The sequence below is a fragment of the Agriterribacter sp. genome (assembly GCF_035445465.1).
Taxonomy (GTDB): Bacteria; Bacteroidota; Bacteroidia; order Chitinophagales; family Chitinophagaceae; genus Agriterribacter.
Genome location: NZ_DAOMQT010000009.1, coordinates 1 through 115,343 on the forward strand (window position 1 = coordinate 1; position 115,343 = coordinate 115,343).

Genomic DNA, 115,343 nt, shown 5'->3' on the forward strand with positions numbered 1-115,343 from the left:
TAAATGGTTATAAAGAAAGCGATTGAAGCAATTTTTCCGCAGCCGCTTTAACCTGCACCCAGTCTTTTTCCTGTTCTTCTTTAGAGAGAAGATCAAATGGCATAAACACGTCTCTCGTAATCCTGTCCAACCCCCTGAAAGGCTGGCCCGCTTTCCAGTTAAAGACAGGTTGATTAAAACACTAAGTTCGGCATATGACAAATTGTACATAGAGGTCATTAATTTTATTGTCATCAAACATTTTTTTTAAGCGCTTCCAAAACATCCTCCTTTCTTCTGCGCGATATTTCAACGGTGGACTGGTCGGCCATAATTAAGGCATTATCCTTATAGCTTTTTACATGAGCGGCATTTACAAGATGTGATTTGTGCACCCGTAGAAATCCCTGAGCTGTAAGCATTACCTCATAGTTCTTTAAAGTATATGCTACAAGTAATGAATGCCCGTCAGTAAAGGAAAAACGGGTATAATTTCCTTCGCCTTCCAGGCGGATGATCTGTTCCGGCTTATAAAAAAATGTTCCCTGCAGTGTGGGTAGTGCCAGTTTGAAATCGGCCGTGTTTTTTACCTGCAGGTTATGCATAAAATTTTTATACAATGATTTATCAGTCTGCAGATTTCTTTTTTTTAACATATACCGGTCAAAGGCATTACGAAGTTCCTCCGCATCAATTGGCTTAAGCAGGTAGTCTAATGCACTGAAGCGAATAGCATCAATGGCGTATTCATCATGCGCAGTGGTAAAAACAATACCGAACTCCGGATCAGGCACTTGCCTCAGCAGATCGAATCCGCTCATGCGCGGCATCTGTATGTCAATAAATAAAATATCGGGATTGAAATTCCGGATGAGCAGTATGCCTTCTGCCGGATTTGTAGTTGTTTCTAATGCGGTTATTTCAGGAATATAGTGATGGCACATCAGCGAAAGCGTTTCGATAGCTGTTGCTTCATCATCAATAATCAAAGCTTTTATACTGCTCATAAATTTTTATCTCCAATATATATTTTCAGCACTACCTGTGTACCGGTTACTGTTCCGTCAACAGCCGTAATATCAGTTATCTTTATATCAAATGGTTTACCATACTGCTGTTGCAGCAGGCGAAGCCGCTCCTGCACAATAGACATTCCACGGGATTGGTGAGTTGAAGCATTTCCTCCCATACCCAGGCGCAATTTAGCCGATGTAGCTCTGCCGATGCCATTGTCTCTTAAAGTGGCAAGTAATATATCATCATCATACAGTCCAAAGGAAATATTCAGTGAACGATCATTTTCTTTCGGCATCAATCCATGCCATATGGCATTTTCTACAAACGGCTGTAGCATCATGGGTGGTATCCTTATCTCTTCTGGTTCTACTTCATCTGTGGTTTGTATGCTGTAAGTAAAACTATCGCCGAAACGATTTTGCTCCAGTTCAAGGTAACGGTTCAGCATATCCATTTCCACCTGCAGACTAATAAATTGCTGAGTGCCGAAATGCAGTATCTCTCTTTGTAGTTTTGAAAACCGGGAAAGATACTTAGTAGCCTCAACTACATCACCCTTGAGTATATAATGTTGCACACTGTTGAGCGCATTGAAAATAAAATGCGGATTCATCTGCATCCGCAATGCTGTTAACTGTGAGGTGGCGAAGTCCTTGCTAAGGCGTAATACTTCCATTTCTTTTTCCATCATCTGCTGTTCTGTCATTATCGTTTTAATTTTTACAGCGCAGAGTGCGGATATGGTAGCAAGAATCTGTAAATGCCTGTCGGTATAAAAATTCTTTTTTGAATGCTCACTGTCAATAATACCAATTACTTCTCCATCGCTGATGATGGGAACTGTTATTTCTGACATTCGCCTTACATCATCTACTATATAACGGTCATCAATAGTGGTATCATTAACAATCTCTGCCTTGCCTGTCAGTGCCACACTTCCTACAATGCCATGACCGGGTTTAATTTCAATCGGTTGCCCGATGGTATTTTCAGCCGTCATCTTGGGACCCCAGGCTGCCTTTTGAATCAATAAGTCATCTTTACCTTCTTTCATGTAAATAATACAATCCTCAAAGCGCAATTTTGAAATACAGTTTTTCGCCACGTCCCAAAGTATATCGTCTACACTTCGAAGACCATTCATAGAAGCGGCAAAATGATTGATTATCTGTTCTATCTCCAACTGTTCCTTGTAAACAGATGCTCTGCGTTGCTGCATCACGGCTTCTGCTTCGGCTTTTGTTCTTACCCTGCGTATTCTTGTTCTCACCAATAAAGTAATCAGCGCCGCGCCAGATAATAATACCAGTAGTAAAAACCACCATGTTTTCCAGAAAGGCATGGCGATTACAAAGGCGTATACCGCGTTATTGGTGCTCCAGGTTCCTTTGCTGTTCAGGGCTTTTACTTCAAAGGAATAATTTCCATGAGGAAGATTTTCAAAACTCACGTCACGCAGCTTTCCGCTATTTATCCATACTGTATCAATTCCCTTAAGCCGGTAATAATAGCGCAGCCCTTCAGGATTTGAGTAATCCAGTGCTATAAACCGAAATTTAAATGAATTTTGAACATAACTAAACCAATGTTCTTTTTCCGTTTGTTGTAATTCCTCCGTTGCAGCCTTTCCATTGCTGCGCGCCTGCGTTACGCTGCTGATGTAAACCACCGGCGGCACATCAGGCAGTGGAATAGTGTACGGATTAAAAACACTTGCACCATAAGTGGTTACTACATGAATATTGCCATCGCGAGATTGCAAAAGGCGCATATAGCTGTATCCCGGCCTGATAAAACCATCAACCGTATCAAAGTTCATTACCCTTCCGGTAAATTTACCAGCACGCCCTATAACCGAAATGCCTTTCGAACTTCCTGCCCATATATTGTTGTTTTCATCGGCAAGCAGCGTTAAATAATGCAGGCTATTTAAACCATCAGCTTCACTGTATTGCCGCACTACTTCCAGCATGTTTACAGCATTAAAACGACATACCAGTATACCATTGCCCGCAGTTGCTATCCACACATTTCCTGTTCTGTCTTTTATCATATACTGTATTGCATATTTTTTTCCGCCAATGGTAAAAGAATGCAGCGAGTCGTTTTGCAGGTAAACCAGGCCTTCTTCTCCACCCATCCACAACACGCCATCCGGCGACTCTATCATAGAAAAAAATTTTGCGTGCCGTGATACATTGGGTGAATAAAAATATGGTGTAAAAGAGATTGATTTTTTTTGATCAATATTGATCCTGGTTACGCCACGATCTCCTGCTGCATAAAAGCCGCCATTACCTGTTTTGCTAAAGCAGAGCAATGAATTGCTGTGCAAGCCATCCGCCTTCGTGAAGTGCCTCTGCGTATCATTGTTTAATAATACCAGTCCCTGGTAACCAGTGCCAGTCCATATACTCCCTTGTTCATCTTCATACATTGCCCTCACTTCAGCATCGGGAACTACGTGTTGTTGATAGTATATTAAAGAATCGCTGCTGCGCTCAAAAATAAATCCCCTGTTGGCGCCAATTAATAGGGTGCCATTTTTCTTTTCGAGCAACGAATAAAAATCGTTTACTACCGGCTTTGAAAAAATTACAGGCCTCAGTTTTACCAGCCCATCATGGGTTGCTACCCATAGGAAATCAATATCCTGCAGAACCGCCGAAGGCCAGATAGTGTAAGCATCGGAAAAGCTCAAATGCATAGAAGCAGTAGCCGTTTCCGGATGAAAATAAAATGCGCCCCTTGTGCCTACGTACCACAAACCCGGTAAACCTTGTTGCACATCGCGCTGATAAAATTTCTTATAAGGAATGGCAGTGACTGTTCCCCTTTCAAAAAGATTCATTTCGGTAGAGGCGCCGTCAAAAAATATTTTTGAGTGAGACACCGGGAAAATAGATTGTATCTGATCTCTTTTTCGGGCAGTAGTATATAACTTTTCTATCTGACCGTTCATCAGCCGGAACAGATCGTTTCGCCCGGAAAAAAATACCGCTCCATCGCCGGATCTGCCTATAAGAAAAACGCTTCGCTGGTCTATAGAATCTTCCGGACAAATCCATCCGCTTAAAATATTCTGTTCAAGCGAAGTTTTCCGCTTCCCGGTAAAATCAATTTGTTTAACAGATAATTTAGCGGGTCCGTTTTCTGTAGCAAGCCAGACAGTAGTGTCGCCTTCAATAAAAATATCATTAACGCTCATGGCTTCTGTTGATGCTGCGCTTAACTTAATAATGCTACTACCCTCATGGTAATACAAACCTGCTGTGCTCCCAATCCATAGCCTGCCCGCGGCATCCATCCTTATCACATTCACATGTCCAATCAACTCCTGTGATAATGCATAGGTGTAGTTTTGAAATGCATATCCATCATACCGGCTCATACCTGCGGTAGTACCTAACCAGAGAAAACCGCTTTGATCTTTGAGAAGGCAAATAATTTCAGATGAAGGCAACCCGTCGGCGGTGGTTAGGTATTGATAGGTATACCTTTCGGCCGGCTGTGCCACAGCTTCGTTCCCGATGCAATGCGCCAGTAACAAAAAGAATAACCTGTATAGTGGAAACCGCTTCAACTAATACTAATATAAACATTTTGCAAGCATCCCGCAACACTACCTGCATTGCCAGGCAGTAGCATTTTCAGCGCCACTTGCCTGCTCAAGCGTGAGCTGATTTTTAGCATAGTTAAACCCCGGAGGAGCAGATGAAATAAAATAACCAGGGTAAGCTACGCTTTCAATCGCAACTGTTTTTACGCCACTGGAATGATCAATTTTGTGTATTTTGAACATGTAATTATATTCATCATTATCCAAATTTATTTCACTTTGCCTGTTGGATACACCCATGTGTTTTTCCTGCCGGTTAGATGACTCGCCTGCAAATAGCCATTTGTGTTTATTGTTGTCCAACTGAATAGAAACGTATTCTTTACCATCTGCGCCCCTGGTGAGGTTAAGATAAAACCTGCAATCCACATCTTTTTCCAACTCGGCTAAAGAATAGGATTTTTGAATATTATCCGTGTACATGTTATTGGGCTTTGTATAGAAATAAAGATATTCGTCATTTGAGTAGTCAATAGTAAATATCCACGATTGCGGATAATGTTCTAAAAGAGGTTGGACAACCTTATTCTTTTTACAGCTAAAAGAGAATATGCATACAATTAAAAACAATGATACCCTTTTCATAACCCGGCGTTTAAAATAAAAAAATGTATTTCGAATACAGAATTAATGATTAGCGCCATTTTTATTTAATGGTATTTATTCAACGGTGGGATTGATATATTTTACGGCTGCGGGACTATTAAAAAGGTAATAAAACAGGTTATTTAAATCTTGCTAAAATGCAAAACCAATTGCAATGGTTTTACATTGGCTATGAGAAGATTATTTTAAAGCATTCAGTGGAGTGATTATAAAGATTGCAGCAATTTTTCCGCAGCCGCTTTAACCTGTACCCAGTCTTTTTCCTGCGCTTCTTTTGAGAGCAGGTCAAAAGGAATAAATACCTCCCTGGTGATCCTGTCCAAACCCCTGAAGGGCTGGCCCGCTTTCCAGGTAGCGTTGGCAAAACGTTCAAACAGCTTTTTGTTTTTTGCATCAAGGCTATCATTTACTATAGCCTGGAGCACTACGGATGGCAATTTTTGCTGTGCCGTTGCCAGGTAGCTCAGTCCGCATTCCAGGGCATAGAAACCGGCTATATTCGTAGCTACCTTTTCCTCTTTCAGGCTTTTGGTAATAGTGGCGGTATCTTCACCAGGTTTCAAAAAAACAGGTGCTTCCTGTTGCTGCGCGGTATAGTATGCGGCTTCCATATGCTGCGCCATCTCCAGCGCAAATGATTTATCCTGCAGCAACGCCTTCAGCTTTTGTAATTGGTTTTCTTTTGATGCGTCCTTCACATCCCGCATGGCTTCCGTCAATTTCTCTGCAGCAGCGGATACCTGATCGTAATCTTTTTTTACTTCAGCTTCCGGTAGAAATACCGGCGAAACAAAAACCTCGCGTGTAATACGTTCCAGCCCGCGAAAGGGTTGACCCGCTTTCCAGGTAGCATTGGCAAAGCGGTTTACCAATAACACCCCGGAGGAATCCAATTGGTTTGTTTTTATTTTATTCAGCCACTCCAACGGCGTTCCGCCTTCCTGTTCCATTAATGCACCAACAGCACATTCCAGTGCATAAAAGGCCGCTATGCTGGTTGCAATCTTTTCGTCTCTTATACTTTTTTCTACCGTGCCTGCTTCCCCATTTTCAGGTAAAAATTCCGGCGCCGGTTCACCCTGCGCCTTGTAGTAAGCAGCTTCCTGGTTTTTTGCCATGTTCAGCGCGAAGCTGCTATCGCGGAGCAGCCTTGTTATTTGAGTAAGCTCTTCTGTAATTTGTTGCTGTTGTTGCATGTTGGTTTTTGCATTGTTAGCACATGAGGTTAAATATAAGACGAGGAAAGCAGTGCTAAAAACAAAGAGATATTTCATTTGCCTGGTTTTAGCGGTACCTTAAAGTTAGGTTAATTAAAGTACTACTGCTGTGTCAAACCTGAAAGGGCGTATTTCATTTTTTCGCTCCATGTACAACTTTCCGGTCGGTGAAACACCGACCGGTAGCGGGTTCTACAGGTGGGTGTCGCCACCTACCTGCGAAAATTTGAAATGCGCCCAACCTGAAACCTGAGAATTGAAACACTCCTTTTACTTTTCACGATAATATACAGGCGTAATTTGCCTGACTTAGCACTCGTAAAACCTGTAAATGCTTACTTACCGGGTGGGTTCGTTAAATTTGATAATATCTTTTGCTGCGCTTCCTTTAATTCATCCTGCGATAGTTTTAGCTTACCCCTTGTAAAATTGAGGTCGTCCATGCTGTTGATGGGCACCAGGTGAATATGCGCATGCGGCACTTCCAAACCTACAACGCTGATGCCGCAGCGGTTACAACGAAAAGAGCGTTCAATGGCTTTGGCAATGGGCTGCGCAAAAACCAGCAGCTCACTTAAATAATCCAGGGGAAGATCGAAAAGGTTATCAACTTCCATTTTGGGAATTACCAATGTATGCCCTTTCACCAATGGAAATATATCTAAGAAAGCATAGCATTTTTCATTCTCCGCTATTTTATAAGAAGGAATTTCGCCTGCTATGATTTTTGAAAAGATGGTCATGCAGCAAAATTATGCAAATACTATGTATGAAATACGCTATTACGGGCGGACGGGTATTCCCACGGTACAGAGGCTTTATCTGGCAATCAGCCTTCAGCTATCAGTTGAGATACTATTAACGACAGAACGGCTACTCCTTCTTACTTGTATTGCTCATAGCCGATTGCTGATAGCCTCCCCCGGATTTTACATTTGATACCTATTTATACAGATCAAGTCCCGCATATCCCTCCTCCGCCCTTTGCGGCGCACGGTTAATATACAACTGCCTGTCTTGCGGCGCGGCAGTGCCCAATCCGTCCACATACCGGTTAAACATGCAAAAAGCGGCAGCGATCAATACCGCGTCATGTATTTCCCTGTCGGTGGCTTCCTGTTCCTTAGCCTGCTCAATTAATGCAGCAGTTACATGTTTACCACTTTTTTGCACAGCCGCGGCAATGGCCAGCAGGGATTTCATTTTATCCGAAATAGCGGCAGTGGTGAAATCGTGTTTTATACTGTCAATGAATTGCATATCACATTGCATATAATGCTGCGCCATCGCGCCATGCACATTCTGGCAAAAAAAGCAATCATTGAGGTAAGATACATAAGTCCCGATCAGTTCTCTATCGCCCCTGCTCAGCGTATTATTGTCATCACGCAGTAATGTTTCCGCCAATTCATTCAGGGGCTTTGCTGTTTCCGGCCGGTATGCCATGGGGCCTCTAATACCCGGCAAGTTGTTGTTTAAATTAATATGTGCCATAAGATCAAATTATTTTTTGTTGAGTACTGCCTCCGCCAGGCGGGTACCGTCAATACGTGCTTTTATCTTGCTGAATGCAATGTCTCTCGATGTAGAAGTATCATCTGCAAATGGCGAAAAGCCGCAGTCATCTGTTGTACCGATCTGTGAAACAGGAATCACTGCCGCGGCTTCCAATATGCGGTCCCTTATTTCTTCAGGAGTTTCTATCCCCGGATCGAGCACATTGGTAACACCCAGAAAAACTGTTTGCCCCGGCCGGAGATTTTCTTTAATAACTGCCAGCACGGAAGACTTGTCTCTTTCGCCGGCGTATTCCAGGTAAAAATTACCAGCCTGTAACCCGAACAGCAAAGGCAAGAGATCAGCATAGGATATGTCTGCACTGTGCGTTGAATCATGATCTCCTCCGGGACAGGAATGAACACCTATTTTTTGGCGCTCTTCCTTTGTAAACCTTGTAAGTACCTTGTTATTGAGAGCGATAAATGATTTCAGCAAATTGCCGGAAGGGTCTAATTTCAATGCTAACCGGGCTTCCGTAAAATCAATCTGTACATTATACGCGCCGCTGTTAAGGCTTCTTCTTATATCCGTCTCCGCTTCATTCAGTAAGTCATTTATGAATTGATCATGCGTGTACCCTTCAATACCTTCCTGCGGATACAATAAACTTATTGCCGATACAGCAATGACCGCCTGTTTAACCGGCAGGTTCGTCATTTTTTTTGCTTTTTCGAGATATGTACTGGCGTATACCTGGTAACGAAAAGGTCCTCCTGTGATTTTAGGTAACTGGCGGATATGCCCGTCAGCAAAAGGAATAATAACTCCATTAGGATCGAGTTGCTTCATGCCTGCAATGGGGTAAGTAGCAAAACTGGGTTTGCTTTGCTCCCCATCTGTAATTACAGGAGAACCTGTAGCTTCAAAACGTTTTATGGTATCCGTTATAGCCGATTCAAATAATTTACTCAACCCCTTTTCATCAAGATCACCATTTGCATGCGCTGCCATTCCTTCAATCAATGCAACCGGCCGGGGAATGCTTCCTATTGGTTCTGTTCTGATTTTCATAACATTTTTGTTTTAATTTATTCAATGAATATGATCTATGCAGATGGCAGCCCATGCATTTCATCCTGGCTGCCCCGGCAGCACATACCCCTTTTCTACCATTCTTTTTCCCATCTCCGCATATTCATCTGCGTTAGTTGGTGTAAAGCTTGCCAGTCCGTCCACATACCGGTTGAACATGCAGAAAGCAGCCGCTATTAAAACCGTGTCGTGTATCTCCCTGTCGCCGGCGCCCAATTGTCTTGCCGCTTCAATGTCTTCGGCAGTAACCGCTTTGCCACTGATCTGCACCTTACCTGCTATGTTGAGTAAAGCCTTTAATTTTTCACCTACAGGGGCATTTTGCATATCTAAAAAGACTTCATCAACAGCTGCTGCTTTCTCTTCATACAAACATCTTGCAGCGGCAGCATGACTGTTCCTGCAAAACATGCAATTGTTCCTGTGCGATACGTAAGCCGCTATCAGTTCCCTGTCGGCCGGGGTTAGCGGGGAATCTTCCCGCAGCAGCACCTGTGCCAGTTGGTATAAGTGTTTTCCGGTTTCGGGCCGGAACATTACCAGGCTTCTTATACCGGGTACGCCTTCCGGAACGTTGATGTGTGCCATTGGTTAATAATTTTTAAGCTGATTTAAACAAGTTTATGCTCCATCTTTCTGATCAGTAATACCACAAGCAATCCTACTATAAACACCAGTGAAAACAGGTATATGGCATTGCCATAACCGCCCAGCACCGTTACCAGTATGCCTACGAACAAAACAGCCGTGCCGGTAAACAACCGGCCTATATTAAAACAAAAACCCGTTGCTGTTGCCCTGATGCCCGTAGGAAAAAGCTGCGGTATATAATAAGACAGCACACCCTGGCTTATGCCAAAGAAAAAAGCGAGAATGCCCGTTTCTATATACACTAAGGGTGTAAAGACCGTATTGGTTTTAAACAGTACAAAAGACAGCACCGAACACACCGCAAAGCACATGAGCATCGCTTTTCGTGTACCCACAGCATTCAGGAACCAACCCGAGAAAAAACCGCCTGTTAAGCCGCCCATGCCCAGCAGCATCATGGTTAAACCTCTTTCCTTCTGCCCATTGGAATCTGTAATTAAGCTTTGTACCCAGGTAGGCAGCCACGAAAAAATTGCCCACAAGCCAATTAACATAGAACCAAAAGTGACGGATCCGATCAGCAGATCTTTCCGGAATGCCGGTGAAAAAAGGCTTTCAGCGGGGTTATTGTTTTGCAGGATCTGCTGCTTGCTTGTTTTCCAGTTTGCTGATTCTTTTATGATCCATATCCCTGCGATAGCGAGGATCAATGGTACAAACCCTGATAAAAAAGCCTGTTGCCACGATGATACCATATAATTAATTAAACCGGCAGAAAAAATGCCCACAGGAAAAGCAATAGACAAAATACCCATGAAAACGGCTTTACTTTTTGAGGGCCATACTTCGCTTATGAAAGTAAATCCAATTACCAGCACGCCTCCTACGCCAAACCCGCTCAACACCCTGCACAATACAATGCTCCACCAGTTGGGCAGCATGCCGGTTAAAATAGTAAACACCGCATAACATCCTATAGCAAGCAGCAATGCTTTTTTTCTGCCTATCCGGTCGCTGATCACCCCCCATGCAAAGCCGCCAATGGCCCATCCAAAAATGAATACCGCATTGATGTAAGCGCTGATGCGGGCATGTTCGCCGGTGTCTGATGACAGTTGTACATCCTTAATTACAACAGGGAGGTAAACCGACATTAAGGTAGATACCGTACCCCCAAAGGCGCTGCTGATAAAACACACTCCAAACAATACCCAGAGATACGCAGTTATTTTTTGCGCTTCGTTATTGGCTATGCCGTTCTTCATTACCTGTTATTTATTTATTCAATAATCCGTCAAATACAACCGATACGTAATACAGCGCTCCAACACTGGGAGATCCAAAAGCCTGGTATACCCTGTGGTTTAAAATATTACTGCCCCCCAGCTTTACTATAGCATTGGCGGAAGGTATTTTTTTGTTGACCTGCAGATCAAGCTGCGAATAGGCATTGATGCGGCCGGGGCGGTTGCCATTGAAGGTCCCGTACCAGTCAAACGCATCCTGCCAGTGCCATGCCAGGTTAAAGCCAAAGTTCCTGTACACATTGCTGTTTCCAAAAGTTACATTGGTAGTATATTCGGGCGTATTGAAAGCAGGGATATTATTGGGATTGGCATCTTTCAGGTTAAAATCGGCCCAGGTAATATTGGCCCCTGCTGTATATCCCCGGTTCATCATCCAGGTAAGCCCTGCCGAAATACCCTGCGATGATACTTTATCTGATGCATTGGTATACAATTGAAAAACCTGGATATCGCCGTTGGGTATATCCATGGCAGCTTCATTGCTGACTGTACCATCGCCTGCCAATATGGTATGTTCCGGGCGGATGACCACTGTATTAATAATAAAGTCGGTATAAGTGCTGTAATAATAATTAAGGTCTATCATCAGCTTATTATTAATAAGCCCCTTATATCCTATTTCAAATGCTTTCTGCTTTTCGGGTTTAATATAGGATACATCCGATTTCTCCAGTAACCCTTTGTTTTCAGCTATCGCCTGCGGGAAAGGGGTACCATTGCCCATTGCCTGCCCGAAAGCAGCGCCAAAGGCGCCCACCGAAGAAGCGGTGAAGGAATTTTCATACACATTCATGCCCTTACTGTTATCGGGCGCTCCGCCAAGAATAGTGATAGGGCCCACGTTAAGGTGAATATATAAGTCAACAGGCGTAGGATTTCTGAAGCCGGTTTGATAAGAAGCGCGGAAATTATGATTCTTTGCAACCGTGTACACACCCGATATGCGGGGCGTAAAGCTGCCTTTAAAATTTTCATTTTTATCGTAGCGTACCGAACCGGTTATTTTCAGCCTGTCATCGAATAATTTTTTAGCCACCTGCACAAAGGCGCCATATTCTTTAATGGTAATATCCTGGTCTTTGTCATCAAACAAAGAACCGTTGGTGAACATGTGGTAATAGCGGAAGTTGCCGCCGGCCAGCAGTTCAAATATTTTGATATTATCGCTGAAATCATACTGTCCTTCGGTATGGTAATACTTGCTGTTGCTGAAAACACCAGCACCGCTTAATCCATAGTTATGGATCAGATTGTCTTTAGCCGCTTCAAAAGCCCCGCTCCCCGGCGCCAGCTTTCCTTCATCGGCAAAAGCCCTCGCGGCAGTGTGATTAGCCGCGGCTACACTTCCAATATCACCATTATATGCCGCCGTGTATCTTTCAAACCATGTATCATCAGCCAGGTTGGGCGCTACGGTATTGCCTGCAAGGTCTTTTACCCAGGTACGGTTAATGAACTGTGCGAGCGAACGGGTATTATAGGAATCGTGCGAGTTTTCAATAACGGCATAGCTACGCAAAAAATAATTGCTGCCCTTCAACTCGGCGCGGTGCCTTTGCAGCACAAAATTATTCAGATCGAAACGGCTGCTGCCCGTATAACTGGCGGTTCCTTTGCCATAATCATACTGGTAAGAAAGTTCCATATTATTATTAATGCGGTAATGCACCGATCCGTTTAATTTAAGGCTGTACACGTTGTAGTTCATCAGGTATTTTTCTTCATAACCGGTTCTTGATATACGACCGATACCTTCAATGGTACGCACTACTTCATCGCCGTATATATTCACGGCATCCCTTGCAGGATTATTGGGTCCGCGTAAATTTTCTGGCGTTTGCGGATCTACATCATCATAATTGTTCGCATACCAGTCGAGCCCGCCCAGGTAAGCGGCATTTATTTTAAATGCGAAACGGTTGTTGAACGCTTTTGCATAACGCAAAGCAAAATCGTATAAGCCGTGTGGTTTAACATCATCTTCGCCTATATGATTGATACCGGTTTTGGCCTGCAGCGACAAGCCCTGGTATTGAAAGGGATCTTTGGTATGCATCATCAGCACGCCGTTAAAAGCAATAGGGCCATACAAAGCGGAAGCAGCGCCCGGAATAATTTCAACGCTTTCAACATCAAGATCAGAAACGCCAAACTGGTTACCCACAGGGAAGTTCAAACCGGGTGTTTGGTTATCTACGCCATCAATCAGCTGCAGGAAGCGCTGGTTGCCTGTATTATTAAAGCCGCGGGTATTGATTTGCTTATAGGTAACGCTGCTGGTAACAGCCTCAACCGACTTGAGATTTTGTACCCCGTCGTAAAAGGAGAAGGAAGGATTTTCCCTGATCGCCTTCTGGTTCATTTTTTCAATGCTTACGGGCGAACGAAGAATGCTTTCCTGCACCCGGGATGCAGCAAAAACAACTTCATTCAGCCAGCCTTCCCTTTGTTGCAGCTTCACATTTATATTTTGCTGGTCTCCGGTTATTTCAACTATTTCATCAACATAACCGGCTGCGGAAATGATAATGGTAAAAGGCAATTTGATTTTAGATAGCGAAAGTGTGAAAGTTCCTTTTGAATCCGTAACGGAGCCGCTGATCTTATCTTTAACGCTGATGCTGGCTCCTTCAACAGGCTCACCCGAATTTGAAGCAGTTACCGTGCCTGTAATTTTTACCTGTTGGGCAAATAGACCGGTAGAAACGAATAACAGAACTATAATAAGAAAATTTTTCATTGCAGTTGGTTGTAACATTTATGAAGGAATGGTTTTTTTTAAATGATCGTACCCTTCCGGAAGACGGGTATAACCATGATGTACAATACGGTCGGCAAGGTTGACATAGTACTGCGGATCAGCCGGCGTAAAAGTGTTGAGTCCGTCAACATAGCGGTTATACAGGCAAAACAATGCGGCAATAAGTACGGTATCATGAATTTCAATGTCTGTAGCTCCCGCCAGTTTTGCCGCGGCAATGGCATCCCCGGTTACCTGCTTACCGCTTTCCCGCACCTGGGCCGCAATCGTTAATAAGGCTTTCATTTTATTACTTACAGGCGCTGTAGCAATATCTTCAAGCACCCGGGCCGAAGTTTCATTTTCACCCAAAAGCAAATTGGCGGCAGCGGTATGCGCTGTAGTGCAAAACCGGCATTCATTACCGGAGCTTACTATGGAAGCAATGAGCTCTCTTTCTCCTTCCGATAAAGAGGAAGGTCCGCGGAGCAGGAACTGTGTTAGTTCCCGGATAGGCTGCGCTGAATCTTTACGATATTCCAGCAGGCCGGTAATACCCGGCAGGTGAGGTTCCAATGTTATATAAGGCATGATAATATTCGGAATTGATTGAATACAAGTATTCCACATCGCACAGTTTCCACATCAGGCATAATGAACAGAACTGCAGCCGTTAGTGTTTACGAAACAAAAGCAGCATAAGAAATAAATTATTATACTATGTTATCGGGAGGCTGGATCAAAGAGTCCCTGTCTGCATCTGATAAAAAAACAGAGAAGAAAACAGGGAATGAAGGCAAGGATAAAATTATGGGTGACAATGCGTAAGAGAATTTAGGTTGCTCATACTCGGATGCCGGTGTATTCTTTTTGGCCAGGCTCGTTGTTCTTTCATTGGAAGAAGCGCCCACATTATTTACCTGCCGGGCATAATTACTTTCAGCGCTTTGCAAACGGGTACGCTTAAAATCGGGTAAACAAAGCAGGTGAAGGGTATCGTTATATATTTTACGTTTTACGTATTTGTAATAGATGCCCTTATACTCCACTTCTCCATCGTACCGCTCATAATCGCTCCAACTGGTGCTATAGGGTAGCAGTACCGGTATTTTTATATGTAACAGCTCATCATCCGAATAAATCCCTTTATTGATTACAGTAGCGGCTTGCTTGTTGCTGTGATTGATGAGCAACCGGAAAAGGAGGGAATAACCTGTCAAATTAAACAGGTATACAGCAAGCATGAATATGGTTACAATCTTTTTCAGCAGCAGTTCGGTATATGAGTGACACAAATTATATATTTTCTACCACTATATGCAAGAATTTTTTAAGGTTGAACTCTATTTGCATAGAATAAAGCCGCAACATGATATATAAAATATCCAAACGGCTACCTTATTGAAAATAGGTAAGATGTTAAACTGCCTGGTGTGTCGTTTCATTGCGGAGACGAATTCCACCCGTACCAAAATCCAGGCATAATACAAAAGGCAAGCTTTACCCCACAAAAAAAGCGGTGTTACCCGCTTCTTTGTATACCTTTTTCATGAATGTATTCTATTAAATAGCAATCTCTTCTATTTTGAATTTCAATAAGCCTGCGGGTGCTTTTACCTCTGCCACTTCACCCACCTGCTTCCCCAAAATGCCCCGGCCTATGGGAGAGGTTACTGAAATTTTTCCCACTTTAAGATCGGCTTCCTTTTCGGAAACCACCTGGTAGGTTACGGTTTTCTTTGTATTGAGATTGGTTAAAGTTACTTTGGTGAGTATGCTCACTTTACTGGTATCAATGCTGTCTATCTCAATAATACGTGCATTGGCAATTTCGCCTTCCAGCTTGGCGATCCTGGCTTCCAGCATTCCCTGCGCCTCTTTGGCGGCATCATATTCGGCATTTTCCTTCAAATCACCTTTTTCACGGGCTTCCGCAATAGCTCTTGAAGCAGCAGGCCTCTCCACACTTCTCATCTTCTGCAGCTCGCTTTTCAGTTGTTCCAGTGTTTCGGCGGTAACGTACATTACTTCACTCATGGCTGACTCCGTTTTAGATTGTTAAAATAAAAAAAATAACAACGCTCCAAACGGTTGTCTGAAGCGTTGCCATTATGTATATGGCAAAAATAGCAAAAAAATCATGCCAAACAAAGCTGTAGCCTGCAAATATTCAGCTTTACACTTTCAGCTTTTCCAATATCACTTTCGACATTTTAAAAAAAGCTTCGTGGCTGTAGCCTGCAATATGGGGGGTTAAAGTTACATTGGGCTGCGCCAGCAGCCAGGTCATTTGTTCTTTTTCTTCAGGGCTATAAGTGTCTAACTTTTCATTTTCCAGCACATCCAATCCTGCCCCTGCAATTTTACCGGTTTTCAGGGCATTAATAACAGCCCTGGTGTCGTGCACCTTTCCGCGGCAGGCATTCAGGAACCAGGGGGTTTTCTGAAGAGATGAAAAGAAGGCGTCATCTGCCATATGAAAGGTTTCATCTGTTAAAGGCACATGCATGCTTATTACATCTGCGTAACGCGCTATTTGTTCCGGGCCGGCTTCATGTATTTTACCTGCGGCAAAACCAAATTTATATTTATCGTAAGCCAGTATTTCCACATCAAAGGAAGATAACAGCCTGGCAAAGGCGCCCCCCGCATTGCCAAAACCTATAATGCCCACTGTTTTGCCGGTAAGTTCCGTTCCCCTGTTGGCATCTCTTATCCATTTGCCATCCGCTACTTCCTGCCTGCTGCTGCAAATTTTATTCATCAAACCCAGCAGTACGCCCAAAACATGCTCGCCCACCGCATTGCGGTTCCCTTCGGGACTGCTTTCGCATTGTATGCCTCTGCTTTCAGCATAGGCCACATCTATCAGCTCCATGCCACTGCCCAAACGGCCGATCCATTTTAAATGCGGCGCCTTATCTAATATGGCACGGTCAATTTTGAGCCGGGTGGTAACAATTAAGCCTTCAATGTCTTTTATCCCACCACTCAGCTCTTCATAGGTGATCTGCGGCGCATACACAACAGTATAGTGCTTTTGTTGCAAGGTGTCTAAGAGATACGGATGCACTTTGGCGGTAACGATTACTTTTCTCATATATTTAAATTAGGGAGTGGTGAATAGTGAGAAGAGAAGGTTGCAGGTTACAGGTTGCAAGTCGCAGGGAATCCCCTTACACCTGACAACTGCCCACTTACCACTTTCCACTTACTACTTACCACTCATTTCATCATAAATCCCAACTCCACAAAATCAGTCACACTCAACTGCTCTGCTCTTTTATCAAAAACCGGTTTTTTCAGTGTTTCCTCATCAAACAAATTCCTAACGGCATTGCGCAGGGTTTTGCGTCTTTGATTGAACGCCGTTTTTACCAGCAAAAAGAATTGCTTTTCATTATGGATATGGAGCGGTTCGGTTTTTGGCGTTAACCGGATAACAGCGCTCTTTACTTTTGGCGGTGGTGTAAAACATTGTTCATGCACCTCAAACAAATATTCTACCTCAAAAAAAGCCTGTACCAGCACGCTCAGTATACCATATACCTTATTACCCGGTTTTGAGGCGATGCGCTGCGCCACTTCTTTCTGAAACATGCCCAGCATACCCTCCACATCCGCTTTCCAGTCTAATATTTTAAAAAGGATCTGCGAAGATATGTTATAAGGGAAATTACCCACCACAGTAAATTTCCCTTCAAAAGGCTGGTTCGCATCCAGTATATCCTGATGAATGAGTTTCCCCTTTAACGCGGGCCAGGTATTTTCAAGAAAGCGGATCTTTTCTTCATCCAGCTCTATGGCTTTAAAGTCAATGCCGGGCAATTGAATAAGGTGCTTTGTAAGCGCCCCGCCACCCGGGCCCACTTCCAGCAATTGCCGGAAGGGCCGTTCCTGCAATGCAGCTATGATCCTGAGCACCATATTTTCATCGCGCAGGAAATGCTGGCCTAATGATTTCTTTAATGTATACATTGAAAGGCCTAAAAATACGAAAACCAGTTACAATACCGTAAATTCGCGCATTAACCCAGCGTAGTATGTCAACTCAGAACAGCAAACCGGCTATTGGTATTTCCTGCGGCGATATTAATGGTATTGGAATAGAATTGATTATTAAAACCTTTTCCGACACCAGGATACTGGATGTTTGCACCCCCGTAATTTTTGCTTCCAACAAGCTCATTAACTTTTACAGGAAAACACTGCCAGAGGCCAGCTTCAGCTTTCAAAACCTGAAGGACCCGGCAAGACCCTACCCCCGGCAAATCAATTTATATAACTGCTGGGAAGAAGAGGTGAATATTACGCCCGGCCAATTAACAGACGCTGGCGGAAGATATGCCGTTAAATCGCTCCAGGCAGCGGTACAAGCCTTAAAAGCCAAACATATACAGGCACTGGTTACAGCGCCTATCCATAAAAAAAATGTACAGTCGCCCGAATTCAATTTCAGCGGGCATACACCTTTCTTAAAACAGTTTTTTGCTGTAGATGATGTAGTGATGCTGATGTGCGCCGATAATATGCGGGTAGGGCTGGTAACGGAACATGTGCCCGTAAAGGATATCGCCCAGCACATCATACGGCAGGCCATCCTTAAAAAACTGTTCATCTTAAAAGAAAGCCTGCAGAAAGATTTTGGAATAGATAAACCTAAAATAGCCGTACTCGGACTTAACCCGCATGCAGGCGATGAAGGACTTGTTGGTAAAGAGGAAGAAGAACACATAAAACCGGCCATCAAGGAAGCCAAACACAATAATATACTTGCTTTTGGCCCCTATAGCGCAGACGCTTTTTTTGCGAGGGGCAGCTATGAAAAATTTGATGCGGTATTAGCCATGTACCACGACCAGGGGCTGATCCCTTTCAAATCGCTGGCCAAAGGCGAAGGTGTTAATTATACTGCGGGTTTGCCGGGCGTAAGAACTTCTCCCGACCATGGCACTGCCTTTGACATTGCCGGGAAAGACAAAGCCGATGAAACCTCCTTCCGGCAATCCATATATACTGCTGTTGACATTTTACAACAGCAGTACGAATATGCCCAAAACCGTTCCAATCCTATGAAACGGATGTCGGATGTGGTGTTGACCAACGTGGAAGATGAAAATATAGAAGAGACAGGAGACGCGGAAAAATAAGCCTCCGCTTATCGTGGTTTTCAATGCTATCATTGCTTACAGGAAATTATCGCTTTCCCTGTATGCTTTTATCAGCGCCAGTTCTCCTTCTTTGCCGGGTTTGGAATTGCCGTGCTCCATGCCCATAACACCACGGTATCCTTTTTCATAAATGTATTTAAATACATTCTTATAATTGATCTCCCCGGTGGTAGGCTCATTTCTGCCGGGATTGTCGCCAATTTGGAAATAAGCGATCTCGTTCCAGGTTAATTCAATATGCTTAATAAGATTGCCTTCATTTTTCTGCATGTGGTAAATATCATACAATATTTTACAGGAAGGACTGTTTACGCCCCTGCAAATCTCATAGGTTTGCGTTGATGTGCGCAGAAAAAGATTGGGTGTATCGCTCAACGGTTCCAGCACCATGATAATACCGTGTGGCTCCAGAATTTCGGCGCCTCTTTTTAACGCGTCAATTACATTACCGGTTTGGATACCAATGGGTAAATACCGCTCAAAATCGCCGGGCACTACGGTTACCCATTTCGCGTTAACCCGTTTGGCCACCTCAACCGACTGGCGGCAGCCTTTTAAAAAAATATCTATATATTCCTGCTTGCCTGCAGCCAGTGTATTTTGTCCGTTACCCCCTTTAGGCACCACAAAAACGCCCATTGCCATTCCTAACTTAGTAAGCGTTTCACCTATTTTAGTTTGCTGCTCAACACTCCGTCCCGTCATTCCATTATCTTCAATGGAACGGAAGCCCTGGTCGTACATATATTTGATCTGGTCAATAAAATCATTGCCCCCGCTATTTTTAAACATACCGTCATGCGGTCCGTAATTCAGGTTAAACGTTTTTTCTGCCAGCGGTCCGCCATCTTTCTCATTTTTATTTCCTGTGGCAAATCCCGCCGTTCCTATTAAAGTAGAAGCGCCGGCCAGCATTCCTTTTTGTAAAAAATTTCTGCGTTGCATAGTGATCGTTAGTTTAAGGGTTAAAAATAGAACAAACCACATCAATAATTAAAACATTTTTCTGATACCTGTCTTTGAGGGGTTCCGGACAGTGGTATATAGCAGCTTTCAGCTATGAGCCATCAGGTTTGGTGTAAGGCGTAGGGTATAGGGTTATGAAGTGGATGTACTTAGCTTTGGTAGTGCTATTAAGCATCTGTTGCGTCGCACTCTTGTACTACAACGATGCTATGCAGCTTTTGCCATGCTTCGGTTGCCCGCCCGGATGACCTGGTCGGACGGGTTGGTGCAAACACTCAACAACGACGCGGCTGCCGGGAACACCAACGTAGGGAAAAATAATTTACATTCTATTTTCTTGAATATCCGGGTTTTCACGGTAGCATAACCATGTCTAAACTTCCACAATGTGGAAATATAAAGGCATTCCGTTTAAAACCACTTGAGCAATTTTGACCTAAAATTTTAAGGGATGAATAATACAATTGACTTTAAAGGAAGGCTTTATTAGCCGAATTGAAAAAGTTAACAGGCTTTAACTATGTATTTTCTGCAGCCCAAGACAATAAAGGTAATGAAACAGTTTATCAACTAACGTCAGTAGCACCGGATTCCGGTTTTTCGGATTGGTACGGTTATGTTAGAGAAGATAATCAGCATTTTTCCTCTAAAGAGGTATGCAAAGACTTCTTTGTAGAATATCGGAATACATGGGTAAAGAAAGGAAAACCGCACTGAAAAGACGAAATAAAATAATCTGCTCTTAGAAGACTAAAAGTTTATCAGAAACCGGGCTTAAAATATACAACAACGGCGAGACGGGGGAACACCAACATGGGCAAATAGCGTAGGGCCATCCTTTCCGTCAAAGAATGATAAAATACAGTATTTCAACAAATTATAAGATATCAACATACCGTAGATATCTCCTATCATCTATTAAAAGGTCAGTACGTAATTTTGAGATGCATTTAAAAAAAAACTTTTATGGGAGATACAATTTTTAAAGGGATCGAAATTGCAAGGGATAAGATCAGTCTTCAAAACTCTCCAACAACTGATCTTCAGAAAGCCGCAATTACAGGAGTTATTAAAGAAGTCAAAAAAACACTTGCACTTCATGCAATCGGTAAGCCAAACGAGCTAATACTGAATCTTACATTCGAAGAAAAAGAAAGTGTAGAATATTCAATAAAGGAAATTTTAGGAGTTAGAAATGATAGAATTGATAGCTTAACTGATAACGGAGGTGCTAAACAAAATTTTGAATCATTGCTGAATGAAACGAGGAAAGAAGTAAATAATATTCTAAGTATATTGAAGGCTATCCCCCCTGAAAGATAATAAACGGAATTATTTTCCCTCTTTAAATCTTAACCATGTTACATTGCCTTCTATCAGAGGCAGCTTCAGTTACGTTAGACCTCTTTTTCCCTTAACATAACCTTTATCATTTTATGGATATCTCTTTTTTTTTAAAAACGACGTTGCCCTTGATTCTTAAGCAGCTATGTGAAAAGTTTTGGAATCAACCGAAAATATTCATTTCATTTGATCGAGGATCACAATCTGCATTTAATCTGGATGAAAACACATTTGTATCATTTGAAAAACACTTTAAGCATGAGTTAACCTGGACTTACACAATGCATTTTAGAAACAATAGTAAATATGATGCATACAATATCAAATTGCTATTTCCGAATATTGACCAAAATTTTGAATTAGATAAAAAAATTGATCATCTTGAACCCATAAAGTCAAACGATCGGTTAACATTCAAAGCCACATTTAAGACAAAATTTAAAGGAAGCGGAATGATGATTGATCAAGAAATTCAGAAACCTGCCCCGTATTTAAGGAAAAAAAAGTTTATACTGGAATATACAAACGTTTCTAAAACGAAATTCTATACAATATATGAGCACTCCGCACCTGAAGATCTAAAGAATAAATTTCAAAGGCATAAATAGAAAGCTTCAGATCACTTGGTGAAATGGTGACTGTAACAATTTCCTCCTCCACTTTCTGTATTTTAGATATTTACCCGACATTTCTTGTATATTCCACACTGGCGCAGGTCTGGTAGCATTGTTTGGTGGTTAGCCAGACCTGTGCCTTGTTGTTACAGGTCTGTATCAATATACATTCACTATTTCCAATAGCCCTTTCTTGTTTTTGTATAACAACCTGCTACACTACTGTATTTCCGGTGTTCTGCCCATTCAGCAAAACCAGCCCGAACCGGTTTTCATGAAGGGAAGTTATTCTTTGCTCAGGCATTTCTGCATTATTTTAATATTGGATGGCTTATCCAAGCTACAATAGTTGAAGTGATAAAACAGGTAGCTGCTTTATCGGTTAACCTTGTATTTGGTGCTCATGATAGCACAGGACAGAACAGCAATAACACTGCGGTTCTGTAATTTGCCTGCATACGAAGAAAATGAATGCTGATATTAATTCTTTTCTTACCTTTCCTTTATATAAAAAAGATTACAAATAGTGAGAAAGCTTGGATTTGCATGTGTATTGATCAATCTGACATTTATTACGCATGCACAAAACGGTACCCCGCAGGATTTTAATGCATACGATCAAAAAGTTCCCGGCACACAGTTTAATGTGAAGATGGTTCCTGTAAAAGGAGGATCATTTATGATGGGAAGCGATGCTGCCGACAAATTAAAGCAGCCGGATGAAATACCCGCCAAAAAAGTAACGGTTTCTTCCTTCTGGATGGGCGCTTATGAAGTAACGCACGACATATTCGATGCTTTTTTCCGCGATGAAGGCACCCCTGTTGGCACGCAGGTAGATGCGGTTACACGGCCTACCCCGCAATATATAGACCTGAGCTGGGGCATGGGTAAAACAGGCGGCTACCCGGTAAACAGCATGAGCCAGGATGCCGCACTGATGTTTTGCCGCTGGCTGTATAAAAAAACAGGTATTTTTTACCGTTTACCCACCGAAGCGGAATGGGAGTATGCCTGCCGTGCGGGAAGCACAACGGCTTATCCTTTTGGCGATAATCCAAAAGAGCTGGGTAAATACGCATGGTTTAAGGGTAACAGCAAAAACAAGTATCATAAAGTTGGGGAAAAATTACCCAATGCCCTGGGGCTGTATGATATGCTGGGCAACGTATCGGAGTGGACGCTGGACCAGTACGATGACAAATATTTTGAGAAGTTAGGGGAGAATGCCACCGACCCGCTTGTGCCACCGGCAACCCGTTATCCCAGGAGCATAAGAGGCGGCAGCTATTTAGATGATGCGGCAGGATTAAGAAGTGCCGGCCGCCAGCATTCGGAAGCTTCCTGGAACAAAAGGGATCCGCAAATACCCAAAAGCCGCTGGTGGTTAACCGATGGCATGTTCGTAGGGTTTCGCATTCTGCGTCCTGAGAAGCAGCCAACAGCAGCAGAAGCTGAAGCATTTTATAATAAATATTTAAATAAATGATCGCTCACATATAAAACACGTTGTATGAATAAGAATAATTCTTCCACAAATCAAACCACACGAAGAGCATTTGTGAAAAACTCTTCGCTGCTGGCCGGAGGCTTGCTGGCTGCCCCTTTGCTTTCAAAAGCCAATTATTTTTCAGGTGCAGATGATACCATTAAGATAGCATTGGTAGGTTGCGGAGGCCGCGGAACGGGCGCTGCATCCCAGGCTTTATCTACCAAACAAAATGTGAAGCTTGTTGCCATGGCGGATGCTTTCCAGGACAGGCTGGATAATGCATATAAATCTATTTCCGAGGAAATAGATGCCAAACGCATAGATGTTCCGGCAGACAGGAGGTTTGTAGGATTTGACGCCTATGAAAAAGCCATAGCATTAGCTGATGTGGTTATACTGGCTACCCCTCCAGGTTTTCGCCCTATACATTTTGAAGAAGCCGTAAAGCAGGGCAAGCATATCTTCATGGAAAAACCTGTAGCAACAGATCCTGCAGGCGTACAGAAAGTACTGGCCGCAGCTGCTATTGCCAAACAGAAAAAGCTGAACGTAGTGGTAGGCTTACAGCGTCACTATCAAAATTCTTACCGCGAATTATTTAAACGCAAGGATGCCATAGGCGATATTACTGCTGCGCAGGCATGGTGGAATGGCGATGGCGTATGGGTGCACCCGCGCAAAGAAGGCCAAACCGAAATGGAATACCAGATGCGCAACTGGTACTACTTTAACTGGCTGTGCGGCGACCATATTACAGAACAGCATATTCACAATATAGACGTGATCAACTGGTTCAAAGGCAGCTATCCTGTTAAAGCACAGGGCATGGGCGGAAGAGAAGTAAGAACAGGAAAAGATTATGGCGAAATATTCGATCACCATTATGTAGAATTTCATTATGCCGATGGCTCTATCCTTAACAGCCAGTGCCGGCATCAGCCCAAAACCATGAGCAAAGTTGATGAATTGCTTATAGGTACCAAAGGGAAAATATTTGCAGGAGCGGCAAATATTGTTGATCATAAAGGAAAAGTATTATACCAGTTTGACCGCAAAACGGAAAACAACCCTTACCAATCGGAGCATGACGAATTGTTTGAAGCGATAGCCAAAGGCCAATTTAAATTTTCGGATGCCGAAAACGGCGCTAAAAGTACCATGACCTCTATCCTTGGCCGTATGGCTACCTATAGCGGGCAGGTTATTGACTGGGACAAAGCCATTAACTCGGGTATTGATATTCATCCAAAAGTATACGACTGGGCTGCAACACCCCCCATCGTTCCCAATGCGGATGGTTTTTACCCGGTAGCTGTACCCGGCGTAACCCAGTATGTGTAGGGCGGATGAGTGATAAGTAGTAAGTGGGAAGTGGGAAATGTTGGACAGCTTGGGAGAAGTGAGAAGTGAAAGGAGTTATTAGCTCATTGTTAGTATGCTTCACGGCTGATCGCTGATAGCCGATAGCTCATACCTGATATCTCATAAAGGATGCTTTAAAACGGCATCCTTTTTATTTATTTCATATATCACAGTAATGGATATACGTAAACAACTGGCATTATGCAGCGCAGCCGGCGCCCTTTTTTTATTGATGTATATCAACTAAAAACACACAATAAACCCTGCTTTATTACATTGCTTCCCCTAATTTTGTTTTAACAATCCACCGGCAGCAGATACGCAGCTATCTTAATGCCGGGAGCTTCCTGCATAAAGCCACACATTCCTCATCCGCGAACAGCCATTGTAGTATATTAATAAATGTTCGGGCTTTAATCATAACCACCCTTATTACTGTAATCCGCTTTATCCTCTGTACAGCCATATACAGCATAATACCGTATCCTTATAATCCGCTTTTTCAATATCACAGTTCAAAAACCAACCGCGTTCCACCTGTGACGATAAAAAGATTGTACACTTCACAAATCTATAGCAATGAAAAAGTTGATCGTATTGATTTATATAGCGGCTGCAACACTCCTGTTCGGATATGCAAAGGCTGCGGAACCTAACCACCCTGTTGCGCCAATTTCCGGAAAAGACAAAACAGCTATTGATTTCCCTGTACATTTTGAAGACCTGACCGTAAAACTGATCAACAATAAGGCACAAATCAACTGGTCTACCCTAACCGAAAAAAACAATAAGCAATTTGAAATACAGAGAAGTACCGATGGAACAACCTTTAAAACCATAGCCATCGTGTTTACATTAAACGACAGCAATGAAGTAAAGCATTATGTATTCAGGGATGAGCTTAAAGGTGTAAAGGAAAAAAAATTAATATACAGAATCAAGCAGGTGGATACCAGTGAAGGATATGCCTTCAGCAAAACAGTTTCCCCAGCATTATAAAATATTTTAAAAAAGAGTTTATAGAGGTTGTGAAATTCCTAATCGGAAAAAGGCCCCTTGTCCAAGGGGCCTTTAAAAAAACTTTCCTGTTATTATTATAAGCAAACAGTTAATATCTATACCCCCCGAAATACCATTCATTAGTCTCTACCCCAATCCGCCAATTTCTATCTCCTTTGCGTAAAAACCGGTAACCAGGAAATCATCCCTGTTCGTATCTGTTATTCATCAACTAAAACAAGAGACAATGAAACGCATTACCGGGAACATTACAATGATCACCTGCTGTTGCATACTATTTGCAGTTGTACCTTTTGCAGCAGATGCCAATAGCAGTAAACTTAAACAAAATGTTACTGAGGCCTCAGACCCTCCCGCAACTGTAGAAATTGTTTCTTTCAGCGGACAGTCTGCAGCAAACAATAAGAAGATAGATCTTTTCTGCAAAATAAAAAGCAACTGCTGCTATAACATCATAGTGGAACGCAGCAGCAACGGCAAACGTTTTTCGGCCATTGCAACGCTTTCTGATAATAAGCAAATTGCGGAATTTGCCCTGTCGGACAATAATCCCCTGCGCAATACCAACTACTACCGTTTAAAAATAGCAGACAACAAAGGCAATGTAAAATATTCGAAAACAATGGTGGTTCAATTGTACCAGTCAGACGACCTGTCTATGGTAAGTGTAACGCCTAATACCGCGTTAAAAGATCTGCACATTAATGTGCAACTGAAAAACCGTGCTTATATTGTTATGAAAGTTACCGATGAAAAAGGCAGGGAGGTTATTAAAAGAAAAGGCGCCGGCAATGAAGGACTTAATACTTACGAACTGGAGGGAACCGGCACCATGTCTCCCGGCAACTATTTTCTTGAAGTGCTGATCAACAGCAAAGACCTTCTTTCTATGCCTTTAGTAAAGGGATGAAAACAGCAGGCAAAGCGTTTCAGATTTTGGTAATTGAAACGCTTTGCTGCTAATTATTCACTGCTCTTCATGAATTTCATCCAGTTTATTGTCCTTTACAAACTTATCCCTCGCCGCTGTATATACAGATTGCAAATCAATCGTGGCACTTAATGCATCATCTACAAGATTAAATATTTCGGGCAATTTTTTTTCCAGTAAACGGTCTCCCAGGTTGATATTTTCACTTTCTAACTGTGCCAGCTTTTTAACTACGGATGTCTCTGTGTTCCTGGTATCTTCCAGCTCACGAAGCACTTTATCCATGAGCATGCGTTTTTCATTTTTATCCATAACATTTGCTTTATGTAAAAAAAACGAATACCATGCCAATAAGAGAGGGACATAACTCCTTTAAAAAACCAGCTATTGAGTAATTTTTTTCCCACCGGGTGATGTTTTATGCTATATTACCCCACTTTAAATAGCAGCATCTTCCCATCAGGTTTAATTTGTTATTTTAGCACTTAAATCTTAACTTATATCATGGCTACAAAAATTACGGTAAACAGCAATGGCTCTCTTAAAGTAGAAGGCGATTTTGAAATTATGGATAAAGCCGGCAATGTATATGGATTAAACGGCAGGGAAATCATTTCTATTTGCCGTTGCGGACTTTCTAAAAACAAACCCTTTTGCGATGCATCTCACAAGGGGCATTTTGAACATGAAGCCATCGCATTTGATCTGCCACCAAAAAAACAGTAGTAACGCCAGCCCTGAACCATATTATCATGATTTAACGCTTCATTTTTATATCACTAAATCAATTTTATATGGATCAGCAAATCATCAATCTCTACGACGAGTACACACACAGGCCGCTAAGCCGCCAGGAATTTCTGGGGCGCCTTGCAAAATTAGCAGGCGGAACCGCAGCAGCTATGGCCTTACTGCCCATGCTCGAATTGAATTACGCACATGCAGCAACGGTGCAGGAAGCCGGTTTATTTACGGAGCGCATCAGCTATCCCGGTGCAAAAGGAAATATGCAGGCCTACGTAGCGCGGCCTGAAAAAGAGGCAAAATACCCGGCTATTATTGTTATTCATGAAAACCGCGGATTAAATGCCCATATTGAGGATGTTACCCGCCGTGCGGCCAACGCAGGCTATTTGGCCATTGCACCTAATGCCTTATCGCCATTGGGTGGCACGCCTGCCAGTGAAGATGATGCCCGTACATTGTTTCAGCAGTTAAACGCGGAAGACAGCCTGTCTGATTTCATTAAAGTATTTGACTATTTACCCGGCCGTAAAGATTATAACGGGCACACGGGCTGCGTAGGTTTTTGCTGGGGCGGAAGCATGGCCAATAAATTAGCGGTAAATGTGCCTTCGCTACAGGCGGCAGTTGCTTTTTATGGCGGCCAACCCAATGCGGCTGATGTTCCCAAAATAAAGGCGGCGGTGCAACTGCATTATGCAGCGCTCGACGAACGCATTAACGCGGGCATACCCGCTTACGAGGAAGCGTTGAAAAAATCCGGCATTACCTACGAGAAATATATGTATGAAGGCGTGAACCATGCTTTTCATAATAACACGGCCCCTACGCGCTATAATGAAGCCGCGGCAAAATTAGCCTGGCAGCGCACACTGGATTTTTTTGCGAAGTATGTAAAGTAATTTGTATACACCGATCATCAAAATGACTAGTGTCATGTCAACAGTAAAGTATCGTATTATAATTTCCCGCCGATGACATTGATACTCGCTGAGCGGTAGTGTTCTCTGCGATCATCTGCGGAATCTGCGGGACAGTTCACCGGGGAAACGAGGGTTGATACAACACTATATGCTGCGAAAACTTATTTTGAAACTTACCGGAGCATGGATTTACCTGAACTGGCTTTTATAAACATAGTAAAATCACATTTTATTGTGATTTCAATTGCATAATTGAGAGACAAAACCTACTTTTGCCTCTAAAATCACACTATAATGTTAGCCAAGGAACTTGGTGAAACCATAAAAAACAGAAGAAAAGAGTTGAATATTACTCAACCACATTTAGCTGAACTGGCAAAAGTGAGTACCAATACTTTATATAAGTTGGAACGGGGACAAGGCAATCCCTCATTGGAAGTGTTGAATAAACTGGTGGAAATTTTGGGAATGGAACTAACCCTTGAAGTGAAAAACCTGCCGGCCAGCAAGGCAGGGAAGCATTAAGCAAATGAGAGGAATGGAAATATATCGCAATGGAGCATTAGCCGGAACGCTGACAGAAGAAAACCGTCAGCATTTTGTGTTCAGGTATGACGACACTTATTTTAATGACGCCAATAAACCGGCTGTCAGTTTAACGCTTCCAAAAACTCAAAAAGAATACAGCAGCGAATTTTTATTCCCGTTTTTCTTTAACATGCTAAGTGAAGGCGTAAACAGGAAACTGCAAAGCACACAATTGAGGATTGATGAAGAAGACAATTTTGGGTTACTGATGGCAACAGCACAGCATGATACCATAGGAGCAGTAACCGTAAAACCAATAGCAGCGAAATGAACTTAGATGAATTGAAATATTGCCCCGGAACTTTAGCTGAAGGTTTTACCACTTACAGTCCAGGTTGTTTGCGGAATTTGTTCAGTGGCAAAAAGGTAAATCATATTTTGCCTTATGAACAGCCGCAGCAAAGCGAAGAAGTTGCTGAACAGTTTATGGAAAATCGCAAACGCATATCCATATCGGGTGTGCAGGAAAAATTAAGTTTTCTTCTCGAAAAAAATCTGTTGCGTTTAACAAAGGAAGGAGAACAAGGAACTTACATACTAAAACCCATACCAAGAGATTTGAAGAAAGTTGACCAGGTTCCTGCAAACGAACACCTGACTATGCAAATAGCAAAACAGGTTTACGGGCTCAACACGGCCGAAAATGCCATGATATTTTTCAAGAATGGTTCGCCTGCCTACATAACTAAACGGTTTGATGTGAAAGAAGATGGTGGCAAATGGGGCGAAGAAGATTTTGCAACGCTTTCAGGTAAAACCAAAAACAATGCAGGTGCCAATTTTAAATATGACTACAGCTATGAGGAAGTTGGGATGCTGATACAAAAATATGTTCCGGCATGGCGGGTGGAAATAGAGAAATATTTTTCATTAGTGGTTTTCAATTTCCTGTTTTCAAATGGAGATGCTCACTTAAAAAACTTTTCGCTGCTTGAATCAACTAAAGGAGATTATTTATTAAGTCCTGCTTATGATTTGGTAAATACAAAGCTGCATGTGGACGATACAGATTTTGCGCTTGCTAAAGGACTATTTGAAGATGGTTTTAAAAGTGAGCAATACAAAAAAAACGGACATCCTTCTAAAAGCGACTTTACAGAATTTGCCAAAAGAATAGGCGTAACGGAAGGCCGAGTTGAAAAATTGTTGAATCCATTTTTAGAAAATCAGCCCTTTATGGAGACCCTGCTGAGCCGTTCTTTTTTAAGTGATGCGAACAAGAGAGGGTATTTGCTGATGTATAACACTAAAAGGAACTATTTAACCGCAGATTAAGAACAATTACAATTGAACCGAAAACTAAAAAAAGTTGAGGAAACAGAAGTTTGCGTAATATTGATCCCGCCCATCATTACCCAACGATTTGAACCTTCGCTATTTTATCTCTTTGCCGCCCGTTCCCGGTTGGCAGTAATATACTCAGAAGGCAGCATATTAAATTCCTTCTTGAAGAACCTGGTAAAATATTTAGGATTGCTGAAGCCTACTTCATAAGCTACTTCGGCAACCGTCATCTGTGTTTTTCCCAACAGTTGCGCCGCTCTTTTCATACGGATGGCGCGAATAAAATCTAAAGGCGCTTTGCCCGTAAGCGAAAGTAATTTTTTATACAAAGCCACCCGGCTCATGAACATTGCCTTGCTCAAATCTTCAACAGAAAAATCAGACTCCGCTATATTCTTTTCCACCTCTTCCACAGCCTGCCTGATGAAATTTTCATCTACCGGCGTTACACTGATGGCTTTGGGCTCTATTTCTATTTGTTTTTGAAATAGCCGCCGCAGGGTTTCCTGGTGTGCCAGCAAGCTTTTAATCCTCGATTGCAGCATCTCAAAGCTGAACGGTTTGGTGATATAATCATTTGCGCCTGTTTCAAAACCTTCCAGCTTTTGCTCTTCAGCACTGCGCGCAGTTAGCAATATTACAGGGATATGCGAAGTGCGAGCATCGTTCTTTATTTTATGGCATAGCTCCAGTCCGCTCATACCCGGCATCATAATATCGCTGATCACCATATCCGGTTGAAATTCCTGCGCTTTTTTCCATCCTTCATTCCCGTCCATCGCTTCATATACGGTATAGTTGGAACGTAAATTGTCTTTGATGTAAAAACGAATATCATCGTTATCATCCACTACCAGCACACTCTCTTTTTTCCGTGACGACTTATGCGGTATTTCCTCCGCGAGGGTATCATGTGCCGTATGCATTACAATAGCTGTTTCGGTTGTGCTATCGCCGGCAGCATCAGCAAACCGGAGCTTGACAGGAAGGCTAACGGTAAACCCCGTTCCTTCTCCCGCTTTACTCTTAACATGGATGCTGCCTCCGTGCAAACGGGCGAACTCACGTGAAATGGCCAACCCGATACCACTGCCCTGATTCAGTATATTACCAGGTGCTTCATGCTGAAAAAAACGTTCAAAAATCTTATCCTGCTCTTCCTCCGGAATACCTATGCCACTGTCTTTAACCGTAATTTCAATACAACTCCCCGCATCCGCAGCTTCCTTAACCGTTATATCCACGCTTATGCTTCCTTTCTCGGGAGTAAACTTAAACGCGTTCGACAACAGATTGAACATAATACGCTCTATCTTATCCGGGTCAAACAACATCTCCAGCGATTCTGCAGAAGAACAAAAAGTAAAACTGATATTCTTTTTTTCCGCAAGGTCGTTAAAGGAAAAAGTAAGCTCTTTTACAAAACCCACGATATCACCCAAAGAAGGATACAGGCGCAATTCATGCATCTCCAGCTTCCTGAAATCGAGCAACTGGTTAACTAATGCCAGCAGCCGTTTGGCATTACGGTATATGAGCTGAAAATGTTTTTTTTGCCCTTCATCTTCCGCTTGCTTCATCATTTTCTCCACGGGGGTAATAATGAGCGACAGAGGCGTTCTGAATTCATGGCTCACGTTGGTGAAAAATTTAAGCTTCAGCATATCCAGCTCATGTATGCGCTGCGCTTCTTTTTTCTGATGATCAAACTGGAAGCGCATTTTTGCACGCTGAATAGTGAGCCTCCGCGCCAGCAACAGGATGCCTGCCGCAAAAACAATATACAGGAGAAAAGCAGGCCAGGTTTTCCAAAACGGGGGCAGGATGGTGATGCGCAATGCAATGCCTTCGTTATTCGTTTCCTCAAATTCGCCATCCGCTTTCACCCTGAATGTATATTCGCCCGGATCAAGATTGGTATAGGTAATGGTTCGCTGCCTCCCGTCGGTAGTAAGCCATCCCTCGTTAAAACCTTCCAGCGTATACATAAATTTATCCTTCAGCGATTGAATGGAGCCCGGCGCAGTGAATCCTATGGAAAACACATTCTGGTCGTATCGCAATGTAATTGCTTCCGTTTCGGTGAAGGACTTGTTTAATACTACATGCCCCCTGATCTCTTCTCCTACGCTTACCGCCCTGTTGAACAGCAGAAATTCGGTTAATGCTATCCGGGGGATGGTTTTCTGCACAAGAAATTTATCAGGGTTGAAAAGGTTAAACCCATAAGGTCCGCCAAAGATCAGCTCGCCTGCGCGGGTTTTAAATGCGGCTTTATCATTAAATTCCCTTCCCTGCAAACCATTGGATTCATCATAATTTTCAACCTGTATGGTTACCCTGCCGGCTACATTTTTTACCACTACATTGCTTAACCCGTTAGGCGTACCCACCCAAAGGTTACCCTTATTATCTTCCAGCAGGGTAAGAATCGTATTGTCGGCCAACCCATCTTCCTTGCGAAAAACGGTAAACGTATTATTTTCTTTATCTAACAGGTTCAACCCTTCACGTGTGCCTACCCATAACATCTGGCGGCTGTCGAGCAGCAGGGTAATTACATTATTATTGCTTAATGAACTGCTGTCGCCGTCATCATGCCCCAAATAACGAAACAGCTTATTTTTTTTGTCAAATACATCAATACCATTGGATGTGCCGATCCATATATTATGCGCTTTATCTTCAATAATGGCGGAGATATAATTGGAATGCAATGAGCGCCCGTCTTCTACCCTGTAATGGTGGAAGACCTGCTTCTCCCGGTTGTAGCGGTTAAGCCCGCCGCTGAGTGTTCCTATCCATAAATTATGATCACTGTCTTCAAATATTTCCCAGATGCTGTTGTCTGAAATGCTGTTCGTATCGGCCGGGTTATGGCGGAAATGCCTGAATTTTTTACCATCATAACAATTCAGCCCTCCAAAATAAGTACCTATCCATAGCTTTTGCTCATGATCCACCAACAGGCTAACGATCACATCATTACTCAAACTGTTCGGATCGGAAGGATCATGACGAAAAACCGAAAATTTATTCCGCAGGCGGTCATAATACACTAATCCGCCGCCATTTGTACCTATCCATAAATTTCCTTTTGCGTCTTCCGCGAACCTGTTCACATCTTCGTAAGGCAGGCTGTTAACATCAGAAACTTTATGCCTGAACAGGCTAAACATGGCCATGCGGTTATTGTAATAACAAATGCCCTGCTTGTATGTACCCAGCCATATAATATTGCTGCTATCCTTATATACCGAATAAATACTGTTTTGGCTGATGGTGGTATGATCTTCTGCATCGTTGAGCAAATAGCGAACGGTTTTGCTTTTTTTATTTACCAGGTTTACGCCGCCATGATCCGTACCAATCCATATTATCCCTTCCTGATCCTGTGTTATACCTGTAACAATATTCGTATTAAGCCGCATATCACCCTTTTCTTTTGAAAAGTGCGATAACCGGTCGCCGGCAGGCTGGTAATAAAATACACCTCCGGGATTGCCGGCTAACAAAACACTCATCCAAAGCTCATTATCGCTATCTATAAATAAAGTGTAATTCTGGATGCTGCCTTTTGTACTGTGCTTCATCTGGCTGGTTCGCTGAACTACGCGATAGGTAGCTGCATCAAGCTTTTCAATAATACCATTGCGGTGAACGATCCAGATATTGTTATGCGCATCCTGCGCCAGTGCCGCCACATCATTGGTGGCAATACTTAAGGAATCATCGGGATCATGCTGCAGGGGCATTATTTTTTTTGTTGACGGCGAATACCGGTATACACCGGCATTGTTTTGATACACGAACCAATAGTTACCCTGGCGGTCTTTTACAACGGAATATACATTACCGGGAGGGAGCGATAATTGCGATAAATACCGGGTATCATTCCTGCTTAAATTATCTGTAACAGGATCATATACATTATTGCCATTACGGGTAGCTATCCATAGTTTTCTATCGGGCAGTTCAAATATCCTTTCAACATAATTATCACTAAGTGAAGCGGAATCACGCAGGTCATTTTTAAATACCTTGAAATCGTAGCCATCAAAGCGGTTCAGACCCGACATGGTGCCAAACCACATAAAACCACTGCTATCCCTGAGTATGCAGTTTACCTGGCTATGCGAAAGTCCATGGCGCAAATCAAGCCGCATGAACTGGTAAGCTTCTCCCTGCGCAAGTACGCAGGCGTGAAACAGCAGCAGCATACTCAAAAAATAAAAACGCTTAATACACATATTGGAGCAGGCCAAGCAGTTAGGTTCTGGAATAATTTATAAATCCCTTAAAGATAAAATAAAAGCATCAATCCAGTATTCCTGCCAGCTCCAAGCTTTTCTTTTTAAGCTTTCTTATTTCGATATCTTCAATAATAGCATCCGGAACGAGTATCAGCGATACATTATTCTCTTTCCACCAGGAAGCGGTTTTGAGATGGTTAAAATGTAACACGCCGGAAAGATACTTCCGCTCACCGGCATGCCACTCTTCAATCCACTCAAATTTTTCACGCGGTATATTTTTCCAGTCGTCAAAACTCAGGTAAACCCGAACAAAAAAATCATTGGTAAGCACCGGAGGCGTATGATAATATAGTTTTTTATATTCATAACGGTACCCATACCGGAGCGCAGAAATATCACTCAGCACCGCGGAAGCGGTAGGAAAGCTTCCGGCGCCTTTGCCATAAAAGAATTGTTTGTCGGCAAAGCTGCTTTCAATGACCACGCCATTAAACTCATTTTTCACAAATGCCAGCGGATCATCGTGCATTACAAACTGGGGCAATACAAAAGCGGCCACTTTACCGTTGTTTAATTTTTTTGCCTGGGCCACTAATTTTATTTCATAATTCCTTTCACGGGCCACCGCAGCATCGCTCAGCTTAATATTCTGAATTCCGTTAAAAACAATATTTTCCGGTTTTTCAACAATGCCATAGGCATGGGTTAGCAAGAAGGTCCACTTGTTCAATGCATCCCACCCGTCTACATCTAATGAGGGATCCGCTTCAGCAAAACCAAGTTGCTGTGCCAGTATCAATGCCTGTTTGAAGTCGAGCTTGTCTTCAAACATTTTAGTAAGGATGAAATTGGTTGACCCGTTTACAATAGCCCGTATGGAATGCAGTAAATCATTGTCATAATATTCCTCTAAGTTTCTTATAACCGGTATAGAAGCACACGCGGCCGATTCGCATAAAAAAGGCTGGTTATATTGCTGTTGCATGGCCAGTATTTCTGTAAGATGCTCCGCGATCATTTTTTTGCTGGCGCTTACTACCGCTTTACCATTTTTTAACGCGGCAGACACAATTTCAAATGCCGGCTCCGACTCGTTGATCACTTCCACAATTACATTAATTTCCGGGTCATTCAGCAATTCAAACCTGTCTGTAGTAAACAGGGCGGCGGGTGCATTTCTTTTTTTCCCAGGGTTTTTTATACAAACTTTTTTTATTGTGGCATGCAGTGAGGGCGTTTGTTCCAGCACCTTATACAACCCTTCTCCTACCACGCCAAAACCAAATAACCCGATATTCAACTGCCGGTGTGTATTCATGTATTTTACTGATTTACAATTTTTAAATAACTCGTCCTTTCTTCTTTCAGAAAAGATTTTAATACCCGCTCAATTTTTTCATATTCCAGCAAAAAGCCATCATGTCCGTATGCCGATTCTATTAAATGATAGGCAGCCCCGGGTATATGATCTGCAATTTTTTTCTGTTCGTCTGGCGGAAAAAGCAGGTCGTTGGTAATGCCGATCACCAAAGTTTTAGAACGTATACGGCCCAAAGCTTCCTCTACAGAATTCCTGCCCCTGCCCACATCATGCGCATCCATTGCCTGGCTGAGCCGGTAATAGCTGAATGCATTAAACCGTTTGGCCAGTTTTTCACCCTGGTAACGCTGGTAGCTTTCGGCCGCCTCTCCCCCAAAAGGATGAGAAACAGGCCACGCTGTTTTCTTATCCCTGGGCTGGGTAAGATTATACGTATTGTTATTGCGGTAACTCAGCAACGCAACGCTTCTCGCCGCCTTCATGCCCTGCAAGCCCGCTTGCGGCATTTTTTCCTTCCAGGTGACGTCTGTTTCTATGCACATGCGTTGTGAAGCATTAAAGGCTATCCCCCACGGCGAATGCTGCGCATTGGTGGCCAATGCCACTACATGCTCAAATAATTCCGGCTCTTCAATTGCCCACTCCAATAGCTGCTGGCCGCCCATAGAACCTCCTATACCTGTATGTACTTTTTTGATGCCGAGATGCTCTTTCAACGCCCGGTAGGTTCTTACCATATCCCTCGTGGTAAACAGCGGAAAATCGTGATACCAGCGTTCGTTGGTTGCGGGATTAATTTCCAGCGGACCAATGCTGCCATAACAGCTTCCGGGCATATTAACACAAATAATAAACCATGTAGCGGGATCAAACAACTTTCCTTCCCCTACCAGTCCGGGCCACCAGTCTGCAGGATTGCTGTTAGCGGTAAGCGCATGAAACACCCATACCACATTATCTTTCCTGGCATTGAGCCTGCCCAGCGTGGTATATGCCAGGTGGTATTGCGCAATGGTTTCACCGCTTTCCAGTATAAAAGGTTCCGTATGTGTATACACCTGTGTAGACATATTTGCAGCAACTTATTATTCTTGCATCGCTTTCATTACAAAAGAGGAAACGTGAAACAAAAGCTTCACGTTTCTTTATTTACTTAGTTTAAGGCAACTTTTGATGTAAACACTTTTTCAAATGCCTGCTCAAAGTCTGCTTTTATATCATCAATATGCTCCGTACCTACGCTTATTCTCACCAGGTTGGGTTCAACGCCGGCAGCTTTCTGCTCTTCATCGGTTAACTGCTCATGCGTGGTAGACGCCGGATGGATAGCCAGCGTTTTGGAATCTCCCATATTGGCAAGATGGCTTACCAGTTGCAGGGAATCTATAAATTTGCGGCCATTCTCTTTTCCGCCCTTAATACCAAAGTTTAAGATACCTCCAAACCCGTTCCGCAAATACTTCTTGGCCAGCGTATGATAGGGACTGCTTTCCAAACCGGGATACCATACAAACTCTACTTGGGGATGAGCTTCCAGCCATTGTGCCAGTGCCAGTGCATTCTGTACATGGCGTTCCATGCGCAATGAAAGCGTTTCTAAGCCAAGCAGGCCCAGGAAAGCATTGAACGGGCTCTGGCAGGTGCCCAGGTCTCTTAACCCTTCTACCCTTGTGCGGATAGCGAAAGCGATATTGGGTAAGCCCAGTGGGTTGCCTTCACCAAATACATCCCAGAATTTCAATCCGTGGTATCCTTCACTGGGTTCTGTAAATTGAGGGAACTTACCATTACCCCAATTGTAATTTCCGCCATCTACTACTATGCCGCCAATGGTTGTACCATGACCGGCTGCCCATTTTGTGGTAGCCTGCACCACTACATTGGCGCCCCATTCAATAGGACGGAAAAGATAGCCGGCAGCGCCATAAGTATTATCAACAACTAAGGGAAGATCATATTCTTTCGCCAGTGCGGCGAATTTTTCAAAATCGGGCACGTTCAGCCTCGGATTACCTATGGTTTCCAGATAAATGGCCTTTGTATTCTTGTCAATAAGCTTCACAAAACTTTCTATATCATCCCCATCAGCAAAGCGGGCTTCTATACCAAGACGTTTAAATGCTACTTTAAACTGGTTATATGTACCGCCGTACAAATAAGAGCTGGTTACAAAGTTTTCGCCTGCCTGCAAAATATTGTGCAGCGCCAGCAGTTGAGAAGCCTGCCCCGATGAAGTAGCCACCGCAGCCACACCACCTTCCAGCGCCGCAACCCTTTTTTCAAATACATCAGTAGTGGGGTTCATGATGCGGGTATAAATATTGCCAAACTCCTTTAAGCCAAAAAGATTGGCAGCATGTTCGGTGTTATTGAAGACATAAGAAGTCGTTTGGTAAATAGGCACCGCTCTTGATTTGGTAGTGGGATCAACTTCCTGACCGGCATGCAACTGTAAAGTTTCAAAACGATAATTACTCATGAAAAATGAATTTATTGAATTATGAATAAAATATTAAATATACAAAAGAAGCGCTGTGAATACTGCAGGAGGTAATTAACCTAAAGTGGGTTATATGTTAAACGGTATGCCTTACGGCATACAACAACAAACAATACACAGGGGCGTATTGGGGTAAATGCTATGTTCAGCGGTGGATAACATATACTTTCTAAAGCAGGTAAAATTAATAGACTTTACCATCATTCCCAATTTTGGGGCTGTTAATTTCAACTATATATTCAGGCACACCCGGCAGTACTTGTTTGCATGCCCGGATTATACAGGCCGTTATTCCAAACAACCACACATGCAGCAAATAAAACCTGTTCTGTATAATAATACCCGGCGAGAAAAAGGGAATGCTATCGGCCGGATGGAATCATTTTCCCGGCTGGCAGCAAATAAAAAAGCCCTTCCGGCAGCAGCGGGAAGAGCTTTGATAGTATAACCAGTTTAAGAGTAATCAGCTTTTCATCCGACTTATCTGCTCCGCCCGGGCGGAAATGGAATTGGCACCTTTTCCCATATTGTAATTAATAACACTATGAAATAGGTTGTCAAGGCTTCGATGGGCCAGTCCCTCAGCCTTTCTCGATAAGTAATAATAATAAGAACTGGTGCAAAGATAATATCAAAACGGCTGAAAAATCAAAAAAATAAATTGTTGCTGAAATAAATTGGCCAAACAAAATTCTGTACTATCTTTGTCCACCAGTTTAATAGAGTAATGCAGATCGCTTTGATGGTAATCAATAAGAAATATAGTTGCTGCTGTTGTTGTCGCCTGTAACGGTATATCACAATCCCGCAGGGAATAAACAGTTCAACGGATACTTTTGTTTGCTATCAATTTAAGTGTATTATGACTCAGCCGATTCCTCAAAGCGAAATTCAAAGCATTTCACAGCTTACGCAATCGCCGGATATTGTTCAAAATTTCCGGGCGCTGTTGGAGCGCTACCCCGGTGAAGTAGTTTTTTCTACCAGCTTTAGCTGGGAAGACCAGGCAATTTCCCACTTAATATTTAATGAAGCACTGCAAATACAGGTATTTACCTTAGATACCGGACGCCTGTTCCCGGAAACCTATTCTACCTGGAGCCGCACATTGGAAAAATACAACCAGCCTATTACAGCCTTCTATCCCAACAGCTCAACACTACAGCAATTCGTAGCCGAAAAAGGCCCTAACAGCTTTTATGAATCGGTTGACAACCGCAAACAATGCTGTTTTATCCGCAAAGTGGAACCGCTGCAAAGAGCGCTCAAAAATAAAAAAGTATGGGTCACCGGTATACGCGCAGCGCATTCTCCCAACCGCAGCGATATGCAGCAAATTGAATGGGATGGCGCCAATAATATCGTCAAGTACCACCCGCTGCTTCACTGGACAACAACTGAAGTAAAGGCATTTATCAGTGACAACAATATTCCCTATAACCCATTGCACGACAAAGGCTTTGTAAGCATTGGCTGTGCACCATGCACCAGGGCCATTAAGCCGGGAGAAGATTTTCGCGCCGGCAGGTGGTGGTGGGAAGATGCAACAAAAAAGGAATGTGGGTTGCATGTGCATGAGGAAAATGTGAAAATGTGAAAACCTGCCTGCCGGCAGGCAGTTGTGAGAATGTGAACATGAAGGGATTTTAACTATAAACTGTAAACTATAAATGATTTGTGGGAATGACCTTTAACTATAACGCAATTAACTGAAATAGATGAATAACTACCATTTAGATTATTTAGACGAACTGGAGTCGGAATCCATACATATTTTCCGCGAAGTAGCAGGACAGTTTGAAAAACCCGCCCTATTATTCAGCGGAGGAAAGGATTCTATTACATTAGTACATCTTGCCCTGAAAGCATTTCGCCCCGGCAAATTTCCTTTTCCTTTGGTACATATTGATACCGGCCACAATTTTCCTGAAGCTTTACAATTCCGCGATTACCTGGCAGAGCAGATCGGAGAGAAACTGATCGTGCGCCATGTGGAAGATACCATTAAAGCAAAACGGCTTACAGAACAAAAAGGAAAATTCGCCAGCCGCAACCAGTTACAAACCTATACACTGTTAGACACCATTGAAGAATTTGGTTTTGACGCCTGCATTGGCGGCGCCCGAAGGGATGAAGAAAAAGCAAGGGCAAAGGAAAGGATATTTTCTGTGCGCGATGAGTTTGGACAATGGGATCCCAAGCGGCAACGCCCTGAACTGTGGAATATTTATAACGGTAAAATTCATAAAGGGGAAAACGTAAGAGCGTTTCCGATCAGCAACTGGACCGAATTAGACGTATGGAACTATATACGGCGCGAAAAAATAGCATTGCCTTCTATTTATTTCTCCCACAACCGGGAAGTACTGGAATACGAAGGACAATACGTAGCCGTATCTGATTTTATACGGATTGATGAAACCGATGTAATTGTACAGAAAAAAGTACGCTACCGTACCGTAGGCGATATGACCTGTACTGCTGCGGTGGCATCTGAAGCTTCTACCATAGAGGATATTATCAGCGAAATCATCGCCACTAAAACAAGTGAACGCGGCGAAACACGTATTGATGATAAAGTGTCTGAAGCCGCTATGGAAGACAGGAAGAAGAACGGCTACTTTTAAGTGGTAAGGGATAAGGAGTAAGTAGTAAGACACGGTAAACTCCAAACTATAAACTACAAACTACAAATACACTAATGGACATACTCAGATTTATAACAGCGGGAAGTGTGGATGATGGCAAAAGCACGTTAATAGGGCGTTTGCTGTACGACAGTAAAAACATTATGGTAGATCAGTTGGAAGCCATGGAAAAGCAAACCAAAAACAGGGCTGAAGGCGATATTGACCTGGCCCTGCTTACGGATGGACTGCGTGCCGAAAGAGAACAGGGTATTACGATTGACGTGGCGTATAAGTATTTTACTACTCCCAAACGTAAATTTATTATAGCCGATGCACCGGGGCATATTCAGTACACCCGCAATATGGTAACAGGCGCCTCCAATTCCGACCTGATCATTATCCTGGTTGATGCACGCAACGGCGTTGCCGAACAAACCCGCCGGCATTCTATTATCGCATCCCTGCTTAATATGCCGCAGGTGATCGTTGCCGTTAATAAAATGGACCTGGTAGATTATTCGCAGGACGTGTATAACAATATCGTTATCGAATATGCCAAACTGGCGAAGGCACTGGAATTAAATGATGTAACCTATATTCCCATCAGCGCGCTGAACGGAGACAACATAGTAGACCGTTCTGCAGCACTGCAGTGGTACGAAGGCGATCCGCTGCTTCACCTGCTCGAAAACGTGGAAGTGCAAAAAGTGATTAACCTCGACAAAGCACGCTTTCCCGTGCAGTATGTAATTCGTCCTCAAACGGAAGCATTACATGATTACCGCGGATACGCCGGTAAAATTATAAGCGGGATCTACAAAAAAGGCGATGCCATAACCGTTTTACCTTCAGGAGCAACCAGTACCATCAAAGCCATAGAAATAGACGGTGGAAAGCTGGTTGATGAGGCCTTTGCGCCACAGGCTGTTGTGTTGCATACTGAAGACGATATTGATATCAGCCGCGGCGATGTAATTGTGCTGAACAGCGATTTGCCTCAAACCGCGCAGGAACTGGAAGTGCTGATATGCTGGATGGATACGAAGCCGTTGGTTGCGGGTAATAAATATTTACTGCAAATTAACAGCACAAGGGTAAGAAGCGTGGTAAAGAATATCGCGTTCCGCGTGGATGTGAACTCATTACAAAAAAACGACAGTCCGGCACAGGTAGAATTGAATGACATTGTAAAAGCAACGATTAAAACCGCCCACCCCGTGGTATATGATAGTTATAAAGATTTGCGTGCAAACGGAGGGGCTGTATTAATTGATGAAACCAGCAATGTAACCGTAGGGGCCTGCATGATTCAATAACAGCAATGAAATAATTTCATCTCATAAAATAAATAAACGTACTGCCCCAGGGCACAACATCATGTCTCAGAAAGCATTCATAGCGCAAATAGCCGAATGGAAAAATAAAAGTTTTTCGGCCATTCCGGATAAGGAACTGGCCACGCTTTTTATTGACGACCTTTTTAGCTTACTCTTTCTTCCTGCTACGCTGAGGCAGCAGAATCAATACGAGTTAGAAAAAGCTTTCGAATCCCTGAAAAGCCACCTGTCTACTTTAGTGTATGAAGTAGTAAAAGATGGTAAGGCAGCGCAAAAAGCCAGTGATGATTTTTTTGACGCGCTTCCCGGCCTGTACCACACTCTACAAAAAGACGCGCAGGCCATATTCCTGTACGATCCGGCAGCCCAGTCTCCGGAAGAAATAGTATTGGCCTATCCCGGTTTTTACGCAATAGCCATATACCGTTTTTCTAACCAGTTATGGAAACAGCAGGTAAAAATGCTGCCGCGCCTCTTTACCGAATACGCGCACAGCAAAACAGGCATTGATATACATCCGGGCGCTACCATTGGCGAATCATTTTTTATTGATCACGGTACGGGTATTGTTATCGGGGAAACTACCGTAATAGGAAAGCATGTAAAAATTTACCAGGGAGTAACCATTGGCGCGTTAAGCACTTCCAGGGAGAAAGTTACCGGTAAACGCCACCCTACCATTGAAGATAACGTGATCATCTATTCCGGCGCAACGATATTAGGCGGTGAAACGCTTATTGGTAAAAACAGTATTATCGGTGGAAATGTGTGGTTAACCCAATCCGTTCCACCCAACGTAATGGTGGAAAATCATAGCGGCATAATACAAAAGGATAAAATGAAAGAGGTATAATAATTTTTTTATTTATTTAAAAGTCTACAAAATAAGTTAACTACTAATGATACCGGGGGAAATAACCAAAGGGGGTAAAGTGATACTGGCGGCTGCGGGTCCGGGCGATCCCGAACTAATAACGGTGAAGGCTGTACGCTACCTGCAGCAGGCGGATGTGGTATTAACAGACCGCTTAGTGAGCAACGATATATTGAAGCAATACGTTAACCCGCATGCCAGAGTCATATACGTAGGCAAACAATGCCGGCGCGGAAATTCCACGCCGCAGCAAACCATTAATCAGCTCATGATAGACTATGCTTCAGAGGGTAAATTAGTGGTTCGGTTAAAGGGTGGAGATGTATCCGTTTTTTCCAACATACTGGATGAGCTGCAGGTACTGGTGCAACATCATATCGCCTATGAAATCATACCCGGTGTAACCGCAGCCCTGGGCGCCGCTGCCTATGCGGGCATCCCTTTAACAGCAAGAGGGCATTCCACAGCGGTACGCCTGCTTACCTATTATAAATCAGACGTGGTACCCGATCAGTACTGGCAGGAAATTGCAGGCACAAACGATACGCTGGTATTTTATATGTCGGCCGAAACCGTTGAAGGTATCGTGTCCAAACTGATCCGCTATGGCGTGGGCAGGGACAAGCATATTGCGGTAATAGAACAGGCCACCACCCCCTTACAACAGGTGCATACCGCAAACATTTACGATTATTTACAACAATTCCGGGACATGTCCTTCATTTCCCCCTCGCTGGTGATTATAGGAAAAGTAGTAGCCCTGCATGAGCAGTTTGCATGGTTTGCCAACGCGCCGGAAAGAGCACAATATTTTAAATCAATAGCGTCATTGCAAAATAATACTCACAATCAGCAAGCACATGTTAGCAGAGCATAGACTAAAAGCATTCCAGGATCTCATTACCCAGTCGTCCCGCGAGGAGCTGATATGGATGAATGGGTTTATCGCAGGATTGGTAGCATCCGAAGCCAATGGAACAGGGGCGCCGGAAAAAATTAATACCGCACCCCGCGTTAATAAAATTTCTATTTTATTTGGCACGGAAACCGGGAACTCAAAAAAGGTTGCCACCGAATTTGCCACGCAGGCCAAAAAGAGCGGCATTAATGTAAAGCTCAGCGCTATTGACCAGTATCGCATAAACGACCTGGCTAAGGAAGAATATGTGCTTCTGGTGATCAGTACACAGGGAGACGGCGAACCACCCGTTACAGCAAAAAAATTCTACGACCATATACACCAGCAGCCGCTTGCGCTTGATAAAATGAAATTTAGTGTGCTGGCGTTAGGCGACAGCTCTTACCCTCTGTTCTGCAAGGCAGGTGAAGATGTAGACTGCCAGTTGACTAAGCTGGGCGCAAAACGTATTGTGCCTTTACAAAAATGTGATACGGAATATGCCGAAGAAGCTGCTGTTTGGTTTTCACAGGTAATGAAAGCATTGAGCGAGGGAAGTAGCAGCAATACGGCATCAGTTCCCGCTAAAAAACCAAAAGGCAAAAAGAACTACACGGGCGTTATACTCACCAACCTTAATCTTAACGACCGCGGTTCCAACAAACAAACCCATCACATTGAAATTGCCGTTGATGAAGATATCCAGTATGAGCCCGGGGATTCCATCGGTCTGATCCCGCATAACAGGAAGGAACTGGTAGAAAACATTATAGCGCTTACCGGCGTTGATCCGGATGCCACTATTGAATTCAGGAAAGAACGGCATACCATAGCCGAAGCGCTTACCCGGAAAATAAATATCATCCATCTCCCGGAAAGAGTAGTAAAACAATACGCATCGGTTATCCAGCAGGAAATTCCGGATACGCGTATAGATTTGCTCGACCTGCTGCGCATTTACCCCGTAAAAGACGCAACGCAATTTGAACAGGTAATACCCATACTGGAGCCCATTGCTCCCCGGTTATATTCCGTTTCCTCATCGCCCGAAGCACATAGCGGTGAAGTGCATATTACCGTGGCGAGGGATAAGTTCAGCATCAACGGAGAAATAAAATATGGCTTATGCTCGGATTTTTTGTCGCAACTGGAGCCCGATTCCACGATTGATTTTTATGTACATAAAAACGCACAATTCAAATTGCCCGCCGCGAACAAAGATGTTATCATGATCGGGCCGGGCACAGGCATTGCACCGTTCAGGTCTTTCCTTGCTGAAAGAGATGCTACAGGTGCTGACGGGCGTAACTGGCTTTTTTTCGGCGACCAGTGCTTTGTTACCGATTTTCTTTACCAAACGGAAATTCAGAACTGGGCCGATACCGGCGTATTAACGAATGTGCATCTTGCCTTTTCAAGAGACCAGCAATCTAAAATATATGTGCAACACCGTATGCTGGAGCATGCGGCCGAACTGTGGCAGTGGATTACCGGAGGCGCGTATGTATATGTATGCGGCACCAGAGCACCCATGAGCACCGATGTAGAAAACGCCCTGATACAGATCGCACAGCATTATGGCGGCAAATCGGTAACCGAAGCCGTTTCATTTGTTGAAAACCTGAAAGAAGAAGGAAGGTATTTGCTGGATGTGTATTAAAATTTGAGATTCAGGCAAATCAAAACCTGAATCAGTATAAGGATCAAATTCATATTGCGCTGATTGCAGTTGAATAATTTCAAATCTTAAATATCAAATTTCAAATATTGTATGTCTGAAAAAAACAACCTGTCGTCAACCGAACATATAAAAATGAAGAGCGACGGTCTGCGGGGTACTTTAAAAGAAAGCCTGAGAGATCAGATAACAGGCGCCATCCGGGAAGATGACCGGTCGGTGGTAAAGTTTCACGGCATGTACCAGCAGGACGACCGGGACAGAAGAGCGGAAAGAAGTGAAAAAAAATTAGAGTGGCTCTATTCCTTTATGATCCGGTTACGCATTCCCGGCGGTTTCATCACCAGCGAGCAGTGGGAAGCGCTCCATCACGTGGCAGGAGCTTATACTACCGGCGTAATTAAAATAACCACCCGGCAAACCATCCAGTTGCACGGCATTTTAAAATCAAATGTAAAACCTACCATAAAAGCATTTAATACTGCCAAACTGGATTCTATTTCGGCCTGCGGCGATGTGAACAGGAATGTAATATGCGCGGCCCACCCCAAGTTTTCTCCCGTGCACGAGGAGATATTCGATTACGCCAAAAAGTTTAGCCAGCTTGGTTTGCCCAAAACAAAAGCCTATTATGAAGTGTGGTTAGATGAAAAACCACTCGCAGATAAAAAAGAGGAAGAAGATCCTTTATACCAGGACAGGTATTTACCGCGCAAATTTAAGATCGGCATTGCCATTCCGCCCAACAATGATGTAGATGTTTTTGCCAATGATTGCGGACTGGTTGCCATATTGGAAAATGATAAGCTGGTAGGTTTTAATATAGCTGCCGGGGGCGGCATGGGCGCCACGCATGGTAATGCCGCCACCTACCCACGGCTGGGCACTGTATTAGGCTTTGTTTCGGGTGAAGAAAAAGTTCTAAAAGCCGTTTATGAAATGATTACGGTTCAGCGCGATTTTGGCAACCGCAGCGACAGGAAATTATCGCGGCTGAAATATACGCTCGACAATATGGGCGTGGAAGCCTTTAAAGCCGAGTTGGAAAAACGTTGCGGATTTAAGCTTGAGCCCGAAAGGCCTTACCAGTTTACCGGCCGCACAGATTTTTACGGCTGGCACAAAAATCATGAAGGCAAATGGTATTATACCGTTTTTGTGGAAAACGGACGGGTGCTTGATGATGAACAACAGGCATTAAAAACCGCATTTCTCGAAATCGCACAATTGCATAAAACGAATTTCAGGTTTACCTGCAATCAGAATATTATTATAGCCGATGTAAACGATGGCGATAAAGCAGAGATAGACGCGATACTCAGAAAATACAGGATCATTGATCATACCAGCAATGCTAGTCCGCTTCGTAAGGAATCTATGGCCTGCGTAGCATTCAATACCTGCCCGCTGGCGCTGGCGGAAGCACAGCGTGTTTTACCGGGATTGATTTCCAAAATGGAACCGCTATTAAATAAATACGGACTGGAAGACGACAACATCAGCGTGCGCATGACAGGTTGCCCCAATGGCTGCGCCAGACCATACGCAGCGGAAATTGCGCTCATCGGAACCGCTTACGGATACTATAATTTGCAAATTGGAGGCGACAGAACAGGCACAAGGTTAAATAAATTATATAAGGAAAGCTTAAATGAGGATGGCATCATAGAGGAACTGGATGGTTTATTCAAAGTATACAGCGGCAAACGAAATGAGGGTGAAACCTTTGGCGATTTTGCCAAAAGAGTGAAATGGGTGGAGTATTAAGTTAATGTGGGAAATATGGAAACATGAAAATGTGGAAATGTGGGGAATACGAAAATGTGGCGGTCGGTACGCGAAGCAGGAGCGTCAGATCGCAGGCAAATTTGACAACCTTGTACCCTGAACCATAAACTATAAACAACAAACTATAAACCACGACAGCTTTCAATTAAACAACGTAATGGCAGAAACAACAACCATACAGGAAACCAATCAGCTCTTCCCTGTTTTTTTAAAGCTGGAGCAATTGAAACTGCTGATTGTGGGAGCAGGTAATGTGGGACTGGAGAAGCTGCACGCGGTATTGCAAAATTCACCCGCTACCGCTGTTACTATTGTTGCACCGGAAATAAAGGCGGAAGTGAAGATCCTCGCTGAAAAACATACTAATATAACCATCGTGGAAGGCGCCTATGATAAAGCTGCTTTAAACGATGCTGACCTGGTGATCGTTGCCGTAAACAACAGCATCCTGGGCGAACAGATAAGATCAGATGCGCACGAAAGAGGCTTACTGGTGAATGTTGCGGACACGCCTGATTTATGCGATTTTTACCTGGGATCTATTGTTAAAAAAGGCAATCTGAAAGTAGCCATTTCCACCAATGGCAAATCACCTACCATTGCCAAACGCTTAAAGGAAGCCTTTAATGAAATATTACCGGAAGAATTAGACGATGTATTACATAATATGGAAGCCATCCGTAAAAAAATGAATGGCAATTTTGCAAGAAAGGTGCATGAGCTTAATCATATCACTAAAGTGCTTTCCGTTAAGGATCTCCCGGAACCAAAGAGCAATAGTGAAAAACGATGGCGGCGTATTGTAACCTGGTGCTTATTTGCGTTCTTTTTTATGTTTGCCGGTCACCTGGTGCTATCCTATCTTCCATTAGCAAGTCTTGTTGATTCGGCAAAGGAAGGTATCCTCCAATTAGACAGTAAGTTTTACTGGATGATAGCGGCAGGGTTTCTGGCGCAAATGGTAGACGGCATGCTGGGCATGGGCTACGGCGTGGTATCCACCACCATACTGATGTCGCTCGGCATCAATATTGCGGCCATAAGCGGCAGCATACATACGGCGGAAATGTTTTCCAGCGGCGCATCGGGCTACACGCATTACAAATTTGGCAACGTAAATAAAAAGCTGTTTAAAGCATTATTAATTCCCGGAATAGTAGGCGCCGTATTAGGCGCCTACCTGCTTTCAAAATTCGGCGAGGAGTATGCAGGATACATCCGTCCCCTGATTGCCTGCTATACCATGCTGCTGGGTGTGCGTATCCTTATCATTTCTTTCAGAAAGAAAACGAAGAAACCCAAAAAGGTAAAACGGGTAGGATGGCTGGCCGGAGCAGGAGGCTTCCTGGATTCCTTTGGCGGTGGTGGATGGGGCCCGCTGGTTACCAGTACGTTGATATCTAAGGGCAGGAGCCCGCGCTTTGTGATAGGCTCAGTAAGCATTACCGAATTCTTTGTAACATTTGCCAGCGCGCTCACTTTTTTTACGATGATAGGCGTAAGCCACTGGCAGATTATTGTTGGGCTCATCATTGGCGGAGTAGTGGCAGCGCCGCTGGCAGCGAGGCTGGTGGGTAAATTACCTACCAAAACCATGTTCATAGCTGTAGGTACGATGGTTATTATATGGAGCCTCAGGATCCTGCTAAAATCTGCAGGGATATTATAACATTCGTTACAAACCAACTAAAAAAACCCGATTGCTTTGTACCTTTGCACCCAAATTTAAAGAGCAATGCCGTTAATGCAATTACACCGCACGCAAAATGATTATGGGTTTACCGCTACAGACTCGGGAGGCAATAACCTGTCTATTGATATTCCTGTGGAGCAGGGAGGAAACAGCAAAGGTTTTCGTCCTATGCAACTATTGCTTGCCGGGTTAGGCGGGTGCAGCGCTGTGGATGTGGTGAGCATACTAAAAAAGCAAAAGCAGCAAATAAAAGACTTTTCTATTGATATAGACGGGGAAAGAGAAAAAGGTAAAGAACCTTCACTTTGGGAAGAAGTACAGATCACTTTTCAGCTATCCGGAGAAGTTGATGCTGCAAAAGCCCACCGTGCAGTAGAACTGTCTATGAACAAATATTGCTCCGTTGCCGCTACCTTACGCCAGGCGGGAGCAGCATTAAAATGGAAGGTTGTGGTGAACGGAACGGAGGTAAAACTATAATATGCAGATACAGGAAATGTGAAACCAGGCACCAGCGCAGCCGTTATACGCAATGTGCTGCCCACTATATACCCGTCTTTCGTCCTTCAGTTTAAGGTAATTTAAAAAAATCAAGCAGATGAAGCAACATCCTATTACGCAGGCTGTACGTATTCAAACTTCCCGTACCAAAGAAATGGAACATAGTACCCCTTTATTCCTTACCTCCAGTTTTTGTTTTGAAGACGCCGAACAAATGCGCGCCGCTTTTGCAGGAGAAAATGACAACAATATTTACAGCCGGTTCAGCAACCCTACCGTTCAGGAATTTATTGATAAAATGTGCGCGCTCGAAGGTACTGAAGCAGGATTTGCCACTTCATCGGGCATGAGCGCCATCTTTGGCTGCTTTATGGCTTTTTTAAACAGCGGCGATCATTTGCTGAGCTGCAAATCAATCTTTGGATCTACACATACCATTGTTACCAAATACCTCCATCGCTGGAAAATAGATTACAGCTACGCAGATATCAATAGGCCCGAAACATGGGAATCACTGATCAGGCCAAATACCAAACTGATATACGTAGAAACCCCAACTAACCCGGGACTCGACATTGTGGATATGGAATGGTTGGGTAAGCTGACCAAAAAGCATGGCATTATACTCATCGTGGATAATTGCTTTGCCACGCCTATCCTGCAAAAGCCCGCTGAATACGGCGCCGACCTGGTACTGCATTCCGCCACCAAATGGCTCGACGGACAGGGACGCGTGCTGGGCGGTGTGGTAGTGGGCAGGGAAGACCTTATCCATGAATTGTATTTATTTTGCAGAAATACCGGACCATCACTATCCCCTTTCAATGCATGGGTGTTAAGCAAAAGCTTAGAAACGCTGGATGTACGCATACACCGGCATTGCGACAACGCCGAAGCATTGGTGAAGGCCCTGGATGGCCATCCAAAACTGAACTGGATCAAATACCCTTTTCACCCTACTCACCCCATGTATGCCATTGCCAGGAAGCAAATGACACGCGGCGGCGGACTGGTTACCTTCGATTTAAAGGGCGGCGTTGAAAGCGGCAAAAAATTCATGGACGCGCTGGAGATGCTTTCGCTCACTTCTAATTTAGGCGACACCCGCAGCATTGCTTCGCATCCCGCATCTTCCACCCACTCCAAGCTCAGCGCGGAAGAGCAGGAATCGGTTGGGATAACGCCGGGGCTCATACGTATTTCCGCAGGACTTGAACATGCCAGCGATATCATAGCAGACATTGTACAGGCGCTGGAAAAAAGTTAGCGCTCCTTTATTAGCAGGGGTCGTTTTCATTTTTTATCTTCATAAACCTAAACCGTTTATTATTATAAAAAGGGTATGGAAAAACAAAAACGGCTGCTTTCTGTTGACGCCCTCAGAGGCTTCGACATGCTGCTCATCTCCGGGGGAGGCGCTTTTTTAGTGCGGCTTAAAGGCACTACCGGCTTACAATGGGTAGATGAGGTGGCCGAACAGCTTACCCACCCTGCATGGAACGGCTTCACTTTCTATGATTTCATTTTCCCGCTTTTTTTATTTACGGCAGGGATCGCCCTATCATATTCCATACAATCGGGGTTAAGCCGGGGCATGAACAAAAAAGAATTGTACAGGAAAGCATTCCGCCGCATGCTCATCCTTATAGTGCTGGGCATATTAGATAAAAACATTCCGCTGAATATATTCGATCCCGGTCAAATCCGCTATGGCACCGTATTGGGGCGTATAGGCATTGCTACTTTTATTACCACCCTGCTTTACCTGAATCTTTCTTCCGCACAAAGACTTTACTGGGTAGGTGGCATACTGATGGCTTATTGCGCCGCCCTCTTTTTAATACCCGTTCCCGGCCATGGCGCGGGGGATCTCTCTTTTGAAGGAAACCTGGTGGGGTGGTTCGACCGTACCTTTATGCCCGGCCGCCTGTTGCAAAAAACCTACGATGAAAATGCTTTGCTTACCCAGTTGCCCGCACACTGCCTCACTGTTCTGGGCGCATTTGCAGGCGATATCCTTCAGATGAAAAAATCTGAATACAAAAAACTACAATACCTGGGCATAACAGGGATAGCAGGCATTGGACTGGGGTTGCTATGGAGCACTTTTTTCCCTGTCAATAAACATTTATGGACAAGCTCATTCATTTTGCTTACCGCCGGAATGGCCTTTCTTTTCCTTGCATTCTTTTACTGGACCATAGACGTGCTGGGTTACCGTAAATGGGCCTTCTTTTTTAAAGTGATTGGTATGAATTCACTTGTCATCTATCTCGGCACCCGTTTTATAGATTTTGATTACAGTTCAAAATTGCTTTTTGGCGGATGGTATATGCATATAGCTGACAAATGGCAGCCGGCCTGCAATGCGCTGGGCTCACTGATATTGGTTTGGTTGTTATTGTACTTTTTATACAGGAAAAAAATATTTATCAAAGTATAGAGAGGTAAACACATAGGTACAATAGGAACACTGTAGACAAAATAAGAAAAGCTATGTGCACCTATGTGCCTATGATCCTATGTGTGAAATACTACAGCTGAGGCTGTGAATAACATTGGATATATCCCAAACTTCTTCTATTTCCGGTATTGCTATCAAAAACCATTTATACCTTTACCCTATAAATTACGCTTATTTCAAAATCCATCATCATGCGGCCACTTCCCTCAGACTATGCTCCGTTTTATGAAACCTATGTTTCATTGGTAAAGAGCGATGATATTAAGCAGGCGCTTGCTGCTAGCCTCTCTGATATAGAAAGCTTTCTGCAATCTATACCCGAAAATAAAAGTGATTATGCCTACGCAGAGAACAAATGGACGGTGAAGCAGGTTTTGCAGCATGGTATAGATTCCGAAAGGGTTTTTGCCTACCGTGCCATGTGTATAGCCCGCGGCGAAAAACAACCGCTGCCTTCCTTTGATGAAAACCTGTATGCAGAAAATGCCCCGGTTCAGCACCGCTCATTAAATGGATTGGCGGAAGAACTATTGTTACAAAGAAAATCGTCCATATTATTATTTGAGCATTTTACCGGTGATATGTTACAGGCAAGAGGCATAGCAAGCGGCAAGCCCGTTACCGTGCTGAGTCTCGGCTATATTATTGTTGGGCACTGGCAGCACCACCAGCAAATACTGGCTGAGCGATACCTTGGATAAGAGCCAATCGCAAATACCTGCATGCAAAAATACCCGGGTTAATTCCTGAAGACTGTATGAAATAAATGAAGGGAACGAAGGCGTTAAACATAACACCTTCGTTCCCTTCCAAAAAATACTTACCTTTTCCTGCCTGCTCATCAATAAAACGCTTCTACAGGCGTAACCACATTAATAATAAAAAAATAGCGTACCCCTTTGCTGGTATTCCATTTTAGCTCATCTCCCTTTCTCATGCCAAGCAGCGCGGCGCCTAAGGGGCGGAATACATTATCGGTATTGATAACCGCTGTGCCGGCTTCAGGTACGGCTAACCGGTATTGAAAATTTCTTCTTCCTGTTTTATCTCTTAACAGCAGTAAAGAATTGAGCCGCGCAATATCATAAGCAAAATCGGACTGGTCTACTATTTCTGCAGTTTTCAGCTTTTCCTTTATGGCATCCGACCCGGGCAGATCTATTCCACTTTCTAATAATTTTTTTAGCGTATCTGCGTCTTCTTTCAGAAGCATTGGCTTTTGTGTTTGTTTCATGATGATAATTATTGAGTAGATGATTGATACATTTTATACATACCAGGTAGCCTGTATGTTTATTTGCAATGAGTAGCCTGCATAGCAGGTTATCCATTGCGGAATGAATGGTTGGAAAATAATAACACGCCGTAAAATCTATAACAGCATTACCTGTTTAACAGATTAACCGCAACAAATGTGGATGGTATTCCAATAAAAAAATGATTACCCCGTGCCGGAAGCATATTAGGCCGGGGCTAACGTATTGAAGTCTTTGAAATTGGAGAAGAAATACATCCGCTCACGGGCATACAGCGGTTTGGCCGTTAGATCGGGCATTCCCGTGAGCTTAAAAGATGATATGTAAAATAGTTTTTTCACCAACTGCGAATATAACGAATAAAGCCATCAACAGCTATGTAAAAATGTTAAGTCTGTATCGTACGGGAAAAGTTTTGAGTAACTCCAAAGGAGTTGAAGTTTCAAAATGCTTACGCACACGCTTATATATAATTACCAATGACAAGCAGCGGGTGTATTGCTCGGCTTTGCTGCCCAAAGTTCAACCAGGATAATAAATGCTATATGTTGCTCAGCGTATCCCGTACGGATGCCAGTATATGCTGCGCCTGTTCCGGATCAAAGTTGCCATGCTGTATTTTTTTCACTCCCAGCTTCGAAAGCTCTATGTGTACCGTGGGCTCAATACCATGATTAGCGAGGCATGCTTTTGCACAGGATAAAGGACAACCGTCGAGTACAACAATTTTCCTTCCCGACAAAGCGGTTTTTACTAATTTTTTTACATTACCTCCCACGCCCACAATACACGACATTTCCGCGTCTCCTGCCCTGTCGGCAGTAACTGCAATATAATTGGCCATCTGCGCCGCACTGGAACAGCCCGAGCAGGAATAGATCAGTGGTTTCGTTTGTATATTCATCTGCTAAAACAATCAAATGTAAAAATTGCAGCAAAATTATGCGCTTCGCTGCGTATACATTTTACAGGCCACTGCTAAAAACGCCAGTAGCTGCGTTTTCGCATATTCAAAAATACAGCGCGTATTATCTTGCACCGGAACCGGTAAATATTATTATACCTGCTCCTATTAGTAACATACCTGTTATTCTATGCTGATATTTAAAGACTTTACATTTGATGCGGCTCATTTCCTTCCCGGGCTTCCCGCTGCGCATAAATGCGCAACGCTTCACGGCCATACCTATCATCTCAGGATTTACGCAGAAGGTATCCCCGGCGCACAATCGGGATGGGTTATTGATTTTGGTGAAATAAAAAAAAGCGTTCATCTTATACTGGAACAATTAGATCATACATGCCTGAACAACATACCCGGACTGGAAAACCCAACCTGCGAGCTGATTGCTATATGGATATGGCAACGGTTAAAGCCCCTGCTGCAGCCGCTTGCCCGTATAGAGCTGCGCGAAACACCTACCAGCGGCGTAGTATACGACGGAACATAAAACAACAAACAGCCGCTATATAAAATCTCCCGTTTCGTATACGGTTATATTCTTCCGGAATTTCGTTCCGCAGCATATCAAACATGATAAAAATCAACATACTTTACCACAGGAGTCAGTTTTTTAAAAGCATATAGATAGAATCTTTGATGGCAGGCTCCGGAGAACACAACCCTATGTCTGTTCTTTCCGGCATTTCCTGTTTATACACATATGGCCCAGCCTAATCCAAGATGCAATACCTGCCGGGTTAGAAATTGTTCTGTACTCCGCAACTGTTCGAACGATATGCTCGAAACATTATCTGACAACAAGAAATACCTTTATTTTCAAAAGGGGGAGCGCCTCCTCATTGAAGGACAACACGGAGGAGGTATTTATTTTATCAGGTGGGGCATAGCAAAAATAGAAGTGAATGGTAAAAACGGACGCCCGCTGATCCTTCGTCTTGCAGGAGCAGGTTCCGTTCTGGGCCACCGGATACGCGGCAGTAATAATGAACAACCCTTATCGGTAGAAGCGGTTGAAGATTTATATGTATGCCATATCAGCCTTGCCCTCTATGATCAATTACTTGAAAAGAGTGCTGCACTTCACAGCGGGATGATGCAATCATTGCTGAACGAAATACGGGAGGTTGAGCTGCATGCCGTGCGCCTCACCCATCTCTCCGTTAAAGAAAGGGTAGCAGGAGCCTTATTGCACATCGCCGCATTATACCAGTATCAACCCGGTAGCAATGGCATTCGCGTTCACTTAGAGCGGCAGGACCTGGCCGATCTCTCCGGCACTACCAGAGAACAGGTATCCAGGATGCTTACTGAGTTGCAACAAACTGGTTTGATAAAATTCAGGGGGAAACATTTCAAGTTTTTCGACCTTAACGGTTTGCAGCACATTGCAGCCCTCCGTTAAAGTGCGTTGGAACGCCTCCGGATAAGTTCCCATTAAAATTCTCTTCCGTAAATCGGCTCACTTCCCGTCTTTATTTGTATTTTAACCGCTTTATTATTTCAAAACCAGTTTATGAGCATTCCCTCCCAACTGAACCGGACCCTTGGTTTACGTATAGCCATTATAGTGGTAATGGGTAATATTATCGGTTCAGGTGTATATAAAAAGGTGGCGCCCATGGCCGCCGAACTGCATTCACCCGGATGGGTACTGATCTGCTGGCTGCTGGGTGGGGTCATTACCCTTATGGGAGCGCTCTGTAATGCCGAAATTGCCAGTATGCTGGCCAATACAGGCGGAGAATACGCCTATTATAAAAAGATCTACGGCCGGTTCTTTTCTTTTTTATATGGCTGGTCTAATTTTACGGCCATTAAAACCGCCGCGGTGGCCGGCATTGCCTATGTTTTTGCCCAATCGCTGCACAGCATTGTACAACTTCCACCGCTATTAGCATCATGGGCCGATGTCAATATTGCTGGCGTATTCTACCCTTTCGCAGGCTTTAATGTAAAGTTCGCAGCTATTGTATTGATTGCCCTGCTCACCTGGATCAACACCACCGGACTTAAAACCGGTGCAGGACTAAGCACCGTGCTTATGCTGCTGGTATTAGCAGGCATAACACTGATCGTAGTATCCGGATTGAGCAGTTCGCAGGCAAACCTTCCCTCAGTGTTTAGCCTGGAAACATCCAACGCATCGCCGGTTACGATGAGCGCCGTTTTTACTGCTATGCTGGCTGCATTTTGGGCATATGAAGGATGGAACTCTGTTGGATTTCTGGGTGGTGAGATCAAAAACCCGCATCGCAACGTGCCGTTAAGCATTACCATTGGTTTGCTGCTGGTGATTACACTTTACTTCTTGGTTAACATGACATATCTCGCCGTATTGTCCACACCAAACATGGAACAGGTACATGCCGCCAACAATACGATTGCCGCTGTAGAAGCCGTAAAAACTTTTGCAGGCAGCACCGGCGTATTTCTTATTTCACTATTAATACTGGTAACTACATTGGGCTGCACGCATGCCACTATTTTGAGCAATGCACGTACATATTATGCTATGGCAACGGAAAAAGTATTCTTTTCAAAAGTAGCCAGGCTAAATAAAGCAAAGGTTCCGGGCAATGCGTTATGGTTCCAGGGCACATGGGCATGTTTACTGGTATTGTCGGGCACTTTCGACCAGCTAACCGACATGCTTATTTTTGCCGCCTTTATATATTATGGAGCCACCACTTTAGGTGTATTTATTTTAAGAAAAAAGATGCCCGATACACCAAGACCCTATAAAGTGTGGGGTTATCCTGTTGTGCCGGCGCTATTCATTTTGTTCTGCATTTTGCTGGTAAGCAATACGCTTATTGAGCGGCCACGTGAAGCAGGAATAGGATTAACGCTGATATTATTAGGTATTCCGTTTTACTGGTGGTTCAGGAGAAGCAAAGACTGATGTTACAGGTTGCAAGGTGCAGGCTGTCATCGCATTTCGCTTCAAACTTCACAACTTGTATTTGGAATCTGTTAAGGCATACAGGTTTTATCTGCTACGATGGACAAGCTTGGTTCTTGTGATTTGCCTTTTGGTATTTCATCCTTGTAACCTGTAACCTGCAACACCTGTTTTCAAACTATCTCCCAAACATCCGCTCTAAATAATCGTTCTTAAACGCAATATAGGTGGGGTTTCCGGAAGCGGTAATATTGGGCTGATCGCAGGCAAACAATTCCTCCGCCAATGCCTTCATCTCCTTTTGTGCAAGGTAACGGCCGGGCTTTACCGCATGTTGCCATGCAATGCTGCGTATGAGCTTCTCCCGTTTGGAAAATTTTACGTCGCTGTTAAAATGCTTGTATTGCTCCAGCATTTGCTCAATCGCTACTTTTTCATTTCCCTGCTCAACGTCGGCAGGTGTGCCCTGTACCACAAAAGTATCTTTCCCGAAAAGTTCTATTTCATATCCCAGTACGTGCAGATCGGGCAAAAGATCCTGGAGCAATACGGCATCAGCCGTGGTAAGTGGTACGGTTAACGGAAATAAGCTGTGCTGTGTTGCAATGGGTTTCCCTTTGGCAGCGGTAACATACCGCTCATACAAGATTCTTTCATGTGCTGCCTGCTGATGGATCAATATAAAGCCCTGGTTGGTGGAAGCCGCGATATAGGTGGCGTGTACTTGCAGCAGGTCTGTGTTCTCCAGCAATTGTAACGGTTGCCCTGTACCGGCAGCATGCGCAATAGCTCCAGCCTGTTCATATTCAAACTTAACGGCAACGGCATCCTGCCCGGGTACTACTGTTTTACCGGCTTCAGGAAAAAAATCTTTCCAGTGTTTTAACCCGCTTTTACTTTCTATCAGGTGTGCCTGGTTTTTTTGTGTGAATGTATTGTACAGCGCCGAAGCCGCGGCATGCTCTTTCTTTTCTTCCGTAAATGGGCGGGCTACCGCATCTAACTGCTGAATACCCGGATCAAGATCAAAATTAAGGGTGGGCATAATACTGAATTGCGCCAGCGCGTGTTTTACAGCAGCCTGCACAAAGGCATAAATAATTTTTTCATCTTCAAACTTGATCTCCTGCTTGGTAGGATGCACGTTGATATCTATCTGCGCGGGATCCAGGTCAATAAATAGCACATACATGGGGAAACTATCAGCTGGTATCATTTGCTGGTAAGCGCTCATTACCGCATGATTCAGGTAGGCGCTCCTGATAAAACGGTTATTCACAAAAAAATACTGGTCACCCCTTGTTTTTTTTGCGATGTCGGGTTTTCCGGCAAAGCCATATACATTCAGGTAATCGGTGATTTCCTGCACATTTACCAGCTTGGCGGTATAATTGCTCCCCAGCAAATGAACGATCCGTTGTTTAAGGGAACCGCTTTCAAGATGGTATATCTCCTGGCCGTTAGCAGTAAGCGAAAAGGATATTTCCGGAAATGCCATGGCTACCCGGGTAAACTCATCAACAATATGCCGCATTTCAACGGCATTGCTTTTCAGGAAATTCCTGCGGGCGGGCACATTAAAAAAAACATTTTTCATGGCAATGCTCGTCCCCACCGGAAAAGCAACCGGCTCCTGTTTTTTTACCAGGCTGTTTTCTATCTCAATATAAGTGCCCGTTTCATCTTCCGCACGGCGGCTTTTGAGCTCCACCTGCGCCACGGCGGCAATGGAGGCCAGCGCTTCTCCCCTGAAACCCATGGTGCGGATCCGGAACAGGTCATCAATATTATTGATCTTAGACGTGGCATGACGCTCAAAGCTCATTCGGGCATCTGTTTCGCTCATGCCGCTGCCGTTATCTATCACCTGTACCAGCGATTTCCCGGCATCGGCAACGATCAGTTGTATTTCCGTTGCGCCGGCATCTACGGCATTTTCCAACAGTTCCTTTACCGCGCTCGACGGGCGCTGTATCACTTCGCCCGCCGCTATCTGGTTGGCAATATTATCGGGTAATAACTGGATGCTGTCTGACAAAACCTTTTAATTTAACCACAAAAATACGGTAAAAGGCCCGTCTTTGCGAGGCGTAAACGGATACTGGAAGTTAGCGCAACTATCCACGCGGAAGCAAGCCGCCTGAAGCGGAGCGGAGTAACAGGATAAAATCCGAAGTCGGAAATTCTAAGTTCAAAGCAACCATAAACCATCAATAATATAATCCGTATCCGCCATTGGTGATTACTTCAACTCTAAAAAATCATTACGCATCGATTCAGATCAGTTCAGGGTCTTATAATGACGTTCAACGCATTGCCTTAGTGATGAAAGGAACCCTATTGAAAACTCACAATGACGAGAGAGGGCAGGAACCCGCCTTCCTGAATGAATCATTCAGACGGGAACAACGTTTCGTTGGAGGGGGTGAGGAATTTGATTTGCATGAACGCCTCAATGATAATAAATTCGCCTGAGGTATGTATTACTGAACAATTTTTTGATCATGAAGAAGATACTCACGGCAATTGTTATTTGTTGTATAAGCTTATCCACCATCGCACAGCATATCAGTGAGCTTGATGAACAAGCCTGGGTAGATAGTGTATTCGCCACCTTGAGCAACGATGAAAAACTGGGGCAACTGATGGTAGTGCGGCTTTCTTCTATTGGCAGCGACCGTAAGGTTACTTTTTATGACGAGGCGGTATCGGAAGCCATTAACAAATATAACATAGGCGGTATTTGTCTTTTCCAGGGCGGCCCTGTTACGCAGGCTGAATACATTAACCGGTTTCAGGCAATGGCCAGAACACCTTTATTAATTTGTATTGATGCGGAGAACGGGCTGGGCATGCGCATGGACAGTGTAGCAGGTTTACCCCGGCAAATGATGATGGGCGCCGTGCAGGATCCGCAACTGATTTACGCGTATGGCCGGTGGGTAGGCGAACAATGCAAACGCGCAGGCATACAGGTAAATTATGCGCCTGTAGTTGACATCAACAACAATCCCAACAACCCCGTTATTAACGACCGTTCATTTGGAGAAAATAAATACAAAGTGGCCGAACATGGCATTATGTATATGAAAGGTATGCAGGATGTGGGTGTGATGGCCTGCGCCAAGCATTTCCCGGGTCATGGCGATGTGGCGGTGGATTCTCACTATGATCTTCCCGTAATCAATAAAACCCGTGAGCAATTGGACTCGCTTGAATTATACCCCTTCCGTGAAATGTTTAAAGCAGGTGTGGGAAGCGTGATGATCGCCCACCTTTTTATACCGGCAATTGATAACACGGCTAACCGTGCCACCTCCCTCTCGTATAACAATGTAACCAAACTGCTCAGGGAAGAGCTGGGTTACCAGGGGCTTACATTTACCGATGCGCTGGAAATGCAGGGTGTGAAAAAGTTCTTTCCCGATGGGGAAGCTTCGGCCGAATCGCTGATTGCCGGCAATGATATGCTATGCCTGCCGGGCGATATTCCGGCCAGTATAGAAGAAATAAAAAAAGCGATCAGAAGGAAAAAGCTGAGCTGGGAACAGGTTGACGAACGTGTGAAAAAAGTATTACAGGCAAAATACCGGCATGGACTGAGTCGCTGGCGACCGGTAAATACGCATAACCTTGTACGTGACCTGAATGCCCAAACGCCTGATATAACAAAATCCATTGCGGAAAACGCCATTACCGCGCTGCGCCTTGATGATCCTGTTATTCCGCTTTTGCCGTTGCGGGATATAACAAAAACAGGAAAAGAGCCAAAAGTGGCATACATAGGCTTTGGCATTAATAATGATAATGCTTTTGCCCGCCTCATGCGGGGCAATTATAACGCCGATGTTTTTTATTTTAGCTATAAAGAAGACGCTTCCCGCGTTACAACGCTGGCAGCATTACTCGAAACCCGGTATGATGCAATAGTTATAGGCATTCATCATTACAATCGCTTCCCAGCCGGTAATTTTGGTATCAGCACACCGGCCATACAATTATTGCAGCACCTTCAGCCACTCAAAAAAACAATCAGCTTTGTTTTTGGCAATCCCTACATCATTAAAAATTTCTGCGATGCTAAAAATATGATAGCCTGTTATGAAGATGATGCCATTACGCACCAGGCAGCCGCGGATGTGTTAAAAGGCGCCATCATTACAAAAGGAAAATTGCCCGTTACGGTTTGCGATGCGTTTCCTTCCGGAACCGGGATCAGCACCGTTACAGCTCCGGTTAGCTATGCAAACGGCGTGGATATTAACGCAGCAAAATTTAAAATAATAGATTCCTTAGCAACCGAAGCCATCCGGCAACACGCCGCCCCCGGCATGGCCATCATGGCTGTAAAGGATGGAAAGATCGTTTTTCATAAGGCCTATGGCTATTATACTTACGACAGTACGGAAAGAGTAAACTTAGAAAGCATTTACGACCTGGCGTCCGTAACTAAAATATGCGCTACCACCTTATCGGTAATGAAGCTGTACGACCAGGGAAAGCTGGACCTGAATAAAACCCTGGGCGATTACCTGCCCTGGGTAAAAGGTACCAATAAGCAAAACCTAAAAATTGATGATATCCTGCTGCACCAGGCGGGGCTTAAAGCTTTCATCCCCTTTTACCGCGAAACCATTGATATGGCTACGGGTGTTCCACTTGCGGGGTTTTATAATACCGCACAAACGCCGCAATACCATATAAAAGTTGCCGATACCATGTATATGCGCAATAGCTGGGAAGATACTATATACAAAAGAATATTAGAAAGTCCTGTTGGTCCGCCCAATAAATATATTTACAGCGACAACGATTTCATTTTCCTTGGAAAGATAGTGGAAGCGATCAGCGGCATGCCGCTGAATGAATATGTATACAGGGAGTTCTACCGCAAATTAGGATTAACCACTACCGGTTTTTTACCATTGCAAAAATTCCCGGAGCAGCGCATTCCACCTACCGAACACGAGCAAATATTCCGCAGGCAACTGCTGCGCGGCACCGTGCACGATCCGGGCGCCGCCATGTTTGGCGGAGTGGCCGGCCATGCGGGCCTGTTCAGCGATGCCTACGACCTGGCAGTGATGATGCAGATGCTGCTGGAGGGAGGGAAGTTCAACGGATACTATTTCTTTTCACCCGAAACCATCAAATTGTTTACAGCTTATAGCAGCAAAATAAGCCGGCGGGCGCTGGGCTTTGATAAGCCGGAAAAAGACAATGCCATTAGCAAAGAGCCATATCCATGCAGGTATGCCTCACCGTTAACATTCGGACATACGGGCTATACAGGCACCTGCGTGTGGGTAGATCCGAAGCATAACCTTACTTTTATTTTCCTGAGCAACCGCGTAAACCCTGAAGGCGGAACAAACGTAAAGCTGTACCGGCTGAATACGAGGACCAATATACAGGATGCGATATATAAAGCGGTTACAGAAAACGGGAAGTAGAAAGATTGGAGATTGGTGAATATTGAAATGAAAGAGCATAGGGTTGCCAAACCTGCCTGCCGGGGTAAAGGCAACACAGGTTAAATTTTCACTTCAATTATTTTTGACTTTCAAAGAAAATATACCATCTGTCGGATTCAGTATTTCCGGTAGCTTTTTTGTCCCGCGTACCTTCTTTTATTAACCGCAGCATATATCAACGCAAACAATATCACCAGCACAACCGGCAACATAATATTAATCGCCTGCCAAAAGGATCGGCTTTCATCCACCTGCTTTTTATCTAACAGCCGGAGGGTATAATCCTTGCCCCTGGTTTCGAGGATCCCCGGGTTGCCCACTAAGTATTCCATACAATTGAGAAAAAATTCTTTATTGGCATACTGGTAATGGGTAAACGGGTTTTCACCCATTTGCAAGGGTCCCTTTTCCTGCGAAACAAAATTAGTTACCATATCGCCATCCGATATCACGATCATTTTATTACTGCTATCGGCAACCGGTTGAAAAGGACTGTTATAAATATCCGTCAAACTGTCTTTTGCACCCGAAGTAATACGGTTCGTAAACAGGGAACTGAATTTACCTTCAAGCAATACCGCCACAGGCATATGAACGGCTGTAAAGGCTTTCATATCTTCTTCATTTTTCACACTGTTCAGCTCCACCATTGCCGGCGTGCTTAGTATCCTGGTATTAACTGAAGACGCCAGTAATATGGTTTTATCAATGCCCTCTGCTTTTATGGTGTCAATGGATTGCGGGAACTGCGACAGCACATAATCCAGGTTTTTGGAAATGGGATTATCGTTGGGTGATGATAACAAGGGGAAATACACCCAGGGCATCAACTGCAACTGCGGCCGGTTGCCCATTGATCCTACAGCAAGCGGAATTTGCGTACAGTTGAGGTCCTGCACCAGGTCGGCATTAATACGCACACCGTATTTAAACAACAGGTCATCAAGGTTCAGCCCTATCTCAAACGCTATAAAACTGCCCTGGCTGCGCTGCAGGCTGTCTAAGCTGGCATACAGCTTATCTATCATCCATACTACTTTGCCGCCCCGCATAATATACTGGTCAATTTTCAGCTTCTGCGCTTCACTGAAGCCGGTTTGCGGTTTCACGATCAGCAACGCGTCAAATACATCAGGTATAACCGGCACACTGTCTACAGGCAAAATACTGAACCCATAGTCAGGCTTTAATGTTCTCTCTATCAAATCATATACTTCATAGCGCTGCGGTTGTCCGTTACCGGTAAGATAGGCCACCACGGGAACCTTATCCCGTCTTATTTTATCAATAGCGCCGGCCAGCTTGTATTCTAATAAAGCTTCTGCATTGTTCAATGAATTGATGCCATCAACGGAACTTTGTCCCTGCAGCAGGTCAACAGCCGATACCCTGTCCTGGTATTCAAAAATAACACCGGGGTATACCAATCGCTGTTCCTCCCCTTCCCCCGCTTTCGTTCGTGCCCGTACGTTAGTTGGGTTAATGCCCATGCTGTGCAGGGAATCTATCAGCTCCGCTTTTAATGTATCGTGCATCCCCTGCCCCGGCTGCCGGAAAAAGAACTGGATATTACTGCCGCTGATCTCCCTGAACTCCTGCAGCATGTCGCGGGTGCTGCCGGCAAGCTTTTTAAATCCTGCGGGCAGATCGCCATCTAAAAGCACCGTAACGGTTACCGGCTCATCCAATGACTGCAATAGTTCCCGGGTTGCGGAAGATATCGTGTAGCGTTTCTCCGCGGTAAGATCAAGCCGGGCATGCCATTGCGATGCCAGCCAGTTGATCAGCACCAACCCGGCAATAACGAATATCAGGCTATAGGGAGATTGCAACAGTTTTTTCATCCGTATATTTTTTGTTTGCCGCTTTCAGCGGCTGATTTCTTTGCCGGATGCCTGCCTGGTCGGCAGACAGGGAACGCCTTTACAGATTATCCTATGTAAAAAAGCTTACGCTGGCGTTTCATGATACGCCTACCGGTTCAGTAATTTTTTTCGTGTAATAAACAAAAACAAAACAATTATGCTCAGGAAATAAATCATATCCCGGCTGTCTACAGCGCCGCGGCTGAGGCTGCGGTAATGAAAATCAATCCCTATCATTGCTATAAAATAATCCCAGCCCCCCTGCAGGGATGGAATACCGCTGACAGCCGTAAATCCACTGTATAAAATAAAGCAGGCAAAGGCGCTCGATAAGAAAGCCACCACGGCATTACTGGTAAAGCTGCTGCAGCAAATGCCGATAGCGGTGAAAGCGGCAGACAGAAAAAACAGCCCGATATAGGCGCCCGCTATTCCACCGCCATCTATACCACCGGTTGAAAGGCTTTTGATCGTAAGCACATACATGAACGTTGGCAGCAGGGCTATGGCAACAATAATAAGACTTGCCAGGTATTTCCCCCCAATGATCTGCCACTTGCTGAGCGGGCGGGTTACCAGAATTTCGTAAGTACCCGCTTTAAATTCATCGGCAAAGCTGCGCATGGTAATGGCGGGAATAAGCAACAACAGTATCCACGGAGCTATCTCAAAAAAAGTAGCCAGCGTAGCATAGCCGTAATCGAACAGGTTGGTATCGGGAAACACAAAAAGGAAAAGACTGCTGAGCAACAAAAAAACAATAATAGCCAGGTACCCGGTTAAACTGCTAAAAAACTGCCGGAGCTCTTTTTTACAAATTGCAAACATGAAATAGTTTATGCTGGATGATGGAAACGCTCAAAAATACAATTGTGTATTGACAAGCCTAAAATTATTGATATGTATTCAAAAAAATTATTAACTTTCTAACGCTAATCTTAAAATTCAATTCCTGTGCGTAGCTAATCTATCACGTAAAAAAGGAATACAAATGAAAAAACACCTGCTCACCTGCATCTTTGCAGCACCATTGCTATTGTTTGCACAGCAAACTTACACCTGGAACACAGCTTCCGGTTCCTGGACCGACCCGCTCAACTGGACGCCAGCACGAAGTACTCCCGCAGTAAATGATGTGCTTGAATTTTCTGCGAATGCCACCGTTACGGATATGCCCGCAACGGAAAGTATTGGCAAACTACGGCTGCATAATAATGCCGTAGTAAATCTTAGTACCACAGTTGCAAGCATTATTACCATTGGCCATTCAACGGTAGCCGCTCCACATTTTGCAGTGGAAGCCGGCGCTGCATTAAGTGTAACCGGAAATAATGCGGTTGCATTGAATATGGCAGCGGATTATTCGGGGCAAGTATGGGGCAGCATAGATTTTTACGACGGAGCACACCGGTTAACAGCGGGTTCTGTCGCATCACTCTTGTTTAAAAACGGGGCAATCTTTACTGCTAACACCGGGTTTGACGGCAACGCTTTTGGAACAACGAGTTTAAATTCGGTGGTGTTTGAAGGCGGATCACAATATATTAATAAAGCCGGAGGCAATCCTTTTGGAGCCACTGCGCCAAACGCGGTTACCATTTTTAATGCAGCCAGCATTTATAAATACCAGAGAAATGGCGTGGGCTCATCGCTTGCAGGCAGAACTTTTGGCCATTTGTATATTGATGGAAACCTGAATTTCAGCGGAATCGGGTCTTCAAGAGATTGCATTATTCAAAACGATTTAAGACTGCTCTCTGGGTTTTTCTCATTTAAGCCCAATACAAACGGCTCTCATACCGGCAACTTTAATATTTATGGCAATATTATATGTGAAGGCGCTGCCTATATTGATATAGGAAGCGATAATATGCCCGGTGCGGTACAATTGTTGGGTACCAGTCAAACCATCGGCTCAGGTGGAGGCACAGGCGCCATTACCATTAAAAACCTTACCATTAATAATAGTTCTGCCCAATTAGATCGTGATGCAGCCGTAACCGGTATATTGAATATGCAACATGGCATCATACAAACATCCGCATCCGCACTGTTAACCCTTGGCCCCACAGCCGGCCTTCAAACCTGTATGCACGATTACCATCATTTGTCCTATACAAATATGGGTTGCGACAATGCCTATGTAGAAGGCCCCCTTCAAAAGTTAGGCTTAAGCAATGCCGGTTTTGCTTTCCCGGTTGGATCAGATGGCAAGCTAAGACCGGTACTGCTGCATAATGCCACCGGCGATTTTACCGCGGTATATAAAAGAAGCGATCCTTATCTTGACATGGGCGCCGCTATGGGAGCGGGCATTCATCATGTTAGTCATATTGAATACTGGAACATTTCAGGAACGGGTAGCGCAAGTGTGGAACTCACCTTTTACGATCCTAACAGCGGTGGCGTAACCGATATGAACGCGCTGCGGGTAGCCCGTTATACCGGCGTTCAATGGGCAGATATGCATACCAGTGGATCTGCAGGAACACCCGGATCCAATGGTTCAATAACCAGCGGTGCAATAAACGAATTCGGCAGCTTTACCCTTGCCGGTTCAACCGCTTACCCCAACAATCCGCTGCCCATACTGTTAACGGAATGGAAAGCATACCCCAACAGGAATAGCATAGTGCTGCAATGGACAACGCCGGGTGAAACCCATTCAAAAGGATATGTTGTTGAAAAAAGTGCCGATGGAATACGGTTTGAACCCATTTCTTCATTCATTTCCGCTACTAACATTTATCCTTTTAACTATCAACTGACTGATAAAGAGCCTTTCTACGGCAATAATTACTACCGCTTGAGGATCATTAATACCGATGGGGACGTTTCTTATTCACAAACAATAACTGTTATTTTGCCGGATTCAACTGCTTTTATAGTATATCCTAACCCCGCCCGGGAAAAAATATTTATAAAAATACCTGCTTCAAGCAGCATTTCCACATTAGCAGTTGTCAATATAGGCGGTTCAGTTGTAAAATGGATAAATACCAGAAACCTTACAATTGTTAGTGTGGACATTTTGAACTTATCGCCGGGGTTGTATTATATTAAGAACATACACGGGCAATCTTCATTGGTTGTTCCTTTTATCAAGTATAATCAATAATAGCCCCAAAACCAACTGCAAAAAAGGCCTCCTTACAGGAGGCTTTTTTTATTGTCCGGCAAATCTTCGGCGTCTCCTTTCGCCGATTTGCCTTATTTTCGGCTCACAGATGCCGGTTATGAATAAAAAGATTGCTTTATTTGGTGAATACTTACTCCGACTTACTCCACCGCAGCAGCAAAAATTAGTTCAGGCCCAAACGCTCGAAATGCATTGGGCGGGTTCCGAAGCCAATATCGCGGTTTCCTTAGCTATTTTGGGAAGCCCATCGCTATATATTACGGCTTTGCCGGATAATGAACTGGCCAGAGCCGGGCTTTCCCAGTTATATAAATATGGTGTTCAAACCCATATTATGCGTACTGCAGATGGCCGCACAGGAACTTATTATTATGAAAGCGGGCAGGGCGCAAGACCGGGAAGAGTAATTTACGACCGGGAACATTCTGCTTTCAGTTACCTCAAACCCGGGCAGCTTAACTGGAACCCGATATTTGAAACGGCAGACTGGTTTCACTGGAGCGGCATTACCCCCGCGCTGAACCAGCAACTTGCCGATACCTGCAGGGAAGCATTGCAGGCTGCACAACAAAACAAGCTGATCATTTCCGCAGACTTTAACTATCGCAGCACCCTTTGGAAATATGGCAAACATTGCAGCCAGGTAATGCCCGAACTGCTACAGTATTGCGATGTGCTGCTGGCGGATGTTGATACTGCCAAGCTGTACTTTGGCATTGAACCCGATGCCGCCCATCTTGTTGAAAGTACTTTTACGCTTTTAAAAAAGGCTTTACCCAATGTAAAACACATTGCCATGACCATGCGCAAGCAGGAAAGCGCCAGCTCGAACCAATATACCGGCTACTTATGGAATGAAGGGAAAATATACACTTCGCAAGCTTACCATATGCAGCACATTGCTGAACGTATTGGGGCCGGGGATGCTTTTATGGCCGGGCTTATTCATGCACTTAAAACAAAAAGCAGCCTAAACGAAGCTATCGAATTTGCTACCGCCTGTGGTGTAATTAAACATGCCATTACCGGCGATTTTAATACAGCCACGAAACAGGAAATTGATACGGTGATACAGCAAAGCGGAAGTGGAAGAATTATCAGATAAGTAGTTTGTAGTTTAAAGTTTATTGTTTGTCCATTGTACCCTATACCTTATGCCTTACACCCTATATCCTATACCCTAACCCTATGCCTTTCACCACCCAAATTAAATAATTATGAATCCACAGCAAATAGCATCATTGGTACAACAAACAGGATTTGTTCCCTTATTTACGCATACCGATATAAGCATATGCCGCAATGTGCTCAAAGCTTCTTACGATGCAGGCGTTCGCTTATTTGAATTCACCAACCGCAATGCCAACTCATTTGATATCTTTATTGAGCTGCGCAAATATTGCAGCGAGCAGTTGCCGGGAATGGTGCTGGGTATTGGTACCATAAAAAACGCACAGCAGGCCAATCAATTTATCCGTGCGGGCGCCGACTTCCTGATTTCTCCATTGATACTTGAAGAAATACAACAGGTTGCCGCAGCGCATAAAAAATTATGGATACCGGGCTGCGCCACAGCTTCAGAGATCGGACTGGCCGAATACTGGGGAATAGATACCGTGAAAATATTTCCGGCCCGGCAATTGGGCGGCCCGGCTTTTATTAAAGCGGTAAAAGCCGTTTTTCCTGCCATGCGGTTTATGGCCACAGGCGGCGTTGAACCCACCGCGGAAGATATCGGTAACTGGTTTAAAGGCGGTGTTGCCGCTGTGGGTATCGGATCGCAGCTTTTCCCGGCAGAATGGCTGGCAAATGGCGAATATGCACTGGTAACCGGCCATATCAAAAAGATCATGCAATATATTGAAAAGGGAAAAACATAAATCCACGGTTAACCACTGAAAATACAATACCCGTCCATTTTTGCATCTGTTTTAATACGCCATTATGAAGCCTTTTCTTAACGAAGATTTTTTGCTGCAAAGCGCCACGTCACAGCAACTCTATCATGAGTATGCCGCAACAATGCCCATCATTGATTATCACAATCATTTGCCGCCTGATGAAATAGCAACCAACAAGCAGTTTAAAAACATTACCGAAATATGGCTAAAAGGCGACCATTATAAGTGGCGTGCCATGCGCAGCAACGGCATTGATGAAAATAACATTACCGGTAACGCCGATGATTATACCAAGTTTAAAGTATGGGCCGCAACAGTGCCTTATACCATGCGCAACCCGCTGTATCACTGGACGCATCTTGAATTGCGCAATCCTTTCGGCATCACCGCATTATTAAATGAATCATCTGCGGAGCAGATATATAACCATTGCAATGAAAAGCTGGCAACATTGCCGGTTCATGCGCTGCTTAACTATTTTTCCGTTGAAGCCCTTTGTACCACGGACGACCCCTGCGATGACCTGCGCTACCACCTCCAAATAAAGCAAAGCGGGCTGAAGGTTAAAGTGCTGCCTGCGTTCCGGCCGGATAAAGCCATGGCCGTGGAAGATCCGGTAACATACAATAGCTATATTGACAGATTAGGTATTTCTGCAAACATTACGATCGGCAGTTACCGGCAGTTGCTGGATGCATTAAAAAAACGTCACAACTTTTTTCATGATGCCGGCTGCCGCATTTCGGATCATGGACTGGAAACCATGTATGCGGATGATTTTACCCTTGCGCAATTAGAGGAAAGTTTTAGCAGGATAAGAAGTGGCAAAACACCCGGAACAGATGAAGTGCACCGTTTCAAATCGGCCACCCTCCATTTTATATGCCAGTGGAATGCAGAAAAACAATGGACGCAACAGTTTCATATCGGCGCTTTGCGCAATAACAACACCAGGCTATTGCAACGCCTGGGAGCAGATGCAGGTGTGGATTCCATAGGCGACTGGAGCATTGCTCAACCCATGTCGGCCTTTTTTAACCGGTTAGATAAAGAAAACAAGCTGGCTAAAACCATCATCTATAATAATAATCCTGCTCACAACGCCATATACGCCACAATGATCGGTAACTTCCAGGATGGCATAACGCCGGGTAAAATACAATTTGGGTCGGGCTGGTGGTTCCTTGATCAGAAAGACGGGATGGAAGAACAAATGAACGTGCTGAGCAATATGGGTTTGTTAAGCCGGTTTATAGGCATGACAACAGATTCACGCAGTTTTCTTTCGTGGCCGCGCCACGAATATTTCCGCCGCATTCTTTGCAACCTTATAGGTAATGATGTAGAGAACGGGCTGCTGCCCCATGATATAGCATGGCTGGGGAAAATGGTACAAAACATTTCTTATTACAACGCAAAGCAATATTTTAATTTATAGCATAACGATCGCAAAACCATATACATGACACAACCATTACCCAACCTGGAACAAACTGTACATGATGCATCCAATCCCAAAGGCGCAGGCCGGTACCGCTGGCGCATTGTGGCGCTATTGTTTTTTGCTACTACCGTAAATTATATCGACAGGCAGGTGCTGTCGTTCGTAATTGCAGATGATGTATTTAAACGCCAGATGCTTGGCCTGCCCGCAGGAAGTATATTCTCCCAGCAGAATAATGAAGATTACAATATCATCGTAAGCATGATTGATGCGGCCTTCAAAATAGCTTATGCCCTTGGATTTTTGCTCATGGGATGGCTCATTGACCGGATAGGCACCAAAAAAGGATATTCGCTGGGCATACTGGTATGGAGTATCGCGGGTTTGTTAACCGGTTTTGTACACACCGTAATGGGTGTAAGAGCCGTAAGGTTTGTTTTAGGGTTGGGTGAAGCCGCTAATTTTCCGGCGGCCATTAAAACCGTTGCAGAATGGTTTCCCAAAAAAGAGCGGTCGCATGCCTCGGGCCTGTTTAATGCAGGAACAAACGTGGGAATCATCATTACGGCGCTTACGGTTCCCTTCATTATTCATCACTGGGGATGGCGGATTGCTTTTATTATAACCGGTATACTGGGCTTTATCCTGCTCATCGTATGGCATTATACTTATACCAGGCCGGAAGAGAACAAGAAGCTTTCGGCAAGGGAACTCAGCTATATCAATAGCGATAATGAACCTGTTACAAATAAAAAGATTCCCTGGAGACAATTGCTCGGTTACCGGCAAACATGGGTGTTTATAACCGGGAAATTCCTGGCTGATCCTATCTGGTGGTTTTACCTTACCTGGCTACCCAAATATTTCGTAGACAATACCGGTGGCGACCACGAATTCAGCATCAGTACATTGGGTATTCCCTTCCTGATCATTTATTCTGTTTCCGATGTGGGAAGTATTTTCTTTGGCTGGCTTGCCAGTCGTTTCATGCACAGGGGCTGGTCGGAGAATAAGGCCCGGAAAACCACTATGCTTATCTGTGCTTTATGCGTGCTTCCTATTGCATTGGCCGCACAAACCCATAGCATGTACCTGATAATAGGGCTGATAGCACTGGCAACAGCTGCGCACCAGGGATGGTCGGCCAATATGTATGCCATAGCGGGTAACCTGTTTCCCAAAAACGTAGTGGCTTCGGTAACCGGCATCGGAGGAATGGCAGGAGCTGTTGGCGGGGTTATCCTGGCTTTTATTACCGGTTACCTGATCAACTGGTTCGGATACGCTTCCATGTTCATTATAGCCAGCAGCGCCTATATTTTTGCGCTGCTTATTATTCATCTTATTCTGCCAAAATTGAAACCGGTTGACACCTTATAGTAATTATATATTACAGGTTCCCCTTCTTTAGTTCGCTAAAGCCGGCAGGAAACGGAGCTTCTGGTATATGCCAGATTACCGGTTAGTTTTCTTCAAACCTTATCTCCTGGAGCACTTGTTGCCGGGAACGGGTTTTCATAAAAATAGTGGTTCTGAATGCCCCGTATTTCGTTTGCAGGTTACCTATACAAAATTCGGAACCGCTGTTGGATCCTTTGTGCACAATACGGAAGGCTTTAACGCCGTAGGAATGGAAAAAATCTTTAAGTATGATTTCGGCCTGGCTGCGGCTGTAGGTATTACTTTTGTCGTGAAGGGTGATTTCTACTATTTTATCAAAATAACTGGAGAGCTGATTAACGTTGCCGGAATTGATTGCCGTAACCACGTCATCAATGGAAGAGGAATAAGTGGAATCGGAATAATTGAAGGCAAAGCCTCCTACCATTAAAACAGACAAAAGTATCTTGATAACATAGTTTTTCATGGTAAAAAATTCTGTTCAGAAGTATCCCAAAAATGTGCCAGATTATGTATAAATGTCTCAAATGTTAAAAAAAATATAATTATTCATGTCATTTGTACCAACCGCCTGTCCTGCCCTGGTTAATGCATTGCATATTTCTCATTTTAAAAGCTCCGGTACAAACCCCGGAATTTTCAAATAGCCTACTTTTGCGCTATGAAAAGCAAAAAAGTAATCCTGATCATTATGGATGGCTGGGGCCTGGGCAAAATAAAATCCAGCGATGCCATTCAAAATGCTAAAACGCCGTTTGTTAGTTCGCTTTACAGCAAATACCCTCATACTACCCTTGTTACCTGCGGTGAAGCGGTTGGCTTACCCGATGGACAGATGGGTAACAGTGAAGTAGGTCACTTAAATATAGGCGCGGGAAGGGTTGTGTACCAGGAACTGCAACGCATTAATGTAGCCATCAGAACAGGGGAGCTCAGGAATAATAAAATTTTATTGGATGCCATACACTACGCTAAAACACACAAGAAATCACTGCACCTGTTAGGACTGGTAAGTGACGGCGGGGTGCATTCGCACATCAATCACATTAAAGCCATTACAGGCATTTGCCGGGAAGAAAAGCTTAATGATGTGTTTGTTCATGCGTTTACCGATGGCCGCGATACCGATCCCAAAAGCGGGCTTGGCTTTATTAAAGACCTCCAGCAACATCTTGCTCAAACTACCGGCGAAATAGCCACCGTTACAGGACGCTATTATGCCATGGACAGAGACAAACGCTGGGAAAGGGTAAAAATAGCTTATGACGCCTTAGTAAACGGCCAGGGGGAGCAAACCGATAACATTGTTCAGTCTGTAGAAGCTTCTTATACGGCAAATGTTACAGACGAGTTTATCAGGCCTATTATTAAAAGGCAACCGCTTCACGGAAGAGGGCAGATTAAGCCGGGAGATGCGGTGGTTTGCTTTAATTTCCGGACCGACCGTTGCAGGGAAATTACCGAAGTGCTAACCCAAACCGATATGCCGGAATATAATATGCATACGCTTCCCCTGGAATATACCACCATGACGGAATACGACAAAACCTATAAAAAGGTGCACGTTATATTTCAGAACGATAACCTTACCTACACTTTAGGAGAAATAATAGCCGCTAACGGGCTGAAGCAGATCAGGATCGCGGAAACGGAAAAATACCCGCATGTAACCTTCTTTTTCAGCGGTGGCCGTGAAACGCCTTTTGAAGGAGAAAAAAGGATCATGGCTCCCTCGCCTAAAGTGGCCACCTACGACCTTAAGCCGGAAATGAGCGCCTACGAGCTTACCGCCTCCCTGCTGCCGGAAATTCAAAATGAAACGGCCGATTTTATTTGCCTCAATTTCGCTAACGCAGATATGGTAGGGCATACCGGCGTATGGGAAGCCGTAATTAAAGCGGTGGAAACGGTGGATACCTGCGTGGAAAAAATAGTAACTGCAGGACTGGAACATGGTTATGCCATATTTCTTACAGCCGATCATGGCAATGCCGATTATATCATTAATGAAGACGGAACACCGAACACGGCACATACTTTAAACCTTGTTCCCTTCTTTATCATTGATAAAAGCTGGAAGGGGAAAATCAGCAGCGGTAAGCTGGGCGACCTGGCCCCTTCTATTTTACAAATGATGGGGCTGGAAATTCCGGCTCAAATGACAGGTAATGTGCTCATGGAACAGCCGCAGTTGACGCCCTAAAAGAGGTTATCAAAAATCAAATTTTTTCTTTCCCGGGCAGCACATTGTATCAAAAAATTGTCTAACTTACGTGAAATCAACATTGATTTCATGACTGAAGAGGCAATGCTCAAAGGCTGTTTACGGAACCAGGCAGCAGCACAGCAGGAACTATACTACCGCTATAGCCCTAAAATGCTGTCTGTTTGTTACCGTTACGCTAAAAGCCGTGAGGATGCGGAAGATATGTTGCAGGAAGGCTTTATTAAGATCTTTGGACAGTTAACGCAATTTCAAAACAGGGGCGCATTGGAAGGATGGATCAGGAAGATCATTGTTCATACCTGTATCAACAACCTGAAAAAAAACAGGAAGTTTACGGAAAGTGTAGATCTGATACATGCTTCAGGTGTGCATATCCGTGAGGAAAGCGTTCCTTCTATTGTGCAGGCGAAACAGGTGGTGGAATGTATCAGAATGCTGCCGATCGGGTATCGTACCGTACTGAACCTTTACGCCGTGGAAGGTTATTCGCACCGTGAAATTGCCATGATGCTTGATATTGAAGAGAGCACAAGCCGCTCACAATATACAAGGGCAAAAGCAATGCTGGAAGACATACTCATGAAGAAACATATTTTACCGCAGTATGCTTCAAAGTTAGAGCTGGTGGCTGTACACCCTTAATAAGAAAAGAAAATTTATTATATAAACCAAAGCTACTAACCTGTTATTGATATACCAAGGGACTGACTATGGAGAGAAATATTCATATAGATGAATTTGATGAATTCCTGAAGGAGAAGGCTGATCAATACAAGATGTATCCATCTGATAAAGTTTGGAACAATATTCAACGGTCTGTTCATCCCAGGAAAAAATGGCCGTACATTTCATTAACATTGTTGCTACTGCTTGGCACTGCCGTGCTTATTGATTATCACACACACAACCTGGCTTCTGTTAATAAAGTGCTTACTTTCAGCAGTAATCATTTTAAAAATGCTCATCCATCCACAGTTCCGGGTACTTCTTTAAATGAAACCGGGCTTGCGGCTCTTACTACTCCGGTTATGAACGATGCGGATAAGGCTATTTTTGAACCGGTATTCATACCTGATCCTTTTACTGAAAAAAAGATACAGGCAGTAAAGCCATCCCTTCACCATAATGACGACAACAATAGTGACGACAATAGCTATGCGGATGAAGAAGACCTTGAAATAACAGGTTCCGGGAAGCTACCGGATCATATAAGCACAGCGGGCATAGCCAAACCAAAATTTGACAAAACCGCGGATGAAGAAGATAAAGACAAAGAGATCAGGAAAGTGTTATGGGGTGGTGAGGCATTCAAAAAGTCAAAGTTCGAATGGCAACTGTTCTTCTCCCCTACGGTAAGCTACAGAAAACTTACCAGCGGCATTACTGAAGTTACCGATGTGTTTAAGGGCGTACCTTACAGCACTACTCAAAAAAGCACTTCAGTAAATAACTTAGTTACACATAAGCCTGCCGTTGGCGCCGAAGTTGGGGCTAATGTTATTTACAAGCTAACCAATAATTTTGTATTAAGAGCGGGGCTGCAATTAAATTATTCCAGGTACCAGCTCAGGGCTTACGCTGCCAAGCCTGAACAAACTACGCTTGCTGTTGTTTCCAATCCCTTAGGCACAGACTCTATTAATGTTATCTCTACTTTACAGAATTTCAGCGGCAACGGATCCTCCTGGTTCAATAACGAATATTTCCAGGTGTCTTTGCCGGTTGGCTTTGAATGGGGTGTACTGGGCAATTCAACTTTAAAATGGAATATCGCTGCCAGCGCTCAGCCGGTATATAATTTTGCCAACAATGTTTACCTGCTTTCCACCGATTTCAAGCGGTATGGCCAGGATCCTTCGCTTATACGGAAATGGAATATTAATGCCGGCGTAGAAACCTATGTATCGTATAATATGGGATCATTTAAATGGCAGGCAGGTCCTCAGCTGAGGTACCAGCTAATGTCGAGCTATAAAAACGAATACCCGGTTAAAGAATACTTAGTTGATTTCGGATTTAAGATCGGCGTAACAAAAACCATACGATAAGCGCTTTTTACACGCTGCATACCATACGGCTATTCCGCTTCTTCAAAAACCTGTTCCACTCCGGTTTATCCAATCATTTGTTTCATTATTTTTAGCAGATGAAAAAACAACTGCTCATTTTCCTTATAGCATTACCCTGTGTGCTTTGCAACTGCAGGAATAACACTACTGCGTCATCCGGCACAAAAGAAGATAATACCGTAGAAGCATTTTATCCTATCGGTAATTTTATACGCAGCCAGCTTATATACATTGATTCCATGCCACTGGCCGTTTTAAAATACACAACCATCAATCATGTTACAGACACTTCTATTGTAGACAAAAAAAACTTTAAAGCTATCGCGGCAACATTTATGACACCGGATATCGGCTCACCCGAACTAAAACCTCAATATGAGGAAACTTCCTTTATTGATGCCACACTGGGAACAATAACACTCACCTATGCCCCCAACAATGAAAAGGCCGTTATCCGGAAAGCGGATATTTTACTGAAGCAGGAAAACACCGGGGTAAAAACCATTTACATAGAAAAAAGCTTCCCGGGCATAGATAGCACAGTAACCCAAAAAATGCTGTGGACCGCTAACCGCGGCTGCCAGATTACCACACTTGTACAAAAAAAAGATCAACCGGAAGCGGTTACGCTTGAACGGTACGTGTGGGATGACAGGGATTAACCCCCCGTAAACCGCTGTCATTGATAATTCAACTAATTTTGCATCTGAATTACTATGACTACAGCATCCTTTCAGCAAATTGTGCATACGATACCCCTACAGCCGGGCATTTACAAATACTATAATGAAGAACATGAATTGCTGTATGTAGGCAAGGCTAAAAATCTAAAAAAAAGAATCAGTTCCTACTTCAATAAAAACCTCTCCAGCTATAAAACACATGAGCTGGTTCAGCGGATACATGGAATAGAGTTTACCATTGTAGATTCGGAGCAGGATGCTTTTTTGCTGGAAAACAGCCTCATCAAACAGTTTCGGCCAAAATATAATATCCAGCTAAAGGACGATAAAACCTTTCCTTATATTGTTATAAAGAACGAACATTTCCCCCGTGTTTTTCTTACCCGCAGAAAGATCAGTGACGGATCGGAATACCTGGGACCCTATACTTCCGTAGGAAAAGTGAGGGAACTGCTGGATTTTATCAGGCAAAACATACCCCTGCGCAACTGTAAGCTTAATCTTACCCCGCAGAATATACAGAAGAAAAAATTCAAGGTTTGCCTTGAATATCACTTAGGTAACTGCAAAGGCCCATGTGAAGGATTGCAAACAGCAGAAGATTACAAAGAAGGCTTATTACAGATAAAGAACCTGCTAAAAGGCAATTTGTCGCCGGTGATCAGCAGGTTCAGTGAAGAAATGAAGATGCTTTCGGAAAATATGGAATTTGAAAAAGCTGAAATGGTGAGAAAAAAGATTGAGCATTTGCAGCAATACCGGTCAAAATCAACCATAGTAAACAATAAGCTGGGTACTATGGATGTGTTTTCTATTTTAGAAGAAGGGAAAATTGCCTATGTAAACTACCTGATGGTGGAAAACGGCACTATTGTACAAACCAAAACCATTACCCTCGAAAAAAAGTTAGACGAAACGGCAACAGATGTGCTCGAATTTGCTATCGCTGAACTAAGGGATACCTTTAACAGCAATGCCCCGGAAATGATTGTGCCCTTTCCCATACATTATCCGCAGGAAGGCATTATCGTTACTGCGCCAAAGGCGGGAGACAAGAAAAAATTGTTAGACCTCTCACAAAAAAACGTCAATTACTTCCAGGAAGAGTTAAAAAAAAGAAAGATGCTCCAACTGGAAGGAAAAACAGATGCAGAGAAGAAAGCCATACTTTACCAGGTACAGAAGGATCTGCTTTTGCCCGAATTACCGGAACATATTGAATGTTTTGATAACTCTAACTTCCAGGGAAGCTTTCCGGTTTCGGCAATGGTGTGCTTTAAAATGGGTATACCCAGCAAGAAAGATTACCGTCATTTTAATGTAAAAACAGTTGAAGGGATCAATGATTTTGCTACTATGAAAGAAGCCGTGCACCGGCGGTATAAAAGGCTCGTTGCCGAAGAGGAGCCGCTTCCGCAACTGGTGATTATAGACGGTGGCAAGGGACAGCTAAGCGCTGCGCTTGAAGCCATTAACGAATTGAACCTGAATGGGAAAATGACGGTGATAGGATTGGCTAAAAATGAAGAAGAAGTATTCTTCAGCGGTGACAGGCAGTCGGTAAAGTTAGACTGGGGGAGCGACAGCTTAAAATTGCTAAGGCAGATCAGGGATGAGGTGCACCGGTTTGGCATTACCTTCCACCGTAAAAAGCGGAGCCAGGGAACTTTTAAAAATGAGCTGGAGATGATACCTGGTATTGGCAAGACTACTACAGACCTGTTGCTGAAAACATTCAGGTCGGTTAAAAATATAGAACATGCGCCTCCCGAAAACCTGATACCCCTTATTGGCAACGCTAAAGCACAACTTATCAGTGATCATTTCAAAAAAAAGGGAAAATAAACCTATTGCCCGTTCAAAATAAAAAGGGGCCAGGATAGATATCCAGCCCCGTTTTTAAAATCCAATATCCTATGAAAAACCGAGGTAAAGATACTGTAGCAGGTTCACATTGCAATACCCAAATATGGGTATTTTTATCAGATCCGGGTTAGCCATTTTTTACATAACCACCCGCTTTGTGTAATAACGTGAACAGGCGGCCAGACGCTCCTTTGTTGTGTGCCGACCGCATCCGGCTCCGTTCCGCAAAGCATTAAAAGCAAAAAAGGATTACCGGTTGGCAATCCTTTTTAAGCAAATATGTTTTATGAATTAATACGACCAAAGATCCTGTTCGTAATTAAAAATGGTGGTTTTAATATCCTCGCCCTGTAACAACCGAAGCACATCATCTTTTACATATTGCTTCAAATAAAGATCATACGGGTTGTCGAGTGTAGACTTAACTATATAACTTCCGAAGAAACGGCTTTCAAACAATTCTTCCCAGCTCATACGTGCTCCGTAGTTTTTACCATTATATACCTCAAATTTGGCAAGTGCAGGCCGCATATCGGGGTAGTATACCCAAAATATGGGAGCAGAGCCAATTTCCTGTCCGGTAACTTTATCGAAGTAGGTTTTTACCGGGGCAACTCCCAGTATCCTCACGTACATCCTGGAGGACTCTTTATCAAATACCCATTCTTCTTTAATTCTGAATTTGGTAATATCGTCCATATTAAACTCTTCGCACACCACAGATTCTTTCATAATCCCTTTTGACAAGGTAGGGTCTTTTTCCGTATCGGGCACCATTATGGTATCGCAGGAACCTGCCAGCTTTGAGCCGATCTGATCCAACGTCATGGGCGTAGTAAAGCGGTCATCTATGGATGCGTCAAAAGCCGTAACCTCACCACTTTTAATGGTATTGAGTAAAATGGCAATAAAACGCTGGTTACCATTATCATCGTCTGCTTTATACCGGAAGGGAAGGTTTACTTTTTCGCGGATATCAATCTCCCTCCACACTTTCTCCCTGTAAATGGCATCGTCTTCGCGAATGTTCTCATACGCCAGCGGTGTACGGTCTTTCACAAGGTTCATCTCTATCGCATTGTCGTTACGCAGTGATTTCCTTATGGTATCCATCTTTAAAGGATCCTGCTTTGGCGGCGCCTTTACAATCATGGTATCCTGTTTGGCCACACCAAGATTAGCGTCGGCAACATTAGCCTGTGTTTTCTTAGCTGTTGTTTTTTTAGCAGGTGCGGTTGTTTTCCGCGTGGTTTTTTTCCGCGGTGCGGTTTGCGCATCAGCGGCATTAACCACCATTCCAAAAGCCACTGCCAGCAAAGCGTATTTCGCAAATTTCCATTTCATGGTCAAAAGTGTTAAATAACTAAAACAAATGATAAAACATTATATAAACAGGCATATTACCTCAATATAAACGATAATGGCTTTAAAGTAATCGTTCTCCCGTCCGGCCCCCTGGCTTTGATATTATCAATATAAACGCCTCTTCCCGGTTTCAGGTTATTTACCAATGAAGCAGCGCTTCCACCCCAACGCGGACCGTTATTGGCAATAGGGTTGTAATCCGGACTGCTTAAATCGGCGATCGTATAGCTGACTACTTCATACAAAGCTTCAAATTCAGAGTTTTGCAGCACAGCCCTTACACCGCCCATTGCTTTAAACTGCGCAGTAGATACCTGCCCGCCTTCAAAAGTACCTACCATACCTGTGGCAGGAGGAAGATATTTTACGCGGAAAGCTACTTTACCTACCGATTTGCCATCTACCATTACATTTACGTTCGCCTCACCTGGCTGTTCGGGCTTAGCAATATATTTGCTTCCGCCGGCTTTTGAAACTCTTCCGTTACTGATAGAAGCACTTACTTTTTCACTACCGGCACCTGCGGTAATAGTCAAAGGATTGTCTACACCCACATACAATACATTCATTTTATCTGCCATTACGGCTACACCCGAAGGCTGACCAACCGTGTACTCAAACACCTTGCTGATGGTTTTTTCTTCACCGGTAGCCGGGTCAGGGTATTTAACATCAATATTCATTTTGTGGGGGCCCGAACCGCCGGCCGGCATTTTTACATCCGCCACCCCGTTAGCACCTACTGTAACCGCGTTACCGTTAATAAACACTTTAGGCATAACGCTGGCATTAAAGGCGCCTAACCCGGCTTTGATCTCTAATTGCTCGCCCGGCATCAGATAAGTAGCGTTAGCCCCGATCATTGGTTCAAACTTGTCGAAAATAACTTTTACATCGCCAATTTTCTTGAAACAGAAAGAAGCCACTTTGTTCTCGGTATTTTTAACATCATTTTGAAATTTACTGAGAATGGTAAGCGCTGCAATGGTAGGCGTCATATGAAAATAAGCAGCCGACCAGTCCTGGTTGGTGTTACCAGCCTGCGAAACCGGCTTTTCCGTATTGACAGGCAGGTTATGGTCAAACTCTTTTGCAATTTCGGGATCAATGGAAAGAATATCCTTTTTATACTGTTCCAGAGCCAAACGGAGTTCTTCTCCTTTTCCTTCGGTACCCATTATGCGGGTAGCCGCATCAAGGTTATCAATTTTAAAAGTGGTATCACCCTTTTCAGGATCATACCCGCTTCCTCTTTTTAAACCATCTTTTAAATTATCAATATAAACAGTCAGTTTTGCAGAAAGCGCTTGCACCTGGTCTGCCTTGGGCTTCCAGATAGCCGCTTTTTCGCGGGTTTTTGGATCTTCCAGGCTGGCTGCAAATGCATCATATATTTCTGATGTGGCTGAAGACAGCGTGCTGTTGGATTTTACCAGGCTGCTGTCAATCGTTTTAAAGGCATTAATGATTTCGGCAGATACGTTCAGCGCCAGCATTGCTGTAAGCACCAAATACATCATGTTGATCATCTTCTGCCGTGGCTCTTTAGGTAGTGACATGATTTTTCAGGATTTAATGTATACGAATCAAGGGTTAATAAGAAATGGATTGAATATTCAACCCATCCGTTCAAAATTATCTGCCCTGCATTGCAGACAGCATATTGCCATACACATTATTCAGACTTCCTAAGTTTTTAGCCAGTAAGCCAATTTGTTCCTGTGTCTTTTTAGCGTCTTCTACACTACCCTGCATGGTTTGTGAAGCCTGTACCAGGTTGCTGTAAAAGCCGTTCATCGCTTTTAAATGGTTATTCGTATCCTGTAACTCCAATTCGTAAATCGTATTTAAAGAAGATAAATTTTTAGTAAGCGTTTGTACCTGATCATGGAACTGCCTGGTAGATTCAGAAGCTTCGCTAAAGGTTTTTGCTGTATTGGCAGCGCCAAGATAAGCATCCTTAACTGTGTCTAATGCCTGGGAGGCGGCTTTTGTTTTAGCAGTATACTCACCGGTAACCGCAGTAATATCGGCTATATCAGACATTTTTTCAACCGTTAATCCAAACTTGCTGAAATTATCGCCTAAGCGTTGCAGATTGGCAGGGTTAATAGCTGCATCCTGCAACATCTTATCCATAGATGCCAGTGCAGGATTTCCTCCGCTAACAGCACCGCCTTTAAAAGCTTCCGCAATTTCTTTCATTTCACCACCGGGAGGCGGTAAAAATGCGTAGGCTAAAAATATTGCCGCTTCTGTTAAAAGCCCAACCGTAAGCATCACATCGGCAAAGGGTTTGTGAAGAATTTTGGCCCATGCGCCAAAAATTACTACTGCTGCGCCAACACACACTAAAACGTTAACGAGTCTTTCGGTGGATCTGTTTGTGCCTGCCATAAAAAAGAGAGTTTTTTGTTTTTTAAAGGGTTTTTCTTTTTAGATTTCAAAAGGTAATGATCATGCTATGCCGGGCCATATAAACCTATATAACACCACACAAGCATAAATAGTTCGGATATTGTACAGTTGTTTTTAAGCTAAGCAATTGGTTGGTAGCCGCCTTGCGTTATCTGCGTTTGCCAGATGGCGGAAGATCAATTACACAACGGAAACCTATATAGGATTTTGCTGTATCCTGGTATTCGTACGTACGGGTACTCACCTGAAGGAAATAACCAACGTCTTTCCAGCTACCACCACGCAAAACTTTACGTTTCATGCGGGGAGGATCACTGTCTTTTGCATTCCAGCGAATATCCGGGTTCATGTCGTGCTGAAAGTTGTAAGCGCCTTCGTAAAAAATAGAAGAGGTCCATTCTGCCACATTTCCTGCCATATTATATAATCCAAAGTCATTCGGCCAGTAAGCGTCTGCACGAACAGGATATAAACCTCCGTCCTCAGCATAATTACCACGTCCGGGCTTAAAGTTAGCCAGTAAGCAGCCTTTTTTATTTCTCAGGTAATAGCCACCCCAGGGAAAGGGCGCCTGTGAACGTCCGCCACGTGCGGCGTATTCCCATTCTGCTTCTGTAGGCAAACGGAAATCCGACTCCTGGGTTCTTTTCTGGGATTCCAGGAAGCTGTTCAGGTATTTTGTTCTCCATTCGGTAAACGCAACCGCCTGCTTCCAGGTTACCCCTACAACAGGGTAATTACCAAAAGCGGGATGAGAAAAATATCTTTTCGACATCGGTTCGTTGTAAGAGTAAGAAAAATCTCTTATCCAAACCAGTGTATCGGGGTAAATAGGAATATCTTTTTTAACTATAAACTTAGAACGCGCCTGTGTTGCGTTTTCCTTCCGGGAAGCTTCTTTATAGTCGAATGTTTCTGAGTGATACACCATCTTTCCCGCATCGAGTTCTTTTTTGCCAAATATGCGGTTATCCGGAGAAACGATCATAGCATCTAACTGCTCAACGGTTTTGGGATCATTCCACTTAATGGTTTGGATTTTCTTCCAGTCGAGGCTGTTGCCGTCTTTGGATTTATAACCCAGTTTATCACCGGCAATGGAATCACGAACCCAGTTTACAAACTGGCGGTATTCATTATTGGTGATCTCCGTCTCGTCCATCCAGAAACCATTGATGGTAATTTGTTTATTACGGGCGGTAAACGCATAATTGATATCCTCGTCGCTGGCCCCCATATGAAACGTTCCCTGGGGAATATACACCATGCCGGGAGGCTTCGGAAGCGTATATTTTCCTCCTGGTGCAACTCCATGCAACTGACCATCTTTTGGTAAGCCTTTAGATGATTTCAACTTGCCACAACTTGCAAACACCATACTCAGTGCAGCAATTATAACGAGGTTAAGTAACAGGCCTTTCATTTTCATACAAATAGCTTAAAGGGTATATGGACAAATATAGATGAAATATTAATTTAAATTTTCGACGTTTTGAATATTATATTTTTTTTAGCGTACGGGGTCAAAAATACCCGGAAACACAAGTGATATAAACGATAGGCGCCCCAAGTTATTGTGCTTTTTCTCCTTTATCTTTTCCTTTCCTGCTCAATGAGTTGTATTACATCAGCCACCTTTTCTACCGGTTGTAAGCAGGAATAATTGCGGCATAAATAGATATAGGTTTTGTCTTTAACGTGCCGGCCGGTCAGCAAGGGGAAATCAGCATCGTTTCCCGGAGCAGACTGGATCACTTTATTGGGCAAATAATGCGCTGCAATATCTGAAGCAACGTCTTTATAACGATTACCCACCACCGCTATTTCATTTAACCCATAAAAAATATCATACGTTATAGCTGCCCACATTCCAAACGAGGTTGGATATTTTACAATTACTCCGTTTAAGGAAGTGCACATGGCTAACGCCCGGGCCCTCCATGCGGCATTATCAAAAACAAGTGACAAATAATGCAAATTCCAAGCCATTATTGAGTTACCCGCAGGAGTGGCCCCATCATATACCTCTTTTATACGCAAAATAACATCCTGCTGGTTGCGGTGCGTATAAAAAAAGAAGCCTGTTTCCGCTTCGCTAAAATTATCAATGATCAACTCCATCAATTGCTTCGATGTGAGTAAATAATCCCGGTTTCCGGTAATTTCCTGCAAGCAAATAAGCGCCTGAACCAGGAAAGCATAATCATCTAAAAAGGCGGGATGCCTGCTTACCCCGTTTTTATACGCGTGCAACCAGCTTCCCGTATGCCCATCCCTGAACTTACGCAGCAAAAACGCCATATTTTTTTGGGCTGACTGCTTATACCTTTCTTCTCCCAATGCCGCATAGGCTTTACTGCAGGCCATGTTCATCAATGCATTCCAGCTCAGCAAAATTTTGTCGTCTAACAGCGGGGGAACTCTTTTCTGCCGAACTTCCAAAAGCCGGGTTCTGCAATAATGTAAAGTAGCCGCTATGGTTGCCTTATCCAATTTATGTTGAGCGGCAAATTCATCTAAGGGTTGCAGTACGCTTAAAATATTCCGGTGTTCCCAGTTGCCTTCTTCACTGATACCATAATATTTACAAAAAACAGCCGCATCTTCCTGTAATACCGATTCAATTTCTTTTTTATTCCAAACATAGTATTTGCCCTCCACACCCTCGCTGTCTGCATCCAGTGCGGAAAAAAAACCACCTTCTTCGCTCATCAGCTCACGCTCAATAAAATCCATCGTGTGTCCTATCGTATCCGCGTATAATTGATTTTTGGTAAGCTGGTAAGCCTCACTCAGTACAATCACCAGTAAGGCATTATCATAAAGCATCTTCTCAAAATGAGGCACCAGCCATTTACTGTCGGTAGCATACCGCGCAAATCCTCCTCCCAACTGGTCATATATACCTCCGTAAATCATTTTATCAAGGCTTAATAAAGCCTGATGCAAAGCTTTTTCATTTTGCGTATAAAAAAAATGCCGCAGCAGAAACTGTATGGTAAATGTTTGGGGAAACTTGGGCGCTCTTCCAAATCCGCCGTCTTTGGTATCGGCAGACTGCATAATGTGCTCAAAAATGGTATTGAACTGCCCGGTTGTGGTGTTTTCTATACCGGAAGGCTTTGTTATGCCAAAAGTATTGGATTGCAACAGGTGGCCGGTAAGGTTTTCTGCCTGCGATTCTATTTCACCGCGTTTATCCCTGAAAGCATTAACCACACCCTGCAGCACCTGCTGCCACGAGGGCCGGTTAGACACCGGGGAAGGGGGGAAATAAGTACCTCCATAAAAGGGCTTCCTGGAAGGTGTTAAAAATACATTAAGGGGCCAGCCTCCGCTTCCAGTCATGGTTTGAACCGCATTCATGTAAATGTGGTCAAGGTCGGGTCTTTCCTCGCGGTCTATTTTAATATTAATGAAATGTTCATTCATGATAGCCGCCACGCTTTCATCCTCAAAGCTTTCCCTTTCCATTACATGACACCAGTGACAGGCGGCATAACCAATGCTCACTAATATTGGCTTATTTTCCTTCTCTGCTTTTTTAAGGGCTTCTTCGTTCCAGGGGTACCAGTTAACGGGATTATAGGCATGCTGCAGCAAATAGGGGCTGGTTTCATGTATGAGATGATTAGTAAATACACCCATTCAGCTAAATTCGAAAACAATTATTTTTTGTTGCTGCTCAAAAACTTTTCGAGCGCTGCCACCATGGAAGGGGTTTCGGGAGCGGGCGCTTTAATATGCAGCGTTAATCCTGCTTCTTCTATGGCCTTAGAAGTATTATTTCCAAAAGCGCCTATCCTGGTTCCGTTTTGTTTATACAGGGGAAAATTCTCTAACAGGCTTCTTACTCCGCTTGGGGTAAAAAAGCATATTACATCAAACTCAAATTTTGTAAGCACCTGCTTCACATCATTGCTGATCGTTCTGTACATGAACGGCGTGGCAAATTCGCATTTATTGGCTTTAAGCCAGTTAATGATATCGTTATCCTGCTGATTTTCAGAACAGGGATACAAAAACTGCTCATTTTCTTTATGTTTATTAATTACTTCAAACAGGCTTTTATTGGTACCATCGGCTCCATAAAACACCTTTCGCTTCCTGTAAAGAATAAATTTTTGAAGATATAAAGCCACCGCCTCCGTTATGCAAAAATATTTGGTATCCTGCGATACGGCTATTTTAAGCTCTTCGCATATCCGAAAAAAATGGTCAATGGCATGCCTGCTGGTGAATATTACGGCACTATATTGACTAATATCAATCTTTTGCTTGCGAAAATCCTTGGAAGGCAAGCCTTCCAGCCTTATAAACGGGTAAAACTCCAGCTCAACACTGTGTTTTCGTGCCAGTTCAAAGTAAGGGGATTTATCCGAATCCGGGCGTGGTTGGGTTATCAGGACCTTTTTAATAGACATAGTAGAACTGCTTACTGCCATTTTCTCCTGTTTAACTATATGTTTATCTTTATTAGGCAATGATTTTGCAAAGTTACGAACTTCTGACAAACAAATGTAACAGGAGTTTGTAAATCACTAATACCGGTATAATTTCAAACCCGCCTACATATAGAACAAGATGCAATAGGCTAATTCTCAATTCATTACGAAACCCCGTAAAAGAAAGAATAAACCTGTAAACCAATAATGCCGATAACAGCACAATAGAAATGGTAAAAGCTACCTGTTGAAGCATTGGATCTCCGAAAGCCAGTACCAGCATTAGTGGTATTAATAATATTGATAATATTTTATTGATCAAAAAAACAATAAAAATATAAGAATCTGCTGCTGTTTGCTGCCCAAACATCCAGCCGGTTAGTTTCAAAATAAAATATTTTCCTATATAGATGAAGGTTATACTAAAAAAACAAATAGTAAATAATAACCATGGCTGCAGGCTATAACTGGTGGTATATGTTATAACAAGGTAACTAAACAGGGCTGCGCTAAAAACAAAGAAGATATTAAAAAGCAGAGTGGTCATACCAGCCTGCTGAAGCTGATCCCGTATTTGTTTTTGCCGGAATGCCGATCGCCAGAAAACATTGAATACGTCCTGGAAATATTTGGGAAAGCCAACCCTTAATATTCCCAGGAAAAACAACGTGCCGCAAAAAATATAAAACAATTCATCTTTACTCTCCGGCGTATACCACTTTGAAGGCATGTAAACAACATCGTTGCTAACACTATAATACGGGTGACCCGCAATATAGGGCAATATAGCATTCCCGTAAAGCGCCAAAGGGGAAGGAACATTTTGGGCGAGCTCCGGCACCGTATCGGCAGGTATATGCACCTGCTCCTGCTTTACCTGCTTAATAACAGGAATGATCTTTTTCCTGACCGGCTCAGGAGCTAAGGTATCCTGCGCAGGTGTTGTCTGCGCAGGAGGCGGCTTTACACCGGAAGAATCATCCTGGCCATATACGGCAGCAATTAAACCAACCTGCAGAACCACCCATATTAACAGGATCCTTCTCAATTGTTGAATGTTTTATGCTGCAAAAATATCTGAATCATAATGATTGTTTCAAAACTTATATTAAAACAGGCTTACCAGTCCAAAATGTATCTTAGACTGCCTGAAATTTATGGGCATATCATCACGCTTGCCTACAGCATAGCTTAAATTAAAAATGCCGGCTTTTGTTTCAAATGCCATACCAATGCCAAGTCCCAGGTACGTGTGATTTTTTTCCTGCACTTCGCCGTAAGCCTTGTTTTGTATCCATCCGCCATCAGCAAATCCAAAAAAATAGGAGTTTAGCCCTATAAAAACCCTGTACTCTGCTGTTAAAACAGCATAACTGCTGGCATAAATACTTTCTTCATCAAAACCCCGCAATAGCTTATACCCCCCGATCTGGTACATTTCATTCTTAAAAATATCATGTGTATACAGCCAGGCGCCGTTTACGGCTGCTTTTAATACCGACTGTTTGCCTGTTTTGAAATAATGTGCACCGGCCAGGTTAAGCTTTAAAAGATAGGTTCGCAGATCCAGCGTATCGTACAATGAAGCATAATCAAAATCATTGCCTGAAGCGTCTTTTTTAATACCGGCAATAGCTGCATTAGGTTTGATCTTTCGCAAACCCGCCGAAGTAATGATCGTAAACTCATTTCCCCTGCGTGGGTTAAACCGGTAATCGGTATTATTATACCCGTAATGAATACCCACATTGCTGGTATTTACATCAATATAGGAAGGCAGCCTTTTCGATATTTTTATCTGTGCCGTATCAATGCCTGCCGGCAATACATTGGTAAAGAAGCTTTGAAAGAATACTTTCCCGGTTTGCTTGCCGGTTGACAGGTACTGAACCCCGAATTGCGCATTAAGATTCAGAAATGAGGAATCTTTTTTCAGCAGGTCAAAATTAAAGTCGAATCCGAAAGGCGAATTAAACACAAAGGGATGCTCGTACTTTAAATGGAGCCGGGGCGATTTCACCTGTATCTGCTGCCAGTTTACACCAATGGTTTCCCCGCTGCCCAATGCATTTTTGAGGTTGATATTGGCCTCGCCGGTAAGCTGCAACTTGGTTCTTCCGGTGCCTTCCGCAGCCGGTAAAAAGCCTACCAGCACATCCACCTGGCTACTTTTCCTGGAATCAATATACAGGTTCAGTACCGAGCCCGAACCGGTCATTGTCATATCCCATGTTTTAATTTCCTTCAGGTAGGGCAGCTCCAGTAAACGCCGGCTGACAGCCTGCAGCCGGGCTTTGCTGTAAGCAGACCCATTGGCTATACCCAGGTATTTTTGAAGGAAGGTATTGGAAATTTTAGCATTGCCGTAAACCCTTATGCTATCAATTTTATACGCGGGTCCTTCCGCCGTTTTAAGACTGCTGAATACACTGTCATTTGCTATCGTTAAGCTGTCGAACACCACCTGCGCAAAGGGATAGCCATTGTTTTCATAATAATTAAGCATCCGCTCCTGCCAGTACCTTACCTGAGCAAAATCCAGGGGAGTATGGGTAAATGCTTTGCTGTTCCATCCTATTGCAGCAAGCATTTTTTTATCAGCGCTGTCGGTGTTCAGCTCAGCCCATTGGTATACGTTTCCGGCATATATCCACACCTGTGCCGCTGTTGAATCAAAAACCGTACTGTCTGCCGATGCGGTAATATATCCTTTAAGCTGAAGGGAACTGATGGCCTGGTCAATATATTGCCGGCATTGCGCCTGGTTGGCAAATGTGGTTTGCAATCCCAGTGTTTCAGGCCGGAAGCTGGTATCTTTGCCGGCAAAAACATAATGTAGCCTGTACTTATCCTGGGCGCCCGCGTATAACGACAGCAGCACCAAAAACACTAAACCTGTAAAACAGCGCAGCCGGTTCATTACTAACAAAACTAAAAGCATAAATCTGAAATCAAAAATCATTTAGCATTGGCAGGCATATATATTCATATTCCTTTTTGCAGACAGGCTTGTTTATACTGCAATTTTCATTTCTCTACTTCGCTCCGGTTCAAGAACGATTTAATAACCGCTTTATTGAAAGAGATCGCTTTATGTACGGCTTATCATAACAATAACCATATTGAAACGATATATTTTGGTGGTGGCACGCCGAGCTTGTTATCTGCCCAAACATTAGGTACTATTTTAGATGCCCTCCGGCATAAGTTTGTTATAAGCGATACCGCAGAAATTACATTAGAAGCCAACCCTGACGATATTTCAGCGCCACAGCTCACCGCCTGGAAAAGCATAGGCATTAACCGGCTGAGCATCGGCGTTCAGTCTTTTTTCGAGGAAGACCTGAAATGGATGAACCGGGCGCATACTGCTGAACAATCTGTTAATAGTATAGTGCAGGCACAGCATGCAGGTTTTAATAACCTTACGATTGACCTGATCTATGGTTCACCCGGACTGAGTGATGAAAAATGGCAGCGGAATGTACAGCAAGTCATTGATTTTAACATTCCGCATGTAAGCTGTTATGCCCTGACCGTGGAACCCAAAACGGCATTGCACAGCATGATTGCCAAAAACAAAATGCAGGATACTGATCCGGAACAGCAGGCAAGGCAGTTTATGCAACTTATTAGCTGGCTGGAAAATGCAGGATACGAGCACTATGAAATATCTAATTTTTCCATCCCGGGAAAAAGAAGCCGCCATAATACCTCTTACTGGCAGGGCAAGCCCTATTACGGCTTTGGTCCTTCCGCACATTCCTTCAACGGAACAGATACCCGGAGCTGGAACATTGCCAACAATGCTTTATACATACAGTCCATTTCACAAAATAATATACCTGTAGAAAAGGAATTGCTTACATCCGTACAAAGGCTTAATGAATACATTATGACCAGCCTGCGTACTATGGAAGGTATTGACCTCAGCCATATCCAAACCAGCTTTGGCGAAACACATGCACAACGTATATTGCTTGCCGCTCAACCCTATACAAATGAGAAGATTATATTAACCAACAACACACTGAAGCTTACCAATGCCGGAAAATTATTTGCAGACGGAATAGCCGCAGATTTGTTTGAAGAGAGGGAACAGGCAACGGGCGATAGTGAACTTCACCCCTAACTATTCACCATTCACCACCTTCATTCTCACATTTCACGTTTGACCAAGACACTCAAAGCTCATAGCTGAGCGCCGATAGCTCATCCCTACCTGATCGCCGGTATCATTCCCCGTATTCCCATATCTACCACAGGCTCTCCTTTCAGCGGATCCCATTTGCCGTTGTTTATCACTTCTTCCCATTCAAAGCTTTTGTTGGTGGAAAGGGATACCTCTACTATAATATTTTCTGTTTCCTTTCCGGTAATAACCAGTTTGCCTGGTGTAAAGGCGGCAGTTACCACGCAGGAACCTGCCGGTACAGGTGAAGTATCAAAAATGGGGTTAACCACGGTTGTGCTGCCTTCAGGTGATTGTCCTGAAGTGGTGTACGTTTCATTAAATCCTTCCCCGCTGATGGCAGTTTCAAATCCCCAATATCCCTGTTTGCGATTGTCATCAACCGTAAGCGACTGGCTTTTGACAAGATAAGATTTGATATAGGTATTGAATCCTATAAATGATGCGATCGTTCCCGTAAGGTCCTGGTCAATCGTTATGGTGTTGGAAGTAGTATCGGTAGCTATAGTAATAGTAGTATCAATATGGTATTGCACCGTATAATTCTGGTAAGCCAGCGAAAGCCGTAACCATTCATATTCCCCGGCAGGTATGTCTTTCAGCGGTATGGCATAAAACACTTCATTGTTACCCGCGGTAACGGATCGTTCAAAATCAATAGCGGCTTCTCCGCCGGCATCCGTTTCGGGTGCTTTATAGAGTACCGCTCCTTTACCTAACGGTGTGGAAGCATCCGGCGTTAGTTCAATATAGTGCGCACTCATGCTATTAAAAACCGGGCTTTGCGCAGCATGGCCACCGGTAACCAAAGCAGGCTGACCTGTATTGTTCAGTCTTTCCTGTGTTGAATCGAACCGGTACCTGAAAATCAGCTTTGCTTCTGCAGCCTCGCCATTGTCAACTTTGGTGCATGACGCAGCATAAACGCATAGTAACAGGCAGGCAGCCCAATAATGTTTCATATGATCATTTTATTGCTAACGCCGCGCGTTCAAACAAAATTGCGGCTGATGATCGAAACCCCGGTCAGTTATTTAATTTAACAAAACCGCCGTCAATCGGGTAATCGCAGCCCGTAATAAAAGAAGCTTCATCTGAGCACAAATACAACGCCAGGTGCGCTATTTCAACGGGCCTGGCCATGCGTCCGATAGGCTGGGTTTTAGAAAGTTTTTCAAACATTTCCTTTTCTTTGCCCGCATAATTTTTTGCCAGGAAGCCGTCTACAAAGGGCGTATGTACCCTTGCCGGGGAAATGCAGTTGCAACGGATGTTATAACTTAAATAATCTTTGGCTACCGATAAGGTCATGGCACCCACCGCGCCTTTGGCGGCCGAATATACAAAGCGGTCGGGTATACCTACCAACGCTGCAATAGAGGCCATGTTCAATATAGAACCTCCCTTTTGTTTCATGAAAGGGATCGTTTCATGGAGGCAATTGTATACCCCTTTAATATTCACCGCCACCACCCGGTCAAAATCTTCCTCTGCCGTGTTATCGGCCTGGCCAATATGCGCAATGCCCGCATTGTTTACCAGTATATCTATCGTTGCATGTTTTTGAGTGATCTGCGCTATCACGGTTTTTACTTCCTGCTGGTTAGCGATATTGCATTTGAAGAAGCTGCCTTTCCCGCCTTCCGTGGCAATCTCATCAACAGTTGCCGCAGCGGCTTTTTCATCCATTTCAATAATATACACTATAGCGCCCTGCTTTGCAAAGGTGGTGCTGATGGCTTTGCCTATGCCGCTTCCGCCGCCCGTAATAACAACTACTTTATCATCTAATCTGAACATGAACGTAATTTTTGATTTCTGATTTCCGATTTGATGTCCTCATTTCCACATTTCCCACATTTTCAAATTTTCAAATTATTTTACAATGACACCCCTCTTTTCCACGGAATGAAATCATCCTGGTTCAGTTGTACCGCTTTGGGTATTACTTCACCACTGGCGGCTTTAATACAATATTCCAGGATTTCTTCACCCATTTCCTCAATCGTTTTTTCTCCTTCAATAATAGAGCCGGTATCAATGTCTATAATATCTTTCATCCTTTTTGCCAGCGATGAGTTGGTAGCCACTTTTATAGTAGGACAAACCGGGTTACCTGTAGGTGTGCCCAGACCGGTAGTAAATAGAATAAGCGTTGAGCCCGATGCTGTTTTACCTGTGGTAGCTTCCACATCATTGCCCGGTGTACAAACCAGGCTCAAGCCAGGCTTCCTTACTTTTTCCGTATAGTCCAGCACATCCGCCACCGGTGAAGTGCCGCCTTTTTTTGCGGCGCCTGTAGATTTTATGGCATCCGTAATCAGCCCGTCCCTGATATTACCAGGCGATGGGTTCATATGAAATCCCGAGCCTACCTTATGCGCCATTTCATCATAGCTCCTCATTAAATGCATAAATTTACGGGCTGTAGGTTCATCCACCGACCGGTCTATCAGCTCCTGTTCGGCGCCACACAGTTCGGGAAATTCCGCCAGCAAAATTTTGCCACCCAATGCTACCACCAGGTCGGCACAATAGCCTACAGCAGGGTTAGCCGATATACCGCTGAAGCCATCACTCCCCCCGCATTTCACACCAATGCACAACTCTGTAAGCGGGGCGGGTCTTCTTTCCATTTTATTCGCTTCCGTTAGGCCTGCAAACGTTTTACGGATCGCCTCTGCCACCAGTTGCTCTTCACTTTGCGACCGCTGCTGCTCAAAAATATACAGGGGTTTATCGAAAGCGGGATTACGTTCTTTCAGATACCCGAGATAATCCTGCACCTGTAAGTTCTGGCAGCCCAAACTTAAAACGGTTACGCCTGCCACGTTGGGATGATCGGAATAAGCGGCCAGGAGCCTGCCCAGTGTGGCCGCATCCTGGCGCGTACCGCCGCAGCCACCCTGGTGATTGAGGAATTTTATGCCGTCAATATTTTTGAATACCCTGCGGCGGACAGGATCCGGTTCCATATCAGCGATCTGAAGCGTATTGATGTCTGTGCCTTCCTTATAGGCATCAACAAGATATTTTGTATACGACTTATACTTATCCGTTACGGCATACCCCAGCTCATTATGTAAGGCTTCCCGGATCACATCCAGGTTGCGGTTTTCGCAAAAAACAGTAGGAAGAAACAACCAGTAATTAGCCGTGCCTACCCTGCCATCGCTGCGGTGATACCCGTTAAAGGTTCTGTTCTTAAATTTAGACACATCCGGTGCGTGCCATTCGTATTGTACGCCGCGGTAATCGTAAGGATCGGCCGCATGTTTGGTATTGTCTGTTGTCATTCGTCCGCCTTTGGACACATCAAACTGTATTTTGCCTACCAGCACGCCGTACATGTATACCGGGTCGCCGGCTTTCATATCTCCAATAAAAAACTTGTGCTTGGCATCTACATCGTCAACCAGCGTATAGGTTTCACCGTTATGCTCGATGCTTTCGCCTTTCTTTAAATTGGTAAGCGCCACCAGTACATTATCCTTCTGGTGAATTTTTAACACTCTTGCTTTCATCTTTCTTAAATTGTTCCAGGTAATGGAGTATTCATTTTAACAACAAACGAAAAGCGAAATTATTGAAATGGATGGGGATAATAAAAACTGAATTCAGGGAGCTCAGTTGAGTATATTGTAGCCGGAGGTATCTCGGGGCAGAAAGAAAACACTTTCTTATCAGAAAAAAACAACTCCTTGGGGGTGACCCACAGGCAAAGTATGGTCAAATCTACCCCTGGTAATTTTATAAGAAGGTAAGGTTGCTTCAAAAATACCAGAAAGCTGGTTGTTGATTCCTGCAGCATTACCCGGCATCAGTACAGCCCTGAGAAAATAAATACTACCGGTTCCTTTTTCTGAATGGTTGCTGTTAACCATGAAATATCCATTAATTCCATCTATAACCAACCGGGTATTATTAAACGCAGTAAAATCATTATAAGAGAAATCTTTTTTTACTGCCAGCACTAAACTTATGGAATTAGGATTGGGTGAAAACGCATCCCTCTGCCAAATAATAGTAAGCGTATCACTGTCTGGTGCAGCAGCATCTTTAAACAATTCAATTTCTGTACTAAGATACCCCCTGCTAAACCCTGCATTATATATCCTGCCTCTTGTACGAAAAGCCTGCCCGTTAATATAACATGACATGACATTATTACCCATATCTGAAAACACTGATAAACCATCAGCATCTTCATCTTCATAAAATACGGTATAATTTTTATCGCATGAGATTAACGCTGTTGGGATAGCAACAACGATAATCCATTGCAGCGGTGCGATCCATTTCATTTATTTCTTTTTTTAAATTCAACTACATATCCAATATTTATGGTAAAAGGCCCCGGGAGCTCGTAAGTATAATTATTAAGACTTTCCACAAGCGGAGGCGAGGAAATCTCTGCCTGTGCAAAAATATATCCCTTGTTAAGCTCACATTTGTATTGAATACCTCCGGCTATAAACAGTCCTGTCTTTTTTAACGATCTATGTGGATTGAGTACAGTATACTTATCCATATTATAGCTATCATAACGCACAGCTATGTTTTGATATGCAAGGCCGGCCTTAACAAAAGGGGATATAATATTTTTATCTGCCCAGGAAATCAATCTGAATCTGTGCCCCAATGAAACTGCACAAGAATACCATTTGGTTTCATAACCTGTTCCCGTGCTTAAAGGCAATGACAGGTCGGAAGTATAAGCAACATCATTTCCAGTATGTTTATTTAACGGAAGCCCTCCATTAACTCCAATCAGCATTTGGTATATCCTCTGATTAATAACGGGATATTGCAACCCAATATTTACCTGGCTAAGTGGCTGTTTATTATTAACATCAATACCGTATCCAATATAGGGTTCAACATTATTTTGGGCTTGTGATAAAAAGGGGAAGAGAAACAATAAAGCCAGAGCCGGGCTTTTGAGTTTATTCATATTGCATTATAACTTGATGCAATTGACAAGAGAAGGGGGTGAAACGTTGCTTACACAAAGTTCAATTGACAAAAATGTGACAAAGAAAACCTGAAAGGTAATATTCCGTGCTGTTGTTGCTAAACCAAATACAAATACATCTCTGGCAAATATTTAATCCCTGTTTTTTACCTTAGCAGTCTCCCGACCTTACTTTGATCCGCAGGAATTTCTGATTTTCAATTCCGCATCAAAAATCACTTTTGCAGTAGGGCGCTTCAGGTCGCCAATGCGCTGAAAAAGCAGTTCTGTTGCCCGTCTTCCGATGTCATATCCCGGTTGCCGCACAGCAGTTAAGGGCGGATTAAGGGAAATAGACCAATGCATATCATCAAAGCCCACCAAAGCAATATCTTTGGGAACAGAAAGTCCTAAACGATGTATCATTTCAAGCGCCCCTAATGTGATCAGGTTATTCCCGGTAAACAACGCGGTGGGGATATGCCCGCTCTTTAATAATTCCTCACTAAGCCTGAGACCGCTTTCATGCATAGAATCTCCATATTTTACCAATCTTTCATCTACGGGAATGTTATGCGCCTGCAAAGCATCCCTGTACCCATTCAGGCGTTCAACACTCGTAGGAATTTGTGGCAAACCGGAGATAAAGGCAATGCGCGTATGGCCCAAACGAATTAAATGTTCAACCGCTTCATAGGCGCCTTTCCGGTTATCTACCAATACAACATCAACATCGGTGCCGGGAAGCTCACGATCCACACAAACGATCGGCAGGCCGGATTCTACCATTTTCGATACCTCTTCATCTAATCCGCGCACCGGAACCACTATCAAACCATCAACAGACTCCGACTGCAGGATACTCAAATAGAGCTTTTCCCGGGATTCATCCTGTCCAAAATTGCAGGTAATAACCACGTATTCATGCTTAAGGGCATAATCTTCAACTCCTCTTAATACATCCACATAAAAAGGATTGGTAATATCCGGCAATACCAATCCAATGATCTTTCCATTTCCTTCCTTCATCCTCAATTTGCTTAACCGGCGTGCAACGCGGTTAGGATGAAAGTTCAGCTTCCTGATGGCATTTTGAACTTTCACGCGGGTTTTCGGATCTACTACCGCGGAATTGTTAATGACCCTCGATACCGTGGCAATGGAAACTGCAGCCAGGCTGGCAACATCTTTCAAATTACTCATGAGGACTGTAAGCGTTTACATTTATAAAATTGATTACCCGCAACAAATCTATAGGCCCCTGGCGAGAAAACGAACTTTTATCATGAAAGCGTTTACATTATAACAGATCCGGGCAAAACAAAGGACAAAGGATTTCCTGACAAAACAGGCAACGGTAGTATCTGCGCCGGAAAAAGTAGTATCATAGTTTACTGCATTTTTTCAAAAAGACGACCGAATCCACTCCAGTTAAATGAGGTGCTTCATTCTTAATTTTACAGTTCTTTTATTTTAAGTTTACCTTGTCTTTTGGCATCTCCCCAGCCGGCGAATATCAGATTTTTGTCAACTTCTTTTTTTGGAAAAAAATAACTGGCAACACTGCCTACTCCCAGAATGATCAAATGTGTATATACGCCCAGCATGAGTTTGTGATGCGTAAAATTAAGATCGCCCATATCTACAATAATCTGCTCGCCGGTTCCCGATCCGATTGTAGTTGAAGTTAAAATTGCATATCCGGTGAATAATACGCAAACCAGTATCGCCACGTTCAGCCCTCCTTTGTTGGCCCATGGAACGAAGAATCCCAGAAGGAATATACCAGCAATACCGCCCGAAAAGATGGCATAAAGAACAAATACAATTCCCAGCACACCTTCATTACCTGCCAAAAGATATAAGGAACTCATAAACACGGACAATAAGCCACATAATACTACTAATGTTTTGCTGGTGCTAAAATAGTGCTTATCCGTTCTGTTGGGTCGCCACCGCTTGTAATAGTCTTCCAATCCTACTGCAACCAAAGAATTCAGGGCAGCAACGGTTGACGCAATCGCAGAGGCAAGTAATGCAGAGATAACCAGCCCTACAATCCCGAGAGGAAATTTACTCATAATAAAATGGGGGAAAACCCCGTCGGGTCTCATATTCTCAGGCAGCTCTCCCGGATTCTTATGATAATAGACAAATAAGACCGTTCCGATAAACATAAATATGATCCATACCGGCACAGTGAGCAATGCACCCATTAAGGTAGCCTTAATGGCAGACCGGTTTGAGCCGGCCGACAGGTATCTTTGCACTATAGTTTGATCAGTAGCATATTTCTGAATGGCATAAAAAATACCATTAATAGCCATTACAATAAAGGTTAAACGGGTAAAGTCAATATCATACGGACCGAATCCCACCCTGTCATTCGCTTTGGCAACGCTCCAAATCTCAGGTAGTCCGCCCTGTATACTGAATATCAGCATTACGAGGCATACCAATCCACCTACTATTAACAGGAGCCCCTGGATAACATCTAACCAGATAACCCCCTCCATTCCTCCTAAAAGCGTAATAATAATAATGGTACTGCCAATGATCCAAAGCACTAAAAAAGTAGATATCCCCATCATTGAAGATACAGCCAGCGCCAACAGAAACAGTGTAGTTGCCATGCCGGAGAAACTGTTAAGAACGAAACCAAATGAGCCATAAAACCTGGCGAAATACCCAAACCGCTTCTCAAAGTATTCATATACGCTTAACCCGATTACCTTCCTGTATAAAGGAACAATAAACCAGATCGTTGTGAACAATACCAACGGAACCATAAGACCCTGTAGCAAAAGAATCCAATTGGAGGAATACCCCGCTCCCGGGTAAGCTAAAAAAGTTATGCTGCTTACCAGGGTTGCTAAAATAGAAATTCCGATAGCCCAGGAAGGAAATTTTCCGCTGGCCTTAAAAAAACTGCTGGTTGAATGCTGTCTCTTATAAAAGTAAACGCCTACCGCAATGGAAAAGAGCACTGAAACAATAATGATAATATAATCAATAAGATGTATAGCGTTATGCTCCATATATTTATTTTCTAAGGTTTGAATTCCAGATTGATTCCGGCCACCGGTAACTACCCGGTTTGAATGTAATATGTAATGCCGCATTCCCGGGTACGCTTGTTCTTATCACTCCATCTGCAAGTTCCTGCTGAGGATAAAGCTTTTCCAAATGCATCTCATTTAATATGGAAGAAGCAGTTGATCCACCCTCCAGCATCAATTCCTGAACAGGTAGCCGCTTCATCACTTTTCCCACCACTTTAGCTATATGCTTACTTATGTTCCGGCCCAGTTCATTCGCAGGATAATTAGCCTCCGGATCGGCAGCAACGATAACATGATTATGCGTAGCGAACAGTGAAATAATATCCGACGCCCATTGATCCTGCAGACCGGACAGGAGCGCTCCATCCGCATGTAATAATGCTGATGGCATGAGGCTCACAGGCGCCCCGTCTGCCAATACTTTTGCCACCATTTGCTTGCTTTTTGAAAAGGAGCTCCCGCAAACTAAAAGCATGTTTCCACCGGAATACGCTATTGATTTTTCAAAAGCCCCTTCCCGATGGGGATATTGCAGATGTTCCAATAAAGCCAGGAAGAAACTTGAGGCGCCTGCTATTAAGGTATGATCATCCACCCTTTTGGCCCACAGCCGTAAGTCATCTGAGCTCAGCGCTTCACCTATTATAATCCCTTTAGCCGGAAACGGAACATCTGTTTTTGCCACTATAATATTTAAGCGCTCTAAATCAGCACTATTGTTATATCTCAAAATATCTATTACATCAGAAGAACGCATCGTGTCTGAATTTGACATTACAAATTCGGGATCATTCCTAAAGCCCGTTTCATGCAATCTCACATCCTTTAAATAGTACATACCGTCCTTTATGACCCTTCCCAAATGCGGGTTAGCGGGGACGGCGAGGGCTCTTTGCTTTCCCATAATCTTCATTTGAGCCAATAATTCCGCTATAATATGTCCCCTTAATACCGAATCTATTTTTTTATAAATCAGTTCCGGTTTTAATTTCATCAACTGGCAAGTAATAAGGTAAATATCATTGATAGCCTCTTCCGCAGACTTTGACCGGGTATCCGTAACAATGATCAGTAAATCGGTATCAGGTTCAATGCTAACCCGGGTTACTATTTCAACTTTCATCTGAAAACGAATACCTATTCCTCCGATTTCCGCGGCGCCTGTAAAATCATCAGCAATTACAGCTATCATTTATTGCTCTTTTTTATTTGAGGCCAATTTTATTGCATAGTCTATGGCCAATAACATGGCATCCGGACTGGCCAGATCCTTCCCTACAATGTCAAAGGCAGTACCATGATCCACGGAAGTCCGGATAATTGGAAGTCCGAGGGTAATGTTGACCCCCTTAACACTTTCCATTTTTTGGGAGTCATTATTCCATTTAAAACCTGCCAGCTTAAAGGGTATATGCCCCTGATCGTGATACATGGCAATACAGCCATCGTAATAACCGGTTACAGCCTTTGTAAACATCGTATCGGGCGCAACGGGGCCTTCCACCCGAAATCCAAGCTTAACAGCCGCTTCGATAGCCGGAATGATTTCTTTTTCTTCTTCATCACCAAAAAGTCCGGCATCGCCGGCATGCGGATTAAGACCGGCTACGCCAATTTTTCCATTGCGGATACCCATTTGATTCAGACCAGCATCCAAAAGCTTTATTACGTCTAATATTCGCTGCTTTTTTACCAGGTCACAAGCCTTCCGCAGGGATACATGAGTTGAGATGTGGGCCACCCTGAAATCTCCATCCACAAGTAACATAGCGTATTGCCTGACGCCCGTATAATGTGCATAAATTTCGGTATGACCCGAGAAATGATGCCCAGCCTCATTGATCGCTTTTTTGTGGATAGGGCCGGTCACTGTGGCATCAATCTTATTATCAAGCGCAAGCTGAATGGCTGTGGTAACCGCTTCGAAGGCAGCATGGCCTGCCATGGCAGACACTTCCCCAGGCTTCAGCTTAGTTGCGTCTACGTTGTTAAGATCATATACATCTATGGTACCGGGTTGAAAACAGGCGTCCCTTACATCGTGAACCGGGTTTACCTGCAGCGCCAAATTCAAATCTTCGATGCACGACCGGATCACTTTGGCATCTCCTATTACCAGGGGGTTACACTGATCAAAAACGGCAGTGCTGTTCAGCGATTTAACTGCAATCTCAGGACCTACTCCGGCCGGGTCGCCCATGGTAATTCCTATAGCAGGCTTATTGTTTTTCATAGTTCGTTAATCCAATGCTGCTTTTAAATTATAATAATAGGTGAGAAACGCTGTCTGTAACTTTTCTTCCTCCTCCGCACTGAGGCGATTAAGCGGCGGTAATACAAAAGTTTCACACAAGCCAATGGACTTCATCATCACTTTCAGGGCCGACAGCGAATCCGGCAACAACCTGCCCTGCTGGTAAAGCTGTCCTACATAGTCTGATACCACCTGCATGTTTTTTGCCTCCTGGTCATCGCCACGCATTATTGCACAATACAGTTTGATGTATACCGATGGAATCAGGTTCGCCGAACTGGGGACCAGTCCATCAGACCCCCATTTTAAGCCGTCAAATGATTTGGCGGCCCAGCCGGTAAAATGGCTAAAGTCTGCTCTATCCTTCCAGCGTTCGGCCGATTCCTTCAACCGCTGCTCATCTTTTTCGGAATCTTTAATCCCCACAATGTTGGGATGCTGACTGAGCCGTTCTGCAATATCTATGGGAAGGCTCATATGGGTAGTAGCAGGAATATTATAAAGCATTACAGGCTGCGGGCTTTGATCTGCCAGGGTTTCAAACCATGTATACATACCGGAAGGAGAAAGCGTATAATGAGGAGGCAAATGCGCCACCATTACATGTACACCTTCATCTGCATATCGCTTCGCTCTTTCAATCATAGTCTGATGGCATACATCGGAAACTGAGGCATACAACGTTACGCCGCTGCGCTTAAATCCGGCAAGTATTGCGATCACCTCCTGTCTTTCCCGCTCTGTTATAGACAGCCCTTCGCCCGTGGTACCCATAACAAAAGGATGACAGTTGTATGTCAAAATCCCTTCAATCATTTTCTCAAAATGAGGCCGGTCTATTTTTCCCTTTTCATTAAAGGGCGTGACTAAGGGTACCAAAATACCATTGTACTGTTTCATGTTTTACATTAATAGGCAGATTGATAAATTTTTACAGCGTCAGAATACTGAAGTTCCCGCACGTTATTTTTCAATAACCGGGTTACTTTCATAGCATCTTCGGCCATACCCGCTATACTCTCCACAGGTATATCTAACTCAGAAAGCTTCAAAGGCATATTACAGTCCTTCATCATTTTAATTATCTGCTGAATACCCTCTTTCGCCAGGAACTCCGGGCCGCTATTCGAAGAACAACCCATTGCCGTAGCAATAGCGGCATATCGTTCAGGGGCGGCGGGGAGGTTAAATTCAAGAACATGGGGGAGCAGTAAAGCATTGGAAAGACCATGCGCTATATGAAAATGGCTTCCCAACGGGTAAGCAAGGGCATGCACCGCGGCGGTATTGACCGGTCCCAGACAAATGCCGCCAAAAAGACTCCCCAAAGACACGGCCGCGCGGGCTTCAGGATCGTTTCCATTCTGATAGCATTTTACAAGGTTCGCGCTGATCAAACGAATACCTTCCAGCGCATATACATCAATCAGCGGATGAGCAAAGCGATTGGCATAAGCCTCTATACAGTGTGTAAGCGCGTCAATACCAGTTGCAGCCGTCATCGCCGCAGGTAACGAAACCGTAAGCAGGGGGTCTGCATATACCATATCCGGCACCAGGAACGGACTGATAATGCCCTTTTTCTGATTATCGCTTTCATCAAGCAGGATGGCATTGGGCGATACCTCACTTCCCGTTCCCGAGGTCGTTGGCGAACAAATCAATAATATTTCACGTTCTTTGAGTTTGTTGATACCCATGATATCAGCCAGAGACCGGGTATTTTTTACCTGTGCCGCCACCAGCTTGGCTACATCCATAACGCTGCCACCGCCAATTCCAAGTACACATTCCGGTTGAATACGCCTCGCTGTATCTAATAGCTTTTCAAAGTCATTACAGGTAGGCTCTTTACGGATAGAAACATCTACGGTTACTTCAATCCCTCCCTTTTCCAGCCCGGTTATCAGCTCCTGAAGCTGGGGAAGCACTGCCGGCAGGGTAACAATCAGTACCCGTTTTAACTGAAAGGACTGAAGATCATTGGGCAGATTTTGCAAGCATCCGCTGCCGAAATTCAATTTCCGGGGTTGATATATTTGTAATAAATCTTTAATCATAAATCATGCATTATTATTCGTTAATAAAGATGAGCAGGCAATCATGCTTCACCTGCGCATGTTGTAAATAATTGCTATTCTATTATAATAAAGCAAAATGCTTACCCGGGTGAACCCGGTAAAAAGGGCAAAGCAGTAGCTAATACCCCGGTAGTATTGTACCACAGGTAGTACAATATGATACATATTGCTGTTAGGGACCTATTCCTTCAGAACTTTCAGGTAGTCCTGATATGCATCATTGATATCAGCCTGTTCACCCTTAGGAGTGCAATAAACCAGTACTCCAAATCCAATAGAAAATTTGTCGCCCTTCTTTACAGTGATGGCGCTTTTTTCTCCTTGATTCATCGCTTCCCTGCCAAAAGGGTTAGCGGCTATATAACCATAGTTACGGGAGTGAAACCAGGCAGGACGGAAATTGGCAGGGTCCTGCATAATGGCCATTCCTACATAATGATCATCAATTTCACCACTGTAATCAATCCATTTAGACGCTTTTCCCCAGGTACCATCCTCGTCCTTCTGCCCTTCAGCATTGGTAATGTGTCCATCCCCGTATTGAACGGTGATCCGGGTGTTCACCCGAATGCCCAGTCCCATTTCTTCCTGATCTCCAAAAGTGAAATCACCTTTTTCAGAAGAGTAGGTACTGGCCGAAGTCAACAAATATCCAGACGGTTCCGCTATGATTGAATACCTGACCAATTCTGCAACCATCCGGTCTTTGCCGTCGGCACTCATGTAATAATTGCGCACTGTAAACGTTCCTTTTCCGGCCCCGCCTTTGGGTTGCTCCGTAAACAGCTCATGCTCCACTTTTCCTTTGAGCCGCCAATAATCAACTCCATTCAAATCTGCGTAGCTTAGCCAGATGCCCGGGTGCCAGGAGCTATGATCTTTAGGATCGCCGGCAAGAACAGGGTGATTCCGGGTTGCCTGAACACCGCAGGGTGTCATTACATTTTCGAAATAGGGCCGGGTGGTTACAGAATCCTCATATACGTAGGTAGCGAACGGTTTTTTATCTATCAGGATTAACAATTTACCGGGCTCCTGCTGAAACTCCACTACAGGGAGGTCATCTTTTGTATTTTTATTACCTGAACAGCTCACCAGTATAGCTGCCATAACGAACCCGGCCGTCCAGCTTTTAAAACGATTTAACTCTATCTTCATGTTATACTATTTGAACGTTCTCGTTTTAGATTTAAAGATTGTATTAAATCAGATGTGCTATTTATAAGGTAACTCATACCCCTTCCGATACTCCCTGCGCAGTAATGCCGTTGCCTGTTCCTGATAGCCGGCACAGGTAACTTCCCGCTTTACCGGATCATATTCGATTGACGGAGCGTTCAGCCGGGTTGCAATGTTCATTAAATTGCAAAGGTCTGAGGATACCCTTCCTGCCTTAACCGGGGAAAGCAGCTTAGCAGGATTATTTTCCCGTACGGCAGTAAGAAAATTCGGAACAATACTTTCAACAGGTTCCGGCGATTCAATTTTGATCTGTTCTTTTCCTTTTGTAACGATAACGCCACTGCGCCCGAAATCCATTTTACCGTCAGTTCCATATGCTACATTTCCGTTATCGTGCCCTTCCAGATTATAAGGGGTCCACAGTCGCATCTCGTAAATAATCTGGCTGTCGTCATATTGCAAGATCGCAGTCTGCGTATCCGGTGTTTCGTGGTCGTCATTATAAAAATATTGTCCTCCTGAAACGATCATTCTTTTGGGATACCGATTTCCCAAAGCCCAAACTGCAATATCAATCTGGTGAACACCGTCATTTACGGTGTCACCACCGCCATAATCCCAGAACCAATGCCAGTTGTAGTGCCAGCGATTTTTGGTAAACGGCACTACCGGTGATGGGCCAAGCCACATATCATAGTTAACGCCCCGGGGGGGCTGCTCAACGGCAGCGCGTCCAATAGGATTACGAAGCTGATGATTGATCGCCTTAACGGTATGAACCTTTCCAATGATGCCGCTATTTAATTGCTTCATCGCTTCAATATGATCTCCTTCGCTTCTGCGCTGCGTTCCATGCTGTACACATTTATTGTACTGTGCAGCGGCTTTTATTAAAAGCTCGGCTTCTTCCACCGTATGGCTGCAGGGCTTTTCTATATATACATGTTTTCCGGCCATGAGCGCCCATAACGCCATTGGCGTATGCCATTGATCGGGTGTTGCAATGCTTACTGAGTCAATAGACTTGTCTTCAAGCAGCTTGCGAAAGTCTGAATACCGCTTCACCTGTCTCTCGTTAGGCAGCTCCCTGGCAGCCATCTCAAGACGCTGGGGGTCCACGTCACAAATAGCCACCACTTTACAACCTTTTGCTTTGGCAAAACTTTTACAATGAAAGTCCACACCCTGCTTACCCGTGCCAATAACAGCATGATTGATCGTATCGCCGGGAGACGTTCCCGCCCATGCGCCGGACGCAATAAATGGCGCCGCTAATAGCCCTGCACCTGCAACACCGGTTGTTTTAATAAAGTTACGACGGGTTGTTTGCTCATTTTTTAATGCTGTTTTACCCCTATCCATAATTGTTTTGTTTTGATAAATAAAAATTATGTGGTTTCTCGCAGCGTACACAGCGAAGCAGCGTGCGCAACGTATGCTTCTTTGCGCCTGCCGCAGTTTTACGTGCACTGCCTGCATGGCAGGCAGGCGTGAAACAATGCTTCCCTACCCAACCTGATAACATCCAAAACGATCAGAAAGTCTTTATTGCAAGGCTTCTTATACACACCATTCAAATCTAATGAAGATAACCTGAATCATGAAGGAAAGCACAATGAAAGCGTTTACAATGATATGATTTATATACAATAAACAAACCTTAAAGCCATCTTTCGTTTTTTTATTTTACACCTCTTTTGAACTGCCCCTAAGCGAATCCAAATCAATACTTTTTTTCGAAACCCGCTGCATAATTATTTATTTCAGCATCCGTTAAATAATTACCCGAGCTGATAATGATCCGGTATCTGAACGTTAAAGATTTTCCTTTAGACATTGAGTAGTTTAACGACTGCCTGCCTTCGGTAAAATCCTTCACTCCAAGCGGATTGGCGGAAAACAAACCGTAGCCACGCGCATGCCAGTAGGTGGGATAAGTTAGATTTTTGGGATGGTCGCAAATAACCAGTGAAATTTTCTCGGATCCAAGATGGCCGAACAGGTTCATCCACTTTGCGCGCGTACTCCAAACGTCGCTTCCTGTTACGCCTTCACTACTTCTATAATCCCCTGTGGGGTCTCCTTCAACCGGATTGTCCTTTTCTTTTTCAGAAGGTAATTCTAACTGTCTGGCCACACGAACCGCAAACATCCCTTCTTCTGTATCGTTAAATACCACCACACTGGTGTCCGCGGTTAAGATTGTAATCCGGTCAATAATCCGGGTAGATCCGTCGGCAATGAAGTGGTATTCCGTTTTTTCGCTTAAAAGTTTATTTCCGAAAGGCGAAAGCCAGCTTTCCTCTGTTCTCAGGATGCCTTCTTTCTTACCGGAGATAATTTTCTTAATCTTCATATGCTTAATCGCTCCGTTGTGAACTTTCCTCAGCTTCTCAGGAACTGCATGGGAGTTATTCCAGAAATCATAGGTATTTACATCCCCATAATTAAGCCACATACCGATATGATGCGGATGATCACGACGCTCACCTGGTCTTGGGCTTATGGGCCATCCCCGCGTTACAGCCGTTCCCGATGCAGTTAAAACAGGATAGAGCACCTGCTTTACTAAGCTGTCATGATAACAGTAAGATGTAAATAGCCTGCCGTCTATCATAACATCAACCTTCTGGTCGGATTTACGATTAATAATGTTGACTTGCCGGCTGCTACTATTCGCTTTACTATTTCTGCCTTGCGCCGGTAAAAGAGAGGGCAAACAAAATATAGCGGCAAACAAAATGAGGTTGATCAATTTCATGTTCATATTCTTATATGATTTTTTATGACGATGATTCAATTAATGTTACTACATGTTAAACTTAAAAAGTGGGGCCAATACCAGCATTTAAAGCGCTTTGGGGAATCCTCCGCAGCAGAACCCCGCCTGTTAATCCGGAAGGGCAAAGGCAACATAACTATCCCCTTTTTTTGTATCGTTCTTGCCCCCTCCGCCTGCTGCTATCACCACATATTGTTTGCCGTTAACTTCATAGGTACTGGGTGTAGCGTATCCGCCGGCAGGTAATTTTGTTTCCCATAATATGTTGCCTGTATGCTTGTCTATAGCGCGAAATTTTTCATCCTTTGTTGCCCCCACAAATATGACACCACCTGCTGTTACAATGGTACCTCCAAAGTTTTGCGTGCCGGTAGGCGGAATTCCTCTTTTCGTTAGCTCCTCGTATTCACCAAGCGGTATTTGCCAGGATATTTCCCCCAAATTCAGATTGATTGCGCTAAGGGTTCCCCATGGCGGTTTTACCGCCGGATAACCTTCCCGGTCCAGAAATTGTCCATGCCCGGAGTGGGCATAACGAAATGTCTTACCCGGGTTGCCCGGCTGTTTCCCTTCCGCCGCAATGATTTTGCCATTTTGTTCCTGAAACAGGTAACCTACTATCGCATCCGTTTGTTCTTTAGAAAGATTAGGGAAAGCAGGCATCTGGCCTTTTCCATTTTTTATCCGATCCAATACATCCGAAGCAGTCATTTTTTTTCCAATATATAGCAGCGATGGAAAAGGGTCCTGACCTTTCCTGTCAAAACCATGACAAGTAGCACAATTCAGTTGATAAAGGCTGACGCCTAATTTATTGCCTTGGTCTGCTTCTACTTTTTTTAAAGCGGTGATATTCGGTATTTCATTCGCGTTAACATACAGGATGCCTGTTTGAGGATCGAATGAACCGCCATTCCATTCCGCACCACCTCTGAAACCAGGAAATACCAACGATCCCTGTTCACTGGAAGGTGTAAAAATGCCTTCATTTCTTATATGCTTCAAACGCTCAATCACGTAAGCCCTGGCTTCAGCTGACATATCCGGGATATCATCTTCCGTATATTTTTGCCGGACAAACGGGGCTGGTTTCAAAGGGAATGGCTGAGTGGGCCAACTCTCCTCTCCCTCGATATCCGACACCGGTACTTTTCGCTCTTCTACATCAAACAAAGGCTTGCCGGTATCGCGATCAAAAACAAATACATTCCCGGTTTTGGTTATCTGCGCTACAGCATCAATCTTCTTTCCACCATGGCTCACTGCTACAAGCACCGGGGGGGCTGGAAGATCATAATCCAGCAAATCATGATGAACAACCTGGTAGTGCCAGACCCTTTCACCGCTCGCTGCTTTCAGGGCTATTACCGAGTTGGCAAACAAGTTCTGCCCTTTACGACCGCCGCCAAAAAAGTCGGGAGCGCAGGAGCCCGTTCCAAAAAAAACCATTCCGCGTTTTTCATCCAAACTCAAACCCGACCAGGTATTGGCACCTCCTACATTTTTCCAGGCGTCCTTTTCCCATGTGTCGTATCCAAATTCTCCGGGTTGTGGTATGGTGTGGAAAACCCAGGCTTCTTTACCCGTTAGCACATTAAATGCCCTCACATGACCCGGTGCAGCGCCTTCCGCCTCGGTTGTTCGGGAACCCAGGATCAGTAAATCATTAAAAATAATTCCGGGTGAAGTAACCGTAACGAACAGTTCACCTGGATCGCAGTCCAAACCTTCTCTCAGGTCAACAGTTCCCTCCTTACCAAAAGTTGGGATGAGCTGCCCGGTTTGAGCATTTAAGGCATATAAATTATGCCCGGCGGTAAAAAGGATCCGCTTATCTTTTCCGTGTTGCCAGTAAGTTACGCCCCTGTTTACATCATAAGCATGCCCTTCTTTAAAAGGATCGAATTGCCACAGCATCTTACCGTTAGAGGCTTCAAGGGCAATTACTTTTAATGCAGGTGAGGTAACATACATTATTCCATCTACAATAATAGGATTGCATTGAATGGCGGCTCCTGTATCGCCGGTATTGTAAGTCCAGGCAACCTTCAGGTCTCTGACATTATTGATATTGATCTGATCCAGTGGCGAATAACAATTGCTTTCAGCGTTCCCCCTCGATACCTGCCACCCGGTATCCTGTTGCCGGCAGGAGAACAACGATATAATAAGAACAGGAATACGGAATAATCTACATTTCATTTTTATGGTTTGATCCAAAGCAGAATAAGCTGTGCCTGTCAAAAGCGTTTCCACTTTAAATGTGTATGATGCGAATGTAGGAAGGTTACCAGAACCACAGTCTATTCTACTATGAAAGCGTTTACATATTCCTGTTATGAAATGCTTTTTGATTACTGTTAAAATCAAAGCGAACGAAACGTGTTGGAATGGGCTAAATAATATATGATGTGTGGAGCGCTATGCGCTTTGGAGACATAAGTCTCCGGACTTCGCACAACAGCGAGTTTGAATAAGTTGTTCCGGGCTGTACTCTTCTGCTATAAACCCGATATTGAGGACAAACCAACACCCTTGTGTACTACAAAACGATTGAAGCCCTTATGCGCGAGCTATATGATTTTTTACTGTACCCCTCTACGAGTTACCGTGCTGTAAAAATCTTCATAGCCTCATCATTCCAGCACAGGTCTCAGCCACCGTTGCATTTCTTCTTCACCGGAGCCGCTTCGTTTTACATAATCATCAAACTGATCCTGCTGAATTTTGCCCACGCCAAAATACTGGCTTTGCGGGTGACTGAAATACCAGCCGCATACCGATGAAGCGGGGTACATGGCTAATGATTCTGTGAGGTGGATGCCTGTTGCCTCCTCGCCACCCAGCAGGTTGAACAGCTTATATTTTTCTAAGTGATCGGGACAGGCAGGATAACCCGGCGCCGGCCGTATACCCTGGTATTTTTCTTTGATCAGGTCTTCATTAGTTAACGCTTCTTCTTTTACATATCCCCAGAACTCTTTTCTTGTGCGCTGGTGCAAACATTCCGCAAAAGCTTCTACAAGACGGTCGCACAAGGCCTGCAGGGTTATTTTATTATAGTCATCGTGCTCGGCTTCAAACTTTTTAATATGGGGCTCTATTCCCTTTATGGTAACGGAAAAGGCGCCTAAGTAGTCCTGCACACCGGTAGTTTGCGGGGCAATAAAATCCGCCAGGGAGAGGTTGGGTTGCCCGGGGGCCTTTTTGATTTGCTGGCGCAGGGATTCTAATCTTATTGCCAACGCACCGTTCTTTACTTCAATGGTATCCGGCGCAGTGGTATTGGCCTGCCAGAAGCCGACAACGCCATGAGCGGTGACCCACTTTTCGGCAATGATCTGGTCCAGCAGGGCATTTGCATCGTTGTACAGCTTGGTGGCTTCCACGCCTACTTTTTCATCGGTTAATATTTGCGGAAAATTGCCATGCAGCTCCCATGCTATAAAAAATGGTTTCCAGTCTATATACTGCCGAATTTCTTTGAGATCATATTCCTCAAATATTTTGGTGCCGGTAAAAGCCGGCACGGGAGCAGCATAATTTTCCCAATCAACCTTTACTTTATTGGCCTGCGCGGCTTCATAGGAAATATACTGTTTAACCGGCTTCTTATTTTCGAAATCAGTTTTGAGCTTCTGGTATTCGGCATGAATGCCTTTGAGAAAACCTTCTTTTTGCTCATTCAACAATGCGCCCGCCACCGTTACACTCCTGCTGGCATCGAGCACATGTACCACCCCGTGATCATACTGGGGGGCTATTTTAACGGCGGTATGCATACGCGAAGTGGTAGCGCCACCAATCAGTAAAGGCAGGTTCATGCCCCGCCGTTTCATTTCATGCGCCACATGCACCATTTCATCGAGCGATGGCGTTATCAACCCGCTTACGCCCACCATGGCGGCTCCACATTTCACTGCTTCATCTAAAATTTTATCTGTAGGCACCATCACACCCAGGTCTTTTATATTATAGCCATTGCAGCCCAAAACCACACCTACTATATTTTTACCTATATCATGCACATCTCCCTTAACTGTAGCCAGCAAAATAGTTGGCGCATCGGATACTTCAGATTTTGCGGCTTCTATATAAGGGGTAAGAATGGCAACCGATTTTTTCATCACCCTTGCAGATTTTACTACCTGCGGCAAAAACATTTTTCCTGCACCGAATAAATCGCCCACCACGTTCATCCCATCCATCAACGGACCTTCAATAACATCTAAAGGACGGGGATACTTCAGGCGTGCTTCTTCGGTATCAATATCAATAAAATCGGTTATGCCATTTACCAGCGAATGTGTAAGCCGTTCCTCAACAGAACTATTGCGCCACGCGTTATCTTTAACCACTTCTTTTCCCTTTGCCTTTACCGTTTCGGCAAAAGCGATCAGCTTTTCAGTTGCTTCATTGTTATCATTGTTCCTGTTCAATATCACATCTTCGCATAACTGACGCAAATGAGGATCTATTTCATCGTACACTACCAACTGGCCGGCATTTACAATGCCCATATCCATACCGGCTTTAATGGCATGATATAAAAAAACGGAATGCATGGCTTCCCGTACATGGTCATTGCCACGAAAAGAAAAGGATACATTGCTTACGCCCCCGCTTATCCTGGTGAGGGGCATCAGGCGTTTTATTTCTTTTATAGCCTCAATAAAATCAACCGCATAGTTATTGTGCTCTTCAATGCCGGTGGCGATGGCAAAAATATTAGGATCGAAAATGATGTCCTGCGGATCATATCCTACTTTTTGTGTAAGAATTTTATACGCTTTATGACTTATCTCTATTTTTCTTTCTTTGGTATCGGCCTGCCCCTGTTCATCAAAGGCCATTACAATAACGGCAGCGCCAAACATCTTGCATATTTCCGCCTGGTGGATAAACTTCTCTTCTCCTTCCTTCATAGAGATGGAGTTAACGATACACTTGCCCTGTACACATTTTAAACCCGCCTCAATGATCTCAAATTTGGAAGAGTCAATCATGATGGGGATCCTGGCGATATCCGGTTCGCTTTGCAGCAGGTTAAGGAAGGTAGTCATAGCCGTTACACCTTCCAGCATGGCGTCATCCATGTTTACGTCTAATACCTGTGCGCCGTTTTCTACCTGCTGCCGGGCAACGCTTAACGCTTCTTCATACTTACCATCCCGCACCAAACGGGCGAATTTTTTTGAGCCGGTAACATTGGTACGCTCACCCACATTAACAAAATTGGTTTCAGGACGAACCACTAATGGTTCGAGACCCGATAAACGGAGGTATGGTTTTATAACTACAGGTTCAGACATAATTGTTTGTTTTAGCTGTCGGCTGTCAGCTTTGAGCTATCAGCCATAAAACAGTTAGTATTCTGCTTTCATTCATTTTTTACCGGGAATTTTAAACCCGATCGGCTGTCTCGGCTTTTCTTCCTTTACCAGTAAATTTTTCAACACTTTAAAAATAGCCTGCACTTCATCGTCTTTCTTGGCCAGCGATTGTTCTATCTTTTCAATTTTTAACCAAAGCTCTTTGTTGTCCAATATGAGTTGCCGCATCCTTGTATAAACCCTCACTATCCGTATGTTCACCTGAATAGCCTGCTCAGACCTCAGGACGGATGAAAGCATTGCTACACCATGCTCCGTAAATGCATAAGGCATTTTGCGGGTTCCGCCCCAACTTGATATCACAAATTGTGATATCAAGTTTTTAAATTCATCTTCCGTCAACTGAAACATAAAATCATACGGAAAACGTGCAAGATTCCTTTGGACCGCCTGGTTTAACACTCTCGTTTCAACTCCGTACATTTCTGCTAAATCTTTATCCAACATAACCTTCACCCCTCTAACAACATAAATTTTCTCTACGATTTCATCGGTTGTTACCTCCGGTAACTGATTTTGTGCTTTCATATGTGCAATTTTTGGTTAGCGCTTTAATGCTGGTCAGCTTTCAGCGGTAAGCATTTAGCTTCAAATTGCCGCACTTTCAAATTCCTTCTCCACCTCCGGTAACACCCTCGGTTTTATCTCTTTTACATTATCCGCTATATGCTTAATATGATCGGGTGTTGTACCGCAGCAGCCACCTACTATGTTCACAAACCCATTCTCCGCCCATTCTTCCAGAAAATGCGCCGTTTCATGCGGCGCTTCATCATATTCGCCCATAGTATTGGGCAGCCCGGCATTGGGATAGGCAGATACGTAGCAGGAGGCTATATGCGATAATTCTTCAATATGCGGCCGCATTTCCTTTGCGCCTAAGGCACAGTTCAGGCCTATGCTTAAAGGCCGGGCATGCATTACTGAAGTATAAAAAGCTTCCAGGGTTTGCCCGCTCAGGGTACGGCCCGAAGCATCCGTAATAGTGCCGCTGATCATGATTTCCGCAGGCTTCAATTGAGGATGATCGTGATAAAATTGCTTTATAGCATAAATGGCCGCCTTGGCGTTGAGGGTATCAAAAATGGTTTCAACTAATAATATATCAACGCCTCCATCGGCCAAACCTTTTACCTGTTCATAATATGCGGCTACTACCTGGTCAAACGTTACCGCCCTGAAACCGGGGTTATTTACATCGGGAGAAAGGCTGAGCGTTTTATTTAAAGGACCTATAGCGCCAGCAACCCATGCCTGTTTACCCGATTGTTGTATTGCTTCCTTTGCACACCGGGCGGCAGCTACATTTAACTCATAGGCCAGCGACTGCATATCGTAATCGGCCTGGGCTATTGCCGTGCTGCTGAAAGTATTGGTTTCAATAATATCTGCCCCGGCGACTAAGTATTGCTTATGAATTTCGGTAATGATCTGCGGCTGGGTGATGCTCAGGAGATCATTATTACCCTTTACATCGGAAGGCCAGTCTTTAAAACGTTCGCCGCGGTAATCGGCCTCGGTGAGTTTATACTGCTGTATCATGGTGCCCATGGCGCCATCTATTACCAGGATACGTTCTTTTAATATGTCGCGAATACTTTTCATGCTTCCCTTATTTAAGTTATACGGTTTTAGAAAAAACCAGAAAGATGCAGCAGCCGGGCATCATCATACGCATGCTTAATGCCAGCATTGCCGCTGCCTTCAAAAATTACTGCTGAACTACAAAACGTTGGGAAACTTAATGCGGGGGTTTCTTAGCGTTTATTAGTTCTGTTTTTTAATCAGGCTGAACAATAAACAAATCTGCCTGCATACGCGGCGCAAAGGTACGATAGTATATCGAAAATAAAAAGCATCAGTGTGACACGTACTTTTCTACCGGCATCCGGTTTTGCAGGCTCCTGCCTAAGGTAAGCTCATCGGCATATTCCAGCTCACCGCCAAACGAGATGCCACGGGCAATGGTAGTAACCT

95 protein-coding genes and 1 riboswitch (1 of these 96 running past the window's edge) are annotated in these 115,343 nt (G+C 43.9%); of the genes, 41 read left to right on the forward strand and 54 right to left on the reverse strand.

Features of this window, described 5'->3' with window-relative positions; all coding sequences use genetic code 11:
- Positions 1 to 233: 233 nt before the first annotated feature.
- The 15 genes from PLE34_RS06825 to rsmA form a co-directional block, all read right to left on the reverse strand.
- Complete coding sequence (locus PLE34_RS06825) at positions 234 to 986, reverse strand: LytR/AlgR family response regulator transcription factor (RefSeq protein WP_324555244.1); 753 nt, start codon at positions 984 to 986, stop codon at positions 234 to 236.
- On the reverse strand, positions 983 to 4,579 hold the full coding sequence (locus PLE34_RS06830; RefSeq protein ID WP_324555246.1) for a sensor histidine kinase: 3,597 nt from the start codon (positions 4,577 to 4,579) through the stop codon (positions 983 to 985). The genes PLE34_RS06825 and PLE34_RS06830 overlap by 4 nt, the downstream gene beginning before the upstream one ends.
- A 39-nt stretch (positions 4,580 to 4,618) precedes the next feature.
- Positions 4,619 to 5,200, reverse strand: a complete 582-nt coding sequence (locus tag PLE34_RS06835) for a hypothetical protein (RefSeq protein WP_324555248.1) — start codon at positions 5,198 to 5,200, stop codon at positions 4,619 to 4,621.
- Between the two features lie 227 nt (positions 5,201 to 5,427).
- The gene (locus PLE34_RS06840; RefSeq protein WP_324555250.1) at positions 5,428 to 6,495 is read right to left on the reverse strand and encodes a hypothetical protein; all 1,068 of its coding nucleotides are present in this window, start codon (positions 6,493 to 6,495) and stop codon (positions 5,428 to 5,430) included.
- Between the two features lie 278 nt (positions 6,496 to 6,773).
- Complete coding sequence (locus PLE34_RS06845) at positions 6,774 to 7,181, reverse strand: HIT family protein (protein WP_324555252.1); 408 nt, start codon at positions 7,179 to 7,181, stop codon at positions 6,774 to 6,776.
- A gap of 199 nt (positions 7,182 to 7,380) precedes the next feature.
- Positions 7,381 to 7,932, reverse strand: coding sequence for a carboxymuconolactone decarboxylase family protein (locus tag PLE34_RS06850; protein WP_324555254.1), 552 nt, complete (start codon positions 7,930 to 7,932; stop codon positions 7,381 to 7,383).
- Positions 7,933 to 7,941: 9 nt separating this feature from the next.
- Positions 7,942 to 9,009 carry a cobalamin-independent methionine synthase II family protein gene (locus tag PLE34_RS06855; protein ID WP_324555256.1) on the reverse strand — a complete coding sequence of 356 codons (1,068 nt, stop codon included), beginning with the start codon at positions 9,007 to 9,009 and terminating at the stop codon, positions 7,942 to 7,944.
- A 60-nt stretch (positions 9,010 to 9,069) separates the two neighbouring features.
- Complete coding sequence (locus PLE34_RS06860; protein WP_324555258.1) at positions 9,070 to 9,618, reverse strand: carboxymuconolactone decarboxylase family protein; 549 nt, start codon at positions 9,616 to 9,618, stop codon at positions 9,070 to 9,072.
- Between the two features lie 23 nt (positions 9,619 to 9,641).
- Positions 9,642 to 10,886, reverse strand: coding sequence for an MFS transporter (locus PLE34_RS06865; RefSeq protein WP_324555260.1), 1,245 nt, complete (start codon positions 10,884 to 10,886; stop codon positions 9,642 to 9,644).
- 10 nt (positions 10,887 to 10,896) lie between these two features.
- Positions 10,897 to 13,668 carry a TonB-dependent receptor gene (locus PLE34_RS06870; protein ID WP_324555262.1) on the reverse strand — a complete coding sequence of 924 codons (2,772 nt, stop codon included), beginning with the start codon at positions 13,666 to 13,668 and terminating at the stop codon, positions 10,897 to 10,899.
- 18 nt (positions 13,669 to 13,686) lie between these two features.
- Positions 13,687 to 14,259, reverse strand: coding sequence for a carboxymuconolactone decarboxylase family protein (locus PLE34_RS06875; protein WP_324555265.1), 573 nt, complete (start codon positions 14,257 to 14,259; stop codon positions 13,687 to 13,689).
- A gap of 122 nt (positions 14,260 to 14,381) precedes the next feature.
- Positions 14,382 to 14,963 (reverse strand): hypothetical protein, encoded by a 582-nt coding sequence (locus PLE34_RS06880; RefSeq protein WP_324555267.1) that lies wholly within the window; start codon positions 14,961 to 14,963, stop codon positions 14,382 to 14,384.
- A 268-nt stretch (positions 14,964 to 15,231) separates the two neighbouring features.
- The gene (gene greA / locus PLE34_RS06885) at positions 15,232 to 15,705 is read right to left on the reverse strand and encodes a transcription elongation factor GreA (RefSeq protein ID WP_324555269.1); all 474 of its coding nucleotides are present in this window, start codon (positions 15,703 to 15,705) and stop codon (positions 15,232 to 15,234) included.
- Between the two features lie 139 nt (positions 15,706 to 15,844).
- Positions 15,845 to 16,768, reverse strand: coding sequence for an NAD(P)-dependent oxidoreductase (locus tag PLE34_RS06890; RefSeq protein ID WP_324555271.1), 924 nt, complete (start codon positions 16,766 to 16,768; stop codon positions 15,845 to 15,847).
- Between the two features lie 125 nt (positions 16,769 to 16,893).
- Entirely contained in the window at positions 16,894 to 17,646 is a 753-nt protein-coding gene (rsmA, locus tag PLE34_RS06895; protein WP_324555273.1) for a 16S rRNA (adenine(1518)-N(6)/adenine(1519)-N(6))-dimethyltransferase RsmA, read from the reverse strand.
- Between the two features lie 65 nt (positions 17,647 to 17,711).
- Between rsmA and pdxA (PLE34_RS06900) the strand changes: the two genes are divergently transcribed.
- Positions 17,712 to 18,818 carry a 4-hydroxythreonine-4-phosphate dehydrogenase PdxA gene (pdxA, locus tag PLE34_RS06900; protein WP_324555275.1) on the forward strand — a complete coding sequence of 369 codons (1,107 nt, stop codon included), beginning with the start codon at positions 17,712 to 17,714 and terminating at the stop codon, positions 18,816 to 18,818.
- Between the two features lie 36 nt (positions 18,819 to 18,854).
- Here the strand turns inward: pdxA (PLE34_RS06900) and PLE34_RS06905 are convergent, their stop codons facing one another.
- Positions 18,855 to 19,784 (reverse strand): hydroxypyruvate isomerase family protein, encoded by a 930-nt coding sequence (locus PLE34_RS06905; protein WP_324555277.1) that lies wholly within the window; start codon positions 19,782 to 19,784, stop codon positions 18,855 to 18,857.
- 516 nt (positions 19,785 to 20,300) lie between these two features.
- Here PLE34_RS06905 and PLE34_RS06910 point away from each other — a divergent pair.
- The 7 genes from PLE34_RS06910 to PLE34_RS06940 all read left to right on the forward strand — a co-directional run bounded on the left by PLE34_RS06910 (position 20,301) and on the right by PLE34_RS06940 (position 26,547).
- Positions 20,301 to 20,522, forward strand: coding sequence for a hypothetical protein (locus PLE34_RS06910; RefSeq protein ID WP_324555279.1), 222 nt, complete (start codon positions 20,301 to 20,303; stop codon positions 20,520 to 20,522).
- A 249-nt stretch (positions 20,523 to 20,771) separates the two neighbouring features.
- The gene (locus tag PLE34_RS06915; protein ID WP_324555281.1) at positions 20,772 to 21,128 is read left to right on the forward strand and encodes a hypothetical protein; all 357 of its coding nucleotides are present in this window, start codon (positions 20,772 to 20,774) and stop codon (positions 21,126 to 21,128) included.
- 113 nt (positions 21,129 to 21,241) lie between these two features.
- Positions 21,242 to 21,757 (forward strand): hypothetical protein, encoded by a 516-nt coding sequence (locus PLE34_RS06920; protein ID WP_324555283.1) that lies wholly within the window; start codon positions 21,242 to 21,244, stop codon positions 21,755 to 21,757.
- A 532-nt stretch (positions 21,758 to 22,289) separates the two neighbouring features.
- Complete coding sequence (locus PLE34_RS06925) at positions 22,290 to 23,252, forward strand: formylglycine-generating enzyme family protein (protein WP_324555285.1); 963 nt, start codon at positions 22,290 to 22,292, stop codon at positions 23,250 to 23,252.
- Between the two features lie 24 nt (positions 23,253 to 23,276).
- On the forward strand, positions 23,277 to 24,596 hold the full coding sequence (locus tag PLE34_RS06930) for a Gfo/Idh/MocA family protein (RefSeq protein ID WP_324555287.1): 1,320 nt from the start codon (positions 23,277 to 23,279) through the stop codon (positions 24,594 to 24,596).
- Positions 24,597 to 25,196: 600 nt separating this feature from the next.
- Positions 25,197 to 25,616, forward strand: coding sequence for a hypothetical protein (locus PLE34_RS06935; protein WP_324555289.1), 420 nt, complete (start codon positions 25,197 to 25,199; stop codon positions 25,614 to 25,616).
- Between the two features lie 247 nt (positions 25,617 to 25,863).
- Positions 25,864 to 26,547, forward strand: a complete 684-nt coding sequence (locus PLE34_RS06940; RefSeq protein WP_324555291.1) for a hypothetical protein — start codon at positions 25,864 to 25,866, stop codon at positions 26,545 to 26,547.
- 57 nt (positions 26,548 to 26,604) lie between these two features.
- Here the strand turns inward: PLE34_RS06940 and PLE34_RS06945 are convergent, their stop codons facing one another.
- Positions 26,605 to 26,880, reverse strand: a complete 276-nt coding sequence (locus tag PLE34_RS06945) for a hypothetical protein (RefSeq protein WP_324555293.1) — start codon at positions 26,878 to 26,880, stop codon at positions 26,605 to 26,607.
- A 192-nt stretch (positions 26,881 to 27,072) separates the two neighbouring features.
- Between PLE34_RS06945 and PLE34_RS06950 the strand changes: the two genes are divergently transcribed.
- The 5 genes from PLE34_RS06950 to PLE34_RS06970 all read left to right on the forward strand — a co-directional run bounded on the left by PLE34_RS06950 (position 27,073) and on the right by PLE34_RS06970 (position 30,098).
- A complete protein-coding gene (locus PLE34_RS06950) occupies positions 27,073 to 27,294 on the forward strand; it encodes a CDGSH iron-sulfur domain-containing protein (protein ID WP_324555295.1) in 222 nt (73 codons plus the stop codon).
- Positions 27,295 to 27,362: 68 nt separating this feature from the next.
- A complete protein-coding gene (locus tag PLE34_RS06955; protein WP_324555297.1) occupies positions 27,363 to 28,214 on the forward strand; it encodes a dienelactone hydrolase family protein in 852 nt (283 codons plus the stop codon).
- A gap of 315 nt (positions 28,215 to 28,529) precedes the next feature.
- The gene (locus tag PLE34_RS06960; protein ID WP_324555299.1) at positions 28,530 to 28,760 is read left to right on the forward strand and encodes a helix-turn-helix domain-containing protein; all 231 of its coding nucleotides are present in this window, start codon (positions 28,530 to 28,532) and stop codon (positions 28,758 to 28,760) included.
- Between the two features lie 13 nt (positions 28,761 to 28,773).
- Positions 28,774 to 29,094, forward strand: coding sequence for a HipA N-terminal domain-containing protein (locus PLE34_RS06965; protein ID WP_324555301.1), 321 nt, complete (start codon positions 28,774 to 28,776; stop codon positions 29,092 to 29,094).
- Entirely contained in the window at positions 29,091 to 30,098 is a 1,008-nt protein-coding gene (locus tag PLE34_RS06970) for a type II toxin-antitoxin system HipA family toxin (RefSeq protein ID WP_324555303.1), read from the forward strand. The genes PLE34_RS06965 and PLE34_RS06970 overlap by 4 nt, the downstream gene beginning before the upstream one ends.
- Before the next feature lie 104 nt (positions 30,099 to 30,202).
- Here PLE34_RS06970 and PLE34_RS06975 read toward each other — a convergent pair whose 3' ends face one another.
- The 4 genes from PLE34_RS06975 to PLE34_RS06990 all read right to left on the reverse strand — a co-directional run bounded on the left by PLE34_RS06975 (position 30,203) and on the right by PLE34_RS06990 (position 38,163).
- Positions 30,203 to 34,327 (reverse strand): two-component regulator propeller domain-containing protein, encoded by a 4,125-nt coding sequence (locus tag PLE34_RS06975; protein ID WP_324555305.1) that lies wholly within the window; start codon positions 34,325 to 34,327, stop codon positions 30,203 to 30,205.
- Positions 34,328 to 34,424: 97 nt separating this feature from the next.
- Positions 34,425 to 35,681 (reverse strand): homoserine dehydrogenase, encoded by a 1,257-nt coding sequence (locus tag PLE34_RS06980; RefSeq protein ID WP_324555307.1) that lies wholly within the window; start codon positions 35,679 to 35,681, stop codon positions 34,425 to 34,427.
- A gap of 5 nt (positions 35,682 to 35,686) precedes the next feature.
- Positions 35,687 to 36,754, reverse strand: a complete 1,068-nt coding sequence (locus PLE34_RS06985) for a homoserine O-acetyltransferase family protein (RefSeq protein ID WP_324555309.1) — start codon at positions 36,752 to 36,754, stop codon at positions 35,687 to 35,689.
- A gap of 83 nt (positions 36,755 to 36,837) precedes the next feature.
- The gene (locus PLE34_RS06990) at positions 36,838 to 38,163 is read right to left on the reverse strand and encodes an O-acetylhomoserine aminocarboxypropyltransferase/cysteine synthase family protein (RefSeq protein ID WP_324555312.1); all 1,326 of its coding nucleotides are present in this window, start codon (positions 38,161 to 38,163) and stop codon (positions 36,838 to 36,840) included.
- Positions 38,164 to 38,335: 172 nt separating this feature from the next.
- Here PLE34_RS06990 and PLE34_RS06995 point away from each other — a divergent pair, with 172 nt between their 5' ends.
- The 13 genes from PLE34_RS06995 to PLE34_RS07055 all read left to right on the forward strand — a co-directional run bounded on the left by PLE34_RS06995 (position 38,336) and on the right by PLE34_RS07055 (position 52,748).
- A complete protein-coding gene (locus PLE34_RS06995) occupies positions 38,336 to 38,632 on the forward strand; it encodes a hypothetical protein (protein WP_324555314.1) in 297 nt (98 codons plus the stop codon).
- A gap of 29 nt (positions 38,633 to 38,661) precedes the next feature.
- Positions 38,662 to 38,785: riboswitch (SAM riboswitch) on the reverse strand.
- 261 nt (positions 38,786 to 39,046) lie between these two features.
- The gene (locus tag PLE34_RS07000; RefSeq protein WP_324555316.1) at positions 39,047 to 39,781 is read left to right on the forward strand and encodes a phosphoadenylyl-sulfate reductase; all 735 of its coding nucleotides are present in this window, start codon (positions 39,047 to 39,049) and stop codon (positions 39,779 to 39,781) included.
- 121 nt (positions 39,782 to 39,902) lie between these two features.
- Positions 39,903 to 40,811 (forward strand): sulfate adenylyltransferase subunit CysD, encoded by a 909-nt coding sequence (gene cysD, locus PLE34_RS07005; RefSeq protein WP_324555318.1) that lies wholly within the window; start codon positions 39,903 to 39,905, stop codon positions 40,809 to 40,811.
- A gap of 74 nt (positions 40,812 to 40,885) precedes the next feature.
- Positions 40,886 to 42,130, forward strand: a complete 1,245-nt coding sequence (locus PLE34_RS07010) for a sulfate adenylyltransferase subunit 1 (RefSeq protein WP_324555321.1) — start codon at positions 40,886 to 40,888, stop codon at positions 42,128 to 42,130.
- A 61-nt stretch (positions 42,131 to 42,191) separates the two neighbouring features.
- Positions 42,192 to 43,004, forward strand: coding sequence for a serine O-acetyltransferase EpsC (gene epsC / locus PLE34_RS07015; RefSeq protein WP_324555323.1), 813 nt, complete (start codon positions 42,192 to 42,194; stop codon positions 43,002 to 43,004).
- Positions 43,005 to 43,050: 46 nt separating this feature from the next.
- A complete protein-coding gene (gene cobA / locus PLE34_RS07020; RefSeq protein ID WP_324555325.1) occupies positions 43,051 to 43,902 on the forward strand; it encodes a uroporphyrinogen-III C-methyltransferase in 852 nt (283 codons plus the stop codon).
- Complete coding sequence (locus PLE34_RS07025) at positions 43,886 to 45,583, forward strand: diflavin oxidoreductase (protein WP_324555327.1); 1,698 nt, start codon at positions 43,886 to 43,888, stop codon at positions 45,581 to 45,583. The genes cobA and PLE34_RS07025 overlap by 17 nt, the downstream gene beginning before the upstream one ends.
- Before the next feature lie 111 nt (positions 45,584 to 45,694).
- Complete coding sequence (cysI, locus tag PLE34_RS07030) at positions 45,695 to 47,368, forward strand: assimilatory sulfite reductase (NADPH) hemoprotein subunit (protein WP_324555329.1); 1,674 nt, start codon at positions 45,695 to 45,697, stop codon at positions 47,366 to 47,368.
- Between the two features lie 178 nt (positions 47,369 to 47,546).
- On the forward strand, positions 47,547 to 49,058 hold the full coding sequence (locus tag PLE34_RS07035; protein WP_324555331.1) for a TSUP family transporter: 1,512 nt from the start codon (positions 47,547 to 47,549) through the stop codon (positions 49,056 to 49,058).
- A 66-nt stretch (positions 49,059 to 49,124) separates the two neighbouring features.
- Positions 49,125 to 49,562: an OsmC family protein gene (locus PLE34_RS07040; protein WP_324555333.1), complete on the forward strand. Its 438-nt coding sequence runs from the start codon at positions 49,125 to 49,127 to the stop codon at positions 49,560 to 49,562.
- 118 nt (positions 49,563 to 49,680) lie between these two features.
- Positions 49,681 to 50,850: a trans-sulfuration enzyme family protein gene (locus PLE34_RS07045; RefSeq protein ID WP_324555336.1), complete on the forward strand. Its 1,170-nt coding sequence runs from the start codon at positions 49,681 to 49,683 to the stop codon at positions 50,848 to 50,850.
- 75 nt (positions 50,851 to 50,925) lie between these two features.
- A complete protein-coding gene (locus tag PLE34_RS07050; protein ID WP_324555338.1) occupies positions 50,926 to 52,026 on the forward strand; it encodes an acyltransferase family protein in 1,101 nt (366 codons plus the stop codon).
- A gap of 212 nt (positions 52,027 to 52,238) precedes the next feature.
- Complete coding sequence (locus PLE34_RS07055; RefSeq protein WP_324555340.1) at positions 52,239 to 52,748, forward strand: DinB family protein; 510 nt, start codon at positions 52,239 to 52,241, stop codon at positions 52,746 to 52,748.
- 140 nt (positions 52,749 to 52,888) lie between these two features.
- Here the strand turns inward: PLE34_RS07055 and PLE34_RS07060 are convergent, their stop codons facing one another.
- Positions 52,889 to 53,281, reverse strand: a complete 393-nt coding sequence (locus PLE34_RS07060; RefSeq protein ID WP_324555342.1) for a GreA/GreB family elongation factor — start codon at positions 53,279 to 53,281, stop codon at positions 52,889 to 52,891.
- A 563-nt stretch (positions 53,282 to 53,844) separates the two neighbouring features.
- Complete coding sequence (locus PLE34_RS07065; protein WP_324555344.1) at positions 53,845 to 54,207, reverse strand: putative zinc-binding protein; 363 nt, start codon at positions 54,205 to 54,207, stop codon at positions 53,845 to 53,847.
- Positions 54,208 to 54,397: 190 nt separating this feature from the next.
- Between PLE34_RS07065 and queD the strand changes: the two genes are divergently transcribed.
- The 3 genes from queD to PLE34_RS07080 all read left to right on the forward strand — a co-directional run bounded on the left by queD (position 54,398) and on the right by PLE34_RS07080 (position 57,169).
- Positions 54,398 to 54,754 (forward strand): 6-carboxytetrahydropterin synthase QueD, encoded by a 357-nt coding sequence (queD, locus tag PLE34_RS07070; RefSeq protein ID WP_324555346.1) that lies wholly within the window; start codon positions 54,398 to 54,400, stop codon positions 54,752 to 54,754.
- A gap of 288 nt (positions 54,755 to 55,042) precedes the next feature.
- Complete coding sequence (locus tag PLE34_RS07075) at positions 55,043 to 55,669, forward strand: Crp/Fnr family transcriptional regulator (RefSeq protein ID WP_324555348.1); 627 nt, start codon at positions 55,043 to 55,045, stop codon at positions 55,667 to 55,669.
- A 111-nt stretch (positions 55,670 to 55,780) separates the two neighbouring features.
- Positions 55,781 to 57,169, forward strand: a complete 1,389-nt coding sequence (locus tag PLE34_RS07080; RefSeq protein ID WP_324555350.1) for an APC family permease — start codon at positions 55,781 to 55,783, stop codon at positions 57,167 to 57,169.
- A gap of 178 nt (positions 57,170 to 57,347) precedes the next feature.
- Here PLE34_RS07080 and mutL read toward each other — a convergent pair whose 3' ends face one another.
- Positions 57,348 to 59,207 carry a DNA mismatch repair endonuclease MutL gene (gene mutL / locus PLE34_RS07085; RefSeq protein WP_324555351.1) on the reverse strand — a complete coding sequence of 620 codons (1,860 nt, stop codon included), beginning with the start codon at positions 59,205 to 59,207 and terminating at the stop codon, positions 57,348 to 57,350.
- Between the two features lie 466 nt (positions 59,208 to 59,673).
- Here mutL and PLE34_RS07090 point away from each other — a divergent pair, with 466 nt between their 5' ends.
- Positions 59,674 to 62,622, forward strand: a complete 2,949-nt coding sequence (locus PLE34_RS07090) for a serine hydrolase domain-containing protein (RefSeq protein WP_324555353.1) — start codon at positions 59,674 to 59,676, stop codon at positions 62,620 to 62,622.
- Between the two features lie 137 nt (positions 62,623 to 62,759).
- On the opposite strand, the gene gldG is transcribed toward PLE34_RS07090, so the two are convergent.
- Positions 62,760 to 64,487: a gliding motility-associated ABC transporter substrate-binding protein GldG gene (gldG, locus tag PLE34_RS07095; protein ID WP_324555355.1), complete on the reverse strand. Its 1,728-nt coding sequence runs from the start codon at positions 64,485 to 64,487 to the stop codon at positions 62,760 to 62,762.
- A 129-nt stretch (positions 64,488 to 64,616) separates the two neighbouring features.
- On the reverse strand, positions 64,617 to 65,336 hold the full coding sequence (gene gldF, locus PLE34_RS07100) for a gliding motility-associated ABC transporter permease subunit GldF (protein WP_324555356.1): 720 nt from the start codon (positions 65,334 to 65,336) through the stop codon (positions 64,617 to 64,619).
- A gap of 163 nt (positions 65,337 to 65,499) precedes the next feature.
- On the opposite strand from gldF, the gene PLE34_RS07105 reads away from it, so the two are divergent.
- The 5 genes from PLE34_RS07105 to PLE34_RS07125 all read left to right on the forward strand — a co-directional run bounded on the left by PLE34_RS07105 (position 65,500) and on the right by PLE34_RS07125 (position 72,372).
- Positions 65,500 to 67,626, forward strand: coding sequence for a T9SS type A sorting domain-containing protein (locus tag PLE34_RS07105; protein WP_324555358.1), 2,127 nt, complete (start codon positions 65,500 to 65,502; stop codon positions 67,624 to 67,626).
- A gap of 118 nt (positions 67,627 to 67,744) precedes the next feature.
- Positions 67,745 to 68,752 (forward strand): PfkB family carbohydrate kinase, encoded by a 1,008-nt coding sequence (locus PLE34_RS07110; RefSeq protein ID WP_324555360.1) that lies wholly within the window; start codon positions 67,745 to 67,747, stop codon positions 68,750 to 68,752.
- Between the two features lie 112 nt (positions 68,753 to 68,864).
- Positions 68,865 to 69,527 (forward strand): beta/alpha barrel domain-containing protein, encoded by a 663-nt coding sequence (locus PLE34_RS07115; RefSeq protein ID WP_324555362.1) that lies wholly within the window; start codon positions 68,865 to 68,867, stop codon positions 69,525 to 69,527.
- A gap of 64 nt (positions 69,528 to 69,591) precedes the next feature.
- Positions 69,592 to 70,986: a glucuronate isomerase gene (gene uxaC, locus PLE34_RS07120; RefSeq protein WP_324555364.1), complete on the forward strand. Its 1,395-nt coding sequence runs from the start codon at positions 69,592 to 69,594 to the stop codon at positions 70,984 to 70,986.
- Between the two features lie 24 nt (positions 70,987 to 71,010).
- Positions 71,011 to 72,372, forward strand: a complete 1,362-nt coding sequence (locus PLE34_RS07125) for an MFS transporter (protein ID WP_324555366.1) — start codon at positions 71,011 to 71,013, stop codon at positions 72,370 to 72,372.
- Between the two features lie 82 nt (positions 72,373 to 72,454).
- Here the strand turns inward: PLE34_RS07125 and PLE34_RS07130 are convergent, their stop codons facing one another.
- Entirely contained in the window at positions 72,455 to 72,859 is a 405-nt protein-coding gene (locus PLE34_RS07130) for a DUF4783 domain-containing protein (RefSeq protein WP_324555368.1), read from the reverse strand.
- 195 nt (positions 72,860 to 73,054) lie between these two features.
- Here PLE34_RS07130 and gpmI point away from each other — a divergent pair, with 195 nt between their 5' ends.
- The 5 genes from gpmI (at position 73,055) to uvrC (ending at position 79,217) form a co-directional block, all read left to right on the forward strand.
- Positions 73,055 to 74,596, forward strand: coding sequence for a 2,3-bisphosphoglycerate-independent phosphoglycerate mutase (gpmI, locus tag PLE34_RS07135; protein ID WP_324555370.1), 1,542 nt, complete (start codon positions 73,055 to 73,057; stop codon positions 74,594 to 74,596).
- Between the two features lie 90 nt (positions 74,597 to 74,686).
- Positions 74,687 to 75,262 carry an RNA polymerase sigma factor gene (locus PLE34_RS07140; RefSeq protein WP_324555372.1) on the forward strand — a complete coding sequence of 192 codons (576 nt, stop codon included), beginning with the start codon at positions 74,687 to 74,689 and terminating at the stop codon, positions 75,260 to 75,262.
- A gap of 68 nt (positions 75,263 to 75,330) precedes the next feature.
- Entirely contained in the window at positions 75,331 to 76,668 is a 1,338-nt protein-coding gene (locus tag PLE34_RS07145) for a porin family protein (protein WP_324555373.1), read from the forward strand.
- A gap of 98 nt (positions 76,669 to 76,766) precedes the next feature.
- A complete protein-coding gene (locus tag PLE34_RS07150) occupies positions 76,767 to 77,351 on the forward strand; it encodes a hypothetical protein (RefSeq protein WP_324555375.1) in 585 nt (194 codons plus the stop codon).
- A gap of 54 nt (positions 77,352 to 77,405) precedes the next feature.
- Positions 77,406 to 79,217, forward strand: a complete 1,812-nt coding sequence (uvrC, locus tag PLE34_RS07155) for an excinuclease ABC subunit UvrC (RefSeq protein ID WP_324555377.1) — start codon at positions 77,406 to 77,408, stop codon at positions 79,215 to 79,217.
- 312 nt (positions 79,218 to 79,529) lie between these two features.
- Here the strand turns inward: uvrC and porN are convergent, their stop codons facing one another.
- The 8 genes from porN to PLE34_RS07195 all read right to left on the reverse strand — a co-directional run bounded on the left by porN (position 79,530) and on the right by PLE34_RS07195 (position 90,407).
- A complete protein-coding gene (gene porN, locus PLE34_RS07160; RefSeq protein WP_324555379.1) occupies positions 79,530 to 80,582 on the reverse strand; it encodes a type IX secretion system ring subunit PorN/GldN in 1,053 nt (350 codons plus the stop codon).
- A 56-nt stretch (positions 80,583 to 80,638) separates the two neighbouring features.
- Positions 80,639 to 82,162, reverse strand: coding sequence for a type IX secretion system motor protein PorM/GldM (porM, locus tag PLE34_RS07165; protein WP_324555381.1), 1,524 nt, complete (start codon positions 82,160 to 82,162; stop codon positions 80,639 to 80,641).
- Positions 82,163 to 82,238: 76 nt separating this feature from the next.
- Positions 82,239 to 83,000, reverse strand: coding sequence for a type IX secretion system motor protein PorL/GldL (gene porL / locus PLE34_RS07170; RefSeq protein ID WP_324555383.1), 762 nt, complete (start codon positions 82,998 to 83,000; stop codon positions 82,239 to 82,241).
- Between the two features lie 169 nt (positions 83,001 to 83,169).
- Positions 83,170 to 84,450, reverse strand: coding sequence for a T9SS ring complex lipoprotein PorK/GldK (gene porK, locus PLE34_RS07175; protein WP_324555385.1), 1,281 nt, complete (start codon positions 84,448 to 84,450; stop codon positions 83,170 to 83,172).
- A 161-nt stretch (positions 84,451 to 84,611) separates the two neighbouring features.
- Entirely contained in the window at positions 84,612 to 86,669 is a 2,058-nt protein-coding gene (locus tag PLE34_RS07180; RefSeq protein ID WP_324555387.1) for a thioredoxin domain-containing protein, read from the reverse strand.
- Between the two features lie 20 nt (positions 86,670 to 86,689).
- On the reverse strand, positions 86,690 to 87,466 hold the full coding sequence (locus tag PLE34_RS07185) for a uroporphyrinogen-III synthase (RefSeq protein WP_324555389.1): 777 nt from the start codon (positions 87,464 to 87,466) through the stop codon (positions 86,690 to 86,692).
- A 52-nt stretch (positions 87,467 to 87,518) separates the two neighbouring features.
- Positions 87,519 to 88,514 carry a DUF4271 domain-containing protein gene (locus PLE34_RS07190; protein ID WP_324555391.1) on the reverse strand — a complete coding sequence of 332 codons (996 nt, stop codon included), beginning with the start codon at positions 88,512 to 88,514 and terminating at the stop codon, positions 87,519 to 87,521.
- A gap of 60 nt (positions 88,515 to 88,574) precedes the next feature.
- Positions 88,575 to 90,407 carry a POTRA domain-containing protein gene (locus tag PLE34_RS07195; RefSeq protein WP_324555393.1) on the reverse strand — a complete coding sequence of 611 codons (1,833 nt, stop codon included), beginning with the start codon at positions 90,405 to 90,407 and terminating at the stop codon, positions 88,575 to 88,577.
- Between the two features lie 27 nt (positions 90,408 to 90,434).
- On the opposite strand from PLE34_RS07195, the gene hemW reads away from it, so the two are divergent.
- Entirely contained in the window at positions 90,435 to 91,598 is a 1,164-nt protein-coding gene (gene hemW, locus PLE34_RS07200) for a radical SAM family heme chaperone HemW (protein WP_324555394.1), read from the forward strand.
- A gap of 86 nt (positions 91,599 to 91,684) precedes the next feature.
- Here the strand turns inward: hemW and PLE34_RS07205 are convergent, their stop codons facing one another.
- The 19 genes from PLE34_RS07205 to recR all read right to left on the reverse strand — a co-directional run.
- Positions 91,685 to 92,620 (reverse strand): hypothetical protein, encoded by a 936-nt coding sequence (locus PLE34_RS07205; protein WP_324555397.1) that lies wholly within the window; start codon positions 92,618 to 92,620, stop codon positions 91,685 to 91,687.
- A 64-nt stretch (positions 92,621 to 92,684) separates the two neighbouring features.
- A complete protein-coding gene (locus PLE34_RS07210) occupies positions 92,685 to 93,458 on the reverse strand; it encodes an SDR family NAD(P)-dependent oxidoreductase (RefSeq protein ID WP_324555399.1) in 774 nt (257 codons plus the stop codon).
- Between the two features lie 80 nt (positions 93,459 to 93,538).
- Positions 93,539 to 95,182: a UxaA family hydrolase gene (locus PLE34_RS07215; RefSeq protein ID WP_324555401.1), complete on the reverse strand. Its 1,644-nt coding sequence runs from the start codon at positions 95,180 to 95,182 to the stop codon at positions 93,539 to 93,541.
- Between the two features lie 159 nt (positions 95,183 to 95,341).
- On the reverse strand, positions 95,342 to 95,962 hold the full coding sequence (locus PLE34_RS07220; RefSeq protein ID WP_324555403.1) for a hypothetical protein: 621 nt from the start codon (positions 95,960 to 95,962) through the stop codon (positions 95,342 to 95,344).
- Entirely contained in the window at positions 95,959 to 96,612 is a 654-nt protein-coding gene (locus PLE34_RS07225; RefSeq protein WP_324555405.1) for a hypothetical protein, read from the reverse strand. The genes PLE34_RS07220 and PLE34_RS07225 overlap by 4 nt, the downstream gene beginning before the upstream one ends.
- 189 nt (positions 96,613 to 96,801) lie before the next feature.
- Complete coding sequence (locus tag PLE34_RS07230; protein ID WP_324555407.1) at positions 96,802 to 97,815, reverse strand: LacI family DNA-binding transcriptional regulator; 1,014 nt, start codon at positions 97,813 to 97,815, stop codon at positions 96,802 to 96,804.
- Between the two features lie 254 nt (positions 97,816 to 98,069).
- The gene (locus PLE34_RS07235; RefSeq protein ID WP_324555409.1) at positions 98,070 to 99,650 is read right to left on the reverse strand and encodes a sodium:solute symporter family protein; all 1,581 of its coding nucleotides are present in this window, start codon (positions 99,648 to 99,650) and stop codon (positions 98,070 to 98,072) included.
- A gap of 4 nt (positions 99,651 to 99,654) precedes the next feature.
- Positions 99,655 to 100,866, reverse strand: coding sequence for a four-carbon acid sugar kinase family protein (locus PLE34_RS07240; RefSeq protein WP_324555410.1), 1,212 nt, complete (start codon positions 100,864 to 100,866; stop codon positions 99,655 to 99,657).
- Positions 100,867 to 101,907: a 4-hydroxythreonine-4-phosphate dehydrogenase PdxA gene (gene pdxA, locus PLE34_RS07245; protein WP_324555412.1), complete on the reverse strand. Its 1,041-nt coding sequence runs from the start codon at positions 101,905 to 101,907 to the stop codon at positions 100,867 to 100,869. It lies immediately after the preceding gene.
- 6 nt (positions 101,908 to 101,913) lie between these two features.
- Complete coding sequence (locus PLE34_RS07250; protein ID WP_324555414.1) at positions 101,914 to 102,828, reverse strand: dihydrodipicolinate synthase family protein; 915 nt, start codon at positions 102,826 to 102,828, stop codon at positions 101,914 to 101,916.
- An 8-nt stretch (positions 102,829 to 102,836) separates the two neighbouring features.
- Complete coding sequence (locus PLE34_RS07255; protein WP_324555416.1) at positions 102,837 to 103,988, reverse strand: iron-containing alcohol dehydrogenase; 1,152 nt, start codon at positions 103,986 to 103,988, stop codon at positions 102,837 to 102,839.
- Between the two features lie 201 nt (positions 103,989 to 104,189).
- Positions 104,190 to 105,167 (reverse strand): DUF6807 family protein, encoded by a 978-nt coding sequence (locus PLE34_RS07260; protein ID WP_324555418.1) that lies wholly within the window; start codon positions 105,165 to 105,167, stop codon positions 104,190 to 104,192.
- Positions 105,168 to 105,224: 57 nt separating this feature from the next.
- On the reverse strand, positions 105,225 to 106,553 hold the full coding sequence (locus PLE34_RS07265) for a Gfo/Idh/MocA family oxidoreductase (RefSeq protein WP_324555420.1): 1,329 nt from the start codon (positions 106,551 to 106,553) through the stop codon (positions 105,225 to 105,227).
- Positions 106,554 to 106,914: 361 nt separating this feature from the next.
- On the reverse strand, positions 106,915 to 107,958 hold the full coding sequence (locus tag PLE34_RS07270) for a DUF6807 domain-containing protein (protein ID WP_324555422.1): 1,044 nt from the start codon (positions 107,956 to 107,958) through the stop codon (positions 106,915 to 106,917).
- Between the two features lie 123 nt (positions 107,959 to 108,081).
- The gene (locus PLE34_RS07275) at positions 108,082 to 110,175 is read right to left on the reverse strand and encodes an outer membrane protein assembly factor BamB family protein (RefSeq protein WP_324555424.1); all 2,094 of its coding nucleotides are present in this window, start codon (positions 110,173 to 110,175) and stop codon (positions 108,082 to 108,084) included.
- Positions 110,176 to 110,609: 434 nt separating this feature from the next.
- Positions 110,610 to 113,285 (reverse strand): methionine synthase, encoded by a 2,676-nt coding sequence (gene metH, locus PLE34_RS07280; protein ID WP_324555426.1) that lies wholly within the window; start codon positions 113,283 to 113,285, stop codon positions 110,610 to 110,612.
- 72 nt (positions 113,286 to 113,357) lie between these two features.
- A complete protein-coding gene (locus PLE34_RS07285; protein ID WP_324555428.1) occupies positions 113,358 to 113,894 on the reverse strand; it encodes an ORF6N domain-containing protein in 537 nt (178 codons plus the stop codon).
- A 60-nt stretch (positions 113,895 to 113,954) separates the two neighbouring features.
- On the reverse strand, positions 113,955 to 114,971 hold the full coding sequence (locus tag PLE34_RS07290) for a homocysteine S-methyltransferase family protein (protein ID WP_324555429.1): 1,017 nt from the start codon (positions 114,969 to 114,971) through the stop codon (positions 113,955 to 113,957).
- A 253-nt stretch (positions 114,972 to 115,224) separates the two neighbouring features.
- Positions 115,225 to 115,343, reverse strand: the 3' portion of a protein-coding gene (recR, locus tag PLE34_RS07295; protein ID WP_324555430.1) for a recombination mediator RecR. It continues 499 nt past the right edge of the window; only the last 119 of its 618 coding nucleotides appear in the window; its start codon lies off the right edge, out of view; its stop codon occupies positions 115,225 to 115,227.

Bases quoted from the DNA above. Each gene is read 5' to 3' on its own strand.
- epsC (WP_324555323.1), top strand. From the start codon at position 42,192: ATGTCTCAGAAAGCATTCATAGCGCAAATAGCCGAATGGAAAAATAAA.
- PLE34_RS07040 (WP_324555333.1), top strand. From the start codon at position 49,125: ATGCCGTTAATGCAATTACACCGCACGCAAAATGATTATGGGTTTACC.
- PLE34_RS06850 (WP_324555254.1), bottom strand. From the start codon at position 7,932: ATGGCACATATTAATTTAAACAACAACTTGCCGGGTATTAGAGGCCCC.
- PLE34_RS06920 (WP_324555283.1), top strand. From the start codon at position 21,242: ATGGATATCTCTTTTTTTTTAAAAACGACGTTGCCCTTGATTCTTAAG.
- pdxA (WP_324555275.1), top strand. From the start codon at position 17,712: ATGTCAACTCAGAACAGCAAACCGGCTATTGGTATTTCCTGCGGCGAT.
- porL (WP_324555383.1), bottom strand. From the start codon at position 83,000: ATGGCAGGCACAAACAGATCCACCGAAAGACTCGTTAACGTTTTAGTG.
- PLE34_RS07225 (WP_324555405.1), bottom strand. From the start codon at position 96,612: ATGAATAAACTCAAAAGCCCGGCTCTGGCTTTATTGTTTCTCTTCCCC.
- PLE34_RS07150 (WP_324555375.1), top strand. From the start codon at position 76,767: ATGAAAAAACAACTGCTCATTTTCCTTATAGCATTACCCTGTGTGCTT.
- porK (WP_324555385.1), bottom strand. From the start codon at position 84,450: ATGAAAATGAAAGGCCTGTTACTTAACCTCGTTATAATTGCTGCACTG.
- PLE34_RS07285 (WP_324555428.1), bottom strand. From the start codon at position 113,894: ATGAAAGCACAAAATCAGTTACCGGAGGTAACAACCGATGAAATCGTA.
- rsmA (WP_324555273.1), bottom strand. From the start codon at position 17,646: ATGTATACATTAAAGAAATCATTAGGCCAGCATTTCCTGCGCGATGAA.
- PLE34_RS07145 (WP_324555373.1), top strand. From the start codon at position 75,331: ATGGAGAGAAATATTCATATAGATGAATTTGATGAATTCCTGAAGGAG.
- PLE34_RS07110 (WP_324555360.1), top strand. From the start codon at position 67,745: ATGAATAAAAAGATTGCTTTATTTGGTGAATACTTACTCCGACTTACT.
- uxaC (WP_324555364.1), top strand. From the start codon at position 69,592: ATGAAGCCTTTTCTTAACGAAGATTTTTTGCTGCAAAGCGCCACGTCA.
- PLE34_RS07205 (WP_324555397.1), bottom strand. From the start codon at position 92,620: ATGAAACATTATTGGGCTGCCTGCCTGTTACTATGCGTTTATGCTGCG.
- PLE34_RS07195 (WP_324555393.1), bottom strand. From the start codon at position 90,407: ATGCTTTTAGTTTTGTTAGTAATGAACCGGCTGCGCTGTTTTACAGGT.
- PLE34_RS07255 (WP_324555416.1), bottom strand. From the start codon at position 103,988: ATGATTAAAGATTTATTACAAATATATCAACCCCGGAAATTGAATTTC.
- PLE34_RS07065 (WP_324555344.1), bottom strand. From the start codon at position 54,207: ATGAATATACAAACGAAACCACTGATCTATTCCTGCTCGGGCTGTTCC.
- PLE34_RS06870 (WP_324555262.1), bottom strand. From the start codon at position 13,668: ATGAAAAATTTTCTTATTATAGTTCTGTTATTCGTTTCTACCGGTCTA.
- porM (WP_324555381.1), bottom strand. From the start codon at position 82,162: ATGTCACTACCTAAAGAGCCACGGCAGAAGATGATCAACATGATGTAT.
- PLE34_RS06955 (WP_324555297.1), top strand. From the start codon at position 27,363: ATGGATCAGCAAATCATCAATCTCTACGACGAGTACACACACAGGCCG.
- PLE34_RS07210 (WP_324555399.1), bottom strand. From the start codon at position 93,458: ATGTTCAGATTAGATGATAAAGTAGTTGTTATTACGGGCGGCGGAAGC.
- PLE34_RS06825 (WP_324555244.1), bottom strand. From the start codon at position 986: ATGAGCAGTATAAAAGCTTTGATTATTGATGATGAAGCAACAGCTATC.
- PLE34_RS07180 (WP_324555387.1), bottom strand. From the start codon at position 86,669: ATGGGTGTATTTACTAATCATCTCATACATGAAACCAGCCCCTATTTG.
- PLE34_RS06960 (WP_324555299.1), top strand. From the start codon at position 28,530: ATGTTAGCCAAGGAACTTGGTGAAACCATAAAAAACAGAAGAAAAGAG.
- PLE34_RS07220 (WP_324555403.1), bottom strand. From the start codon at position 95,962: ATGAAATGGATCGCACCGCTGCAATGGATTATCGTTGTTGCTATCCCA.
- PLE34_RS06840 (WP_324555250.1), bottom strand. From the start codon at position 6,495: ATGAAATATCTCTTTGTTTTTAGCACTGCTTTCCTCGTCTTATATTTA.
- PLE34_RS07250 (WP_324555414.1), bottom strand. From the start codon at position 102,828: ATGAAACAGTACAATGGTATTTTGGTACCCTTAGTCACGCCCTTTAAT.
- PLE34_RS07000 (WP_324555316.1), top strand. From the start codon at position 39,047: ATGACTCAGCCGATTCCTCAAAGCGAAATTCAAAGCATTTCACAGCTT.
- PLE34_RS07130 (WP_324555368.1), bottom strand. From the start codon at position 72,859: ATGAAAAACTATGTTATCAAGATACTTTTGTCTGTTTTAATGGTAGGA.
- cobA (WP_324555325.1), top strand. From the start codon at position 43,051: ATGATACCGGGGGAAATAACCAAAGGGGGTAAAGTGATACTGGCGGCT.
- PLE34_RS06890 (WP_324555271.1), bottom strand. From the start codon at position 16,768: ATGAGAAAAGTAATCGTTACCGCCAAAGTGCATCCGTATCTCTTAGAC.
- PLE34_RS06975 (WP_324555305.1), bottom strand. From the start codon at position 34,327: ATGCTGCTGCTGTTTCACGCCTGCGTACTTGCGCAGGGAGAAGCTTAC.
- gldG (WP_324555355.1), bottom strand. From the start codon at position 64,487: ATGAAAAAACTGTTGCAATCTCCCTATAGCCTGATATTCGTTATTGCC.
- PLE34_RS07140 (WP_324555372.1), top strand. From the start codon at position 74,687: ATGACTGAAGAGGCAATGCTCAAAGGCTGTTTACGGAACCAGGCAGCA.
- greA (WP_324555269.1), bottom strand. From the start codon at position 15,705: ATGAGTGAAGTAATGTACGTTACCGCCGAAACACTGGAACAACTGAAA.
- porN (WP_324555379.1), bottom strand. From the start codon at position 80,582: ATGAAATGGAAATTTGCGAAATACGCTTTGCTGGCAGTGGCTTTTGGA.
- PLE34_RS07105 (WP_324555358.1), top strand. From the start codon at position 65,500: ATGAAAAAACACCTGCTCACCTGCATCTTTGCAGCACCATTGCTATTG.
- PLE34_RS07090 (WP_324555353.1), top strand. From the start codon at position 59,674: ATGAAGAAGATACTCACGGCAATTGTTATTTGTTGTATAAGCTTATCC.
- PLE34_RS07080 (WP_324555350.1), top strand. From the start codon at position 55,781: ATGAGCATTCCCTCCCAACTGAACCGGACCCTTGGTTTACGTATAGCC.
- PLE34_RS06835 (WP_324555248.1), bottom strand. From the start codon at position 5,200: ATGAAAAGGGTATCATTGTTTTTAATTGTATGCATATTCTCTTTTAGC.
- PLE34_RS06985 (WP_324555309.1), bottom strand. From the start codon at position 36,754: ATGTCTACACAGGTGTATACACATACGGAACCTTTTATACTGGAAAGC.
- PLE34_RS07035 (WP_324555331.1), top strand. From the start codon at position 47,547: ATGGCAGAAACAACAACCATACAGGAAACCAATCAGCTCTTCCCTGTT.
- PLE34_RS07010 (WP_324555321.1), top strand. From the start codon at position 40,886: ATGGACATACTCAGATTTATAACAGCGGGAAGTGTGGATGATGGCAAA.
- metH (WP_324555426.1), bottom strand. From the start codon at position 113,285: ATGTCTGAACCTGTAGTTATAAAACCATACCTCCGTTTATCGGGTCTC.
- PLE34_RS06845 (WP_324555252.1), bottom strand. From the start codon at position 7,181: ATGACCATCTTTTCAAAAATCATAGCAGGCGAAATTCCTTCTTATAAA.
- PLE34_RS06990 (WP_324555312.1), bottom strand. From the start codon at position 38,163: ATGAGTAATTATCGTTTTGAAACTTTACAGTTGCATGCCGGTCAGGAA.
- uvrC (WP_324555377.1), top strand. From the start codon at position 77,406: ATGACTACAGCATCCTTTCAGCAAATTGTGCATACGATACCCCTACAG.
- cysI (WP_324555329.1), top strand. From the start codon at position 45,695: ATGTCTGAAAAAAACAACCTGTCGTCAACCGAACATATAAAAATGAAG.
- PLE34_RS07025 (WP_324555327.1), top strand. From the start codon at position 43,886: ATGTTAGCAGAGCATAGACTAAAAGCATTCCAGGATCTCATTACCCAG.
- PLE34_RS06860 (WP_324555258.1), bottom strand. From the start codon at position 9,618: ATGGCACACATCAACGTTCCGGAAGGCGTACCCGGTATAAGAAGCCTG.
- PLE34_RS06875 (WP_324555265.1), bottom strand. From the start codon at position 14,259: ATGCCTTATATAACATTGGAACCTCACCTGCCGGGTATTACCGGCCTG.
- PLE34_RS06930 (WP_324555287.1), top strand. From the start codon at position 23,277: ATGAATAAGAATAATTCTTCCACAAATCAAACCACACGAAGAGCATTT.
- gpmI (WP_324555370.1), top strand. From the start codon at position 73,055: ATGAAAAGCAAAAAAGTAATCCTGATCATTATGGATGGCTGGGGCCTG.
- PLE34_RS07075 (WP_324555348.1), top strand. From the start codon at position 55,043: ATGCTCGAAACATTATCTGACAACAAGAAATACCTTTATTTTCAAAAG.
- PLE34_RS07260 (WP_324555418.1), bottom strand. From the start codon at position 105,167: ATGAAGATAGAGTTAAATCGTTTTAAAAGCTGGACGGCCGGGTTCGTT.
- PLE34_RS06915 (WP_324555281.1), top strand. From the start codon at position 20,772: ATGGGAGATACAATTTTTAAAGGGATCGAAATTGCAAGGGATAAGATC.
- PLE34_RS06935 (WP_324555289.1), top strand. From the start codon at position 25,197: ATGAAAAAGTTGATCGTATTGATTTATATAGCGGCTGCAACACTCCTG.
- PLE34_RS06970 (WP_324555303.1), top strand. From the start codon at position 29,091: ATGAACTTAGATGAATTGAAATATTGCCCCGGAACTTTAGCTGAAGGT.
- gldF (WP_324555356.1), bottom strand. From the start codon at position 65,336: ATGTTTGCAATTTGTAAAAAAGAGCTCCGGCAGTTTTTTAGCAGTTTA.
- PLE34_RS07265 (WP_324555420.1), bottom strand. From the start codon at position 106,553: ATGGATAGGGGTAAAACAGCATTAAAAAATGAGCAAACAACCCGTCGT.
- PLE34_RS07230 (WP_324555407.1), bottom strand. From the start codon at position 97,815: ATGAGTAATTTGAAAGATGTTGCCAGCCTGGCTGCAGTTTCCATTGCC.
- PLE34_RS06945 (WP_324555293.1), bottom strand. From the start codon at position 26,880: ATGGATAAAAATGAAAAACGCATGCTCATGGATAAAGTGCTTCGTGAG.
- PLE34_RS07115 (WP_324555362.1), top strand. From the start codon at position 68,865: ATGAATCCACAGCAAATAGCATCATTGGTACAACAAACAGGATTTGTT.
- PLE34_RS07270 (WP_324555422.1), bottom strand. From the start codon at position 107,958: ATGAACATGAAATTGATCAACCTCATTTTGTTTGCCGCTATATTTTGT.
- pdxA (WP_324555412.1), bottom strand. From the start codon at position 101,907: ATGAAAAACAATAAGCCTGCTATAGGAATTACCATGGGCGACCCGGCC.
- PLE34_RS07215 (WP_324555401.1), bottom strand. From the start codon at position 95,182: ATGAAAGCAAGAGTGTTAAAAATTCACCAGAAGGATAATGTACTGGTG.
- PLE34_RS07240 (WP_324555410.1), bottom strand. From the start codon at position 100,866: ATGATAGCTGTAATTGCTGATGATTTTACAGGCGCCGCGGAAATCGGA.
- PLE34_RS06980 (WP_324555307.1), bottom strand. From the start codon at position 35,681: ATGAATACACACCGGCAGTTGAATATCGGGTTATTTGGTTTTGGCGTG.
- PLE34_RS07060 (WP_324555342.1), bottom strand. From the start codon at position 53,281: ATGAAACAAACACAAAAGCCAATGCTTCTGAAAGAAGACGCAGATACG.
- PLE34_RS06905 (WP_324555277.1), bottom strand. From the start codon at position 19,784: ATGCAACGCAGAAATTTTTTACAAAAAGGAATGCTGGCCGGCGCTTCT.
- PLE34_RS07185 (WP_324555389.1), bottom strand. From the start codon at position 87,466: ATGGCAGTAAGCAGTTCTACTATGTCTATTAAAAAGGTCCTGATAACC.
- PLE34_RS06855 (WP_324555256.1), bottom strand. From the start codon at position 9,009: ATGAAAATCAGAACAGAACCAATAGGAAGCATTCCCCGGCCGGTTGCA.
- PLE34_RS07290 (WP_324555429.1), bottom strand. From the start codon at position 114,971: ATGAAAAGTATTCGCGACATATTAAAAGAACGTATCCTGGTAATAGAT.
- PLE34_RS07045 (WP_324555336.1), top strand. From the start codon at position 49,681: ATGAAGCAACATCCTATTACGCAGGCTGTACGTATTCAAACTTCCCGT.
- PLE34_RS06940 (WP_324555291.1), top strand. From the start codon at position 25,864: ATGAAACGCATTACCGGGAACATTACAATGATCACCTGCTGTTGCATA.
- PLE34_RS06865 (WP_324555260.1), bottom strand. From the start codon at position 10,886: ATGAAGAACGGCATAGCCAATAACGAAGCGCAAAAAATAACTGCGTAT.
- cysD (WP_324555318.1), top strand. From the start codon at position 39,903: ATGAATAACTACCATTTAGATTATTTAGACGAACTGGAGTCGGAATCC.
- PLE34_RS07050 (WP_324555338.1), top strand. From the start codon at position 50,926: ATGGAAAAACAAAAACGGCTGCTTTCTGTTGACGCCCTCAGAGGCTTC.
- PLE34_RS07055 (WP_324555340.1), top strand. From the start codon at position 52,239: ATGCGGCCACTTCCCTCAGACTATGCTCCGTTTTATGAAACCTATGTT.
- PLE34_RS06965 (WP_324555301.1), top strand. From the start codon at position 28,774: ATGGAAATATATCGCAATGGAGCATTAGCCGGAACGCTGACAGAAGAA.
- PLE34_RS07125 (WP_324555366.1), top strand. From the start codon at position 71,011: ATGACACAACCATTACCCAACCTGGAACAAACTGTACATGATGCATCC.
- PLE34_RS07235 (WP_324555409.1), bottom strand. From the start codon at position 99,650: ATGGAGCATAACGCTATACATCTTATTGATTATATTATCATTATTGTT.
- PLE34_RS06950 (WP_324555295.1), top strand. From the start codon at position 27,073: ATGGCTACAAAAATTACGGTAAACAGCAATGGCTCTCTTAAAGTAGAA.
- PLE34_RS07275 (WP_324555424.1), bottom strand. From the start codon at position 110,175: ATGAAATGTAGATTATTCCGTATTCCTGTTCTTATTATATCGTTGTTC.
- queD (WP_324555346.1), top strand. From the start codon at position 54,398: ATGCTGATATTTAAAGACTTTACATTTGATGCGGCTCATTTCCTTCCC.